The organism is Vibrio sp. 1CM24A (assembly GCF_023161725.1).
GTDB lineage: Bacteria > Pseudomonadota > Gammaproteobacteria > Enterobacterales > Vibrionaceae > Vibrio > Vibrio coralliirubri.
Genome location: NZ_JALNTS010000001.1, coordinates 519,045 through 634,387 on the forward strand (window position 1 = coordinate 519,045; position 115,343 = coordinate 634,387).

A 115,343-nucleotide genomic window follows, 5' to 3' on the forward strand; every position below is an offset into this window, starting at 1 on the left:
CCGTCAGCGCCTGTGTAAGTAACGCTATCAATCGCGACTTCGCCTTCAATATCCGAAGAGTTCGCCAACAGTTGCTCCGCACTGATGGTGATCACTTCATCTTCGTTGACTGAGTAGCTGGTTGAGCCTGCGATTGGCGGATCGTTTACCTCAAGTACGGTGATTCCCGCGGTGGTCGCTTCTGTTGCCCCTTCTTCATCGGTAACAACAACAGCTAAACTCACATCACCATTGAAGTTCTCGTTTGGAGAGAAGGTGTAAGTGCCGTCACCGTTGTCTTCGAACACACCATCACTGCCCGTGTAAGTCACGCTATCAATCGCAACCTCACCTTCAATATCTGAAGAGTTGGCTAATAGCTGTTCGTTACTGATCGTGATTGAGTTATCTTCATGCACAGTGTAAGACGTACTACCCGCTACAGGTGGATCGTTCTCAGGCGTCACGCTCACATCAATGTTGGCTTGAACCGTATCCGTGCCATCTGACACATCAAAGCTGAAGTTCACATCACCATTGAAGTTCTCGTTTGGCGCAAAGCTGTAGCTTCCGTCACCATTGTCGGTCAGCACACCATCAGCACCCGTGTATGTCACACCTTCGACTGTTAGATCATCACCTTCAACATCCGTTGCACCCGTTAACAGGTCAGCGTCAGAGAAGTTAAGAACCCCATCTTCACCAATAGTGAATGCTTGATCTTGTGGCTCTGGCGCATCATTGACAGGTGTTACCGTCAAGTCTAGGCCAGCAGCGACCATGTCCTCTCCATCGGTGACATCGTAACTAAATTCGATATTACCGTTGAAGTTTTCACTCGGTGTAATGGTGAAACTGCCATCGTCGTTCATTTGAACGGTCGCATTTTCATCATTGGTGGTTAGATTGATTGCCGATAGGTCATCGCCATCAATGTCGACAGCGTGCTCTAGCAACTGTTCTTGAGTTAGCGTGATGCTGTTATCTTCGGCTGTAACGGCACTAATATCACCGTCAACTTCTGGAGCATCGTTCGCAGGTGAAATGTGAATCGTCACGTCTTGCGTAGCTGTTGCGGTGGTGCCCGTATCAACATCAGTCGATGTTGCATTCACAGTTAGAACCACATCACCATTGAAGTCACCTGAAGGGATAAACTCTAGCCCTTCTAGCTCACCTGGTTGCAATGACCATGTGCCATCACCGTTATCGATACCTGCAGAAAGCGAGCTGCCTTCTGGCACGTCTTCAATCAAGATAGCAAGGTTTTCTGAGCCATCGGTATCGGTTAGAGCGGCATCAATATCGAGTGGTACAGGTGTATCTTCGGTACCAATGATTTGGTATTCCGCGTCAGACACTGTGATTTCGATGTTGTCGATACCAAACGACTCGTCATTGACGCTTTGATTCAGAGTTGAACCGAAGCCAAGTTCAAGTTGGCCGTCTTCTACTGGTACCGTTAGGTTGATTTGATGTGCTTGGTCATTCCAACCACTGAAGCCCTCACCTTGCGATACGCCGTGAACCACTTCGCCGACTTCATTTCCTTCTGAATCGTAGAGCGTTGTTGTGCCATCTTGAGTACGGAACGCAGAGTTATCTAACGAGGTAAGCTCTTCGCCACCGACAAAGATTTGGAACGACTCACCATCCCAAGAGTCAATTTCGTAGAAGTTGAACGAGATATTAACTTCGCTCACATCACTTGGAATGTCGTAAGTTTTGCTGACGGCTTCATCACCGCCCGTTCCACCAATACGACCTAGCATGTCACCCGACTCGAAGCCTTGTGAGCTTTCAGTACCTGTATTCCAACCGTTTGAGCCAGACTCGAAGTTATCGGAAGCAATCACCAAATCAGACGCAATCGACAGCTCTGGCATATCAACCACAGATTGAACATCAATCGTCGCTTCTGCTGGTACTGTCGCGGTACCGTCATTCACGTCGAACGTCACATTCACATTACCGTCGAAGTTTTCATTCGGTGCGAATGTGTAAGTGCCGTCGCCGTTATCTACCAAAGTACCGCTATCTGAAGCCACATTTTCAACCGATAGGTTATCGCCATCAATGTCGCCCGCATTTTGCAGCAGTTGTTCTTCTGTGAAGGTAAAGCTGGTGTCTTCTTGAGTCACAAATTGTGGCTCACCGACTGTTGGCAAGTCATTAACTGGGTTAACCGTTAGGTCAGCCGTTGCTTGAAGCGTCGCATCACCATCGGTAATGTCGAAGTTCAAATCAATGTCGCCATTGAAGTTAGCATCTGGCGTGATAGTGAAACTACCATCATCGTTTGCAGTAACTGTCGCATCACCACCAACGGTCAGGTTAGCCGCTGTTAAGTCATCGCCATCCACGTCACTCGCTTGAGCAAGTAATTGCTCTTGGCTCAAGGTAATTGAGCCATCTTCGTCCACGCTGTACGCCAAGTCGCCCGATACCGGAGCATCGTTAACAGGCAGAACATCAATGCTTGCGTTGGTCGCTACGGTTGCGCCTTCTTCATCAGTAACGACAACATCAAGGCTTACGTCGCCATCGAAGTTCGCGTTAGGTGCGAAGCTGAATGTTCCGTCACCATTGTCGGTAAAGATACCGTCTGAACCTGTGTAGTTAACGCTATCAATCGCCACTTCACCTTCGATATCAGAAGCGTTCGCCAACAGTTGCTCTGAACTGATGGTGATAACTTCGTCCTCGTTGACTGAGTAGCTCGTTGAGCCTGCGATTGGTGGATCGTTCACCTCAAGTACAGTAATACCGGCGGTGGTCGCTTCAGTTGCGCCCTCTTCATCAGTAACGACGACATCAAGGCTAACTTCGCCGTTGAAGTTTTCGTTTGGTGAGAAGGTGTAAGTACCGTCACCGTTATCTTCAAAGACACCATCAGCGCCAGTGTAAGTCACACTATCGACTGCCACATCACCTTCAATGTCCGAAGAGTTAGCAAGTAGTTGCTCGTCGCTGATGGTAATTGAGTTGTCTTCATGAACGGTGTAAGACGTGCTACCTGCAACCGGTGGATCGTTCTCTGGTGTCACGCTGACATCAATGTTGGCTTGAACTGTATCCGTGCCATCTGACACATCAAAGTTGAAGTTCACATCACCATTGAAGTTTTCGTTTGGCGCAAAGCTGTAGCTTCCGTCGCCATTATCAGTAAGAACACCGTCCGCACCTGTGTAAGTAACGCCTTCAACCGATAGGTCATCCCCATCAATGTCAGTCGCACCTGTCAGCAAGTCTTCATCAGTGAAGTTCAAGATGCCGTCTTCGCCAATGCTGAACGTTTGATCTTGTGGTTGTGGAAGGTCATTAACTGGATTAACGGTTAGGTCAGCCGTCGCAACCAGCGTATCTGTACCGTCGCTAATGTCGAACGTTAGGTCAATGTCACCATTGAAGTTCGCATCTGGCGTAATGGTAAAGCTGCCATCATCGTTAGTAACAACCGTCGCGTTTCCATCAACAATCAAGTTAGAAGCAGTAAGGTCATCACCGTCCACATCACTTGCTTGAGAAAGAAGCTGTTCTTGGCTCAAGGTAATCGAACCGTCTTCCTCAACACTGTATGCCAGGTCGCCTGATACTGGTAAGTCGTTAATTGGTAATACATCAACCGTAATAAACGTATCAACTTGAGCGCCGTCTTCATCTTGAATGGTCACATCCAACTGCACTTGGCCGTTGAAGTTTTCATTCGGTGCGAAGCTACATGTACCGTCACCATTGATTGAGAAGATGCCGTCTGGACCGTCGTAGTTGATCTCAACAAGCTCAACATCACCTTCAATATCAGATGCGTTCAGCAGAACTTGAGACTCACTGAAAGTCAGTACTGAATCTTCATCGATCGTGTATGACGTTGGGCCAGCAACTGGCGGATCGTTCACTTCTAGAACCGTAATGCCCGCCGTAGTCGATACGGCTGCATCGTCTTCATCAACAACAACCACATCAAGGCTAACTTCGCCATTGAAGTTCTCGTTTGGAGAGAAGGTATATGTGCCGTCACCGTTGATTTCTAGAACACCGTCACTACCACTGTAAGTCACGCTATCAATCGCCACTTCACCTTCGATATCCGAAGAGTTCGCTAGCAATTGTTCGTTACTGATCGTAATAGAGTTGTCTTCATGAACCGTGTAAGACGTGCTACCCGCAACCGGTGGATCATTCTCTGGCGTCACGCTCACATCAATGTTAGCGGTTACCGTATCGGTACCATCTGATACATTGAACGAGAAGTTCACATCGCCATTGAAGTTTTCATTTGGTGCGAAGCTGTATGTGCCATCGCCATTGTCGGTTAGGACACCGTCTGCGCCAGTGTAAGTTACACCTTCAACACTTAGGTCGTCCCCTTCAATGTCCGTCGCACCTGTTAATAGGTCTTGGTCATTGAAAGTTAACACGCCATCTTCGCCGACTGTGAATGTCTGGTCTTGTGCTTCTGGACCGTCGTTCACAGGTGAAACCGTTAGCTCTAGGTTGGTAGAGACAACATCATCACCATCAGACACATCAAACGTAAAGCTTACATCACCATTGAAGTCAGCATCTGGCGTTAATGTGTACGTACCATCACCGTTATCGGTAATCGTAACGCTCTCATCATCGGTTGCTAAATTCAGAGCCGTCAGCTGATCGCCATCTAAATCGCGTGCATTAGCCAATAGGTCTTCTTGCGTAATGATGATTGAACCATCTTCTTCAACCGTTGCAGAAACCGGAAGTGCTTCAGGTACGTGCTCAATGTGCGCGCCTGTCGCGTTAATGTAGATGGTTTGAGAGACCGTTTCAGAATCATCATTCGATAGCTCTGTTGCGGTTGCCGTTACATGAACTTCAAGCTGTTCGTTGAAGTCTTCAGGTAGCTGGATTTGTAGTGCATTTTCGATAGCCGTTGTTGGTAAGTTCACCGTACCATCAGGGCCAACCGTCACTTCACCGCTGTAGATTTGGCTGTTCACTTCACCGACATCGATTGTGAAGTTGAAATCTGTGTAGTCAGCATCACCGCCGCCATACAAATCTTCAAAGCCGTAAACCAGCTCGCCGTCTTCATTAACCGTCGTGCGAGTATGTTCGATACCATCTTGGTTTAGCTGAGAGCTTGAACCACCATGGAAGATCGCGTCACCATTCTGGCCTTGAATCACTGTCTCGGTTCCATCTGCCGCAACAAAGACAAGTTGAGGATCAACCGTATCCATGTTCGCAGGTGAACCATCCTCAGCACGGAACTCGTACTGACCGTCTTGCATCGCATCAAAGTCGTTGTGCTGATGTCCGTTTGGAATTAAGAACAGGTTAAAGCTTTCGCCTTCCGCAACTTGGAAGCTGAACTGTTCTTGCCCAGGAACAAGGTCACCACCACCATCGACTTGTGAGGCATTCTCGTAGACGATTTCAACGCCCGTGATGTTGCCGTCTTCGTCAACTTTGTAGTAACCCGCTGTGTTTTCGTAACCAGCCGTCTCACCCTCAAATGTGACTGTGATTTCAGTATCGTTGTAACTGGTGATACCGTTGTCTTGGTTATTGATTACCCCTTCGTTATCGTAGGTAATCACTGAGCCTTCAGGCACACCATCAACCGTTACCGTCAATGTTTCTGATAGATCTTGGTCTACTAGCGCAGCAGCAATATTAAGCTCAACAATGCCGCCTGGCTCAACCAGAATTGCTTCATCATCAACGTTGACACCATCGCCATCCGTGATCACTAGGTCAGGTGCATCAGCTACGGCTTCAATGTGAACATTGATGTCTTGTTCAACCTCATCCGTGCCGTCTGTCACCGTAAAGCTGAACTGCAGGTCACCACTGAAGTGCTCTTCAGGAACGAAGCTGAACGTGCCATCACCGTTGTCGGTGACTGTGCCTTCATCGCCAGAGTAATTGATGCTAGTAACGCTTAGGTCGTCGCCATCAATATCAATCGCACCACTCAACAGATCTTCTTGAGTGAACAGGATGCTGCCATCCTCTTCAATGTGGTACAGGCCTGGAGCAACAATTGGAATGTCATTCACCGGATTAACGGTCAATGTCATGTCATTCGACGTGCTCAGCTCACCGTCGCTCACCTCATAAGTGAATGCAATATCACCGTTGAAGTTTTCAGAAGGTGTCACGGTGTACGTGCCATCACCATTGTCGATAATGCTTGCGTTCGGATCATTGGTTTCAAGCGAAGTAGCAAACAGCTCATCACCATCTTGGTCGCTCGCGTTCTCCAACAGCATTTCTTGTGTAACGAGGATTGAACCATCTTCGTCGACATCTGCCACCATTGGCGTCGCTTCTGGTGCATCGTTGACGAACTCAACTTTTAGGTCGATGTTTGCGGCAACCACATCAGTGCCATCGCTCACATCAAACGCTAAGTCAACATTACCGAAGAAGCCTTGCTCTGGTGTCAATGTGTATGTTCCGTCGCCATTGTCTGTGACTTCTACCGTGTCGCTTGCACTCGTCACATTCACAACTGACAGTTCATCACCTTCAACGTCTGTCGCTTGTGCCAGTAACTCAGCTTCGGTAATAGTAATCGCTTGACCATCTTCCGTAGTGAAAGACATGTCAGGCACGTCTGGCGCATCATTGATTGGATTTACGGTTAGGTTGAGGTCAGCGGCAACAGTTTCGATCGCGTCAGTGACATCGTAAGTAAATTCAATCTCACCAAAGAAATCTGCACTTGGTGTAATCGTGAAGCTACCGTCTGGGTTTTCTACAACAACCGCATTTGGATCGTTGGTCGCAAAGTTAACCGCTTCAAGGTTGTCGCCATCTACATCGGTTGCATTCGCTAACAGATCCTCTTGAGTAATAGTGATTGAACCATCTTCATCAACAGCGGCTTCAATTGGACCACTCACCTCAGGGCCTTCATTAACAATTTCAACGTCAACTCTTGCTGTACTTGGTGCGCTTGCTTGCCCGTCACTGATGTCGAAAGTCAGATTCACTTCACCGTAGAAGTCTTCTGCAGGTTCGAAGGTAAAGGTATTATCACCGTTATCCGTTAAGGTACCTTGCGTTTGGTCTGCAAGTAATAGGTTTTCGACATGAAGAATGTCGCCATCAACATCGGTCGCGCCAGACAATAGGTCTTTCGCTTCGATGATCATGGAGCCGTTTTCAAGCATTTGGGTGTGCAATGGCTCACCCGGAACCGGCACATCATTGACCGGTACAACCGTTAGGTCTAGATGCGTTGCAACTTCATCAGTACCATCAAACACCTTGTAGTCGATGTCGATTTCACCATTGAAGTTTTCATTCGGCATGAAGGTAAACGTACCATCACCGTTATCAACTAGCTCACCGTTGTCACCACCGTAAGTGATGTCAGAAATAGACAGCGTATCGCCTTCCACATCTGTGGTGTTCGCTAGCAAGTCATCCGCACTGAACGTGATGCCTTCATCTTCGTCTGTCGATAGAACAATCGGGCCAGAAACGATTGGCGCATCGTTCACGGATTCGAAGTTGATGTTGATGATGTTGCTGTCTGTCAGCTCACCATCCGTAACTTGGTAACCGAGTTCGATTTCACCATGGAAGTTTTCATCCGGTGTTACCGTCCAAGTACCATCACCATTATCGGTGAGTGTTGCATGCTCTGAGTTTTCACCCACTAGCTCGAGATTCTGAATATCGAGGTCGTCGCCATCAATATCAGATGCTTGCGCCAGTAGTTGTTCTTCGGTAATCACAACCGAAGCAAACTGTGCAGAACCATCGGTATCGACAGTAATATTCGGAAGTTCAGCCGTTAGCTCGATTTCGTTGTCACCCGCATGGATATTCAACTCAACCGTTTCGGTGATCTCTGAACCATCAACACCAATCGATGTAAACACGGCTTCATCATGACAAGTTTGTGACACTGTCATGTTTTGAACGACGTAAGTACCATTACCTTGCACGGTACCAAGTTCAAAGTAAGACACCGGCTCATTTACCGTAAGCGTATAGTCCGTCTCGTAATTGCTACGGTCTTCTTTGTGGTAAGTCATCGAATCGATTAACTCACCATCATCGTTGAAGGCGCGAATTTCCACTTCAGTAAAGTGACGAGACTCTTCCATGAACCAGCCACCCAAACCATCAAGGTGGAAGCTGATTTCATTGATGTCTTGACCTTCAACCGAAACGGTCAGTTTCTCATCACCACTTAGGCCTTGGCGGTCTGTATCACCAATACCGTGACCAATGTGGGTGTTACCATTCCAGGCACCAAGAGGATCATCGTTACTTTGAACGGTTACTGTTAAGTCTCCATCCGAGAACTCTCGAGTGTAAGGGTCGACTTCTGTACCCCAATCGTCCACGCTCGCGTTATCGTCAAACGTACCGATTTGCGTGGTGTGTGTACCGTTAGCCAATGCGTCATCATTTGGAATAAAGCGTACTTCTGTGTCGGCAGGAACTTCTTGTCCTACTTCCAGCACCACCCATTCGTCATTCACATTCGCTTCAATGATGCCGTTTTCTGGCGCTTGGTCTAAACGTAGTGCTGGCTCTTCACGAAGTGTCACACCAACTGTTTGGTCTTCTTGCGCTTGGATGAAGATTTCATCACCCGCTTCCGGCGCATCGTTGACAGGGTTAACTGTCAAGTCGAGTGTCGTTAGAACTTCATTCTCACCATCACTGATGTTGTATGTGAAGTCCAACTCGCCATTGAAGTTTTCTGTGTGCGTAATGGTGAATGAACCATCGTCATTAGCAACAATTGTCGCATCTGGATCGTTGGTTTGTAGGTTAGATGCCGTTAGATCATCACCTTCAACGTCCGTTGCGTTCGCTAGCAACTGCTCTTGAGTAATGGTAATTGCGTTATCTTCATCGACTTCAGCCTGAATACCCGAAGTTTCAGGTCCATCATTCACAGCAATAACATCGATGCCAGCGGTTGTGGTTGCGGTTGCACCGTCTTCATCAACGACAACAACGTCTAGTGAAATATCACCATCGAAGTTTTCATTTGGCGTAAAGGTGTAAGTACCATTGCCATTATCAACAAAAGAGCCGTCATCACCGGAGTAAGTTACTCCAGACAATGATACATCGCCTTCTACATCGGAAGAGTTTGCCAATAGTTGCTCATCACTGATCGTGATTTGGCCATCTTCTTGAACTGTGTAAGATGTCGAGCCCGCAACCGGTGGATCATTCTCAGGCGTTACACTGACATCAATAACAGCTGATGTTGAATCAGTACCGTCAGAGACATCGAACGAGAATTGAACATCACCATTGAAGTTCTCGTTTGGAGCAAAGCTGTATGTGCCGTCGCCATTATCGCTAAGAACACCATCTGCACCTGTGTAGAGCACGTTTTCAATCGACAGTTCATCACCATCAATATCCGACGCGCCTGCAAGCAGGTCAGCATCGGTGAAGAGTAACGTACCGTCTTCTTCAATCGTGAACTGTTGATCTTGCGCTTGTGGCAAGTCATTAACCGGATTCACGGTAATGTCTAGGCCAACTTGAACTGAACCACCATCGTTATCGATGATATCGAAGTTCAGGTCTAGGTCACCGTTGTAGTCGGCGTTAGGTGTAATGGTGTAGCTGCCATCATCATTGTGTTGGATGGTCGCGTTTTCATCAGTAGATAGGTTGATAGCTTCTAAGTTGTCACTATCGATATCACCTGCTCGTGCTAGCAATTGCTCTTGGCTTAGCGTGATGGAGCTATCTTCATTGATGGTGTAAGCCAAATCGCCCGATACTGGCGCATCATTGATTGGCAATACATCAACGTTAATGTGTGTTTCAACCGTTGCGCCATCTTCATCTTGAATGGTCACACCCAGTTGAACCTGACCATTGAAGTTTTCGTTGGGTGCAAAGCTGCATGTACCATCACCATTTACAGTGAAGATACCGTCAGAGCCATCGTAGTTAATGCCAACAAGTTCTACATCGCCTTCGATATCCGAAGCATTCACAAGAATCTGAGATTCACTGAACGTCAGAACCGAATCTTCGTCAATGGTGTATGACGTTGGACCCGCAACCGGTGGATCGTTCACTTCAAGAACGGTAATACCTGCTGTGGTTTCATCAATTGCACCCTCTTCATCTGCAACAATCACATCAAGGCTAATATCACCGCTGAAGTTTTCGTTAGGAAGGAAGGTATAGCTGCCATCGCCGTTATCTTGGAACACACCATCAGTGCCACTGTAAGTTACAGTATCAACCGACACCGCACCTTCAATATCCGAAGAGTTAGCTAGCAACTGTTCATCAGAAATTGTGATGGCATTGTCTTCGTTAACCATGTACGAAGTAGAACCCGCAACTGGCGGATCGTTCTCAGGAGTCACACTCACATCAATGTTAGCGCTGACTGTTTCTGTGCCATCAGACACATCGAAACTGAAGTTCACATCGCCATTGAAGTTTTCATTTGGCGCAAAGGTATAAGTACCATCACCGTGGTCGGTCAGTACGCCGTCACCACCTGTATAGCTAATACCTTCAACGGTTAAGTCATCGCCATCAATATCGGTAGCACCGGTAAGTAGTTCGGCATCTGTAAATTGAAGCGTACCGTCTTCTGCAATACTGAATTGTTGGTCTTGAGGAACCGGCAAGTCATTAACTGGGTTAACCGTAAGATCGGCGGTTGCTTGAACCGTGTCAGTACCATCAGTGATGTTGAATTGAATATCAATGTCACCATTGAAGTTCTCATCTGGAACGATGGTAAAGCTACCATCATCATTGGCGGTTACTGTTGCGTTACCATCTACCGTTAAGTCGCTTGCGGTTAGATCTTCGCCTTCAACATCGGACGCTTGAGACAACAGCTGATCTTGGCTCAGTGTGATTGAACCGTCTTCGTTAACGTTGTAAGCCAAATCACCGGATACTGGCACATCATTGATTGGCAGTACGTCAACATTGATGACGGTTTCAACCTCTGCACCGTCTTCATCACGAATGGTCACATCAAGCTGAACTTGGCCATTAAAGTTCTCATTCGGAGCGAAGCTACAAGTGCCATCACCATTTACTGAGAAGATACCATCAGGGCCATCGTAACTAATACCAACTAGCTCAACATCCCCTTCTACATCTGAGGCATTAAGCAACACTTGAGACTCACTGAAGGTCAGTACTGAGTCTTCATCAATGGTGTAAGACGTTGGACCTGCAACCGGCGGATCGTTCACTTCAAGAACATTGATGCCCGCAGTCGTCGCGTCGGTAGCACCATCTTCATCAGCAACAACCACATCCAGTGCAATTTCACCGCTGAAGTTCTCATTTGGCGAGAAGGTGTAAGTGCCGTTACCATTAATTTCGAGGACACCGTCGCTACCAGAGTAAGTCACGCTGTCTATGGATACATCACCTTCAATATCTGAAGATGTTGCCAATAGTTGTGCATCAGAAATGGTAATCGAATTGTCTTCATTCACCGTGTAAGACGTTGAACCCGCAACTGGCGGATCGTTCTCAGGAGTCACGCTAACATCAATGTTTGCAGATACCGTATCGGTACCGTCTGACACATCGAAGCTAAAGCTCACATCGCCATTAAAGTTTTCGTTTGGCGCAAAGCTATATGAGCCCTCACCCAAGTCAGTCAGTACGCCATCAGTACCTTCATAAGTGATACCTTCAACCGTTAGGTTGTCACCTTCAACGTCTGTCGCACCTGTAAGCAGATCCGCGTCTGTGAACAGTAAAGTACCGTCTTCTGCAATACTGAATTGTTGATCTTGAGGGACTGGTAAATCATTAACTGGGTTAACGGTTAGGTCTGCTGAGGCTTGAACCGTATTGGTGCCATCAGAGATATCAAAGCTGATATCGATGTCGCCATTGAAGTTCTCATCTGGCGTAATAGTGAAACTGCCGTCGTCGTTAGCTACAACCGTTGCATCACCGCCGACCGTTAAGTCGCTGGCCGTCAAGTCATCGCCTTCCACGTCAGAGGCTTGAGAAAGCAATTGCTCTTGGCTTAGACGAATCGAACCGTCTTCGTCGATTGAGTACGCTAGGTCACCAGACACAGGCGCATCATCAACCGCCGTAACGCTTACGTCGATGTTCGCTGACACCGTATCGGTACCGTCTGACACATCGAAACCGAAGTTTACGTCGCCATTGAAGTTCTCGTTTGGCGCGAAAGTGTACGTACCATTACCGTTATCAGTAAGGATACCGTCGCCACCATCGTAGGTCACACCTTCAACCGTTAGGTTGTCACCTTCAATATCTGTAGCACCTGTTAACAGGTCTGCATCGGTGAAGATAAGCGTGCCATCTTCTTCAACACTGAACTGTTGATCTTGAGGGACTGGTAAATCGTTAACTGGGTTAACGGTTAAGTCAGCTGCGGCTTGAACGGTATTGGTGCCATCAGAGATATCAAAGCTGATATCGATGTCACCGTTGAAGTTCTCATCAGGCGTGATGGTGAAACTGCCGTCATCGTTCGCAACGACTGTTGCATCACCGCCAACCGTTAGGCCGCTGGCGGTCAGGTCATCGCCTTCCACATCTGATGCTTGTGATAGCAATTGCTCTTGGCTTAGACGAATCGAACCGTCTTCGTCAATTGAGTACGCTAGGTCACCCGATACAGGTGCATCATCAACGGCAGTTACGCTGACGTCGATGTTTGCTGACACCGTATCGGTACCGTCAGACACATCGAAACCGAAGTTTACGTCGCCATTGAAGTTCTCATTTGGTGCGAAGGTGTAAGTACCATTACCGTTATCAGTAAGGATACCGTCGCCACCGTCGTAGGTCACACCTTCAACCGTTAGGTTGTCGCCTTCGATGTCCGTAGCGCCTGTTAATAGGTCTGCATCGGTGAAAATGAGCGTGCCATCTTCTTCAACGCTGAACTGTTGATCTTGAGGTACTGGCAGGTCATTAACTGGGTTAACGGTTAGGTCAGCTGAAGCTTGAACCGTGTTGGTACCATCTGAGATATCGAAACTGATATCGATGTCGCCATTGAAGTTCTCATCTGGCGTGATGGTGAAACTGCCATCATTGTTTGCAACGACTGTTGCATCACCGCCGACCGTAAGGTCGCTGGCTGTCAGGTCATCGCCTTCCACGTCAGAGGCTTGTGATAGCAGCTGCTCTTGACTTAGACGGATAGAACCATCTTCATCGATTGAGTACGCTAGGTCACCCGATACAGGTGCATCATCAACCGCCGTCACGCTCACATCGATGTTTGCTGACACCGTATCGGTGCCGTCAGACACGTCGAAGCCGAAGTTTACGTCGCCATTGAAGTTCTCGTTTGGAGCGAAGGTGTACGTACCATTACCGTTGTCAGTAAGAATACCGTCGCCACCATCGTAGGTCACACCTTCAACCGTTAGGTTGTCGCCTTCAATATCTGTTGCGCCTGTTAATAGGTCAGCATCTGTGAAGATTAACGTGCCGTCTTCTTCAACACTGAACTGTTGATCTTGAGGGACTGGTAAATCGTTAACTGGATTAACCGTCAGGTCTGCAGAAGCTTGAACCGTGTTGGTACCATCTGAGATATCGAAACTGATATCGATGTCACCGTTGAAGTTCTCATCTGGCGTGATGGTAAAGCTGCCATCATCGTTGGCTACAACCGTCGCATCACCGTCAACCGTTAAGTCGCTAGCAGTAAGGTCATCGCCTTCAACATCTGATGCTTGAGAAAGCAGCTGCTCTTGGCTTAGACGAATCGAGCCGTCTTCGTCGATTGAGTATGCTAGGTCGCCAGACACTGGTGCATCATCAACCGCTGTTACGCTCACATCGATGTTTGCTGATAACGTATCGGTGCCGTCTGAGACATCAAAACCGAAGTTTACGTCACCATTGAAGTTCTCGTTTGGTGCGAAGGTGTAAGTACCGTTACCGTTATCAGTAAGGATACCGTCACCGCCATCGTAGGTCACACCTTCAACCGTTAGGTTGTCACCTTCAATGTCTGTAGCACCGGTTAACAGGTCAGCATCTGTGAAGATTAACGTGCCGTCTTCTTCCACGCTGAACTGTTGATCTTGAGGTACTGGCAGGTCGTTTACTGGATTAACCGTTAAATCAGCCGATGCTTGAACCGTATTGGTACCATCAGAGATATCGAAGCTGATATCGATGTCGCCATTGAAGTTCTCATCTGGCGTGATGGTGAAACTGCCGTCATCATTAGCTACAACCGTTGCATCACCGTCAACCGTTAGGTCGCTCGCTGTTAGGTCATCGCCTTCAACATCTGATGCTTGTGATAGAAGTTGCTCTTGGCTTAGGCGAATCGAACCGTCTTCGTCGATTGAGTACGCTAAGTCACCAGACACAGGCGCATCATCAACGGCAGTAACGCTTACGTCGATGTTCGCAGATACCGTATCGGTACCGTCAGAGACATCAAAGCCGAAGTTTACGTCGCCATTGAAGTTTTCATTCGGAGCAAAGGTGTAAGTACCATTACCGTTGTCGGTCAAGATACCGTCGCCACCATCGTAGGTCACACCTTCAACCGTTAGGTTGTCACCTTCAATATCTGTAGCACCGGTTAACAGGTCTGCATCGGTGAAGATAAGCGTGCCATCTTCTTCAACACTGAACTGTTGATCTTGAGGGACTGGTAAATCATTTACTGGGTTAACCGTAAGGTCTGCTGAAGCTTGAACGGTATTGGTGCCATCTGAGATATCAAAGCTGATATCGATGTCACCGTTGAAGTTCTCATCTGGCGTGATGGTAAAGCTGCCGTCATCGTTGGCTACAACCGTCGCATCACCGTCAACCGTTAGGCTACTGGCAGTCAAGTCATCGCCTTCCACATCAGACGCTTGCGATAGCAGTTGCTCTTGGCTTAGGCGAATCGAACCGTCTTCATCGATTGAGTACGCTAAATCGCCTGACACAGGTGCATCATCAACGGCAGTTACACTCACATCGATGTTCGCTGATACCGTATCGGTGCCATCTGAGACATCAAAGCCGAAGTTTACATCGCCATTGAAGTTCTCATTTGGAGCGAAAGTGTACGTACCATTACCGTTATCAGTAAGGATGCCGTCGCCACCATCGTAGGTCACACCTTCAACAGTAAGGTTGTCGCCTTCAATATCTGTAGCGCCTGTTAATAGGTCTGCATCGGTGAATATGAGCGTGCCATCTTCCTCCATTTCAAACGTTTTATCTTCAGGAACAGGCGCGTCATTAATCGGACGTACCGTTAAATCAATTGCGCTACTAATCGTTTCTTGGCCGTCACTGATGTCGAAAGTAAGGTCAAGTTCACCATTAAAGTCAGCTGAAGGAACAACGGTGAAAGTACCATCACCATTGTCTTGAACTGTTGCATCAGCACCAACTTGGACGTTAGAAGCAACAAGCTCGTCCCCATCTACATCACTTGCGTATTCGAGTAATTGTTCTTGAGTGAATGTTATGGAGCCATCTTCATCCATGATGTAAGCCAGATCTTGTGCAGCTTCTGGTGCATCATTTTCACTTTCGACTTTGATTTTAAACGTTTCGCTTACCGTTTCAGAATCAAAGTCATCTTCTACTTCGCTAATGGCCTCTTCGTCAGAAGCTTGAACATCAACTGCAAATGTCTCTTCTACTGTTTGTGAATCGAGCTCATCACCAACTTGTTGGTCACCCGACTCTGAAGATGTCTCACTCGGCGCTGCTGATGTACGCGCTGCTTGGCCTTGTTCTTCATTACCTTCTGCGTCTGCGCCACCTGTCGCAGCCTCTGCGTTATCACCACCTACAGCTTGTGCGCCCGCTCCAGCTCCGCCACCACTGCCAGCTGCGTTATCCGAACCAGCTTCAGAAGCGGCCCCACCAACTACATTGGATTGTGCTGCGTCTGAATCACTACCACTTTCTGGCGTCTCTTCTTGCACAGCCGCACCAGAAGCCGAGGCATCTTCAGCATTACCTGCACCACTCGGATTTTCGTCTAAAGCCTGGTTAACTTCGTCTGCCGCATCCGCATTTTCAGCACCCGTCGCTATTGTCGACGCAATCGTATTTTGTTGATTTTGTTGATTCTGCTGTTGGGAGGGCGTACCCGCGTCGTTCGTGTCCGTTTGTTCTACCGCGTCATTTAGATCTTCATTTTGGTTGTTTTGGTTATTTTCGCCTGCCATTACAGCCTCCGTTGCTACTAGCTAACTGATCGTATTTAGAAGCATTAAAGGACATCATTTTGAAAAACCAATTTTTTATACAACATTTTTCATAATTTCTTTTTAAAGAGAAAGAATCAAAAAAAATTTGAAAACTGCCTTTAAAGATCCTTAGTTATTGTGATTAAAGCAATTAAGGCAGTGGAGCGATGATAGACATGACGAATTTGTTGCGCTCGGTCGACAACAACCACAAAGGGCTGCAATTGCTATTAGGCGACTTTTACAATGACTTTTCTGACGCAGCCCTAAATATAGAAGAGCTTCATAAGAGTAATCGTTTTGATGAACTCAATAGTTACTCAAAAAAGTTGAAGACCATCTTAACGTTGCTTTGCGACCAAGACCTTCCGCCCAAAATGGCCAAATTGGAACACTTGAGTAGACACGAGTTCCCTGCGCCGGAAGATCTAATAGAGGATGTAAAAACTGAATTGCACAACGTCAATCGACAAATCAACCACTTGTTGGATATTAAGGAAGTAATAGATGGCAAGTAACCGAGGTCAGTCATGAGCAATAACCAAATAGAACATCACCTCAGAAAAGCACTTGTTTCCAATAACGAGGCTTCTAAGGTCACAGCTGATGACACTATTGTGCTTGCTAGTGCCATGACCAGCGTTCACAAAACGTTGCTCATTATATTCTTGCTCGCTTTGGTCGCTATTGCGGTGGCGTCACAAGCACGTATCGACATTGTTGTTTCTGTACGTGGCGAACTGCTATTGGAATCGGATGTTGAGAAGGTTCAACATTTAGAAGGCGGGATATTAGAAGAATTGTTAGTCAGAAAAGGGGAAGTCGTTTATGAGGGCCAACCTATCGCTCGAATACGCTCACTCGACCGTAACACTCAACTTGATACCGTCAATACTGAAATTATTCAGATAGAGCTCGATAAGATTCGTTATGAAAGCTTACGCGACATGGAAGAACCTAACTTCGATGCCTTTATTGAGGAATACCCTGAGCAGGTTCAGGTCAACATGAATACCTGGAGGCAAGAGTTCTCTAAAAACCGTTCAAATGAAGAGCTCATCACTCACGATATTAAGCACAAAAACTCGTTAATCAGCTCAATGTTAAAGCGCCGAAAAAGTTCAGAGAATCAACTCTCTCTGATACGTAAGCAGCTCAACATCAAAAACACCCTCTATAAAGAAGAGATGGCGTCTTATGTCGACGTTCTTAACATGAAAGTACAAGAGTCCAATATGGTGCGTGAGATTGAGAACCTTGACGAATCGGTGATGAATGAGCGTTTCCAACTCGACAAACTTGAAAAACAACACCGTGACTTGGTTGAGAATCGAAACTCTGAGTATCAAGCGCAAATCATTCAAGCAAATAAAGACCTCAAGCTAAAGCGAATCTTACAACCACAGCATTCCGACAAGGTTGATCGCTTAATCGTCTACTCTCCGGTGGATGGTGTGGTCGACAAACTGCATTTCAATTTCCGTTCTGCTGTGATTCCGCCAGGAGAAAGTATCGCCGATATTGCACCGATCAATAACTCCCTTCACGGTGAAGCGAAAATCCCACGTAAAGACATGGGATTTGTCGAAATTGGTCAGGCCGTGAAAGTAAAAATGGATACCTATAACTTTGCAAAATACGGGTTTGTTGAGGGAACCATCGCCTCAATCAGCCGTTCATCATACGAAGAAGAAGACGCTGAATTCTATTTAGCAGAGATTGAAATTGACCGAAACTTTCTTGAGCGAGGAGGCACTCAATACAAGTTATCACCTTACATGGAGTTTACCGCCGATGTGAAAACAGGCTCGCGTCGCGTGATCGAATACGCTGCGAAACCTGTGATGTCAGCCATCGAGGATGCTTTCGATGAGAGATAATCAATGAGCGGTAAACCTTCGTACAATATTTCCGTACCCGCTCTACGTCTAAGTATACTATTTAGCGTGGTATTGGCTGCGCTCGCTTTCTATTTATACTTTTCTTGGTCAAAAGTAGACTCAGTAGCACAAGTGCAAAGCGCCCCACTGCTCATACAAGCTCAGAAGCTTAATCAGACCATAGAACAAGATATTCAAACTCTGCAGCAGTGCTTAAGTACCAACACTTGCGGTACTAACGAATTCAACCTGGTTAACTTGAAGCGTGAAATTGATGAGTTTCGCTCTTTAGCCTCTTTGAACAAAACCGAGTTCAGCTTGGTTGGGGCAACTGAATACACACAACTAGAATTGGCGATTAATCGTTTCTCTGATAGCTCGAAAACACGTAACGACGTATTGGGCTTGTACCTTTCATTGACCAATAACTACCTGAAGATGGATGACAACTATCGCACCATGTTTAACAACCATGCGAATGACTTAATGTCTGAGAAAAACGAGTTCTTTATCTGGTTGTTTATGGTGGTCGTTATATTGGCTGTGATTACGATTCTATCCAACTCAGTTGCTATGTTGAAACTGAAGAAATCCAGCTCGAACGAACGCGAAATCGACTATGAATTCGATGCCCTGTATCAAGAGCTGAAGCAGCTAGATTTACAACGTCTTGAAGAGCTTCTTAATGAAGTGAGCATCAACCCCAAGCAGCGTCAGATTTACTCTCATCTCAAACTTATCTTCAGTAAATTAGAAGACCAAAAGCGCAATAACGATCTCTACAAACAGTTGTATGCGTTAATCGGTTATGAGATTCGCGGAATTACAAACACCATCAACGGTGGCGTCCAATATCTGGTTCAAGAAACCGATGAAAACGGCGTGTTGATGGCGAAGGATATTACCTCTGCGTGTAGCACACTATCTGAGTTAGCAGAAAATTATAATCGCTTGATTTCACAGGGTACGGAAAGTAAATCGAAAGAATTTTCACTACTCAACGTCTTGTCGGAATTGATGATTCATATCAGCGCAAAAATTCAGCGAAATGAAGGCGAACTTGACTGTTTTATCTCTGACAACTTACCGAATCGTGTTGCAGGCCAATCCACCAGCTTATTCTGGATACTGTTCCTTCAACTTTCTAACGCTATTCAACTCAAATCAAATAAGAAACTGTTTGTGACGATTGAATCAGGTGCGGCTTCAGACATGGAAAATACCCGTGTCACCATCAACCTCAACTTCTTATCAACGTTGGATGTCTCTGTTGCCAAGCTCAACAAACTCCATTGGAGCGCCCACAAAGACCATACAGCCAGCACAGATGACTTATCGAAAAGCGTTCTGAAGGATTACGGCTATTACGAGAGTCACTGGTTCCAGTCAGGGGCTCAGGAACGTTTCCAGATTGAACTGGATCTTAAGGCTAAGAACTTCCACACAGAGAAAACTCGCTTTGATGGCAAGCGTTTACTCTTGTGTGCTAATACTCAAGTTCGCATCGATGTGATGAAAAAAATGCTCAGTAACTTGGGGCTTGATATCACCGAGATTCGCACTGCAAATGAGCTTTTCTCAGCGGCGAAAACGTTCGGTGATTACGATGCGATTATGCTCACCGATACCTTTGAACCCAACAAACTGCCGTCGTTGAGTAAGACGGTGAAATCTCAACTTAAGAACCACCCAAACACCAAGTTACTGTTGTCAGTGACCAACACTCAGCAAGCTCAAGAGTGCCATAGCTTCGTCGACAAAATCATCAACGCTCCTGCTATCCCTTACGAGTTCATTCCAAACCTACTCACCATTATGGAAGCGGAAGCATCGGAAGAACAGATGGAGAACAGCTCGTTCCTTATCGTAGAGGATGACCGAGTTCAGCAGATCTTACTGAAACGAATTCTTACCAAGCAAGAATATGAACCAGACATGGTTGGCGATGGCGCCGATGCCGTGAAGCACTTCATGAATAAACGTTCTGACATCATCTTTATGGATTGCATCATGCCGGGTATGGGCGGCATTGAAGCCACAAAACGTATTCGACAATTTGAACAAGAAAACGAGAAGAACCCTTGCACCATCATAGGTGCAACCGCATTGACCAGCAGTAACGAACACCAGGCTTGTATTGAGGCCGGAATGGATTACGTGATCAGCAAACCTTATAAAAGCGACCAAATCATCAAGGTGATCAACAAGTATGTGGCGGTACAAAAACTTAACTAGCAGCATCATGGCTGCGCTTATATTAAGCACGACACCTTCAGCATCGGCGACTACCCTGCTTGAAGCGGTAGAGCTCGGCCTGCAAAACAGCCTGTCTCTTCGCGCTAGTGATAAGGGCGTGGAAGAAAACGAGTACAACATTGGTATTAGTCGCTCTAAATTTCTGCCTTCACTCAATGGTGCTGCCGATACCACATGGAACGAGAATGAAACCTTGCTATCGAGCGTACCCGATGAAACCTCTAGCTATAACTCAAATAGCTACAGTCTTTCTTTATCCCAATCCATATTCAATCTTGGTGACATTTTCAAATATGGGACAGCAAAGCTCGACTTCAATATCGAAGAGATTAAACACGAGAACAAAATCCAAAGCACCATTTCGGAAATCGGTTCTCAATACTTTGAGTATTTAAAAAACAACGCCCAAATTAAAGCGACTAAGGTTGAGCTCAAATCGTCTGAAACGCGTGAACATCAAATGCGACGTAATGTAGAGCTAGGTAACACCGCAGCCAGTGAACTGTACGAAGTCATTGCTCAGAAAGAAGGCGTGTCGAACCGATTAAGAACCTTGCAAAAAGATCGACGTGTCATTCTCAACGGGCTCTCTATTCAAATTCAATACCCTATCACTCCGTCGCAAGACATATACGAAAGCGTGCCGCTAAAAGAGATAAACGAAACCGAGCAACGCACGATCATGGATCAGGCGTTAAAGCTGAATAACGACTTGTTGGTGGCAAAGAAAAACGTAGAGAGAAGCCGCAGAAGCTTAAAAGAGAGCGGTTCAAACTTCTTACCGACCGTTTCGCTTTCAGCCAGCTATCGACACGATGACGCCAATAACTACGACAAAAGCGACATTACAGCTACAGGTGAAAGTAACTCAACCAGTGTTGGCTTAAACCTCGCCGTGCCTATCTTGTCCGGTGGCTCTGATTACTACGGCTATCAGAAGTCATCAACAGCCATCGAGCGTACTGAACTGCTTTACCAAGATTCGCTTTATACCACACGTAACAGCGTGAATACCTCAGTGCTCAACATTAACGATTTCTCGCAATCTATAAGCAGTTACGAAAACATCATTCGCGCCAACTACGCGTCTTATAAAGGGATCCAAAGAGCCTACCAATTAGGCACGCGTACCATCACCGACTTGCTGGCGGCGGAAAGTAAACTGTTCAGCGCTTTGAGAGACTACGAAAGCGCGCGATACGACTACATCATCGAGACCATCAAGCTTGAGCAAATTAAGGGAATACTCTCAATTCAATCTATCGAAAGCGTGATGCAATTAATGAGCGATATTGAAGGTCGCGACAATCAAGATTTGGTGCCAAAACATCTTCTCTCAACGGAGTCATTGAGAAAAGGAGGTCGCAATGCAAACTGAGCAATTTTCGCAAAAGATAAATATGGCAGATAAGTGTTATCTGACTTTCTCAACGATAATATCGACCCTGTTTGGCTTGGTACTGCCCTTCTCTATTCTGATCATTTTTGACCGTGTGTTACCCAACCAAGCACAAGATACTCTGTTCTTATTGTTCGCGATTATTTTGATTTCCATCTTCCTCGACTACCACTTAAAAAGTCAGGAAGAGAAGATATCTTCCGTCATCATGAGGCAGTTTGAAACCAACCTAACCAACAAGGTATTCCAATCCATTTGTTTGGCGGAGATCTCTAAATTCCGCCGTTTGGAGCCAGGCGAATACCTAGAACGAATCTCAACGATTCCCGAACTTAAGACCTTCTTTGGTGGTGAATCGGTTCGAGCGCTTATCAACCTTGCTGTTAGCGTGATTACTATACTTATCATCGGTCTCATCAACATATGGGCTGGCATTACCCTTCTAATTGCCTCGGCTGTCTTAGCGATTTTCGCTTGGAGCCTTTCCAAACAGAAAATTGGTAGCTTGCAGAATAAGTCAGACATCGAAGGGTTAACTACCTCCAAAATCATTGAGATCATCTCTAGCCCGCTTGATATCAAGGCACGAAACATGGAATACCGCGTTGAAAGCCTGATGACACAAATGGTCGAAGAGCGTGAAGTGGAGAACATCAAATATGAGCAGATTGAATCAAACTTCAGCCTAATATTGGCGCTAATTCAACAGCTATCCATTGCTTGCGTTGTAGTGGTCTTGGCGACTGCAGTAATCAATATGGAATCGAGTCAAGGCATCATGGCCGCCATCATCATGCTAACCAACCGTTATTTTGCGCCTTACCAGCAAGTAATGCGCACCGCGAGCCGCTGGGAATTAAACAAACTCCATATCCAACGTATCGCTGATCTCCTTGAATTAGCAGCCTCTGTGGAGCACCAACATGAAACAACAGAAGTAGAACGTATTTCGGTTAAGTATTCTGAAAAGCAGCGTATCGAGTTCGAACTCGGACAAGCCTATTTGCTGACAGGGAAAAGTGGTTCAGGTAAGACCCACCTCGCTAACTGTATTACGCGTCAGAACAGTGATAGCAAACTCGATATCATGATTAACGACACGCCTTTGGATGACGTCAATTACAACGTTTGGCGTAACAGTGTATTGATGGTCGACAAGACCAGTTCGTTCGTAGAAGGGACGATTATCGATAACCTCACCTGTTTCCGCCCAAGCTTGAATAACACGGCGTTTGCACTGTGTGAAACCATGAACATCAAAGCTCAAATTGATGGGCTTCCTGCCGGTTTTTATACAGAACTCAAAGGCCATATGCGTAACCCATTCTCTCGCCAAGTTGGCTACGCCCTATTATTAGTTCGCGCCCTGCTCGCCAGTAAGCGTGTATTGATATTCGATGACATCGATTGTGTGTTTGATGAGGAATTTGCGAGAGTCGTTCTCACCAGTACGGCTTATCGCGCCAATGACAAAATCTTGATCATCGCCAGCAATAAAATGGATAAACTTAACCACCGCCTCAAACGTGTAAAACTTACCGGAGGTGACCAATGAGTATCCTAGTTGACTTCAACAATGTTCCGCAGCGAGTTTTGGACTTTGAAGCAAGTGGTTATGATGAACGTTACGGTCAGTCGCCGCTGATTCGCGGATTAGCTTACACCTTGATAGCATTGGAATGGGAAGGTACGCCCGCAATCCTCAGCGATGCTTTTATTCCAAAACCCAAAGATGGCGACAGCTTTACAGCAACCATAGAGCGCCTTGGGTATCGCTGTGATGTGACTAAGCTAAAGACACTCGAGAATATCGATAAGCACCCTCACCCATGCTTTATTGAAATAGAAAATCTAAGTGCGATCTTCTTAGGCACCAAAGATGGAAAGTTGCTGCTGTTTGATTATACGAACAACAACACCATTGAATACCCAATGTGTAAAAAGCCCTGTTTGCTGATTGCGATTAGCGAATATTCTCGTCTGTTCCGCGAACCACCTCCGGAATCGCAAGACAGAAGTAATTGGATTAAATACGCTTTCTATCGTTATAACAATGAACTTAAAAGCCTGATCATTCTCAGCTTCGTCATCAGTATTCTCGGTGCACTGCAGCCATTCTTTATTATGAGTGTATATAACTTCGCACTGACTTCGAGTTCTGAGGCGACACTGTATTGGTTGACTCTGTTTGCCATCATTGTCGGCTTCTCTGAATACTTCTTTAAGAAAATGCGGGTCAACATCATTGCCACTTCCGGTAAAGATCTCGCCGTGCACATCTCGCAAGCCGTTATATCTAAGCTACTGTGGCTACCTTATGCGATGACATCTACAGCTGGGGTATCTTCCCAGTTAGCTCGTTTGAAAGATATCGATACGTTCCGACGCTTAGTGACTGCAGAATCAACCCTCAGCTATTTTGATATGCCGTTTGTGATTGTATTTATCATCGCCATAGCTCTGATGTCTGGTACAGCGGCATTGGTGGTAATGGGTGGTTTAATACTGATGCTAGTGTTCTGTATTTACTCGCGCTATATCTACTCGCAAGCCACATCCAAAAGTTCGCGCGCCAATGCTATGGTCTCGTATCAATGGAACGAAATCCTTCGTGGTATCAAGACCATTCAAGGCCTACCTTTACTTCGTGTCGTTCAATCTCGATTCAGTGCATCGCACATGCAAAGCACCAGCGATGCAGAGAACGTTGCCGTAACGAACAGTAAGATTCAGGCCGCTGGCGGCAGTTTGATTCAAGTGATTGGTACAGCAAGTATCGTGACCGCGGTAATCGGCGTGATGGAAGGTACTTCTGATGCAGGTGCCATGCTCGCAACCGTAATTTTGGTTTGGAAAGCGTTAGGCCCAATCATGGGTATCTATAACTCAATTTCCAAGTTCCAATCGATCAAGGCTTCATCAGCACAGATAAACAATTTAATGTCGATGAATGACGACAAATTGACCTTAGAAAAAAGCCCACCTATTCGCCAGTTCCAAGGCAGCATCGTGGGCAGCGGTGTCAGTCACCGATACGCGGGAGCAGCAACCGGCTTAACTAACTTGGGGTTCAAAATCCCACCCAGTGCCAAAGTGGTCATTTGTGGCCCTACGGGCTGCGGCAAAACCACCTTAATCTCAATCATTGCTGGGTTAGAAGACCGCTATCAAGGCGCTGTGTCTGTCGATGGTTACAACATTAAACAGTTCAATAGCTACCGTTATCGCACGTCGATTAACTACATTCCTTTCAATTTACATATTTTTGAAGGCTCACTTGAGACCAACTTCATTCTACACAACGGGCTGATTCCAACAGACAAGATGCAAGAGATGATCAGCTTCTTTGAATTAGATGAATGGCTTCCTGAAGGCTTGGCTACTCAGTTAAGCGTGGATAAATGCAAAAGTCTCCCGAATGGAATTCAACAAAAATTGCGTTTGGCACTTGGCCTAGGTAACTGTGAGCAATCTCTGATTATCATTGATGAACCGTTCAACGGTGCAGAGCAAGAAAACGCTCAATACTTTAATCGCCTGTTCTCCGATAAATTGTTGAATAAAACCGTGATTTTTTCGACTAATGACCCTGGTTTGATCGCAACATCAAACATGAGTTTAGTGTTAGAGCCGGATGGGAATTTGAAATATTTTGGCTTAACAGACAAATACTTAAACAGCTTGAGCTAAAACCTCAACGCTTAGTCACAATTCGCTATTTAGGGAAATGGATGTAATTGACAAAATCATAAGTGAGAGAGATGATTCGCCCCAATACCACAGGTAACAAGGAAGAAAATGTACACATTCGTTGCAGACAAGCTTGATGTAGCTTACTTATCCGCAATTCCTGAGAATCATATATTTCAGGGCTGTGACGTGCCTGAAGAAGAAATCGAACTTCGAGAGATCATTGAGATTTGGTACGAGTGTTCATTCCTGCCTGCTTTTAACCTACAGAAAATTGAAATCGCAAATAAACCAGAGCTCACAATCATACAAACACACGTTTTTAACAACGATACGAGCACACTCGCCTTCCTACTCAAAAACAGAGTGTATCGCGCTGCACTAAACAGAATGCTCGGTATTTGGACATTAGAACCCTCTGCAAAAACGGTTTTAGAGCAACTTCTTTTCGAATTAAGCCTCGATAACAATCGTCCTCATTAATACGCTTTTTAAGTTATTCATCAATAAGCATAAAATTAAACAAACTGCCAAACGCTATAAATTACTAATAAAAGAACGCATTTCAAAATAAGCTCTGGAATCACAAGAACTTATACCCCTCCCACACTTACGTAAAATTTACCGTTTCAAAGTTTCCATATCGGAACTTTTATTCTACTGTTTTTATATAACGACAGTTGGATGGATCCTTATATGGCAATTACGGTCTGGAATAACCTTTCAGTCAAACATAAACTCTTTGGCTTAGTTCTACTTCCCATTTCATTATTACTCTTCCTAGCAGGTAGACAGGCTTTTATATTAACGACTCAGTTAACCGATTTTGAACGAACCAATCAGTTATCTGTGTATCTTCAAGATATTTCTGTCTTGTATAGAAGTACCTTGGCGTCTAGCCCTGAAGAGTTTGCGACTCAAAGCAATCAAGTAAAGGCAGAACTAAAAAACCTGTCTCCCATCATTTTTTTAGACGCATCTGATGAAATGAATCAACTTGTTGCCGATTTCAGCGAAGCGACCTTATCGACGATGCAAGCGACTGACACTTACGATAAATTGGATGCCCTCGAATGGCAGAGCGATTTATACAAGCAACTGTTACTTGAAGTAGAGAAGGTCCCTTTTGAAAACACTAAACGTGAAATTCAACAGCACCTCACTGCCCTTCAACAACTTGAGTGGTTGATGTTTTGGTCGAATGAAGAGTTCAAGCTTGGTAGTTCACTGATTGAGATATTCCAAAGCAGCCAAGAGTACGACCCAGAACTCGCAGAACAAATCGAAACCTTGAGTGAAAGACAACAATTGTTCTTAGAGCGCTTTGTTTCATTGAACGCCAACGAACATCAAGTGTCTTTGATGGTTGAAGTGTTTCGAAATGATGTGTTTGCTCAAAGCCAAGAGATAAGAAGCGCGCTACTCGACCTAAATGCAATCAGCCAACTGACGCCACAAGAAGTGTCTGTTGGCTTAGAAGCGATGAGCGCTCGACTCAACTTATTACAAAGCCTTGGCGGCGTAATCAAGCAAGAGTTTCAACAAGAAGTTGAGCAAGCCATCTATGACGCGCAAATACAGCGAACCCTGTTTATTTCAATCGTCGCTTTGTTGGCAGCGATTGTTATGGGTTTAACCCTTAGCTTGGCCAGACAAGTCACTAACAACCTAAATTTGGTGTTAGCCTTCTTAAAAAGCGAAAATGATGACACGCGCCCTTCTTTAGATAAATTAATCCAAGGTAAAGATGAACTCAGTCTGTTTGCTCAACAAGTTGAACGATTGACCATCGAACGAGAACTCGCGAAAGAGAGATTGACGGTAGCAAAAGAAGACGCCGAGCGAGCTAAAGAAGACGCTGAAGAAGCAAAAGATCACGCGATACAAGCCAGTAAGGCCAAAAGTAGCTTCTTGGCTAACATGTCACACGAGATTCGTACTCCATTGAATGGCGTTATCGGTATTTCTGAGATCTTGTCTGATACACCGCTGACACCAACACAACGCGATTATGTCGATACCATTGAGACTTCTTCTCAACTGCTATTAAGCCTTATTAACGACATTTTGGACTTCTCTAAGATCGAATCTGGCATGCTCTTGATCAGCCCTCATTCAGCATCAATTCGAGAATCGATTTACGACATAGCCTCTATTGTGGCACCAAAAGCCAAAGAACAAAAAATATCGATTAACGTAGATATCAGCCCAGACACACCGGCACGCGTGATGATAGACGATCACCGTTTAAGACAAATCTTGATGAACTTTATGTCGAATGCGGTGAAGTTTACTGCAGAAGGTGGCGTCACCTTATCAATCCAAACGCTCAACAAAGCAGATAACAATGCCACAATTCGATTTGCTGTACGAGACACGGGTATTGGTATCGATTCAAAGCAACAAAAACAGATATTTGAACCCTTCGCTCAAGAAGACGATTCAACCACACGTCAATTTGGTGGTACTGGTCTTGGTCTAGCCATCAGTACACAGTTGGTTGAACTGATGGGTGGTCAAATTCAACTCGACTCAGTTAAAGGTGAAGGGAGTTGTTTCTACTTCGACTTGGAATTGCCTGTTGACTTGATACTGCCAAAACCAAGTGCAGCAATGGCTGATATTTATGTGCTGGGTAACGAAAACATGCTCTCCGAGCGAATCGAGTCCGACCTTAACCTTTATGGTTTGAAGGTTACCGATAAAACGAACGATATAACGGCAATTACAGAGCAGCTCTCCACTCAAAAACACACTAAACCTATCACTGTCGTTTTCGCCGAAGATGACGCATTCCTAGCTAATACCCACGCAGATAACTTAGCTAAGCTGCACCAAAACGGCATCACAATCTGTTTGATACGTTCCTTCTTAAGTGAGCCAGCGGATCTTGGTGACAGCGTTACAGCACAAGTCGCACAGCCCCTACTCGGCTTGCGTTTAATTAAAGCTATTGAGCTTTGTGATACACGAGGTTTGGCGGAACTATCTGAGGCAAGCCAGCCACAAGTTGAGATCCAACACAAAATCCTTATCGTTGAAGACAACAAGATCAACCAAAAGATTGCGGGTCTTCATGTAGGAAAGAGTGGTTTTGAATTCGAGTTTGCGAATAACGGTCAAGAAGCTATCGACATGTTCACCGCTAATCCTCATTACGCGGCGATACTCATGGATTGCATGATGCCGGTTATGGATGGCTTTGATGCGACAAGCAACATCCGAAGAATTGAAAAAGAAACAGAAGCGACGCGACGCATCCCTATCATTGCATTGACCGCCAGTGTCATCGATGACGATATTCAGAAATGTTTCGACGTTGGTATGGATGACTATGTACCAAAGCCATTCAAGTTCGAGATGCTTAAGGAGAAAGTGCTCACCGCGGTCGAAGCTATGCCACTACCAGCTTCCTATAAAGCTCAACCTAAGACACAACCTGCAACTGTCACTCCGATTATCAACGGGGCTGCGACAAAACGTACTTTGCCTGAAGAAGCGGAACAAAACGCAATTCCGAGCAAATCAGAAAAGATATTGCTTGTTGAAGATAATCGCGTGAACCAGAAAGTCGCTTCAGTGATGCTTAAAAAAGCCGGTTACGCCTTTGAAATTGCAGACAACGGACAAATTGCCGTTGATATGTATCAGAACGACAGTAGCTTCGACATTATTTTGATGGATTGCATGATGCCTGTTATGGACGGTTTCACCGCAACTAAGGAGATTCGAGAACACGAGAAAAACCAAGGCTTAAGCAAAACTCCTATTATCGCGTTAACCGCCAGTGTTATCGATGATGATATTCAAAAGTGCTTTGATTCCGGAATGGATGGGTACGTAGCGAAGCCCGTAAGAAAAGAAAAACTGTTCCACCAAATAGAAAGTGCGACTTGTTAGGAGAAACCAATGGATTGGATCAAAACAATTAAAACACTCTCGTGCAGAGCGCTGCTACCCGCAGTGATAGGGTTGTTAGGAAGCTTACTCCTTCTCAGCCCCGCTCATGCCGCAGAAGATTACGCCATATTCTCTTTAGACTCTGGGTTTGAAGAGATATCGATAAACAAAGCAAGAAAGCTATACCGAGGAAAAACCAAGCGCCTCAATGGCAAACGTGTAGAACTATCAGACTGGCCTGAGAACAGCGCCGAGAGAGAACAATTTTATCAGCTTTTACTTGGAAAAAATGCCGCTCAAATGAATGCACATTGGGCTGGGTTATCTTTTTCAGGAAAAGCGCGTTATCCAAGAGAAATCAAAACGGCATCAACCGACAGCTTAGTGGACTGGCTTGATGACAAACCAAACCGTATTGGTTACTCCCCACTCTCTTCGGTTCCTCAAAATGCCAACGTTCTCTACGTTATAAGTTCGGAGAAATAATATGAAAAGAATAATTACGTCAGTGTTATGTGCCTCAATGGCCTCTCCGGCTTTTGCGAATATCGAACTTACCGATAATTTATCCTTGAGTGGCTTTGGCTCAACGTCTTGGGCAACATCGGATAACGATAATCCATTAATCATCAACCGCGGTTTTACTGATGAGAGCTGTTACGACTGTGATACCACATTTGGTGTTCAACTCGATTACTTCTACAACTCATTCAAAGCTTCCGTGCAAGTTGTCAAGCCACCCCAATATGATTGGAGTGAACCGCAGCTAGAGTGGGCTTACTTAGGCTATGAATTTAATGACTTTGATGTCAGCGTTGGTCGATTACGACTGCCACTATTCCTTGCCTCTGAGTACTACTATGTGGGCCAAGCCTATATGACAGCAAGGCCACCGACAGAGGTGTATAACAGCGTTCTCGGAATCACAGCTTTCAACGGCATAAAAGTGAGCTGGACTTATGATGTCAGTGATGAAGCAACGCTATTGCTCTCACCTTTCTTCGGTGTAAAAGACAAAAACAAAGTCGACTTTAATTCGAGTACAGAGCTGGAATTTGAAACCAACCGAATGTTCGGTGCCAATCTTCAATTGAGCGGTGAAAACTATCGTTGGAACTTGTCATTCCTCGACTCCAATTTTGATCAAACCGTTTCTGGCACGATTACAATCCCTGGAACTTCGATAACAGCTCCATTCAGTAGCAAACAAGACAACCAACACATTCAACTTTGGTCGTTAGGTGCTGAGTATGAATTAGGTCAAGCGGTGCTTGCAAGTGAAGGACAGATCAGTGACTTCTCGTCCTCGATGTACGCGAGTTTGGGCTATAGACTAGATTTATTCACTCCATACGTCGTTTACGGAGCAGAGTTTGATTCTCACGAACACCTAACAGGAAACAGCTACCTAATTGGTGTGGATTACGATGTGTTACCAAACGTCTCTATCAATGGTGAAGTGCAATACTTCGAAGCTCGCAAGTCAAACGGTGCGTTTGTCGAAGATTTTAACGCGCTCACTGGCTTTGATGACAAAGATGCCGTCCTTTACACCATAATGCTGAGTTTCGTTTTCTAATCATGCGTAAAAATCATCGTCAATAGAAATAAAAGCCCAAGCTAATCAAACAGTCTGGGCTTTTTTATGTCTTTGAATTGTCATGCTTAAACAGCCATAACATTGATCTTAACTATCCTTTAATACAGAAACATTTAGGTGATTTAGTCACTAATGTCAGAGCCGTCAGCATTGTGTAAGAAGGCTGTAAAGTCACGAACTTCACTACCTTAATTTGGTCAACCTAAAAGCGAATAAACAGATACCTTAAACGGAGAACGCATGCGAATAGCTACTTTATCTTTAAGTTTGGTTTCAGCGGTCGGTTTCGCGGCTGAGCCAAATCCTTTTCCAATTACGCCAGACGAAACTGGCGAAGAGTTTATGGTAAGTGCAACGAATCCATACGTAAGCAGCACTGGGTATTCGATACTCAAAAAAGGCGGTAATGCAGTCGATGCAATGGTGGCGATGCAGATGACAATGTCTGTGGTTGAACCGGATATGACTGGGATTGGCGGCGGCACTTTTGCGCTGTTTTACCAAAAAGACAAAGATCAATTCCTCGCACTTGATGGACGAGATGAAGCCCCTTCAACTGCTACTCCAGACATGTTCATGGAAAATGGAGAAGCGCTAAGTCGAAACGAGATTTTAGGGGCTCGTTCTGTAGCGGTTCCCGGCACACTTCGTTTGCTCTATAGCACTCATCAACAATACGGAAAACTGCCATGGTCTGAGCTTGTTCAACCCGCAATTGAACTGGCAAGCAAGGGCTACGCGATGAACAGCTACACCTACGACATCGTGGTTCGTGAACAAGAACGATTGATTGAAGATCCAGAAATCGAAGCCCTGTATTGGAATGGCGACCAAATCAAACCAACCGGCACATTGATGAAAAACCCTAAGCTTGCTGACACTCTTAGCAACATTGCCCAACAAGGCGATAAGTACCTTTATGGTGGCGAGTTTGGTAAGCACATCGTTGAAACGGTTAACAGTCGAATCGACGCCGACCACGCTAAGCTCTCTCTTGAAGATTTTGAACAGTACCAAGTGAAACAACGTGAGGTTATCGAAAGCGACTACCGAGGCAACAAGATTGTCTCGTTTGGTTATCCAGCCTCTGGTGGTGTGATGGTTGCTCAAAGCCTTGAAATGTTAGAGGCCTATGACTTAGCAGACATGTCCAAAACCGATGTTGAACCTTGGCGCTTGATGACCGAAGCCATGAGAATCGCTAAGGCCGATCGCATCGCTTATGCCGGTGACCCAGATTACATCGAAGCGCCAGTTGCTGCCCTACTCGACAAAGCCTACATCGATGAGCGACGTAAGCTCATTCCAGAGAGTGGCATTGCGAAAACAAACCCGAAAGCAGGCAAGCTATCCAATACTGATTACGCTCAGTATCAAGGTTTTGAGAGCCAAGATACCGGGCACATATCCATTATCGACAAAGACGGTAATGCCATTGCTATGACTAGCACCGTCGGCACAGGTATGGGGTCAGGCGTAATGGTCGATGGTGTAATTCTTAACGCACAAATGGCGAACTTCTCCACCAAACCCACCATAAACGGTAAACCGACTCAAAATGCCATCGAAGCAGGTAAGCGACCTCGTTCCGCCATCACACCGTTAATGGTTATGGATAAAAAAGATGACCTGCGTTTAGTTGTCGGCTCTCCAGGCAGTTCGCAAATTCCGGGTTACGTGTTGAAAGCCGTAGTAGGTGTTCTCGATTGGGATCTGTCCGCGCAAGAAGCCATTGACCTTCCAAACATCCAATACGGCACCAAGATTGATCGCACCAAACCTTATGACCCAACGGGTTTACTCGTCGAAAAGAAAACTTACGCTGAAATGCTAGTACCAGAATTCATGCAGCTCGGTTATCCGGTGCATGTCATTCCAGTCGTCAGTGGCTTGAATGCCATTGAAGTCAAAGATGGCAAGATCTATGGCGCGACCGACAGACGCCGTGCATCAAGCTCTATGGGTGAATAATAAAACGAAATGGGCAAGTAACAGGCTTGCCCTTATTTTGTCTTTAGTTGCTTGAACCTTGTCTAAGCAGTTCATGGACACGAAAAAGCCAGTCGAACGTGTCGACTGGCTTTTCATTATCGGCTTCGCTATTTACTCATTTGGATATTATGAGCTTGGCGCTACTCGTTTCTCTTTCAACTGATCAATAACATAATCAGGAGCCACTTTACCTAGCTCACCCAAGCAATCATCGGTCTTTTCATTGCCGTAGCGTACGTAGATATCGCAGACCGCGTATAACTGCTCTGGAGAACCAGAGATCAAATATGCTTTCTCGAACGATTTAGTGGACTTGTCGATATCCAACTCTTCTTGTAATACCCCATTTAGGTACCAGTAGTAGCTGTTATCTTTCGCTAGCTTCGCAGCCACTTCAATCTCTTTGGCTGCCGCAGTTTTGTCTTCAAGGCGAACCAGAGTCAACGATTTCGAATAATGCAGAGCGGCGTTGTTTGGCACGCTCTCCAAACCACGATCTAATACTTCGACTGCTTGCTTATCTTTGTTCTGAGCTCGAAAATTATCTGCGTAGCTCAACCAAACTTGCGCTTCTTTTGGATGCGTATTGATCAGCTCTAGATAAACCGTTTCCGCCTTATCCCAATCGTTGTGCCAACGAAGCACATCAGCAAACAGTAATTGGTACTTTTCAGATTCTTGCGTTTCCAAGAAGCTAATCAACTCTGTGACTGGTGGTTCAATTTGTGCTTTCTGTTCATCATCTAATGCATTGAAGTCGCGGACTAGGTTTGACGTTGCCGTATGGCGAACCATGGTATCGCTATCTTTTAGCAGAGGTGAAACTAATGCCCAACGATGTTCAAGTTGGTAAGGTTCAGAACCGATAACCGCCGCTTCACGCACTTCAGGGTTTTGATCTTTTAAGCCTCTTGCCACCGCCACCAGCGCATTTTGGCTTGGGTATGAAGTAAGCTCTTGCAGTGCTCCAGTTCGATTTTCAACAGATTGATTCTGATCTTGTGCCATGTAAGACAACTGTTGAATGCGGGTTTGAGTGTCCGTCATTTCAAGCACTTGATTGATATTTTGTGCTGGCGCGTCAACCGTTTGTTGAACGCTATTCGCAGCCATCGCAGACGTTGAAATCAATGCGGACGTTGAAACCAATAAAGCAACAGCCGTCGCTAAACTCTTCTTCATCATAGTATTACCTTAAACTGGAGAACTTAGCCTGTCCTTAGACTCGTATCTGATTAAATTTATCTTGGACCTGTTGATCCAAAGAACAAGTTAAAACTTGGTCTCGAACGTGGCTTGTTGCACCTGTTTTGCTCGATGCGCCATCAATACTGAGTCGCTGAATTTACCATGAGCAACAGGATGCCCCATCGCGCGAGCGATATACGCCATCGACTTATCGACATGAGAAAAGAACTTATGCCAACCTGCACATAAGTAGTTCAAGCCCGGTTCGCCTGCACGAGTTTTGATAAAGCGGTTCTTAGGGCACTCACCATGACAAGCGAACTTGTAATCACACTGCTGACATTGACTGGTCAGTGTACGGGATTTAGCAAAACCAAACTTTTGCTGTGGTGCGCTGTACGCTAAATCATCAAGTTTCTCGTGATGAATATTGCCAATTTTGTACTCAGGGTAAACATAGTGGTCGCATGAGAAAACATCGCCATTTGGCTCCATTGCCAAACCCTTGCCGCATATCTCGTTCAAGGTACACAGTGGGTTCGGACGCCCAATCCATGTTTCTACGCTCGCTTCAAAATACTGAACAAACACCTTGCCGATGTCGTTCTTGGCCCACTCATCAAACACAGAAATAAGGAAATTACCCCAAGCCAAGTCCGACACACACCACGATTCCATGATCGAATCTTTATGTCCGGGGATCAGGCGTTTGTCGCCTTGTTTGAGCTGCTCGCTCACTTGGGATGTTTGCGGTGCAACCGTTCTGAACGTTTTCTGTTCAACGATAGGAATAAACTGCATTTGCGGTGACTTCACCACATCACGTAGGAAGCGATAGACCTCAAGTGCATTTTGACTGGTTAGGTTATTCACACAGGTAAGCGTTGCGAACTTTACTTGGTGTTTATGCAGCAGCTCCACGGCCGCCATCACTTGTTTGAATGTGCCACGGCCAGCTCTGTTGACACGATAGGCATTGTGCAGCATTTCAGGACCATCAATACTCAAACCGATCAGGAAGTTATTCTTCGCAAGAAACTCAGCCCAATCATCATTCAGCAAAGTACCATTGGTTTGTAAATCGTTTGAAATTAATACGCCTTTAGGTTGGTACTTTTTCTGTAACTCAACCACGCGTTCAAAATACGCCAAACCCAGCATGGTCGGTTCACCGCCCTGCCATGAGAAGATGATTTCTGGTGTGTTTTGACCTTCGATGTATTGTCGGATGTAGGTTTCTAACGTCTCATCATCCATTCTTGGAGAACTGCCTTTCTTGTACTCCAACAAATCTTGCTTACTTAGGTAGTAACAATATTTACAGTCAATGTTGCACGCTGCGCCAATCGGCTTAGCCATGACATGCAAGCGCTTAGACGCTTTACCGTTATATTGTGGACCTTGAGTAATATGCATGATTTACCTACCTATTTTAGTATTCTGGAGCCATCATAGTTCCTATTCGATCAGGTGACATGTTATACCCTTTATAACCAATAGGAATGACCTTAAACGTTAGAATTAGACCCTATTTCGAACATCTGAGGCACGTGATGAAATTTCTTAATTACAAACAGTTAGCAACAATTAGCAGCGTCACCATGACTATTCTTCTGAGTGGCTGTGCAAGCGTGCCTACACACCCTATCGCCCAACAAATTGATCAAGAGATGGTGTTGGTTGAAGGCGGCACATTCACCATGGGTTCGAACGATCCAGAAGCGACCAAAGCAGAGCGTCCTGCACGTAATGTAACTGTAGATAGTTTCTATATTGCGAAGTTTGAGGTGACTCAAGAATTGTTCGAATCGGTGATGGGTTCATCTCTCAGTTATTTCCAAAACCCACAAGTCCCGGTCAATAACCTTAGCTGGCAACAAGCGAACTACTTCGTCGAGCAATTGAACGAACTTACAGGCGAAGAATACCGTCTGCCGACTGAAGCTGAATGGGAATTTGCAGCCAAAGGCGGCAACAAAAGCAAAGGCTATACTTACAGTGGTTCCAATAACTTAGATGATGTTGCGTGGTACTCAGCAAATTCTAAAAATAGCGCACATCCAGTCGGGCTAAAGAAACCAAATGAACTAGGCTTATATGACATGACTGGGAACGTGGGTGAGTTTGTTATCGATGCCTTCGACGACACCTTCTACCGATTCGGCCCAACAGACAACCCAAACAACGCAAAACACAGCGACGTTGGTTTATCACACAAATCGGTTCGCGGTGGCAGCTTTGCTTATGACGAAAATGAATCTGAAAGTTACCGTCGTGACTTCGCAAGCCAATCGATCACCATGTCAGATATGGGTTTGCGTTTAGTTAAGGATACGAACTAAAGCTGTTAACTAGCCAACGAAGCGAACTCGCTAAAGATGCCAACGGTTATGGTTCGATAATCATCACCAACAATACTAAAAATACGATTCGCACTGTACACACGTTAGAAATCTGGCCAAACGTTAGAAACCTGACCAAACATTAGAACTCAGCGGCAACAGTGAATAAGGAAACTCTATGCATTACACCAAGCTTTCAGGACTAACCCTCGCGTTACTCTGTGCTCTCCCTGCTTCGGCTGCGGAAAAGCCAAATCTAGTCCTTCAAATCACGGTAGATGGCCTGCGCGCAGATCTAATCGAACGATATAAGCACAACTTCGGTGAAGGCGGTTTCCGGTACTTAATGGATGATGGTACCTACTACACCAACGCAAACTACCAACATGGCAACACGGAAACGATCGTGGGCCATGTGTCGCTTGCAACAGGTGCTCCACCGAGCGTACACGGCATGGTAGGTAATGTTTGGTATGACCGTAGCGAAGAACGTTTGGTGTATAACGTAGAAGACGGTAACTACCAAATGCTGACCTCTGGTGCAGGTGTCGATAAAGCAACAGAGATCGACCCAACCCAGAAGACAGCACAAGGCGATGGTCGCTCTCCGGAGCCAATACTCTCCACCACGTTTGGTGATGAGCTGACTATTTCCAATAGTGGCAAATCAAAAGTGTTCGGTGTGTCTGTGAAAGACCGCGGTGCGATCTCATTGGCGGGACACAGTGGTAAAGCCTTCTGGTTCTCCAAAGCACAATCTGAGTTTGTCACCAGTAACTATTACTACGACGAGTATCCAGATTGGGTATCGCGCTGGAACGAGAAAGCGATTGCTGCTCAGTATTCCAAACAGAAATGGGAGCTCTCATTACCGCGTGATAAGTACACGTTGCAAGAACACGATACCGAGCACAAAGTGAAACTCGGTGATTTCCAACGTACCTTCCCTCACCCATACGGCCCGGCAAGTTACAAGTACTACAGCACCACCCTAACCGTCAGCCCTGCTGGTGACGAGATCACGGAAAACTTCGCTAGCACATTGCTGATGCAAGAGAAGCTTGGCCAAAGTGACGTGACCGATTATCTGTCTGTAAGTTTTTCATCAAACGACTACGTGGTGCACCTTTACGGCCCTGAAAGCCTAGAAACAGAAGACAACCTTATCCGACTTGATAAGACTCTCGCTAAGCTTTTCAAGACCGTTGATAACCAAGTCGGGCTAGAAAACACATTGATTGTGCTGTCTGCCGACCACGGTGTACCTGAATCTTCACCTGCGGCAAATGCGCTTGGTTTCAATCAAGCTCAATACTTCAATAAAGACACATTACTCTCGAGTGGTGTTGAGAAACGATTGAAGGATGAATTTGGTTTAACCAAAGACGCGATTCGCTTGTACGCACAACCTTACATCTATCTGAATCATGATCTGATCGCTGAGAAGAAGCTTGATCTGGCTAAGGTCCAAGAAGCTATTGCGGATGAAATAGCAAAAGTGAAAGGTGTTGCGTTTGCTGTATCAAGTAGTGACATTGCGGCTAACCGAGTACCGGATACGCATGTGATGCAGCTAATTAAAAATAACTACCACCCTGCTCGTTCTGGCGACGTGTACGTAGTATTTGCACCGCGCAGCTACATTAACGACATGGAAGGCCTCCAGATTGCCTCTACACATGGTTCTCCATGGAAATACGACACACATGTGCCGGTGATCTTCGCAGGTTACGACGTTGAAGCTAAGAAGGTATCACGAGCAGTGACGCCATATGATATTGCGCCAACGCTTTCGAACAAACTGGGTATCACCCAACCAAGTGGGTCAATCGGAGAAGTGCTGCAAGAAATCACGGAGTAGACTCAATCTCTAAGGTTCCGTGAGCTAGATTTCGAATCCGGAACCCACTCAATAAAAGAGCCGTTTATCTAATTCTGACTCACTAGGTCGAAACAGATAAACGGCTCTTTTTGATTAATAAAGGCTAGGTGGATCGAACCTAATTCTTGCCCGAGTAACGAAACGCTTCTCTGGTTAACTGATTTAATTGGTCGTCATTCATCTTGTTGTGCACAACGGTGATACGACCTAAGTAAACCAACGGGACTTCTGCCTCTCGCTCTTCCAAGTGAAACTTAATCGCTTCGGCCGTTGCCACACCAAGGTCATCACTCATTCGCATAGGCGTCGCGTCTAATTCATCGGAACGAATCTTTTCTATCTCTTTCGCAGTACCGCCCCAACCCGTTACATAGATTTCAGACAACATGTCAGCCTTGTTTAAAGCATCCACCGCTCCCATGGTCATCGCAGTATTAGCATTGTGAACCATGGTCACTTCGGGGAAGTTACCGAGTACCAAACGAATCCCATCGGCGCCACCAATCTTCTGGTATTGCCCGAAGTGCTCATATACCGTTAACCAATCGCCTTTTTCTTCTACGCAATCAATGAAACCTTGTGAACGTTGAGTATCTGTTATTCCCGGGATTCCTCGATTAGCTGAAAACTCGACTTCATTTCCGAGTTCTTTCACCACATGGTCACAAAGCACCTCAGCACCCATCGAACTGGAGAAATCAAACCAGCTGTCTGGTTGATGTTTCCATTGCTCATTCGGTGTGTGAAACGCCCAAATAAAGGTTTTGAAATCTTTGGAAGCGGACAGTTTTTGAATGTTGCCGGCTTGGATACCCAGTTCAGAAGGACCAAAAATGACGAAGTCATAAGGCGTCTCAGAATTCAGGACTTGCTCGATGTATTGGGTCTGTAATGAGTGCTCAATTTGCCTTGAAGTAAACTCACTGATCTCAAAAGGCAGCTCCAAAGCGATAAGTCTCTCCTTCAATGCGGTGTAATTTCTTGTCCAAAAGTCAGAAATATCTGCACTTGGATAAATCAGCGCAATTCTTACCGGTTTTTCTATCGACATCGGAGCTAATGAAATTGGCTCGCCACTTACAGTCTCTTGAAATTTTTCAAGTTTCTTTACATCAGCCTCCGACCTTACACCGTCTGCATTGACGTACAAAGGGAGGCAAAAACACGCTGTCAGTAGGGTTGGTAAAATATTTTTATAAAGTTGACCCGGCATAACTGTTACCAAATGTTTGAATGTTTATTAACAATATTATAAATATAGGGCGATTATAAGTTAAAGCGTTTTATAAGCCATATGAATAAGAGATTAAATTTTGCGAGTTTGTTGCTTGCTACTACTTGCTACTCTCAGAGTTTTGCGGGTAATCATGAAGACGATTTCTTCCAATATGCTGAAGAAAAAGTGATGCGTGCGGTTTCCAATCAGAGAACTTGGGATGGCCCAATGCAAGGCCCTGCGGTGCGTCATGAAAAGAACGTTATTTTTGTCGCGTCTGATTTACGTAATGGTGGCGTTTACGGTGTGGGTAAAGGCATCTCTGAGGCCATTTCAAACATCAATTGGCATCTAAGGTTCATTGATGGCTTAGGCTCAGAAGTACGCCAAGGCGCAGCTATCCGAAAAGCGATTGGCTTTGAACCCGATGCCATTGTTCTTGGAGGCATTGATGCTGTTCGACACAAAACCATTTTGAAACAAGCGGAAGACCTCGGAATCGTTGTTATTGGCTGGCACGCGACTGAACTGGTCGGTGGCAACCCAGAAATCGGCTTATACACCAACATCACCACAGACCCTCTCGATGTGGCGGAAGTGGCCGCGCTACTAGCAATTGTTAACTCAAACGGGCGAGCAAAAACCGTGGTGTTTACCGACCCGAACTATGAAATTGCGATGATCAAAGCCAATGCGATGGTCAACACCATCAAGCGTTGCGGTACCTGTGATGTACTTGAGTTGAACTACTTACCGCTCGATAAAATTGCTGAGCAGATGCCTGCGACGTTGAAGAACCTTGATGATCAATATGGCGAAAAAATCACTCATATCTTAGCCATCAACGACCTCTACATTGATTATGCGATCCCTTCTTTGGAATCTAATCTCGAAGAGTATCGGCTAATACCACAAAACATTTCAGCGGGTGACGGTAGCAAAGCCGCGTACAAAAGAATCAATAGCGGTCAATTCCAACTGGCGACAGTACCTGAACCCTTATATCTACAAGGTTGGCAAATTGTCGACGAGCTCAATCGAGCATTCAACCAGATGCCTCCGAGTGGCTACTCTGCCCCTGTGCATCTCGTCACGCCCGATAATGTTGAAGAACTCATCAGCCAGTCAGACAAAGGCATCTACGACCCTAAAAATGGCTACCGTGAAGCGTATCTGAAAATTTGGAAGCCACAATGAAACTACCTCAGATAAACATCACCCAACGGCTCATTATTTCGAATCTGGTTTCGCTATTGATTGTGAGCCTTGCGGTCATCATGGTGATCCGCTCGCTCTATTACGTCGAGTCGACGCTCAAAACGGAAACCTCGACACACGTATCAGATCTGATCGTTAACTCTGAAATCAGTCGTCGCGTGTTTACGCTCACCTCTCGAGTTAAGCTGCTGGAACAAACTTTTTTGTTCAGCGAAACCACGCTGTCTGAAGAAGCGTTCAATGTTGATTTCCAACTGCAACGACTGAGAGATCTTTCGACCAACGAAGGTTTCTCGCAAAAGATCGATGCCTTTATCGATAATTTCCACCGTTTCTTAGGCAGTTCGCTAGCACTGAATCGAATTCTAAAACAGACCAATCAAATCGACGCTGCGTTAGCCGAGCAACTTGATCAACTCGAATTTGCAATCGCCGACAGCAAGCTAAGGCACTTAGACCAACCTAATTTCATTCGTTATAACAATGAATTAGATCTCATCAACATGCTACGAGAGTCGTTTCTCACTTCGGGGAAAATGGTCGGTGACATTCACAGCCGCATCACGCCAGAAACGGAGAAAGTCCTGCTTATCGAAGTCGAGAAAGAGCTCGATATATTTTTGCTCCATTTAGAAAACGTCGATATCGAAACGTCAGCGGTGATTGCTGAGAAGAAAAGAATTCATCGTACAGTGAAACGATACAACGCGGCTTTGAAACGCATACGAGCGAATCTGGAACAGCGTTGGTTGGTGATGGCATCACTGCTAGTTGCTCAAAGTGACTTGTTGGAGATGGTAGAAAAAACCGAATCACGCGTACAAAGCCAAGCCTTAGAACTGACAGACCAGCTTGAACAAGAGATTGGTCTATCAAGGCTCAATGCGATTGTTATCAGCATTTCAGCCGTCGTGCTGTCGATGTTGCTGGTTAGCCACGTTGTTAGACACCACATTCGAAAGCCACTCAATGCACTTAGACATGGCTTCGACCGTTTAGAATCCGGTAGCCTCAAAAACCCAATCAACTTGGGCAGAAGTGACGAATGGTCTCACTTAGAAAAAGCCTATAACGACATGGCTTTAAGGCTGTCCGAGGCCTACCTCGACCTCACAGAAGAGAAGAAGAACTTCGACTTCCTCGCACACCATGATCCACTGACGAATTTGGCTAACCGACTGTTGGCCACCAAACAATTGGATGAAGAGATTAGAAAATCCAGTGAGAGCAACGCCTCTTTCTTATTGTTTTATCTTGATATTGATGAATTTAAGACCATTAACGACTCCTTAGGGCATGCGCCCGGAGACAACTTATTAGTCAATGTCTCTGACATTCTGAATAACTTAGTCGGCGATAAAGGCTTTGTTGCTCGAATGGGTGGCGACGAGTTCTTGGTTGTGTATTCCAACATTGGCTTAGAAGAAGGTGAACCGATCGCGGATCGCTTGAATCAAGCATTAAGAAAGCCGTATTACATCGATGATAATTCTATCTTCGTCTCCGCGAGTATTGGTGTGTGTGAGTACCCTACTCATGGTTTGGATCGTGAAACCTTAATTCGCAACGCAGATACCGCCATGTATCACGCCAAACGGAACGGTAGAGATCAATACAGAGTCTACGCGGATAAAATGACTCATGAAGTGAACGACTTAATCGAAACCAACATTGGGCTTCATCAAGCGATTGCTAACGACGAACTTGAAGTGTTCTTCCAACCTAAAGTCGACTTAGATTCACAAGGGATCATTGGCGCCGAAGCACTTATTCGCTGGCGACACCCTAAATTGGGCTTACTGCCACCGATTGATTTCCTTGAAGTGGCGGAGAAAAGTGACCTCATTATCGACATCGATAAATGGGTGTTTAAGAAAGTGGCGAACTTGATCACTGAATGGCAACGTGCGGGAATAGGCCTGCAAGGCGTGATTTTCTCAATCAATTTCTCAGCGAGAATGTTCTATATGACAGACCTCGCCGAGCAACTACAAGTGATACTGGATGAAACGGATTGCCAACCTCACCAATTGCTGCTTGAGATTACCGAAAGAGACATGATGCGTGATTTTGAAACCTGTTCGAGAACCATTGAGGTGCTTCATTCTAAAGGCTATAAGATTGCTATCGATGATTTTGGCACGGGTTACTCTTCACTGTCGGTATTGAAGAATCTTTCGGCTGATTGCGTAAAATTGGATCGAAGCTTTATTGAAGATATTAACTCATCAAAGGTTGATTACGAGATTACTTGTGCGGTGCTTAAACTCGCACAAATACTCGACTTTTCAGTGATTGCAGAGGGCCTTGAAACCCAGAGTCATGTAAAGACACTGCGTCAGATCGGTTGTAAATACGCTCAAGGCTATTTCTTTGCGCGTCCTCTGCCGATTGATGACTGGTTGTCTTACTTCTTGCTTAATTCAGAGCAAACGCAAAAAGAGGCATAACGAATCTTAGCGGAGTGAATAACCCTATCGGTCGATCACTCCGTTTACCCAACCGAAGTGGTTTACCGGTTTTTCACCAAACAAGGACTGTTTTCTGGCAACACCAAACAAATGCTGGATGGCATGACTTCAAAACGTATTTGGTTGGAACGATAAGGTTCACCATCAAGGTTAATGGGCAGTGACTGAGGAAAATCGATCTCTAACCAACGAGCTTGAATATGGACAATGTACTTGCCGTCGTCGGCTGGATTCTTGAGCTCTTCGATGACTTTTGGCAAATCAGAAGCCACGAAAGTTTTGACTAAAGTTAGATCCATCAAACCGTCATCAATCAATGCATTAGGCGCTAACTCTTGTCCTCCACCCGCTAAGCGACCATTACAAAAAGCACCAACAAGGATCTCGCCGGTAAAGCTGCCTTTGTCTATGGTCAACGTGCCACTGTAGGGCTTAAAGCCGAGTGCTTTCACCACCCCTGTTAACGTATACGCACCGCCACCGAGAAAATCTTTAAGCTCGACTGGCGTTTCAGCTGTGACTTCAGCACCAAAACCCGCCGCAGCGACATTCATAAAGTAGCGGTCATTCGCACGCACGCTATCCACTGCAAACGCCTTGCCTTCCAGCGCTAGTTCGAAAGCACCCGAAATATCATTAGGTATTCCCGTTGCGGTAGCAAAATCATTCGCCGTGCCCATGGGGATAATCGCCAGTTGTGGTCTTTCACTCGCACGGAACTGGTTGAGCGCGTTAACGGCTTCATTCAACGTTCCATCGCCACCCGCCACAATCAGACGCTTAACACCATCGCATATTGCCTCGCTTACCAAACGGAACATATCCGACGATTCCCAAGTCACTCTAACTTGCAGGTCAATATCATTGTCCCTCGCCGCAAAGATGGCTTTCCTTAATTCCGGGATATTGGCTTTCTTTCCGTTTAAAATCGCGCGAATGCTTTCCATGGCTATGTCCTTGTATAGGCTAACTTGATAACTCTTTTGCTGCCGCTTTGATCTTAGCTCGTAACCACTTATGGCTTGGTTCATTGGTACGGCTTGGATGCCAAATCATACACATATCGAGGTCTTCCAACTCGAAGGGCAATGGCAGTGTTTTTACGGCGTACTTTTCAGCGAAACAACGCACCGATGAAATAGGCATTACACCGATGTACTCAGAGCCTTCGATAACAGGCAGCATCTCTACAACGCCCGCTGCGCGATACACGATTCTACGTTTCTCAAGGTCACTGTAGTGTTCAGAGCTCAATAAGCTTTTGCGCGCATGCCACCTTGATACAACCACATGTTCGAGTGCTAAGAACTGTTCCATATCGATCGTATCGCCAACCGTAGGATGATCACTACTACACACCACGACCAACTCTTCTGTAGAAATCACCTCGTGCTTAAGCATGGTTCTTCCTTTAGGCGTCATATCAACAATCACGTCATGTCTTTGCAGCCTTAAATCAGACTCATAGTCTTCGGTAAACAGAGGATGAACCTCTAACGCGATACCTGGCGCAACTTGGCTGATTAACTGCATGACTTTTGGCATCATTTCGTAGCTCGCCGCCGAGACGCAGGCAATGGAAAACACACGGCCAGATGTTTTAGGATCGAAGTCTCTTGATGCAGATAAAGTAGAAGTAAAATTTTTAAGTGCAGCGGCCATTGCAGGATAGATATCAATCGCGAATGTGGTTGGCTCTACGCCTGATGTGGTGCGGTGAAACAGTGGCTCATCATAGATATCTCTCAACCTTGCAAGTGCTTTACTCACTGCTGGTTGGCTTATATCCATGCGATTAGCAGCCCTAGATAAGTTCTGCTCTTCATAGATAGCAACAAATATAGGAATTAGATTTAGTTCGGTACTTTTCATACAGTTCCATATTAAAGAAGCAGGTTCCCTATAATAGAGAACCTGCCGATTATGTTCGATGCGAATAACTAAAGTTTGCTACTTAGTTCTATCTTTTAAGTCTGGCAAGGCTTTAGGGATTTTCAAGCGGGCGAAAATCGAACGCGAATGACTTGAGTTTGATTGGTCACTAGGCAGGTTCCGTAACCCTTTCCATAAACGCATGAATACGTTTTTATCTTCACATCCTTGTTGAAGGGCTTCGCTATCTTCTAGCCAACGCTTTTGTCCGTTCGCTTTACCCAGTTGCTCTTTACTTAGCTGCGCTTTATTCAGTTCTAACTGAGAGGTTTCATTTCGCAATTGACGGTAGATAAAGGTTCTTAATGCAGCCCAATTACCTTGCTTGAGTAAACGACGTAATACTAGCCAACTCGGTGTTGGGCGATTTGCGTAGTAACGCTTAACGGAAACAATCAACGCAATGCAGACCAACAACGCCAAACCAACAGTAATAAACACCGACATGTAGGCCTTGATGAAAGATTGGACTGTGTGTTTGGCTTCAAACACTTCGCCTTTAATCACCACTTTTTCGAGCCGTTGATTCTTACTGTCCCACCACTGAAATGAAAACTCCGGCAGAGTAAACTCACCACCTTGTTGAATCACATATACCGTCTCTTCAACTCGGCTTGAGCGATAATCACCTCGTTCTTGAGTATCATCCAAACGGTTGGGCTGTGGGTAAGCTTGGAACTGCTGAGTGGACTCATTGGTTAGCACGTCTGGCAGCAACACAGAAAGGCTGTCTTTTGCCTTAATCGTGATAGTTCGAGTAATAGCATCGCCAACTTTTAGCTCTTCACTCGAGCGTTGCCATTGTTGCTCTACATCTACCTCTGTCGCAGAAAACCAAGGCGTTTCATTATCGAGTAAACCTGAAGGCAACGAAGCTTCAAACTTAATCGGCTGCGTGTAAAGCGTACCGCCCACGTTTGAACCATCAGGAGCAGAAACTTGGATACGAACCGGTACGGTTGGAATAACAAACTCGCCAGAAGTCATCGGATAAAGTGTCACTTCCCAACGCTGACGTGACCATGTAGTACCACCGACTCTTTCTGTGTAGTTCGTGGCAAGTTGATTACGCTGTTTAGCGATCACATTAGGGATTTCGATACTGCCAATTCGAGTGCCGCCTGTTAACCAGCGCGGTGTCGCCACCTCAATGTTCAAAATGACCTGCTCATTTACGCTGACTTTGGTCGGCGTTATCTTGTCGCCTGACTTGGGTTTCTCGCCCACCCAAGCGATAAGCTCAACGTCACCACTTTTTTGCAGATCGAAGATATCGGCAGCAGCAACAGCAACAGCAGGAAAAAACCAACTCAACATTAGAGCCATCGACAACAACCATGTGCGGGCTGTAAATCGCGCGCCCTTTGATTGAATCGCTTCAAGAGCTAAATCGTATCGACTCATTGTGTTTGCTCCTGTTTTGATGCCTGTTCCTGTTTTGGCGCCTGTTCAATAGACGGTGCAGGGTCTCTTAACTGAATTTGGAACTTGGACTTCAAGAAGAACTTAGGATCCGCTTCGACGCGTTTTAACCACTTGTCGGCAAGCTCTTGGCTGCCCAAGATTTCATTGGCATTCAGCGTTTCCTTGAGCATCAATTCCGCTACCGTTTCTTCTTCAGCACCATCACCCGTTCGCGGCTGATCGTCTTCGAGTTCTAAAGATTCTTCAGGGCCATCTGTGGTTCCAGACTGGCTTTCACTGGTTCGGTTTACCTCTTCGACAATTCCGCTAAGCACAGCAAGATTGTTCTCCACATCCGTTCTTAGTTCTGGTGACAGATCCTCTTTCTCACTTAATGATTTCAAGAGGTCTCGTGCGGCAAGGTATTCACGCTGCCTGGCTAACGCGCTCGCCGCGTTGTACAAACCAAGGTCAGTTTTGGTTTGCAGGAATGCACTGTGAGCGAGCTTAAAATCACGAGCATAGTAATAAGCCGCGCCCTTTCGCATTGGGTCAGTAAAATGTTTGGCAGCTTGAAGATACTCTTTCTGGTTCAACAGGCGTTGACCTTGCTGATCGGGCGTTAACCATAAGTCCCACCACCATTGAGCTGTTTTGTCCCAAGCCGTAACCGACTCCACCACAACGGGTTTCTCAGCGGTTAAGTTGACGGTTTTCGCCAAAATGCTTGGTGAATACAGGCTGCCCGAAATCACTAGACCAACGACACACCACTGCACCAGCCAGCCTTTTCTGAACCACAACAACATGATAATCGCCATTGGGATAAGCAAGCCATAGCCCATGTCTTTCCAAGGCATTGAAGATTCGCCGTTGAGCTGCATGTTTCTTTCAACCGCTCTGTTCAGTTGTTGGATATCCGAATCATCAACGGTCACCTCAACCACTCGTCCGTCCGTCTTGCTCGCTAAGCTACGCAATGAATCGAGATCGACTGGATTATCACTCACCACATTGCTATTTCCTGCGGCTAGAATGAGCAACTGATACGGATTGTCGTTAAAGAAACTCTCGTACGCCCTAATGGTGCTTGGATTCACACCATCTGATACCAACAACACTGACGAACCTAACTCACCAGACAATTGCTGATTGATGAGCGGCAACGCTTCTTCTGCTGATTTACCTGACACAGGCATAATGTCAGGTGTAATAGCTGCTAGAAACGGTTCAAATACCTTGCTGTCCTGCGTGACGGGCATCGCGACGTGTGCACTACCGGCATAAACCACTAAACCCGTGTTTCCGCCTTTGCGAGCTGCCAATAAGTCTCTAATTTTCTGCTTAGATCGTTCCAAGCGACTTGGAGGTAAATCTTTAGCAAGCATAGATTCACTGTTATCAAGAACAACCAACATCGACGCTTTGTCTTCACCAAAAGGCGATGCTTCACGCTGCCATGTTGGGCCAGAACAGATAATGATGGCGATAGTTACAATCACCACCAATAGCTTCAATGGCAGCTGCTTACGCCAGCCTGTTTCGCCAATCGTCAATGCATCACGTAAATGTGCCGGTAGAATGTCTTTCCATGTTGGTTTGGTCTCTTCTCTCCAACGAACCCATAACAGGAATAACATTGGAATAAAGGCCAACAACCACAATGGTCGGATAAAATGAAACTGGGTAAAGAACTGTTGTATCGTGAGAGAATCAGGCATCACTCTCTCCTTTCAAATTCTTAGCCGAAGAAGCAAGCAGCGATCTTCGGCGTATCGTTGCTAAACTGAATGCGGTCAAATACATCACTACAACAATCGCCATCAAGTAGTGGTGTAGCCCCTGTTTAGGACGATAAGTGGTGCTCTCATACAGCTGAGGTTCTAGCTCACCAATCTGAGCATAGGCTTTGGTCAGTTCGTCGCGGTTAAGCGCTTCAAAGGCTTCGCCTCCAGACTCTTGAGCCACACGCTTGATGGTTTCCATATCCAGAGCAACCTCTCCGACGGTTTGCGGATCGCCCATCGCAATAACGTGAATTCGAACGCCTTTAGCCTTCGCGACTTTTGCAGCATCTATAGGCTCAACAAAACTTCCTGTATCATTACCGTCTGTTAGTACGATCACGACTTTCTCTTTTTCGTTGGTGTCGACGTTTGAATCTTGAACGGCAGCACTTTGCTTTTCACTCTGTTCAAACACCTTGATCGCCAAGCCAATTGCATCACCTAGGTGCGTACTTTGTCCTGCCATCGCGACATCGGTTTGATTAAGCAGTTCAAGCCACACATCTTGGTCCGCGGTAAATGGCGTTTGTACAAACGCTGCATCACCAAACAAGATCAAACCGAGTCGGTCACCTTTTCTGGTTTTCGCAAAATCAGCCAGCACCTCTTTGGTCGCATCTAAACGAGAGATTTTATCACCTTGTTTAGAAGTGAAATCTTGCTCCGCCATTGAGCCGGATAAATCGACCACCACCATCACATCACGACCCAATTGTTCACGAATTTGTGGCTCACCAAGAATGGTTGGTTTCGCTAACGCACACACGACCAATACCCAAGTAATAATGAGCGTGGTTCGTTGCCACCAGCTTGGTGTTAACTGGCTTGCACCTTCTGACGGAGCTTCCCCAATCGCTTCAACCAACTCTCGAAAAAATGGTACCTTAATCGCCATTTGCTTAGTTCGATAAGCTGGCACGGCAAAGTAGACCAACAACGGCAGAGGCAGCGCGATAAACCACAGCGGGTGCGCAAATTCAAAGCTGGCAGATAAAACATCAAACATTGTCTTGCCCCTCAGCCATTACCTGTACATTCGGTTTTGTTTGTACATCGGGTTTATGAAGCTTTAGCCACATCATCGCGGTTTGAATCACCTCTAAACGCTGTTCAAAGCTCAAACGCACATTAGGGTCAATTAGGCTCTGCATCCATAATTCCGAAACTTCATCGGCAAAGAACGCATTGCTGTTTTCACTGGTGTTAGCGCTAACTGGCAGGTAAGCGTTTAAACGGTTCACATAAGCTTGGCCAAACAACTTGGCATTGCTGCTGTCTAAGTAGCGAAGCACCACTTTCAGTACCTTGAAAGTTCGTTCGGTTGAGTTCTTGTCTCTTGCATCCAATACCATGAGCTCTTGAAGCGCTTCTTTACGATAACGATTATTCCACCATCTCTGCGCCAAACGATAAGCCAGATAGATAGCGACCAATAACAGAATAACGCCGAAGATCTTCCAACCAATGGTTTGCGGCATCCAGCTCACGCTCTCGGGAATGGCGACATCATGTAGGTCGCGAAGGATATAAGTACTTGGAGGCGTATGTTCAACGGCCATCTAACGCCCTCCCACCAGCTTTTGAAGCTGTGATATGTGATTGCCTGAAGTGTCTAATTCGATATAAGGAAGGTTTTTCATCGCCATCAATTTAGCAAGAGACTGTTTCTGGATCGCCGCTTTTTGGGCAAGGCTTTCGCTTGCGAGGTTAACCTTAGATTGGCTATCCAGATTCAGTTGAAAGCGACCATCACCCACCACCCAGTTTGCGCTTGCCAGATCTTGAGGCAATGATTGTTCTAATGGATCGGTGACCATAATGGCTAAGATATCGTTGTGTTGTTGCAGTTGCTTGAGTCGGTCAAGATGTTGCTCTTGGCAATCTCGCCAATCACTAATAAAGATTAAGGTCGATTGCTTTAATCTCATTCGTTTTATCAGTTCAATCCACTGGCTAAACCCAACACCTTGGCTGTCGCTCACACTGACACCTAAGCTTTGATTGGCTTTGGTGAGGTGTTTTAGTTGAGCCAATAAGTCCGATTGAGAACGCTGCGCTTTGGTATGAAAGAGCTTTTGGTGTGAAGCTAAAACGAAGCCGACACGGTCACCATCTTTCAGCACTCGCCACCCACACAGTGCCGCCACTTCGGCAGCCACAACGGATTTCATGGTGTTTTGAGAAGCAAAAAACATCGAACTACGCTGATCGACACAGATCATCACATTACGGTCTTTCTCTTCGGTATAACTACGAACATGAGGTTTACCTGTTCGCATCGTGACTTTCCAATCGAGGTTACGAATGTCATCACCAAGTTGGTAGTGACGTAACTCCTCAAAATTCAAGCCTCGACCTCGGAACAATGAGTTGTGTCTACCCGACAGCACACTGCCCGCCTTTAGATGAGGCAGTAGAGAAAACGACTCAGCTTGAGCCTGAATTCGCACTAACCTTGAGTAATCACAATACAGTCGTGGATCAAGGCCTTGCGATTTGGGAGCTTGTGTTGGCTTCGCCATGACGTCCCCTAGTTATCCGATCTCAACATTATCAAGCAGTTCTTCAACCACTCTTTGATGATCAACGCCATCGGCCAATGCATCGTAAGACAGTGAGAATCGGTGACCTAACACGGTTGGCAACATGGCACGTACATCGTCTAACGTGACGTGGTCACGCCCTTGAAGCCACGCATAAGCGCGAGCACATTTATCCAACGCGATGGAAGCTCGCGGGCTTGAACCAATCTCAATCCATTTAGACAAGTTTGATTCTGGGTAACGCTCTGGCTTACGAGTCGCCATCACCAAGGCCACAATGTAGTTCTCAACTAAATCGGAAACGGCAATATCTGGAAGTTGGCGGCGAGCTTCAAGTACCAACTCAGGTTCAATATGCTCTGGAGTGACTAATTCCGAACTGGTCTCGCTGCCTAACTCTTCGCTACGCACCAGTCGAATGATGTCGCGTTCAGCTTCATCTTCTGGATAGTCGACCGTCACTTTCATAATGAAACGGTCCATTTGTGCTTCAGGTAGTGGATACGTACCTTCTTGCTCAACTGGGTTTTGCGTAGCGAGCACCATGAATAAATCTGGCAGGATATGAGTTTGACCACCCACCGTAATCGTCCCTTCCGCCATCGCTTCAAGCAGAGCCGCTTGTACCTTTGCGGGCGCACGGTTCACTTCATCGGCTAATACAATGCTGTTGAAAATAGGACCCGGTTGGAAATGCAACTGAGGCTTTCCATCAAGCTCTTGATACACTTCTGTACCCGTCACATCAGATGGCAGCAGGTCTGGCGTAAACTGAATTCGACCAAAACTGGTGTTCAGTAGATTCGCCAGCGATTTTACTGAGCGAGTTTTCGCTGTACCGGGAAGTCCCTCTAAAAGCACATGGCCATTAGTCAATAACCCTATCACCAGAGCCCGAACGACGTGGCTCTGACCGATAACACTTTTCTCTGTTTGTTCAATCAGTTGGTTTATTGCTTGTTGCGCATGGTTCATAGGTCTTCCCTTAATTCAATCTGGCTGCGTACATCCTACTCACAAGCCCCATAACTATTAGTTATAAGCTCGATAGCCAAGCTCACCTCATCGCTTTATTTAAACCTAGCTTTCAATTGGTTAATGGCCTCCGGCGGTGCCACTTTGCTCAATGATGAAATACATTGCTCAAACGCCTTTGGTACGCCCGGTATATGACTGTTTCGCGCCAACACTTCACACTGGGCATACAGGTGCTGTGGGTTGCGGCTAAATTGGTAAGCCTTATGCAGTGATTGACTTGCCGCAAGCACATCCGATTTCTCCAAAGCCAATCCGTACACATACCAATATTGAGGATCGGTTTGTGCAGTTTCAGCGGCTTGTTTAAGGTAGTCCGTTGCTTGTTCGTAATCTTTCACACGAAGCAGAGACAATCCTGTGCTGTATGGCAAAACACTCGATTTAGGCTGAGCTTCAATACCTTGCTTCAAGGTCGACAACGCTTTTGCTTCGTTACCTTGCGCTCGATACAAATCCGCCAAGTTGGCGTAGCTGTTTTCGAAGTAAGGCTCAATCTCGATAGCACCTTGATAGAACTCAACCGCTTTATCGTGCTGGCCTAAATCTCGGTAAACGTTGCCTAGGTTAGTACGCCCAAACCCTCTGTCGGCATTAAATTGCTGTATTTCAATGTACTCTTCCAATGCAGGCTTGATTTGGTCTTTCTGCAAAGGATTCATTTCTCCCCAGTAACGCACTAATGCGCCTGCGGTTTCTGAACGAATCGACAATACAGGATCTTTCAGTAGCGGCTCTAGAATCTGCCAACGGTCGGTAAATGGGAAACCAGACGAGCCTTGCACCACACCCAAACGGATCATTTCATCATCGTGTTTCACCGCTCTTGCCAGCGAGATCAGCGTATTCTTACCCGTATTACCGCCCAAACGTTCTAAGCTCGATGCTCGAATGATATTGCTTAAGCTGGAATCCTGAGCCGAATACGCCAACGCATCCTCTGCCCCTCGGTGTCCTATTGAGTCAGCATAAAAGGCAACGGCAAAATGCTGCTGGTTACGATACTTAGAATCTGGGAACCACTCACCGATTTGCTTATCTGCCCACTGGTCAGTTTGATCTTCATGACAGCTAGTACACACGTTCGGCGTTTTAATGTGTTGGCTAATATCAGGACGGGGGATATGCCAACTGTGGTCACGCCTTGGATCCACCTCCATGTAAGTCGTCTCTGGCATGTGACAAGTGGTACATTGTGATGCTTCGGTATTGGCTTCGTGGAATGTGTGCTTTTCAGGCGTGTATTCCGATGCAATGTGACATTGGCTACACACGGCTTCTTCCGCAATTTTTAGTTCAGCAGTGTGGGGATCGTGGCAGTTAGTACATGTGACGCCTTTTTCAGCCATCACGGATTGAAGGAAAGATCCGTAAACGTAATCTTCATCGTAGATTTGACCATCGTTGTGGTAAAGCTCAGGAGTAATTAAGCTCAGGCGATACTTATCAAAGAATGACCCGTTCACGTGGTCGCCTGTTTCATTCAACTGAGTACGTCGGCTGTGGCATTGAGCACAGGTTTGAACTTGATTGGTATGGATGATGTCTTTTGGTTGCAGGGTTGAATTACCCTCTTGATAGATCCACTCTTTCACCGACTTCGACAAGTCGCGATCAAAACCATAATGCGCCGAAACTTGAACATCCTTTCCACCGTTAGCTTTTGCTAGCTGGGCCTGTTCAACGTGCTCACTCGCAGGGCCATGACACGCTTCACAACCGACATTAATCTCAGACCAAGTAGTGTTGTAGGTATTACTCGCGCTGTCGTAGTTTTTCTCTAGATTCGTAGAGTGGCAATCAGCACACATGAAGTTCCAGTTTTGACCGCTGTTGGTCCAGTAGAATTCATCGGTATTGGTGGTATCAGGATAGAGGTGAAACCAGCGTTGACCGCCTTCGCCTTCAGTGCGAGAGTCCCAAGCGAATGGAATCAACTGTACACGGCCATCTTCAAATTCAACCATGTATTGTTGTAGTGGTTCAAAGGCAAAGGTATAGCTGATTTTGTAATCTTTAAACTGGCCGTCTGGCCCTTCGATATTGACCCAGAACTCTTCGCCCTTGCGAAAAAATCGGTTGGGTTTACCGTCATGAGAGACTGTTTGATCGTTGAAATCGCCTAATACAGATTCGTCTGTAGCGTGCTTCATCGCCATATCATGATGAGAGCCCTCCCACGCTTCGACTTCTTCACTATGACAATCAATACACGCTTCCGAACCGACATACGTGGCTTTAGAGCCGATAGGTAAAGCGTCAGAGCTAACGTGTGAAGCTACAGAACTGGTCTTTGAAATATCAGAGTTGATATTAGGATCTTGCTCGTTGGCATAAGCGTTCAAACTGAACAGCGACAACATCAGTGGAGACAAGATTGCGGATAATACTGCGACTCGCTGGCGTTTCAATCCGTTTACCAGTAAGCACAACCATGCAGACATAACATTCCTTGTTTTTATACATCCTTATGCTTAATAAGGTAGACGTAAAAACAACGAATTTACAATTATTTAGTGGCAGTGAGCTCGATAGTTGTGACTCATATTCACGACCGGGATTTACTCATCGGTATGCGCATAAAAAAAGAGCTCCTAAGAGCTCTTTACGTCTGTTCAGTTTCACTCAAACAATTACTTATTTGTTATGAGATTCCTGAAGTTTTTCCATTACCTGATCCAAGCTAAAGCTCGCGGCTTTTTGGCGTGGCGGGTATTCAGCAAAGGTTTCTAGGAACTTGCCGACATACGCTTGTGCTGGAACGAACATATAAGCATGGTCTAACAACCAGTCGTAGTATGTGTTCGATGTAATGTCTGCGTTTTCGTATGGGTCCATACGCAGGTTAAACAGCTTAGGAAGACGTAACGTCACGAACGGTTCAGCCCAGATTTGCATCGTGCCCGTTGCACGCTGCTCCATGAACACCGCTTTCCACTGGTTGTAACGAAGCGCCGCTAAATCACCATCATCGGTAAAGTAGAAGATCTCCGAGCGACGGCCTTTCTCTTCTTCACCCGTTAGGTAAGGCAGGAAGTTGTAACCATCTAAGTGAACCTTAAACGTTTTATCACCGGCAGTATGACCTTTGAGTAGTTTTTCTTTGATTTGGTCATCACCAGCAGCGGCAACGAAGGTTGGCATCCAGTCCATATGGTGCATAATTTCGTTGGATACGGTTCCTGGTTCAATCTTACCAGGCCAACGAACCATGGCTGGTACACGGTATGCGCCTTCCCAGTTGGTGTTTTTCTCACCACGGAACGGGGTTGTACCCGCATCAGGCCACGAGTTCATGTGAGGACCGTTATCCGTTGAATAGAAAACGATGGTGTTGTCTTTGATTCCCAACTCGTCCACTTGCTTCAATAGTTGCCCAACGTGTCGATCGTGTTCAACCATACCATCAGCGTAGTTACCAACACCGGTCACACCTTTACTGTCAGCTTTCACGTGCGTTCTAAAGTGCATACGTGTTGCGTTCCACCACACGAAGAATGGTTTGTCCGCTTTCACTGCGCGATCCATAAAATCAAGTGCCGCGTCTAGTGTTTCTTCATCGACCGTTTCCATACGCTTACGCGTTAGTGGGCCGGTATCTTCAATCTTGCCATCAGCAAATGATTTGATAACGCCACGAGGGCCAAATTTCTTACGAAACTCTGGGTCAGTTGGGTAATCTTCATTTTCTGGTTCTTCTTCAGCATTCAGGTGGTAAAGGTTGCCAAAAAATTCGTCAAACCCGTGTGCTGTTGGAAGGAATTCATCTTTATCGCCAAGGTGGTTTTTACCAAATTGACCTGTCATGTAACCCATAGGTTTCAGCATTTCTGCGATTGTCGCGTCTTCTGCTTGTAAGCCAATGTCTGCGCCCGGCAAGCCTACTTTACTCAAACCCGTTCGTAATACACTTTGTCCCGTAATGAAAGTAGAGCGACCAGCAGTACAAGATTGCTCTGCGTAGTAATCGGTAAACATCATCCCTTCTTTGGCGATGCTATCAATATTCGGGGTTTTGTAACCCATGAGACCGAAGGTGTATGCACTCACATTGGATTGACCAATATCGTCCCCCCAAATGACCAATATATTTGGCTTTTCTGCCGCAAAAGTGGCGCTGGACGCGGCCATCATTGCTGTACCCAAAATCGCTAATCGACGTTTAGCGCCATATTTCGCTGTCATAGAAACCTCTTCGTAAGTTATTTGCATCCTGCCCTACAACGTATAGTCCATTTTTTGCACATGCGCGAGATTCCCTAAGCTATTAATCTTTTTGTCATTTTTATTGAGATACGGATACAGAAATCATCGATAGGGTTTACGCCAACAAACATGATAAGGATCACACATACAAACTAAGGCTTTATTCTAGGTACCCACTGGAGCTGATATTAATCAATAGGTTACCTAAGCATCATAACGATTGGTTATAAGCACTATAAAAGGACGGAACGGAATTTTGGGAATAACATTTGCTCATCGATGTGTTGTTCTAACGCATTAATCTTAAAAGTGAATCGGAGTCCTTATGGGTACTAAAATTAATAAACTAGCATTAGGTGTTGGCTTATTAGCAGCTTCTTCAGCGGCAACAGCAGCAGAAAAACCAAACATTCTTGCTATCTGGGGTGATGACATTGGTGTATTCAACATCAGTGCATACAACAACGGTATGATGGGTTACGAAACACCTAACATCGACCGTATTGCTAACGAAGGCGCACTATTTACTGACCACTACGGTCAACAATCGTGTACTGCTGGTCGTGCTGCATTCCTAACCGGTCAAGAACCTTTCCGTACAGGTCTACTGACTATCGGTATGCCGGGCTCTGACCACGGTATCCCTGATTGGGCTCCAACAATCGCTGACCTTCTTAAAGAACAAGGCTACATGACAGCTCAGTTCGGTAAGAACCATATGGGTGACCAAGACAAACACCTTCCAACGAACCACGGTTTTGACCAGTTCTTCGGTAACCTTTACCACCTGAACGCGGAAGAAGAGCCAGAGACATACTACTACCCTAAAGATCCTGAGTTCCGTAAGAACTTTGGCCCTCGTGGTGTAATCAAGTCGACTTCTGACGGTAAGATTGAAGATACTGGTCCTATGACGCGTAAGCGTATGGAGCACGCAGATGAAGAGTTCCTAGAAGAATCTCTAGCGTTCATGGAAAAAGCAGTGAAAGCTGATAAACCATTCTTCATCTGGCACAACACGACTCGTATGCACGTGTGGACTCGACTACAAGAGAAATACCAAGGTAAATCTGGTATCAGTATCTACGCAGACGGCATGCTAGAGCACGATGACCAAGTGGGTATCCTTCTAGACAAGCTTGATGAGCTTAAGATCGCAGACAACACAATCGTTATCTACTCGACCGATAACGGTGCAGAAACGGTATCTTGGCCTGATGGTGGTGCTACTTACTTCCACGGTGAAAAAGGTACAACTTACGAAGGCGGTATGCGTGTTCCTCAGCTAGTTCGCTGGCCTGGTACTATCAAACCGGGAACTAAGATCAACGATATCATGGGGCACCAAGACTGGATCCCTACTCTACTAGCAGCCGCTGGTGATGATAAAGTGGTTGAGAAACTTGCGTCTGATAAAGGTGCAACTTACAACGGTAAAAACTGGCGTGTTCACCTAGATGGTTACAACTTCCTACCTTACTTCCAAGGCAAAGAAGAGGAAGGCCCTCGTGACAGCATGCTTTACTTCTCTGCTAACGCTGAGCTAAACGCAGTTCGTTGGAATGACTTCAAGATTTCGTTCGCAGTAATGGACGGTAACATCGTTGATGCGGTTCGCTTCCAACCAAACTGGCCTCAAGTTGTTCACCTACGTGCTGACCCATTCGAAAAAGCACCACACGAATCGGGCATGTACCTACGCTGGATGGCAGACAACATGTGGTTATTCGTACCAGTAGGCGGCAAAGTACAAGAGTTCATGAACACGCTACCTGACTACCCTATGCAGCAAAGCCAAGTGTTGAACCCTGGTAACTTCAACCAAAATGCTTACATGCTTCAAGGTAAACTTAAGCAACTAGAAGCGGCAGCAGCGCAAGCTAAATAAGCCCCTTTAGACCATGTAATTCAAGTAGTTTAGAAAGTACATGATGTAATACCAAAGCCGTGGTCACTCTATGCAGTTACCACGGCTTTTCTACGTCTGGCACTTGTTTTCTGTATCTGCATCAGTATCTGACTCTTAAAAATCCGAGTTTTATACAACAAGGTCTTTTCGAATTGACCGTTAGGTCACTAACTTGCCCTACGTAACGCGTTGTTTCTAACGATCCCTGTCCCTTGTCATCCAACGATTCAATGACTTCATCTTGCTCCTCTCCTCTTGTTACACCATCTTCTTGCAACATCACCACTATGAAACTAAGTTTATAAATATACACCTCTCATCCACAGGGTGAATAAGGTTTAAATCAGAAGGATTCTGACTTGCCAAAATTATCTAAACTAGATGGAACTAATACTATGAAAACGCCATATTTAGCAGTAATAAGCATCACTGTCATTTGCGTTTCAATAGGCCTACTGGTTTATGACGCCGCTTCTTTAAAGATGCACGCCTCATTTGAACACCAAGAAAATCACTCTCATGCAAACGACTATGATGATTCATACTCTTCAGAACACGACTCAAATACAGACTCACAAGATGCCCGACAAGCGGCATTTCCAGATCAACAAATATTCCCAATTCCAGATTCGACCGAGATTAACAATGAACTTGCCAAGATAGGTTGGGCGCTATTCAAAGACCCTAACTTATCGTCGAACCGAAGTGTCAGCTGTGAAAGTTGTCATAGCCTGCAAACCAATGGCGCTGAAGTGATTCCTGTTTCCATTGGCGTAAATGGAGCGGGAATGCGAAATTCACTCACCGTTTTTAACGCTGCCTTTAACTACCGATTTTTTTGGGATGGTCGGGTGAATAACCTTGGCGATCAAATCGATGGTCCAGTACACAACGTCGACGAAATGGATTCAAACTGGAAACACATTACGGATTATGTGTCTCAATCGGAAACTTACATCGACTTATTCCAAGAACAATCAACGCCCATTGACGAAGCTTCAATTAAGGCTGTTCTTATTGAATTTATGCAGGGTTTGACCACACCAAATGCCCCTTTCGACCTGTATTTAAAAGGTGACAACGCAGCACTTTCTGAAACCGCCAAACGAGGTTGGGAAACCTTTCAAGAAGAAGGCTGTATTCGTTGCCACCAAGGTACCAACATTGGTGGAGGCATGGTGATGCGATTTGGTTACTTCGGGTTATCGAAAACAGGAGCCGAGCGAAGTGAAGACCAAGGTCGCTTTATGTTTACCGCTCAACCACAAGATAAGCATCTATTTCGTGTTGCTAGCTTAAGAAACGTGGCGATCACTGCACCCTATTTTCATGACGGCCAAACAGCCACACTCGAAGAAGCGATCAAAATCATGGGTGAAAGCCAACTCGGTAAAACGTTTGAAAAACAGACCATTAACGATATCAAAGTCTTCCTAGAAACCCTAACAGGTAACCGCCCTCAAATGTTATTGGAGTTTGAAAATGAATAAAGTCAGACTCGTCTTTTTGGTGTTTATCTCCCTGTTTGTAGTTTTGATCAGTTTTATCGTATTGACGTATTCAGAGCATGATAAAGTCTCGAAATATGGAGGAGCCGTTCTTGTGTTGGGGCATGAGGTTCTGGAGATGCGCGACCACATAACTAACGCAGCGCTCACCGAGATTTCCACCCCTTACCAAATGTCTGCAGACTTAGTCACCCTAGAAAAAGAACTGCAAGCGCTCAAAGATAGCTATCAAGGTGAAAACACTCACTCGACCTTCTTTCAACACCTCCCAACACTGGAGTTGCTTGATCAATTCCATGATGCGTCAATGTCGAATGTCGATACACTAGACAAGCTCGTTGGGCTCAGTGTCGCTCGTCAGTTCATTCTGCAATCCATGACTGAGCAACTCACTGATAGTCAGACTACAAATAACAATTCTGGCGCAAAATCTGACATCATCATTCAGAGTGAACTCCTTGCTAGCGTGTTGTTTTCAGGCGTTAATATGCAACATTCAGGCGTAGATTCAGACTTAGCTAATCTTTCACAGACATTTGTCGAACTTAACCAGCAACATAGCCTTCTTTTATCTCAAGTTCTTGATTTACATAGCACTGAGTATATTGAGCACATAGAACATCAATTTACTGAGCTTCAAGAGCAACTCAAAAGCGTTACCGTTAAGCTGATCCTCACACTTGCGCTACTGACCTTCGTCTTCTCGTTCACCTTATTTATCCTCAGAATCTTCGAACTCAAGAGAAACAACCTCTCCTATCAAGAAGCCGCAGACAAAGCAGAAAAAGCCAGCGAAGCAAAATCTCTCTTTCTCGCGACCATGAGCCACGAGTTACGAACCCCAATGAATGGTGTGTTAGGTATCGCTCAAATCATAAAGGAAGACTCGCAAAGTTTAGATACTCGCAAACAGGCCCAAATCATCATTGATTCAGGACAACACCTTGTCACCATATTAAATGACATTCTTGACTTTTCTAAGGTGGAACAAGGCAAGATGGAGTTGGAATACAGCCCGTTCTCTGTCACCGACGTAGTAACACACCTTGATAAAACACTGACGCCTCTTGCAGAAGACAAAGGCCTCGCTTTTATCATTAAAGATAACATTCCTACCAACATTCAGTTGATTGGTGACTCTGCACGTACACGTCAGATCTTATTTAATTTAGCAGGCAACGCAGTCAAGTTTACTGAGTCAGGAAAGGTTGAAGTAGAATTCTTGATCGCACCGACTACCCCACCAAGCGTGAATATATTAGTGACTGACACAGGTATTGGCATTGCAGAAGACAAAATCGACCATATATTTACCGCCTTTGAACAAGCCGAGCTCTCAACAACCCGTAAGTTTGGTGGCACAGGGTTAGGGCTTTCCATTGTTCAGCAGTTAGTCGAACTGATGGGCGGAACAATTAAGGTTTCCAGCCAGCTTGGTTTGGGCACTCAATTTAAGATCTCTTTGCCGTTGGAGATGCATGAGCTTGAAGAACAAGTCATCGATCAAACGCCAACCAAAACCAATGAGACTCTCGATGACTTCTCAGTATTGTTAGTCGAAGACAACAAGATCAACGCAATGGTGATTAGGAAGTTCTGTGAGTCAATAAACTTAACGGTTGAGAATGCCTACGACGGTTTACAGGCCTTAGATAAGTTGGCGTCAAACCAATATGACCTGATCATAATGGACAACCATATGCCCAACATGAGCGGTATTGAAGCGATTCAAAAAATCCGTGGCGAACTCAAGCTGACTACGGTTGTTTTTGCATGTACCGCCGATGTATTCAAAGAGGCCCACGATGAATTCATCGAATCAGGCGCAGACTTTGTACTCACCAAACCGTTACAGAAAAACAGCTTACAAAACGCCATCAACGAGTTTCACCAACAGTTTGAGGTCAACCGCCATCACTCCGTTAACGCACACAATCTTCCAAACAAGGAAAAAAGTAACATCACGATGTTAACGCGTCACCCTAAGAACAAATTGCCCCTCACAGAGGAAGAACTGTCGCGTAGCCAATTTTTAACTAACGATGAGCTTAAAACAGACGAGAAACTCAAATGCTTAACTTCTCTCGTTGATGAGCTAGAAAACGAAATCGATGAGTTAATAGAGCTATTTTCGGACGCCAAACAGGATGACCTATCCAGAACATTGAAGGCGGTTAAAGAGATTGCAGCAAGGTATGAAATGAACGAAGTGCTTGAACTCGCGAGCTCAGCCGAACAGATAGCCGATCAACACATCATGCCCGAAGCAGAATTGCTTCAACAACTGATCAATCGATTGATGGTCAATAGTCATCAAGCCACTCGATTGATACACAAACTCCACCAGCAACGCAAAATGGGATAAAGGAAGGTATCACATGCTATGGAATTTGAACTTACCTAGCACCGGCCCACACTTGTTCTTGGCTCTTGGTGCAACCATCATTTTTGTGGTCGACTATCATGTACCTTTGGGCATTGCTATGGCCGTTCCCTACGTTACGATAGTATTGCTAGCGGCAACAACGAAAGATCCAACCTCCACAGTCATGTGGGCGATCACCTGCACCTTGCTTGCGCTCATTGGCTACTACCTATCTAGTACGGGCAGTGAAACCTGGTTCGTCGCCTTCAATCGCGTAATTACCATCTATGCTATTTGGATTTCGGCAATCGTTCCTATTTATGTCTCTTTAAAACCGTCTCAAGCGCCAACGGACGACGATAAAGATGCTTTAACAGAAAATAAGTCAAGCCCACGCTCTCACCTGACTAGAAACCACACAATAAACACGTTCAAAAACTAGGCTTAGGTTAAGTTTCGGTGAATTTTACCAAATCGAGACAAGGTAACTTGAAATACTTCTTTATGCATGCGAGTGTAGAACTACTCACCTAAATAACTGTATGACTATGAAAACATTACAATCCATTGCGCTGCTTTCGACAATTATCGCAGCACCACAAGTGTTAGCTGACGTAACAATTGAAGTTCCTTCTAGCGCAGATGCTTTAGTCGAAGTCTTAGCTGTAAATGAAGCTAAACCTGATCTTGGCGGTGGTTTCTTCTCTTCGAGCAAAACGATCACTGTTCCAGATGGCGTAAACCAAATCGTTTTCAAATATCAACTTGCTTTCAGCCAAGGCAACGACCGTGAGTTTGTCGACAGCGATACCATTATTGCTACTTTTGACGCGACAGACACCGCATTGACGTTCGACATGCCTAAGTTCCGCAACACCAACGAAGCGAAAAAAGGCTTTCAAAACTTAGATTGGAAACTGGTTGATGAAAACCAAAATGCAATCAGTGTTAAGCAAGATAAGCTAATCAAAGATGGCATGCAGATTGGTCGTAAATACCCGCAAGAAGCGAAGGAATACAACCAAAAAGGCGGCATCGCAGCACTTACAGTAGGTGCTAGCGCGGGCGCAGCGGCTGCTGTCGCGCAGCCAGTAACGCTTCCTGCAAAGATTGACGGAAATGCCGCGAATACAGCTGAAGAAATGTTATATTTCTGGTACGAAAAAGCGGATGCTGAAACAAAGCAGAAATTCAAAGACTACGTGAACAAGTAACTCAGCTGTCTTACTTTAAAAATGAAAGAAGCTGGCACACTGCCAGCTTCTTTTTGTCTTCATCTAGGTAATTTAGGCTCGTATAGACTAAGCAGACTCAGTCGATACCACTTTGCCATCTACTCTGGTTGGCCATCCCAACGCTTTATATTCTTCAGCCAGTAAGTATGCACAACGGCTAGAAATTCTTGTTTTAATCCAGTCACCAAGTCCCAGTACTTTATATTCCAATACAGCCATTTTCATAACAATTCTATTCCGCTCTAATTCAATTTATAAATCTAGAGTGAACATTATAGGTATTCTCTTTTGATGTATGTTCCTAAAAGAACACTGTGCATAATTTTTCGTTTAATGTTTGTTAATCACTGAAAATTTAATCATCCAAAGGTTAGTTCTGCTGTTAGAGGTTCACACCTTAATCTCAGCGACAGGATCGCGCATCATCAAATTCATTGGTGAAATACGCTCATACAGACCCTCAACATCGGTGATAAACACCTTCCCTCTTTGAATCTTCACTAAGCCCTGTTGCTCTATACCTTTGAGCACTTCATTCAATCTGGGCCTCGAGATCCCTGTAATAGTACTCAATTGAGTTTGTGAGATATTAATACTCACGGTCGCACCTGCAATATTGTTCTGGCGCGCCGCAAGTTCCAACAAAACATAAATGGTTTTCTGCTCTTTTTCATGAATCGAGGATAAGTAAGCCTGCATCCAAATAGATTGTGCTCTGGTCCCACTATGCAGCAGCCATTTGAATACCATGCACTGCTCTTCTGCTAGCGCTAACACCTTCTCGGCGGGGAAAAGCACCATAGTGATAGGCTCGACCTCCTCTGCCACAGCAAAGAGGTTGTAGTCGGCATGAAGAGTCAAAGCGCCTATCCAATCCCCCCTTCCAATCACACCTCCGGATATGCTTTTCATATTTTCGGTAGAAAAGCAGATTCCCGCAGAGCCGCTGAGAATATAGAAAACACCAGGCAGGTTTTGAAATTTCTGGGTGATTTCTAGGCTATGAACACTCGTTTTGAAAACAGCAATCTCGATTAAGCTATCGATCAATTCTTGCGGCAATTCACATGGCCATTGTATTTGTTCACTGATTGTTGGGTCTAACAACGGCGTATTCCTCCTCCGACAATCGCTATGTTTTCGTTATACAGCCTTAGTGCTGCATTTTACACTCCTTCTAAAGGTAGTTCATTACCGCTAGGACGAGATATTTTTAGCAAAATAAAATCATATCTCTTAGTAAGTTAGGTTATTTCTTAGCCTAAGGGTTACGTAAAACCAATATAAAAACGACCGACATATGTCGGTCGTTATAAGGCGCTATACTTCAGAGTTTTAGCTGCTGAAATCTAAACGACAGGCTACTCAGAATCAGCTTTAACTTTAATTTTAGTTAAGTAACCTAGAACAAGCTCTCGATATTGCTGCTTCAATGGCGCTTCAATAAAACTCGCGTCTATCGCATTCAAACTAAACTGCGCTAACTCCTGGTGAGTCATCTCATGAGCTTGGCTCACCGCATTAAAGTTATCCGACATGTAACCACCGAAATAAGCAGGGTCATCCGAGTTAATCGTTACAGCCACACCCTTTCTCAACAGTTCGACAATGTTGTGGTCTTCCATCACATCGAATACACGCAATTTAATATTCGACAGTGGGCACACCGTCAGTGGCATTTTAGTTTCAATCAGTTCTTCGATTAAAGCTTCGTCTGTCATGCACTGCACACCATGATCCACTCGACTCACGCTGAGCATTTCAATCGCATCGACGATGTTTTGAGCCGGCCCTTCTTCTCCTGCATGAGCCACCGTTAAGAAGCCCGCTTGTTTCGCTTGTTGGAATACACGCTTGAACTTCTCGGGTGGGTGTCCTAATTCAGAAGAGTCCAGCCCAACCCCGACGATCTTATCTTTATGCTTCAACACATCAGCGAACGTTTGAATGGCGCTCTCTTCAGACAGATGTCGTAAGAAACAAGCGATGATTTGAGAAGAGATACCTAACTGTTTTTGACCACTTTCGAGCGCACGATGAATCCCGTTAATCACAGTTTCAAATGCAATACCACGCTCCGTATGTGTTTGAGGATCAAAGAAAATCTCAGTATGAATAACATTGTCGGCTTTACAACGCTCTAAATACGCCCAAGTTAAATCATAGAAATCTTGTTCCGTGCGCAATGCATCCGCACCTTGATAATAGATATCCAAAAATGATTGCAAATCATCAAATTCGTATGCGCGTCTTAGTTGTTCTGGGGATGAATAAGGCAGATCAATGCCATTACGTTGAGCAAGCTGGAAAAGTAACTCAGGCTCAAGCGAGCCTTCAATGTGCAAATGCAACTCTACTTTTGGAAGCCCTTGAATAAATGCGTTCATATTTCACCTACTATGGATTTTAGGTGTGCACTTACTCTGAATAATAGACAGGAGGTTTTGTTGAACGCCATTACAAAGAGTAAGAACACAATTGTGATCTAAACCCTTCGTAATCAGCACTTTGCGGGAGCTGGTAGAGACCCCCAAACCATATCATTGGGGTTATACGAAGCAAACGGTTGCTACTATACAGAGTTCAGCGTGAATTTCACTAATCGTCTATCCATAAAACTAATAAATTACTCAGTAGCATTTAAGCATACTCGCCACACCTTATTCAGAACACCATTCTAACATTAGGTTGACACACTTTAGTTATTGCCGCTATTTTGTCTAAAACCACAAAAGACGGTCAATATGAAAGATAACCCATTCGCGAGCTTTGAGGATCTCCTCTCTCACCAAACCAACACTTTGACCGCATGCCAACCCAAAGATTTCGATAGCGCTTTTTTGTTACTGGCAAGAGAAGCGCTCGCTTGGTTTAAGCTCGACAGACTTACCCTATTTCCAAACTCAATGATTCTTCTGGATACAGGAAAAAGTATTTCCGTATCCCAAACAGATACTCCACCGCTTGAAATGGAACGCTTTCTAAAAGGCAATTATCTTGATTACCTTAAGCTTTTACGTTCAAAAGAGTGTTGGCAGTTGTTCCCTGAAGAAACACTAAAGAACCATAAACTCGACCCGTTACGTGTACTTTATGAAGAAGGTGCTCATTGGCATGGGATTGTAAGCCTTTCGTTGTTTGGTCAGCAGTGGGGAGCTATCGGCTTCTCACGGTTCAATCGTTACGATAAGCCAATTGAAGAGGCTGACATGAAGCGAATCAAATTGCTGAGTGATATCTGGCTCTGTTTTTGGCAGCATTCCAAAATGACGCGTAGTGTCACCAGCGATGAAACCAATAATATTAACGAGAGTGAAAAGCTATTATTGCTGACCAAAAGGCAGTGTGCGGTTCTGACTCAATTGGCACAAGGTTATACCGCAAAGCAATGTGCTGAGATCCTCTTTTTAAGCCCTAGAACCATTGAGTCACACAAATACCGCATGTTGGATATTTTGGAACTCGACAACCATACCGAACTGATTCAGTTTGCACTGCGAAATGGCTTTGGCATCGATAATCCATAGCGATATTATTAAAAGATCTGATAGTGACGAATGCTTATAAACACAAAACCCTCAAGCAAATAAAGTTTGAGGGTTTTATTAAAATGACTTTGTTAATTAATATCTTATTCAACTGTTTCAGTTATATCGAGTCACTTCGCCTTCATAGGTAATCTGGTCGTATTCTCGACATCAACAACATATCAATGTACTTACCGCCTTTGAACGTACTGAGTCTTTTTGTGCCTTCTAACTGAAAACCTACACGTTCATACAAAGCAATCGCGGCGTGGTTATCAGCATGAACCTCTAACTCAAGACGCACGAGGTTAAGCCAGTTATCCGCCTGATTGATCGCTTCTTGCATTAACGCCTTACCGACCCCTTTACCATGCATATCCGGGTGAATAGCAATACCAAGACCAGCGCTGTGCCTGTCTCTTACCTTGGTGGTCATGAATAAAGTAATGTGACCCACTACTTTGCCGGATACTTCCGCAACCAAAGTGAAATGGTCTGAATGACCAAACAGTCGCTCCACTTATTCAGAACTAAGATAAGGCTTTTGTGAGGTGTTTTCTGAAACTGAAGGGCGGCGATAAATATCGAAAATATCTTGGCTATCCGTTGCTTCTAAATGTCTAATTTGAATTTCCAAAGCGCTTCCTTATCCTATTATTTCTATCCATAAGCTAATTTTCATATTACGGATAGCAACGGGCACCTACAACCTTTAAAGGTGTAAGTGCCCGAAATAATTAAACAAATGGTATGACTGAACTTAAACTTTTGCTTTGATGAGTATTTTTAACATAGTGCGAATATCAGAATTTATAGTCCACACCCACACTCGCTAATACTTGCTCGGAGTTATAGAAATCGATATTAGAATCTATGCTTCTTAAACCCAGTAAAGTAATGAATGCCCAATCTTTATAGCCCATCAAACCACCAAACTCGTACGCTAAAAAAGCACCATATTCGCTCTCCTCACGGGCTTTTCCATAGATTGGGTTCGCTTCATCGTACTGACGATCATGTGCATCCAACGTGACAACAAAACCGTGACGACCAATTTTCTTGGCGTAATTTAATTCAATACCGTAACTATCAAAGCTAAACGCTCCGCCTTCCGCATCAGAGTGGAAATACACCATGGATGGAACGAACACACCCGCTTGGTTAGCTAAGATGAAAGGGTATCCTGCTTTGGCATACACATAGATTCGTTCCCTATTAAGCAGTGCTATCTCTTCAGCAGATAGCCCCAATGAAGTCCCAGACAGCTCATCATCAACGTCGGACTCACCAATCGCGAAATCCGTTCGAAAGCCAGTGCCGCCTATGTTGGTCATTTGCAATCGCCCAACATTACCTTTTAAATCGGTTTCGTTTCGATTAACGCCAACCGCGTAAGGGTCAGACCAAGCCTTACCCGAGACAAGCGTAGGAAGAACAGAAAAATCCAATATGGTGCCACCAGAAAGTTGATATCGATAACCGATCTCAAACGCAATGGTACCTGTTGCAATATCCTCTCGTGTTGTACCCGCATACACTTGGTGAGTCAGCGATTCGCCAAAAGTATATTGAACAGTACCCAAAAAGCCGAGTAGCCCTTGGTTTTCACTCTCCCCTTCCTGGGTGTTGGTGGCTTGATTCGAATCTTGTTCAGTACTCAAATTACTACTGTCAGAGTAGAAACCGGCCAATACACTGAAGTTACCGCTGAAACCTTCACTTGGAGCGAGGCCACTGTATGCAGGCATTGAAGCCAGTGCAGAAAAGACTATTGGTAAAACAAACCTCATATTCACATCCATTATTTGAATAATCATCAAATAACTATAAGCATCAAAATGGAATTATAACAAGCATTTAACAATATAAATTTATTCGCTTGGCGCTGTCGATATCGTTAACCATTCACTCAAAGACACAACAAATTGATCTATCACGATTGGGCTTTCGTAATACCTCTCGAAAATAACGGACAAAACTCAAAGGAAGACAATATGTTTAACAAATTAATCAAAACCACATCAGTGCTAGTTGCGACGCTTCTTTTTACGGCTTTTGCTCACGCTAACCACCACGAGATGAAGAAAGACATCGTTGATGTTGCGGCGGAAAACGGCTCTTTCAATACTTTAGTGGCGGCAGTAAAAGCAGCGGACTTAGTTGATACATTGAAAGGTGACGGTCCCTTCACTGTGTTTGCGCCAACGGATGAAGCGTTCGCTGCGCTACCAGAAGGAACGGTTGATATGCTGTTGAAGCCAGAAAACAAAGACAAGCTGATCGCAGTACTGACCTATCATGTGGTGCCAGGGAAAATAATGGCGTCTGAAGTGATGAAACTTGATAGTGCCGTAACAGTGCAAGGCGAAGCGGTAATGGTAGGAATTGATCACGGCAACGTGATGATCAACAAAGCGCAGGTCGTGATGGCAGATGTTGAAGCAAGCAATGGTGTTATCCATGTGATTGATGCTGTATTACTGCCTAAATAATAAAGATGAACACAAATCAAAGGTTCTTAGAGGGTGTGACAGGTTCACACCCTTTTGACGTTTAAATACCAAGTTAAGATCGGTATCAAACTAGCCAAGCCTGCCTTGATATAAGCAAGAACCCGAATTACACAAACAAGCGGCCGAATATTAGAAATGCCGCCATCGACACCACCTTCGTGAAGACCACCACCCAGATGCAATCACCAATACTAGAGTGCGTTGCTTTCCCGAGAAGGAACACAAACAGAATCAACCCCAACACCCAGCCCACTGTCGGAATCAACGACACCAAAGCAACGATTACAGCAATAGTAAGAAGGGATTTAAAGTCTGCGACCACGAAAGACATTTTGGAAGCGATATACATGCAGCATGCGGTGATTAATGCGTCCATCACAAACGCTAAAGCTTCAATTCCCACGTTACTTCCTTCACTCAAATTAGTTGCAGTGAATATTATCGCTAAAGTGATGATTTTTCTTTAAGAAGAGAACCAAAAGCAGGTGAAAACTGTAACAAAAATGAGATTACCGTTCGTCTGAAGACGCAGGTTTATTTGCTAGAGTCTTCTAAGCCTTTGACCAGTGCTCCCGACCGAGTCTGATTTGCTTTCTGATAGGCATCAAAGCCATCTTCGCGTTTACCTCCGAACAAACAAAGAAACGAGTTGATGACGAATGAAAAAAATGAGATGACGACAACAAAGAGAGGAAATAGCCCCGAGACCCCAGCATCTAAGGCTAGAACGCCAACAGCGAAGGACAACATCGACACTAATGTATATAGTTTAGATCTACTCACATGACTCATGAACAACACTCCTTGTATTCACTCAATGTTTAGATTAGACAAATTATCTTGCACACAATTTGAACTCATCGACAATATCAATAGATCAGGAAAAGTTATCCTTAAAAAGGTTCATTAATATTTCAAACTTGATGTCTGTATCCCTAAGAACACGAGTCCGCCTACTCAGCTGCCTTGTCCATCTTCAACTATCTTTTCCATCACGTAATTGGTCAGCTTTACGCCACGCATTTCGACTTCCTGTTCATTTACTACCTTAAAGCCAAGGTGCTCATAAAAAGGCCTTGCGGTAATACTTACTTCAGAGAAATATCTCGATATGCCACGAACTCGACCCACAGTGAAGACATGTTCCATCAAGGCTTTTCCTACCCCTTTCCCTTGGTATTCGTGGTGACAGAAAAAGTGATCAATCAAACCGTTGGGTTGCAGGTCAGTATAGCCAACAACGCAACCATCGAGCTCAGCTACAAAGGGTTGTAACCCATTCATACGCTTTTTCCATAATGCAAAGTCAAAGCTACTGGGTGCCCAAGCTTCGACTTGCTGTTGAGAATAATCTCGAACATTGACGTTACGTACCGTATGAAAGAAGATCTCCCACAGTGCTTTATCATCACTCGCTTGATAGTTTCGAATTCTAACCACGACATACTCCTTTTTGTCTTAAATCCTTTCAGAGGTGCAAATAAACAGCTAACTCAGCAGGCTTTATAACCTAACAGCCTCAGCTCTAGAGCAAGATATCAACGATAAAACACAGCGAGCCAGATCGTCACCATATCTTTATCTGTGCCAACAACCTTGTGCTTTTCTCTCGCAGCAATGTTGATGTAATCCCCTTTAGACAAGGTAACAACACGTCCATCTTCAAACTCGATGACGCCTTGACCTTCTATCACCATCACCCATTCATTCTCATCTTGATCATACCAACCCTCTTCTGGTGAACTGTGTCCATGCGACAATATTCTTTCAATTCGAACACTATCGTTGGCAATCAGGTCATTGAATATCTCATTGGGTATTGATGAAGGAACATCATTGTAAATGTTTGGCATCAAGCTCTCCTAGCTAGCATTGAATTGATTTGAATTGATTAACAACTTGGGCCTTAGCTTCAGTTGTAAACCTAAGCAGCGGCACTCTTTCTGAAGTAAAAACGGTAATAGCCCACCAAGTTACTGCAGATAAACAGCGCCTCCATAACAACCGCTGTTGGCGAGCCAACTAAGTAATTGTGAATCAACCAAAAGCTGGTTCCGATGATCATCAATTCTCTTAATCGACGGTCATCTTTATTGAAGGCAGCAAAGGTTTGAAATACGGAGGCAAAGCAACTCAATATGCTGGTCAGCCCCGAATAAGTCACAGCGGTTGCGACCACCGACATCGAGCAGAACAAATATTTAAACTTAGACGAGGTAGAAAATACGCTCGTCAAATAGCGAATCGTGGCAATCGTCATTAAGCTCGCCGCTGTCCATTGTTCAAGTAGGATAAAGTGACTCGAAATAAGAACGCCAGCAAAGAACAGACAAGTGACGATTTTCTTCCTTTCCTTGAATTGGAATGACAGAAGATCAAAACAAATGGCTATCGCGACTAATACTTGGGAAAGATAAAAGGCAGACACGGTGATTCCTTCAATAATACATTACGCCCTCGCCGCCTCTTTTAACTGTGAACAGTCGAATAAAACGTACTAGGCGGTTCCAACAAAACAGAGCAAACAGCGCTCTAAAGCATCTATAAAAACCTAAAGCTTCAACACGCCAGCAATCACAGTGGTCGCAGAGCCGATTAACTTTACTCGCCCGTTTGCTAAGAGCTCTGTCGACATATACCCACCACGACGAGACGCCTGATAAGCACTGAAGCAGCTTTTGTTTAGCTTTTCAGCCCAGTGCTGCGTCAATGCACAATGTGCCGAGCCGGTAACAGGATCTTCATTAACCCCAACCCATGGAGCAAAATAACGAGAAACAAAATCGAGTTTAGAATTTGATGAAAGTGCCGTCACAACAACGCCTCGCCCTTTAATACTCTTTAAAGCATCAAAGTTAGGTGAGAGAGCCAATAACACTTGCTCGCTGGAAACTTCGATTAACTGCTTGGAATCAAACTCTCGGAATGAAACGATTTGGTGCGGTTCTAAACCAAAGTGCTCAAGTAATGTGAGATTAGCTTCTAAGTTCAATGACAACTGAGTGCTAGGGAAATCAAGTTCGATAGACGATTCACAAACTGTGGCAGATAACTCACCCGACAAGGTGTTAAACACAACACTGTCACCTGTTTTAACCAACCCTTGCTCTTTCATTACATGAACGGTTGCCAATGTGCCATGCCCACACAGTTTTACTTCTACTTCTGGAGTGAACCATTTAAGCGTCATGGTGTTAAGCGCAAGAAAAGCGGTTTCAGATACCGCCATCTCTTCAGCGATTGAGAACATGAGTGACTCATCAAGTAGATCTTGAGAAATGCAGACCCCAGCTGGGTTTCCTTTAAAAGCTTGAGTTGTGAACGAGTCCACTTGATATATATCTAAATTCACAATAGTTCCTAGCTCTAATATTGGATAAATATTGTTGCCTACAATAAGCACAAACACCCCGTGCTACAAGTATTCAACAGCAACGTTATTAATACTTATTTAAGAAGTAAAGAATGATAAACAAAGAGTTATGAAAATAATAGGCGGATTAAGCAGAAGGTTTATTATCGGGCAGATAAGAGATAAAACGTATCTGCCTGGTAGGAAACAAACACACATTCGCGGCACATAGGCATTGTATAGTGCCACAAACGTAAGGTTACTCAGCAATGGTGAATCTACTGACGTACCAGAGCAGATTTCACAATGGTCAAGCCAAGCAGACCCAGCATGACTCCTGTCACTTTATCAATATAGTAAGCAACACGTGTAAACTCTTGACGCACTTTAGGTGCAGATAACAGGAAGATGATCGCCGCATCCCATACAAATACAACCACCGTCATCCAAATACCTAACCCCAACTTAAACATGAAGCCAATGTCATTGTTCAACACAACCGTGAATAAGCTCAAATAGAACAAAAGGTTTTTAGGGTTAAGGATTCCTGATAGAAAACCCGTGATGAATTCTTTAAGAAAAGTGGTTTGATTGGAGGCACCTTCTTCGTCAACATCGAAATTGCTGTAATTGCATTTTTTCGCTCTTATCGCTTGTACAGCAAGATAAACAAGAAACACACCACCAATGATCTTGAGTGCAATCATAACGGAAACGGATGCCGCTAGAATCGACCCTACTCCAACCAAGCACAAAACAATGTAAACCGCATTCGCACTGGCAATACCGAATGCAACGCCTAGTGCTTTTCTTCCCTTATTTCGAACAGCACTCTTCACTACAATCACAAAGTCTGGTCCGGGGCTCAACAACGCCAAAAAATGAGCAATCGCCACGGTAACAAAAACCCCAACTAAACCTGCATCCATAAACCAATGTCCTTATTGTGAAATTTAATGCATTATTATCGCATAATTAACTTGTAGTTGGTTTTTTGGTTCATAATTAATGTTTCGATACTAAGAGAATCAGACGGACAACACGTTTTCATAAGTCTCGTTAGGTAAAGACGATCTAATAACCGACTTTCCAACATTTAGTTTAGATAGTTAATCCATTATTTTGCCTAGCGATCTCATAACCAAGACTCATTTTCCTTCTATTTTGGTAATTAAAAGTTGGTGTTCGCATGCATTGCATTAGGTTGTACTAAAATAAGAGCCGTAAATTTGAATCATGTCGCAGATTTTGGGCTACGATTTAGTTATCACGTACGAAAGGGAATCCGTCAGTGAAAGCGTTTTGCGTATCAATACTTGCGTCAACATCCTTTTTGGCTAGCCCTGTATTTGGCCAGCAGCATGATATTTATCTCTACAATTGGGATGAATTTTTATCTGACAGCGTCGTTACCCAGTTGAGTGATACCTACGGCATCTCACTAAAGCAACAATTCTTCTCTGATGAGTCAATAAGGGATGAGGTTCTATTAAGCGAGCGTCGAGGCGCTTTTGAACTGGTCATCGTCGAAAGCGTAAAACTTAAGGCATTAGCCAAACAAAACCTGTTCCATAACCTAAGTGACTTACAACAATCCATTGAAAGCAATTTTGATCCCAGGTGGGCGGATGGATGCGGTGAATATGGTATTCCTTACGCTTGGGGAACATCCGGTATCCTATATCGCAGTGATAAAATCTCCGCCCCAGAATCTTGGATGGCCATTCTTGAGCCCGACTCCAAAGTCAGTGGCCGTATAAGTATGTACTACGACCCCACCGACTTGGTAAGTACTGCGTTATTGGTCAATCAATTTGACCCATTTACCAACAATGAACAAGAACTTCGTGTTGCTTACAAAACGCTACAACTGCAGAAGCCACACCTTGAAAGCAATGAGTATGTCATCGACCACATCCACCAGCTTGAGCGTCTAGCCAATATCGACCTCGCCTACGGATATTCAGGTGACAGCTATGTGCTTAATGATGCTGAACCTGAGGCATCTTGGGCCTACACAGTTCCTCAAGAAGGAACGACCTTATGGCTAGAGTGTATGGCCGCAATTAACAACGGAGAGCTATCTCCACAGGCAACCACAATCCTCTCCTTCTTATCGCAACCCGAAATCGCCGCTCAAAACGCAATGGATTCATGGTTTGCAACGCCAAGTTCAAAAGCAAAAGCACTCACTTCTCAGGAGTATCAAAACGACCCCGAGCTTTTCCCAAGCAAAGAGGTATTGGATCGCAGCTATCTTTATCAGCCGTTAGAACCCAATAGCATTCAAATTCGCAATCGTATTGTCGACAGTTTGAGATAACTCATGCCAGTATTGAAGAAGCTCTATTTTGTACTTTTACCAACGCTGATATTTGTGTTCCTGATAGCAGGAATCGTGACGTACAACTACGCATCAGATCATGCTAAGCACATGTATTTGGACAAGGTGCAATCTGATGTGAACACCGCTTTAGTCGCGGCGGAATACGAGCAGCTCGGCTTGTCCTTGCTAGTTAAAGATATCGGTTCTTCGTTGCAGTTCCTCCGCTACATTCAAAACCCTGGCGACTACACGACTCTATCGCTATTGGAAAAACGAGTACTCCGTGTATTAAGCCAGAATCACGTCAATCAATTTGGGCAACGCAATGTTTATATCGTGGACCCTAAGTTCAAATTAACGCTTTCGACTCTCAGAGCCGATCCTTTCGAGGGGCTAAAAATCCCTGACAAGATTTACGAAAGAGTCTTCGACATATACACCTCGTTAATCAGCAAGAAGGAACTCTCCTACGAAGGCTTCTCTTATATCTCGATTAGTGGCGAGCTCAGATATTCGTATGTTGCGGCAATTGACCCTTACCTCCTTCCTCAAGATAAACGTGCAAGTAACAGTTTAAATCGCTACATCTTGATTGCTGACGGACCTCTGATACAACTCTCTAGCTTATTAATCAAATACAATGACGATGACAATATTCAGTTCTTAATCGAGCCATCCTCAGACGCTGCCAACATCGAAAATACCCAATTCGTTATCAAATCAATTGAGCAAACCCAAGATAATATCAATGTGCAGATGACCAGCCGACATCTCATCGCGCAAGTAAATATTCGAGAACAAAAGTTCAACCATGAGAAAGCCATCATCGCTAAACAAACCTTGTTGGGTGGCTTTGGTACTCTCTTTACGATCATGTTAATCGTACATTTAGTGGTGCGTTACCAACTTGTGCGCCCGCTTAAAGACTTACTGCAAGAGATATCGATCGGCGGGCTCAAGCTTAGGTATTTCAAGCGTTCATCGGGGCAAAGTGAAATTGATGGTTTAAAGAACGCTTACATTGACTCATTAACAGAATTGAAGTTCGAAGCCGAATTCGACCAACTCACCAAGCTAGCCAATCGACGCTCATTCATCCGACACCTTGATGTACGCCTCAAGAGTTCAATGAACCCACACTGCTATGTGGTTTGTTGGGACATCATCGACTTCCGTAAAATCAACGATCTCTACGGTGCAAAAGTTGGTGATAATGTACTAATAAGCTTAACTAGAGTGCTTAGAGAAACTCTACAAAACCAACAGTCATCTTCCGGTTTCAGTTGCAATGACTACTCCATAGCAAGGCTTGGGGGGAATCAGTTTATTGCCATTTTAGAAATGGATAAAAGCCAAGTGATAAACGAAGAAATAGAGAACATCAATAATACGCTGACTAGCACTACGTTCCTTGATTACTATGGGTTTAGGTTATCACTCGCAACAGGTGTTTTACCGCTCGACACACCAAAGTTTGTAGAAATTTGGCACCGATGTATTGATGAGATGCTGCTCCGTGCAAAATCTCACAATAATGGAGAAAGCCGTATTGTTTATGGCGAGGAGTTATTACACACGTTAGAGAGACACGACATTATAGAAAAAAGGCTTTTAGAGTGCTGTGAAAGTGATAACTTTGAACTTCGCTTTATGCCTATTTTCAACGCTAAAACACTTCAGGTAGATGGCGCTGAGTGTTTGATTCGTTGCCCTGCTTTATTTGACATAAACGCGGGTCCAGACGAATTCATACCTGCTGCAGAGAAGAGCAACCTCATATCCAAACTCGATATGTGGGTTATTAGCACCGCTATCAAGAGCTATAAAGAGCTCTCAGAAATCCACAAGTACAAAGGTACCTTATCCATTAACATTTCAGCAATGGAGCTATACAACCGCAATTTTGCCGACAATATTCGTAAGGTTATCGAACGGTACCAAGTACCTCCTAGCAACATTATTATCGAGATAACTGAGACCAGTTACGTGAAAAGTACCAAGCTTACGGTACAGACTATCGAGAGAATCAGAAGCCTAGGCTTAAAGGTTTCACTTGATGACTTTGGTACTGGATACACAGCCTTCAACCAGCTACTCCACTACCCTGTGGATGAGCTAAAAATTGATAAGAGCTTTATCGATAACATGGTAGACGACAAAGCCGACCGTAAGATGGTCGAATCTATGGTTAACTTGGGCCACTCTTGTGACACGCTAGTCGTCGCAGAAGGTGTCGAGTCCATAGAACAGTATCATTACCTTAAAAAAGCGAACTGTGACTTAATACAAGGCTACTTCTTTAGCCAACCACTCACTTATCTGGAGTTCATCGAGTTTGTGCGAGACCATAATCCGCAAGCAATTTTAAACCCGCAATCTGTTACCAGTTCGAGATCCAACGAGCGAATCGTTGCACTAACTCAAAAACAATAGCCTCAAACCTAAACCTCAAGGCCTATCTTCCTATCCAAGCGCTACAAACCACTATAGCTATATCTATATCTATAACTAGAACTATCTTCATCAGTGCAGGAGCTCTGCGTTGGCTACACATTGAATGATGAGGCAAATAAAGGATGGCAAAAGCCATGATAGTGAATCAGGAGAATGGTGAGCGTAAAGTAAACAAAACCTAATGATCTAACTTATCGCTGATGCGGGGATTAACTCTGCATTGTCGTTAATAGCTCCATCATATCTTTAGAGCTGATATTCTTCTTATGCCTTACTACAGCGTCAATCATCAATTCTAAATTGCCCGCAGATATATAATCCTTAAGCACGTCATTGAATTTTTCCTGTATCTCATCACTTGTGTACAAGTGCTCAGGAATGAAGAATATAAACTGGCTGCCACTACTACGAAACGAGATAGTACTTTCCGGAACCTTTGCCGTCAGGGACTTAGCAGCTGAACTCACCACCAAGTCACCGTATTCCAGGCCGTACTTTTGGTTAATCTCATTGAGGTTTCTGATGCGTACAAAGTAAAGGTCGAAATTACCGTTTGTTGGATAGCTGTTTTTAACAAACTGCATGAGCGAGACTCGATTGCGAAAGCCTGTAATAAAGTCGGTAGAATGAAGTTTTCGTTTGATGGAAAAATCGAGATAGAAAATGATGCCTGTCATCAACATAATCAAGACAAGAAAGGCGCTGCTAATTTGGTGAACAACAACAAACTTGCCTACCATGGACGTGTTTTCTTCAATAACTGGGCTTTGTAATCGAAACTTTTCGTTAATGAATTCGACCAAGGTGGTGTAGCAAATATCGACTTTCTTCTGCAGCGATTCTTTGGGTAATTGCCCTGTACTGACCAACTTGATTGACGATTCTAGCGACTTAAACTTTTCAAACTCTGAGGTAAAGTAAGGCTTAAAGTTTGCTGAGCGAATAAAATTGGACGATTCAGTGCTGTTGATCAGAATATCAAAACGACTCCAAGTAATGTCATAAGCCAACCAAAGTTCATCATAATCAATCGTCTTTGCATGGCTAACCATCAAGAAGTTTGCATACTCTTTGACGAGTTGAAAAACAAACCATGTGGCCTCATTTTGGCGGTTAGAAAAGCTCTTGTTGATGTCATTAATTCGAGTCACACTGTAGATATTGACGGATAGAACAACCACGGCCAAAGACAAAACAACGACTTTGATTGCAGCCATAGACAACAGCTTCTTCATAATTAACCTCTACAGGTGAATGTCACGAATCTGCCAAATCATCTTGGCATGGAAATCAGGGGTATTGGTCTCAGGATTCGCAGAGAGTGGGTAAATCAACCAAAACGGGCCTTTCTCTCTCACAGACATAAACTCACCGTTCTTTTTAATCGCAATGATGGGTTCATAGGTATCAAAATCTTCTTTAGGCACCGCAATTTTATAGTCATTCAATGCTACGAAAGTAACTTGTGATGATATCGGTAGATCCATATTTTCAAGCACCGTTTGTAACGTCACACCACTATAAACAGTCAGACCCTCAACCCAAGGCAAGGTGGTAGTAATTTCTTTTTGAGGAAGTGACAGGAGTTGCTCTCTACTAAAACCATGTTTTTGCCCAGAGTGGTCGAAAACCGTTAACTCAGAGGCTGCAAAAATCGAAAACGAGCAAAGCCAAAGCATCAACAAGAATACAGTTCTCATTCTAAACTCCATTTAAAAAGGTCACTAAATTGAGTCTAGTATAAATTGACCATTTAACTTGTACCGATACCACTCAGATTGATTGGTATCGCTTTACCCCTAATGCTCCTACACCTCGCTGTTTTTCAATAGCTTCGCAGTTTCTCTCTCACTTCTCTGTCTCTTCCATCACCGCTTTCGTTCAGCGCTCCCAACCCGCTTGACGTATTCCTTCTCGACTGGCTAGTAAGAAAAACTCGTATTTTACTCTGCGTAAGTAAACCAATAAGCCCTATGAATACGTATCAAACAACAAAATTAACAATAAATATGAGTAAGTAAGTAGCGAGAATGCTGGTTGCTGCATAACCTTTAATCGAACGTAAGCAGCTTTAAGAGACCTAATAACGAGTTCCAGTCGTTTCTACTTCACCAGTTGATCTCGTGCGTTGATCTTAAAAAGCTTACTCATTTCATAATCAAGGGAATCGAGAATGAGTTTGAATATAAAAAAATTTAACCCCATGGCGACACTTTCTACCCTAGTAATGACGCTGGTCGTGTTTCCTGTTTCTGCTGAAGTTAACCAAGAACAATTCGAGTTAGGTAAACAAAAAGCCAAAGTGTGCATGACCTGTCATGGCGCTGATGGCATCTCAACACAAGACCCCTACCCGAACCTTCGCGGTCAAAAAGTGGGTTATCTCATCTCTTCATTGAAAGATTACCAGACTAGAGAAAGAACCAGTGGTTTAGCGATCCTGATGCAACAACAAGCCGACACGCTCTCAGACCAAGACATTCGTGACATTTCCTATTTCTATTCAGTGCTCGGCAACGAAGCAAGCTCGTTCAGAGATTCAAATTAAGTCAGCGATTCAAAATATCTAGGCAAGGAGCCTTGTTATGGAACAAGTGACAACGCAATACAGCATTAAGGTCGTGAAGTACTTCATCATCGCATCCTTAGTGTGGGCGATTGTAGGTATGATCATCGGCGTGATTCTCGCCGCGCAATTATATTGGCCAGTCTTAAACTTTGATTCTCAATATTTCCATTTTGGTCGACTGCGTCCGTTACATACATCAGGAGTGATTTACGGCTTCGTCGTGAATATCTTGATGGGGACGTCTTTGTACATTGCTCAGCGAACAGGCCATTGTGACTTGTTCAATAAAAGCCTTTCATGGATGGTATTTTGGGGCTGGCAATTCATCTTGTTACTTGCGGTCATTTCCTTACCCGCAGGCCACACCAGCTCAAAAGAGTATGCGGAGCTTGAATGGCCAATCGACTTAATGATTGTGTTGGTTTGGGTGCTGTATGCGGTGTTGTTCTTCGGCACCCTTGCTAAACGAAAGGTCAGCCATATCTTCGTGGCTAACTGGTTCTTTGCTGCTTTCATCATCGTCGTTGCAATGATTTTTATCGTGAACAACCTGGCAATGCCCGTGTTGGCGATGAAGTCCTACTCTGTGTTTGCAGGCGCTCAAGATGCGATTGTTCAATGGTGGTGGGGACATAATGCCGTCGGTTTCTTGCTGACCGCAGGTGTGATTGGTATGAATTACTATTTCATACCCAAAGCGGCGGATCGACCTATCTATTCGTACCGTTTGTCTGTGATCCATTTCTGGGGCTTGGTCGGCTTTTACACGTGGGCCGGAACGCACCATTTGGTTTATTCTTCCGTTCCTATCTGGATTCAGAACATCGGCATCGTGATGTCATTGATCCTTTGGCTCCCTTCTTGGGCCGGTGCGTTTAATAGCGCAATGACCCTCCTACAAAACAAAGAAAAGCTGAAGTCCGACTACATTCTTTTATTCTTTTTCTCAGCGATTCTTTACTACTGCTTGGCAACATTCGAAGGTCCGCTACTCGCTATTCGCTGGTTCAACATGGTGGCACACAACACCGAATGGATCATAGGACACGTACATTCCGCGGCTCTCGGATGGGTTGGGATGTCAGGGATAGCGGTTTTTTACTACTTCATTCCACGCTTATGGGGCCAAACCGATCTATGGTCACGACGACTGATTAAATGGCACTTTTGGCTCGCTCATGCTGGCGTCGCCATTTATGCGATTGCACTTTGGATCGCAGGCATCGGCGAGGGTTATATGTGGCTCGCTCAAAATGAAAATGGCGAACTGATTTACAGTTTTGTAGAAGCTATGGATTTTAAAGCACCTTGGCTATTCATGCGTTTCTTTGGTGGTGCACTGTTTGTACTGGGATTGTTCTTAATGGCATTCAACTTGTACAAAACGGTTCGCATGCCAGTAGTACACGACGCTAAACATACCGTTAATGAGGGGGCTTAAATGATGAGTAAAGACTTTACACATTCAATCGTCATTTTAATTTTGACCACTGTTGTCGTGGCCTCCTTCTCTTTGTTGGTCTGGGTAGTGCCAAGCATTATCCGTGGTGATGATATTGCCAAAGGCAGCTTAGCGATGCCACTCACACCAATTGAGTTAGCAGGCCGAGACATCTACATCAGTGAAGGCTGCCATGTTTGTCACACACAAATGGTTCGCCCTCTAGAGCCAGAAGTGAAACGTAATGGTCGTCCCAACCAAGAAGCAGACGATATCTATGAGTTTCCTAACTTGTGGGGCTCTAAACGTACTGGCCCTGACCTCACTAATTTAGGCAGAAAGTATTCTGACCAGTGGCATGTTATTCACTTAATTGATCCTCGAAAAGTCGTACCGACATCGATCATGCCCTCTTATCCGTGGCTGTTTGAACAGACCCTAACTGGCGACGATATTAGCGCCAAAATGGAAGTGTTACGTACCTTAGGAGTGCCTTATACCGATCAAGAAATTGGTGACGCCCGTTTGCAAGTAAGAGGCAAAACCAAAGGTGAAGCGCTGATTCGCTATTTACAAAGCCTAGGTAAAGATACGTCACAGGAGGTATCACAATGAGCACATTCTGGAATCTATGGGCGGTACTATTAACCTTAATATTCTTTGTTCTGATGGTGTCTGTTGTCATTAAATACTGGCGTAGCAATCACAAGGCCGATCACGACCACACCATTGGCACCTTTGATGGTATTGAAGAGAAAGATGCGCCTCCACCTAAGCTGTTATTTGTCAGTTATGCAGTCGCATTTCTTTTGTCTGCAGGCTATTTGGTGCTCTATCCCGGGCTTGGCGAATGGGAAGGGTTAGTCGATTGGGAACAAAGCGATGATAAGCTCAGTTCACCATCCACCACTCTCAATGAGCAATTTGCACAAACCAGTGAAACCACGTTAGAAGGACTAGCTGCCGTCCCAGAGATCGTGAACAGCGGTAGAATTCTGTTCCAAACTCACTGTGCTGCTTGTCACCGAGATAATGCGCAAGGTCAGAAGCACTTTCCTAACCTGATAGACCAAGAGTGGCTTTATGGTGGCAGTGATGAAGCTGTGATTCATTCGATCGCCAAAGGCCGGAACGGTGCTATGCCGGGTTGGAGTGAAATCATGCGCCCAGATGAGGTGGCAAAAGTCTCCTACTATCTAGCGTCCCTCAACCAACGTCATACCGATGTGCCGGAGATTAAAGTCGAGCTCGGTAAAACCTTGTTCGTCCAATACTGTTCGTCTTGTCATGCCGATGGTGCTGTCGCTAATCCAGCGATTGGTGTACCTGATCTTTCCGATGATATCTGGCTTCATGGCGGCAGTATTGAAGAGATTCAGCACACCATCAATTACGGTTTGAACAATCTAATGCCTGCGTTTGATGAGCAGCTCACCGAGAACGAGATACTCGCGCTTGGGGCTTATATCCGACACGCTGGTGAAGTGGAGCAACAAAGGATCGCGAGTTTGAAAGCATCATCTGTTGAGCGCGGAGAATATCTCGCTTACGCCGGTGACTGTGTGGCTTGTCATAGTGCAGAAGGTGGCGAACCCTTTGCTGGCGGCCTGCCCTTTGTCACCCCTTTCGGTACCGTGTATTCAACTAACATAACGCCACATACCACCGAAGGGATTGGGACTTATGACTTTGATGATTTCCGAGCTGCGTTAGTTGCAGGTAAAGGTAAGAATGGTTACCTGTACCCAGCAATGCCTTACACCTCTTATCAATACCTCACCGACCAAGACATGGTCGATTTATGGGAATACATGCAGTCAATCACCGCCGTGCCGAGACGCAATGATGACAACAGCATGATGTTTCCATCCAATATTCGCTTAGGTTTGCTTGGCTGGAACATCGTATTCATGGATACCGACCCTATTGATTACGAAGTACCAGAGGAGCTCAAAGGAGAAATTGAGAATGTCGATAAGTGGCAACAAGGCAAATATTGGGTCGCAGGACTTGGTCACTGTTCGGAGTGCCATACACCTCGAAACATTGCCCAAGCACTGATACCAGAACGTATTTTCCAAGGTAACTTGATCGACGGTTGGAACGCGCCTGATATCACCGCAAATGAGCTCTATATCGATGGTTGGGATGAAGCAACACTCACCGACTTTTTACACACAGGACATTCAGACAAAGGCACCGCTTTTGCAGGTATGGCAGATGTAGTAAAAAACAGCCTAAGCTTGATGACGCGTGAAGATATTGAGTCGATGTCCTATTACCTACTCAGTGGGGATATCAACAACACCATTGCCAGTGATGCCGTTCAGTTACAGCCTAAAGGGTTTGATGAAGCTGCGTATGCTAGTGAAATCTACACCACGTATCGTCAAACCTGTGGGGCGTGTCATGGTGACGATGGTAAAGGTCGCGACCCAATCGCCCCTACTCTGTTGAATAACGGTATTATCATGCACAGCGACCCATTCAACACCATTGCGGTAACCGTTCGTGGCTTGCAACCCACCTATCTCGACAAAGACCGAAACTTCATGCCGATGGCAAGTTTTGAGGATGTACTGTCGGATCAACGCTTAGCTGAGTTAATCACGTTTGTGCGTTTAAACCTTGGCGCCAGAAATGAACCAGTCACGGCTGAGCATGTTCGAGAGGTAAGAGAAACACTTGAAGCAGCAGGTTATGCGGGTGGATTACACACCACACCTGAAATGTACGAAAATCGAGATAAGAACATTAACATACGATAGGCGCTGTAGCTGTGCGTAGCCGATTGGCTCAATAAGCAGCGAACAGCACGTAACTTTTATCTTTGCCTAACAAGCCAGAAGGAGACCACTGTGTCTCCTTTTCTTTTGCCCAAACGCGAATTTTCGATGCTTTGCCGTACAACACAATTGTAACTAACTGATTACACAATTAAGCAGAGCTGCACATAATGCGATCAATCTCGCAGAACAAAGATGACACCAAGTGCATAATATGCAAAATTTTCTAAAGATGTACTAAGGACAGTTATGGATACAACTACACTCATCTACGATACGTTGGAAGGCCTGTCGAGCGCAAAGCCACAGCAACACGCTCAAATCCGCCAAAATCTATATAACCAATTAGATTTATCATTTGAGAAGCAGTTGGCTTTGTATTCATCAGTTCTTGGTCCAGCAAGTGCTGGTAGATTGACCGATTTGGATAGTGCAGTGATGTCTGCACGCAAGATTGTTGGCTTAGAAAACAACTAAGCAATCTTCAACCTATCTCAACTTTAACGCTGCCATCGTGCAGCGTTTTTTTATGGACGTTATTTACGATAAGTAAGGTTGGTTACGATAAATGCTGTTAATTGCGATGAATACGGTTAGTTGCGATAAACGCGGTTAAGAAGATAAGTGCAGTTGGGTCTGTTTTTCAAGTTACACGCATTCTCATTTGGTTAATCTTATGTTCCATTTTTAACAGGTGTGTAACCACAATAATGGCGCTAATGTTAGTAGCACGTTAACCACACATCGGATGGAAGAATCATGAGAGTACTTATTGAATATACACAGACAGGCAAATACCGTGATCATGCGTGGGAAGCATTAACGATTCGTTCAAAAGGCGAAATTCAAGCTGTGACTCCCTCTTATGCGGCTCAGCTTATCGAACAGAACCGCGCCAGCTTATCGACCACTGAAAATCAAGATATCGTCATCCAACCTTAATGGCTTCAAGGGCTACCCCTCCTAGTTCCTTAAATCGAATAGTTCGATGACATAAAAAAAACGCTGCACGGATGCAGCGTTTTCTTGTTTTTGACGTATCTTGTCTCTAACGTAAAGAGCTTCTAACTTAGATAGCTTCTAACGTAGATAACCTACATAGAGAATTTGATTATTTTGGCAAGTTTTCTAATGCATCAACCATCGTCATTAGCTTATCGACGATTCGCTCACCATCCACTCTCAAACCATTGTGCTCATACTCGTTGGTAATCCACGCTTTCGAGTTTGGAATATTAGCCAGTGTTTCGCGGCTGTAATCCAGATCTACGTACATGTCATCTGCGTAAACCGCACACGCCATCGGAACCGTATTCTTGCTCAGCTGCTCTGCGTTGTACAAAGTACCCCAATCCGATTTCTCAGCCAACATGTTTGCCGCTTCACGTAATGGCTTCAGCGTTTCTAATTGGTCGAACATCCATGGGTACACCATTTCTCCGGTAAACCAGAACTCGCTACCCGATTGGTAGTTAAAGTGTGGGTACTGCTCGCGTACTCGATGTGCAGACCAGTTAGACGCTGCACCTTGGCAGTAAATCGATTCATGCAAAATCGCGTAGATTGGGTTCGTTAGGTAGCCCTGCTCTTGCTGCATTTGATTTAAGAAGCTATAGCTTAACTGCTTGCTTCCGTTCACTTCAACAAACGCACTCTCCAATGTGAAATACATCGGCAGATTCGCTTCTCCGCCACCAAGGTTAATACCAATCAGCTGGAACTGTTCAACTGTAAACACCTGACCGTTTGGCAGTCTCACATCATTGTTAAGCAGGTAATCAGAGATCTCGCGACACATAGCTTGTGCTTGTGGGAACTGAGCAAAGAAAGCTCTGTTTTTGTCTTCTACACGCTTGTAAGTCGCACGATAAACATCGTCAGCTTCTCGTTCAATAGAAGGAATGCCGCCCGTCACATAACAACGCTGCAAGCTCTGTGGGAACAGTGACAAATAGCTCAGTGTACAGAAGCCACCAAAGCTTTGGCCAATCGTCGACCATTGCTTAACACCGAATTGCTCACGAATCGCTTCAGCGTCTCGAACAATGTTATCTGCTCTAAAATGCGTTAAGTACTCGACTTGTTGTTCTGGAGACAAATGCGCCAAGGTTTCATGGCTGATAACCGTGCTGTTGCCAGTACCACGTTGGTCTAGAAGCAGAACACGGTAGTTTTGTAATGCACGCTTTAGCCAACCCGATTGACCACTCACCCGTGGAGAAGGAAAACCTGGGCCGCCTTGAAAGTAGATCAACCACGGCAGTTCTTGCTCATCTTTAGCAAGATCAACCAGCTCGCGTGCGAAGACTTGGATCTGTTGTCCATCTTTTGCTTGATAGTCGAGTGGCAACTCAAATGAGTGCTGACGATACAGGGTGGTTCCATCAATAAAGTTAGCTTGCACGCTTCATTCCTTTTTATCTGATTCTAAAGTCATCGGTACGAATAAAAACGGCGCCCTTTGGCACCTTCCTTAGCAAGATACGCATACTAGCTTGTAAATGAAACCGTTTGTTTAACATGATTGTGAAGGTGCTTCATCTAATTGCTTAATTTACCTTCAACGCGTAACAACTTGTGTCAAAACAGAGAGTTTAAGGTGTGATCTATTGAGAGGAAGAACAAAAGTAGAACACAAATAAAAAGAGCTTAACGAGGTGAGGATACGTTAAGCTCTTTGGTTTTATCTGTTATAGCGGGTGTTATCAATAATGCTATCGATTCAATAAGCACTAAGCACTAAGCACTAAGCACTAAGCACTAAATTATGAAGTCGTTAGCTCCCCTGCACCTTGAATCGAACGTTGGCTGCTTTCGACAAGAATGGCTGTTGCGGTTTCTTTCAACGCGCCCCACTCTGCCTCATCAACTTCAATGCCATCGTTCCACGCTTTCTCTTGAGTTTTAAAAAGCGCTTCCGATTCAATGTGTGTTTGGTAGCCATCTGACAAACGTTCGATATCGAAATCCTGGACGGAAAGCTCGATGGTCATATTGTGGATATGATCGTCCGATGCCAGAGGCAAATCTGATAAAAACAATTCTGGTGCAACGCAACCACGGTTAAGCACATACAAAGTGCTCTTAGGGTTGGAGCCATTATCCCAACGTGCAGTACACGCGATGCCCTTCGCCGCCAGTTTCACAAGCTCGCTGTACGCTAGCCAGCGGTTATGACAGTTGTTTAACTCAATTTTCAGCGTCTTCTTGCCGACCATTTTTTCAATCGCGTAATCCATCACCACAGGTAGGTGGCACGCTAAACTTGCCTTGTGAAGGTCAACTTCAACCGTGTTATCGCTAAGCACTTGAATGTCCACTGGGCAATCGTCTTCTAACCCAATGAAGTTGCTCGCATTGTTAAAATGACGAACACCATCCAACCCCACCATTTGTAAATCTGCCACCATGTTCGCTATCACATCGGCTTCACCACATGTACGGCGCATACCCAGAAAGGCTTTATTGACGGCCGCTACCAGTTCATTGTGAGAAACGATCATAACGATTTACCTCCATGTTGAGCATTAATATGTGTAGTAGCTTTTTGTGAATCAGCGAGCTCCGCTTCACTTGGTAATACTGGGAACACCCATTCGTCCTGATGAATTTCATCAAGCAATGGCGCACCTTGGAAAAACGTCACTCGTACCCAACGGTCTGAGCGAGGATCAAACTTAGTCGCACCAAACATTGCTAACTTGCAACGCAGCAAGTGCATTGGTGGCGAGTCTTGGTGCAGCACATTCATTTGAATGTCGCCCATCGCCTTGTTCCCTAGCGTCCACACACGGCGCGCAATGGCACGATGTTGCGGTTGTTTAACAAGGAACTCAGCCAATGAAAGCTCTGGCGCGAATTGCAATAAAGCATGGTACAAGCGGTAAGCTTGACGACCGATATCTAACGGCAGTTCACGCTCTTCACCTAGTTCCTCGCCTCGAACACCGAGTCTTGGCTCTTCTTTGTCTTGAGAGCGATACCAGAACCAGTAGTTGTTTTCTGCTTTGGTAAAGTCGGTCGTGATCGCCCAACGGTACTTTTCTTCTAACACAACCAATAGGTCTTGGATCTTTTTGCCACTAGGGAGTGAGAGTGTTTCGCTGCAATTCATTTGCTCTTGATGGGCGTCCACTAATTCTGGGTACAATTCCATCAAGCATGAGATAAGAATTTCTTGGGCTTCCATACTCATGTGCTTAGATTGTTCAACTAACTGCGCCCATGTCTCGCAATGGTTTACAGAAGCTTCTAGTGACTGTTCTGCGTGTTTTAACTCATCAACAGCGGTTTTGTTCAACTCTTGCTGGTTTTCATTGATGGTAACGACTTGCTCTAAATGACAAATCGCTTTTTTAACGTATGTACGTAGTGGCTCGATCAACGCTGTATCGGTCTGACTAGCCAACACGTCCGCCAATGCATGTTCACGGGTTGTCATCCATTGATCAACAATACTTGGGTGATTAATTAGGTATGGCGCCATGCCTAAACCAGTCGCATTACCTACACCAAGGTAACGCTGTAATCCTCTGTGTAAAGTGATTGCTTGTTCACCGCCCTGTTGCTCGGCTAGGTAATGAACCCAATCTAGGCTGAACTCACGCAGCATATAAACCGCACACATTTGCGCACTAAACGACTGATTAAAATCTTCATTTTTCTCTAAGATTTTAAAGTCAGCAATACCAAATTTTCCATTACCGTATACCGCTGTCGTTCGCAGGATGTAACCCACTTCAGCCAGCTCTTTTGGCGTTGGTTGAACACCTTTAGCCAAGTGACTAACGATATGTTCAAACACACGTACACTTTTATTTGCACGCGCCAACACAAGCACGTTATTTGGATTACGGCCTGCTTCTTGAAGCGGTACATTCGCACGAAGTCTTTCAAGTAGGGCGACATCAACATCACCAAGAACAAGCGCAAACGTTACGTCCCACTTTTCAGCAATTACACGGTCATTTCGTTCGTCATCTGCAATCTCATCGCAGAAAACAACCAAATGATAAACATGGTTTGGCGTCGCAAGCTTATAGATAACATGACCAAAACCTTGAGCGTCTAATTGCCATTCATGTTTCGTCACTTTCCATTCTTGCTGCGCCATTTTACGAATCAGAGTTCTAACGAAGCTGATACGTGTTTGGTGCATTGCACCTAGCCTTTCCGGTGCCATGACGACAGTCGCGTCACGTAGTGCTGATTCAGTGTAGGTAGAACGATGTGCATCCATTTGCTCACCACCTTATAGTTATAGGATTTTGCTAGCCATTCAGAACCGATCGTTGCCATCATTTGAAGCATTCGTTGTTACAGTGTGTTGGTTAGCTTTCACGTTATTTGGGGCAAGCGATCTCACCCCTTATTATTTGTCCTGACTAGATCGATTGACCTAAATACGTGCCGCCCGATGTATCTTCACCAGTACGGTTTTTCTGTTCCTTTCGGAATCTTGCATCAGCCTTCTTTCAAAGGCTGATTTTTGTTTAAAAAACCTGCTATCTAAAAACCTTGCTCTTTTGCCATCTTGATTGCGATTTGAGGCGCATTCCAAAGTGATGGCAGCAAGATTAAGGACACCGGTACCGCGGTAATAACAATGAAGGATTGCAGCGCTGAAATACCGCCAGAACCTAGGGAAATCAGAATTAACGCTGTTACCCCCATCATCACACCCCAGAAGGTACGAATAATTGCATTCGGCTCTGTCTCACCACTGATCACCACACTGATGGTGTAAGTCATTGAGTCACCGGTCGTTACGATGAAGATCGTGGTTAAGATCAAGAACAGAATTGAGATAAGCATTGGCATTGGTAGCTGCTGAGTTACCGCCAGTAGCGCACCTGGTAAGTTAAAACCTTCAAACGCTTTACTTACACTGCCTGGATCTGCGATTTCGAACGCAAGACCAGAGCCGCCAACAATCGTGAACCAGAAGCAAGTAACAAACGGTGCAATCAAGCTAATGGTTGATACCAATTGGCGAATACTACGACCGCGTGAAATACGTGCGATGAAGATTGCCATCATTGGGCCGTAACCTAAGAACCAACCCCAGAAGAATACTGTCCACCAGCTCAACCAACCTTCGTCACCACGGTATGTTGCCATCGGGATGAAGTTATCAATCATGCTGCCTACACCTTGGATGTAGCCATTGAAGATGAAGTTCGTTGGGCCAAAGATAAGGATGTAAACCATCAATGCCATCGCCAAAATTACGTTGTAACGGCTTAGCATTTGCATTCCGCGGTTAAGACCACTTAATGCCGACAGTGTGTAAAGAACGATAGCGAACAAGATGATGATCAGCTGTGTTGTGAAGCCATCTGGAATACCAAACAGTTCGTTCAGCGCGTAGCTCACTTGCAAGCCCAAGAAGCCGATAGGACCGATGGTGCCCGCCGCTACAGCGACAATACAACATGCATCAATCAGTGCGCCTGTATGGCCTTTCAGTGCTCTTTCACCTAATACAGGGTAAAGCAGAATACGAGGTTTAAGCGGTAAGCCTTTGTCATAGTGAAGGTGCATAACTACGATAGACGTTAAGCTGCCCACAATTGCCCACGCTAGGAAGCCCCAGTGCATGAATGACTGCGATAACGCGTTCACTGCACCTTGCTGTGCGTTCTCTTGAGCACCATATAACGGTGGTGGATTAACGTAGTGTGCGATAGGCTCTGCTGCCGCCCAAAATACACCGCCACCCGCAAGTAGCGTACAGAAGATGATAGCCATCCAACGGAAGCCATCCATTTCAGGTTTAGCAATACCACCTAGGATAACCTTGCCTGTTCGCCCTGCCGCCAGGCCAAGACCAATAAGAAAAGTCAGAAGAAGAAGCATTTGCCAATAAGGACCGAATACTTTTACCGACCAAGCAAAGCCTGTGTTTACTAGGCTTGATAGTAGCTCGCCATCAAATAAAGCAAGCGTTACGAACAGAGCGATAAAACCGCCGCTGTACCATAGTGCTGGGTTGGTAAGTCCTAATTTGTCTGAAGTCGATTCAGACTGGTTTGTATTACTTTTTACATTGTTTGTTGTGTGTGCTTGACCCGCATTTACGTTTGAAGATTTCACGCTATTGGTTAAATCAGACATACTCTGACTCCAGAGGTTTCTTTGCAGCTGTCATTTGAATGATGACTACAAGGGTGTATTTAACACCCGCCCTATTGTTTTTTGTGTTGGGCAGGCTAATCCATGTTTGGGTTACCGCGTTGCGAAATAGACCGTTGTTCCTTTTAAATAATGAATTTGATTAAAGCAGCACTGGCTAAATGAACGTTTGTTAGCTGGCTGCCTATTAGATGATGACTAGCGAGAAACGTTTAACCCTTACTTTGCGGCTCTAGGCCATCTTTCAAGAAGTTAAACCAGTTTTCTCCCAAGACTTGCCCAGCTTCAGACTCACTGAAACCATGACGCATCAATCCGTTATAAATATTTTCCATACCCGAACTACCACAGAACCAAGGCAGTGCATCTGGCCAACCTGAGTTGTTTGCAGAGCCTTCGCCGTAGTCCATAGCCTTCGACCAACGACCATTTCGCATCCACTCTAGAACTGCTTGAGGCTGGTTTAAGCATAGGTCACTGCCAATTCCTAGGTGTTCAACACCAACCATGTCGGCTGTCGTCGCAACCATTTGGCAGAAATCCTCCAACGTACATTGACTGCCGTTTGGTAGGTGGAATGGGTATAAGCTGAATCCGATTAAGCCACCGCGTGCGGTTAGGGCTTTAATCACATCGTTTGATTTGTTTCGTAGTGCATCATGAGCAAACGTTGGGTTCGCGTGGCTGATGCAAATAGGACGCGAAGACAGGTCAATAGCTTCAAGCGTTGAACGCTCTGCACTGTGAGACATATCGATGATCATGCCCACTCGGTTCATCTCTTCGATAGCTTGTTTACCAAAGCGAGTAATACCGGTGTCGTTCTTCTCGTAACAACCCGTCGCTAATAAGCTCTGGTTGTTGTAAGTAAGCTGCATGATCAAAAGACCTTGCTTGCGCATCACTTCGATAAGACCAATCTCATCGTCGATTGGAGAACAGTTTTGAGCACCAAGGAAAATGCCGACTTTGCCGGTCGCTTTTGCAGTTTCAACATCAGCCATTGAATGAATCGGCATGATAATGTCTGCATTCTGCTCGAATCTTAAGTTCCACTCAGCAAAGCGAGATAAGGTTTCACGAGCTGTCTCGTGGTAAACCGCGGTAGCGTGAACTGCTGTAATGCCGCTCGCCTTTAGTGTTTGGAAATATTCTCTGTTCCAATTGCAGTATTGCAATCCATCTATAACAATCCGTTGCTGGTACATAACCACTCCTATTGAAAGCTCAGTGTTCTAGCTCGGTTTTGAAAACACGCTCAAATAACATGTTTTCAAAAATGGGTTAAATCACGTCTCTAATTTCATTTGCTGTGTTGGGTTTGGGTGTTGGCCTGACTCTGTGAATCAGGCCAATTCTTATTCATAGAAAGTTAATTAATAAGGACGCTGGTAAGCCGTCTTCACTACTGTGTAGAACTCTTTCGCGTATTGACCTTGCTCACGAGGACCGAAGCTAGACTCTTTACGACCACCAAACGGTACGTGGTAATCAGTGCCCGCTGTTGGTAGGTTCACCATCACACAACCTGTTTGCGCTTGTTGCTTGAACATTGCGCTAGTACGTAGGCTTTGAGTAATGATGCCGCCCGTTAGGCCAAAGCGAGTATCGTTGGTCGTCGCAATAGCTTCCTCTAAATCTGCCACACGAATCACGCTTGCCATTGGTGCAAACACTTCTTCTTGGTTCACTTCCCAATCGTTCTTCGTGTTCAAGAACAGCGTTGGAGACATGTAGAAGCCTTCGTGTTTCATGCTTAGGCGTTCGCCACCAAATGCTAGCTCACCGCCGCTTTGACGTGCTTTCTCAACCCAACCTAGGTTCGCTTCAAGTTGGTTGCCGTCAACAACAGGGCCCATGAACACGCCGTCTTCTAGTGCGTGACCCACTTTCAGCTCGCTCATACGTTTGATTAGTGCTTCAACGTATTGGTCGTGAATGCCATCCATAACCACTAGACGAGAAGATGCTGTACATTTTTGGCCTGCGCCAGAGAATGAACCTGCAATCGTTGCATCAACGGCTGTTTGGATATCCGCATCATCTGCAACCACTAGTGCGTTCTTACTGCCCATCTCTAGTTGGCAACGAACGAAGTTTGGCGCTGTAGCAGCGGCAACCTTACGACCCGTATCAACGGAACCAGTAAAGCTCACACCATTCACTTCTTTAGAGTTGATCAGTGCATCACCGACTGTTGAACCGCTACCTAGAACAAGGTTGAACGTGCCTGCTGGGATACCTTGACGGTGGATAATTTCAGTAAGCGCAACCGCACTTGCTGGTGTTAGGTTTGCTGGTTTCCAGATAACGCTGTTACCGAAAGCCAGTGCTGGAGCGATTTTCCAAGCTGCTGTTGCCGTCGGGAAGTTCCAAGGAGAGATGATGCCAATAACACCAACAGCTTCACGAGTCACTTCAACAGAAACACCTGGGCGAACTGATTCTGCGTTGTCGCCAATTTGACGAAGCACTTCAGCCGCGAAGTATTGGAAAAACTGACCTGCACGGTAAATTTCGCCTCGACCTTCAGCAAAAGGCTTACCTTCTTCACGAGAAAGTAACGTACCTAGTTCATCACAACGTGCAATCAGCTCATCACCAATTGCTTGAAGTACTGCTTGTTTACGCTCAATCGGCGTTTTTTCCCACTCTGGTTGAGCGTGCTTTGCTGCTGAAATCGCTTGTTGAACTTGTTCAGCACTTGCTTGTGCAAAGTTACCGATGTTTTCAGAAATATCTGATGGGTTAATGTTCGCTACGGTGCTTACACCCGCTTGCCATTCGCCGCCAATGTAAAGTGCGTTTTCTGCTTGAACATTCTGTAATTGAGTCATCATTCTGTCCTTGTAACGGTTAGGTTGCGGTTGAGTCTGGCAACCATCTGATTAATGAATAAAACGTTAATTTATATAAGTAATTACGTTTAAATCTTGTATCTAAAACTGAACCAAGTCGCTTGTATCAATAAACCGCTTTAATTCAAAACAGCTTTAATCCGCAAATTGCCTCAGTTCACAGTATCTTTATTCAGGTTGAGAGGCTGATGCGTAAACCACGAACTCAACCAACATCTCTTCTCTTGCTAACCCTGCAACGACGACCGCAGCACGGTTTGGATAAGGTGCATTGAAGTATTCTCCATATACGCTGTTTACCGTTTTTAGGTATTCACGATCTGTCACGTAGATCAGAACTTGCAGCACTGAATCCATAGATTCGCCTGCACACTCCAACGTATGAACAAGGTTGTTAAAAGTCTGACGCGTTTGCGCTTCAATACCGCCCTCTACTACTGCGCCAGTTTCATCAATTGGAATCTGCGCTGTGTATAGAGTGCCGTTATTAACGATTGCCCACTCTAGTGGTGCTTTTGAAGCGAAAAGCTCGGTTTTTACTGGGTGTTTTTTAGTTTGTGCGTTCACGATTCCATCCAACTTTGTAACAACTATGTTTCAAGATGGTTAAATACTGCACCTTGACGACTGATAAATCTAACGGTAAATTTTGTGCATTTGATAAATAAAATCTATCACCTTGCAAAAAGTAAGGTATAGCAAGGGCTAGAGAAGGATTCGCGCCATGAGTATTAAGCTACAACAGTTAAAACATTTTGTTTTGGTGGTCGAAGAAGGTGGATTTCGAGCGGCATCTCACCGTGCAAATCGATCGCAAGCGGCACTTTCGACTTCGATAAAAGAGTTGGAAAAAATACTCGGCCAGCCACTGTTTGAAACAGGCAACAAATCGACGCTGACGCCTTTTGGAGAAATATGTTTACCAAAGATCATTCAATTTCTGAATGTTTACAAAGCATTAGACAATGACTTACGCGCAGCGGCAGCAGGACAACAAGGAAGAGTTCGAATAGCGAGCGTGCCTTCGGTGGCCGCAAAACTCATCCCTAGTGTTTTAGGGGCTTTTTGTGAGCAGTACCCGAATGTAGAAGTGAGTTTGATTGATGATAATGCGGCAGGGGTAGAAGCAAGATTACTCTCTGGCGAGGTGGATGTTGCTCTCGGCAATAGCTCCCATTTAGAAGAAGAGAGCATCGACTTCACGCCTTTGCTTTCTGATCCTATCGGTGTGGTGTGCCTCAAAGACAACCCTATTGCCTCTCAACGGGAAGGAATCGAATGGCAAACCTTGTTAAAGCAGCCCTTCATTCGTAACGGGACTTGCACCCTATTGGACCCAACACCTGCGCGAATGCTCAGCGAACAAGCCCTGTACTCAGTGGAGAACATTACCTCACTGTTTTCGGTGTTAGAGCTCGGGATAGGCGTGACCACGCTACCTAAGCTGGCTTTCCCAACCAATGAAACCCGCTTGGTGTGGATTCCGTTAATTGACCCGCCCTTGCAACGACAAATCGGCATTTTCAGATTGTCTGATCGTACAATCTCGCCACAAGCACAGGCTTTTCATGACTTATGTATTCAATACCTCAGTTATGAAGAGTAATAACTGAGCCTAGATTAAGTAAATTAGGCAGCGTTTTGCTGCCATTTACTTCCTCAAAACTCGATGTCTTTTCTCCGAACCATGCTTCTCGTGCACCCAGTCCCCCATTTCACTCCTATATCATCAACATTTAGGCGCTGAATTTTCACTCTCGCGCACGCAAATAGTGACAAGCTGACAACAATATAAAAAATATTCGCTTATTGATAAGGAGCGACGTACGTTTAATTTACCAGAAAAATGAGATCTTCCATCATTGCCTCAAACAAGCTTAACCCTTGCCAAAATCATACGTCGCAATTCAGCTTGTAAATGAACCTAAGTGTTTGAATAGTCTTAATTGATAAGATAATAAGTTGATTATTTGGCTCGCTGAACCCTTCTAAAAAGACCCTCTTTTTCACAAGGATAAAGCATCTTAAATATTCATGAATAAAGTGATAGAACTATTACTTTCATAAATGAAAAACATTCATTTCAAAAATGGAATTATTGATATCAATATTTGTCGTTTTGATCACATAATTTTAGGCGTAATTTATATTTTGTCGAAACGATAGCGAATTAGCTTAATTCGTTTCATTTCGTCAGGAGATATAAAACCAGCAAGGGTTTTTCTTTAAAGCAAATCAAGTGTTATTAACAAGTGAAATGTAGTAACAAGTTAAATTTAAACTGTGTTTTATATTAACTTACACTGTTTAGCATAAGGTTTTATTATGAGGCTTAATGGGATTAGTAGCGACATCCTTGTTGCCGCTAAAAGAGTTGTTCTCTGCCAAATAGTATTAGCCATCGGTGTAGTTTTATATGAAGTGTTTTTTGGTAATAAAGTAGATATGGAATCATCAGCTTTGGGCATCGTAATTGCAATGTTGCCACCGCTGTTTGGATTTATATATGCAAGCCTAAAGGTGCGTAAGAACCCTAATTATAGTTTACGTGACTTAATGCAAATGAGTCGTGTCGTAAAAATAACATATACGTTTTTGATGTTTATCTTGGCGTTCCAATTCTTCAAATTGGATAACCCAGTAATATTATATGCGTACATCTTTACTATGGTTGGATACTTCTTAACACCGTTTATTACCGCCTCTAATAGATCGGAGTACGCGTAGTATGGAGCAAGTAACTACCGCTCACGAATACATAGAGCATCACTTAACCTTCTTAACTACAGGTGATGGTTTCTGGGCGTTTAACATTGACTCGATGTTGGTATCTTGGATTACAGGTTTACTTTTCATCGGTGCATTTCGCTATGTAGCCACTCGTGGCACTAGCGGCGTTCCAGGTCGTTTTCAATGTTTTATCGAGCTTGTCTTTGACTTTGTGAATAATCTCGTCAAAGAGATTTTTCAAGCGGAAGATAAATTAATAGGACCACTGGCATTAACCACTTTTGTTTGGGTGTTGTTAATGAATGCAGTCGACCTATTACCCATTGATTTAATCCCGGGGTTAACACGAGCTGTGGGTCTAGAGCACTTTAGAGACCTACCAACAGCAGACGTAAATATACCAATGTCGATGGCACTCGGTGTGTTTATTCTACTGTTAACCTATACATTTAAAAATAAAGGTTTGAAAGGCTTTATCAAAGAGCTAACTACTCAGCCATTTGATAACCCTCTTTTATATCCTGTTAACTTAGTTCTTGAATTAATAACATTAATTTCAAAGCCAATATCACTAGGCTTACGATTATTCGGAAATATGTATGCAGGCGAGATGATATTCATCCTTATTGCACTAATGCCTTGGTGGATGCAGTGGGCACTGAGTGTACCTTGGGCCTTATTCCACATATTAATCGTATTCTTACAAGCATTTATATTTATGGTACTGACCGTTGTTTATTTAGGAATGGCAACAGAAGAACACCACTAATTAATAACTAAAAAATTAACTAACAAATTATTTTCGGAGATACAAATGGATATCGTAAGCGCAGTTTTATATGTAGCAGGTGCATTACTGATCGGTTTAGGTGCAGCAGGTGCAGCATCTGGTATTGGTAACTTAGCAGGTAAATACCTTGAAGGTGTTGCGCGTCAACCAGACCTTACTCCAATGCTTCGTACTCAATTCTTCATCATGATGGGTCTTGTGGATGCAGTACCGATGATCGGTGTTGGTATCGGTCTATACATCATCTTCGCCGTGGCTTAATCAAACCGCTTTGAAAGATCGATTTATACATAATCAAGATTTAGTGAGGAAGGTATGAACTTAAATGCAAGCATGTTTGGACAAGCAATCTCATTCGTGATTTTTGTTTGGCTCTGCATGAAATATGTATGGCCCCCTCTCACCGCGATGTTAGACGAGCGCCAAAAAGAAATCGCTGATGGTTTACGCCACTCAGAGAACGCTGCGAAAGAGCTAGAACTAGCGAAATCAAATGGCGCGCAACTCATCGAAGATGCAAGAAAAGATGTGACTGAACTGGTTGAACAAGGCCGAAAACGCCGCAATGAAATCATCAGCTTAGCGCAACAAGAAGCCGAGCAAGAAAAGGCACGCATCTTAGAACAAGGTAGAGCTGAGCTAGAAGGCGAACGCCAAAAGATACGCCGTGAACTTCAGGCAGATATGGCAGACGCAGTAATTCAAAGTGCACAGAAACTGATTAGCAAAAACCTAGATTCCGCAACGAACCGAGCGCTAGTTGACCAAATGATTAGCGAACTCTAAGGAGAGGCAATATGTCAGATTACACCAATATTGCTCATCCCTACGCCAAAGCATCGTTTGAATTTGCTTTAGGTGAAAACCAGTTACAAGAGTGGCACTCAATGCTGTCCATTCTTGTGGCTGTCGCGAAAGAAGAAACGATCGCTAGTCAGATTTCTTCAGCAGAAGGTGCTTCTACACACCAAACAGAAGAGCTGGCAAACCTCATCATTCATATTTGCCAAGGACTCGTTGATGACCACGTCATTAATCTTATTCGAGTCTTGGCCGAAAACGGCCGTCTATCTGTTGTAAGAGACCTGTTTGAATTGTACTGCGAGCTAAAGGACGAACATGAACGTGTAGTGCCTGTCACTGTCACCAGTTCAGAAATGCTGACACAGGATCAAGTTACGTCACTAACAGCTGCACTTGAGAAGAAATTAGAGCGTCAGGTTGAAATGAAGCAGGTTATTGATGACACGTTAGTAGGTGGAATGGTCATCAAAGCGGGTGAAACCGTTATCGATGGTTCTTTAAACACATCAATTGACCGATTGGCTCATCAACTTCACGCGAGATAGGTAACAATTATGCAATTAAATTCAAATGAAATCAGCGATCTAATCAAAGAACGCATCTCGAAATTTAATGTGAGCACCGAGGCTCGCAACGAAGGCACTATCGTATCGGTTCGTGATGGCATCATCACAATCAATGGCCTTGCTGATGTTATGCAAGGTGAGATGATTGAGCTACCAGGTGGCAAATACGCACTCGCACTTAACCTCGATACCCACTCAGTAGGTGCGGTGGTTATGGGCCCCTACACTGACCTCTCTGAAGGTATGAAAGTGAAAGGTACAGGTCGTATCTTAGAAGTACCTGTAGGTAACGGACTTCTTGGCCGTGTCGTGAACACATTAGGCGAGCCAATCGATGGCAAAGGCCCAGTGAGTTGTGACCGACTCGACCCTGTAGAAGTGATTGCACCCGGTGTAATCGAACGTAAGTCTGTTGATCAACCTATTCAAACTGGCTACAAAGCGGTTGATACCATGGTGCCAATCGGTCGTGGTCAACGTGAACTTATCATCGGTGACCGTCAGACAGGTAAGACAGCGTTAGCTATCGATGCGATCATCAATCAGAAAGATTCTGGCATCAAATGTGTGTATGTAGCGATTGGCCAAAAAGCCTCCACTATCGCTAACGTGGTTCGTAAACTCGAAGACCACGATGCGCTTAAAAACACCATCGTAGTCGTGGCATCAGCATCAGAGTCTGCAGCGCTTCAATACCTAGCCCCTTATGCGGGTTGCACCATGGGTGAATACTTCCGTGACCGCGGTGAAGATGCGCTGATCATCTATGATGACCTATCAAAACAAGCCGTTGCTTACCGTCAAATCTCATTGCTATTGAAACGCCCACCGGGTCGTGAAGCCTTCCCTGGCGACGTATTCTACCTTCACTCACGCCTACTAGAACGTGCAGCACGAGTGAATGCAGAGTATGTAGAGAAGTTCACTAACGGTGAAGTGAAAGGTCAAACTGGTTCATTAACGGCGCTTCCTATCATTGAAACTCAAGCGGGTGACGTGTCAGCGTTTGTACCAACCAACGTAATCTCCATCACCGATGGTCAGGTTTTCCTTCAAACCCAACTGTTTAACTCAGGCCTACGTCCTGCAGTCGACCCAGGTATCTCGGTATCTCGTGTGGGTGGTGCGGCGCAATGCAAGATCATCAAGAAACTGTCTGGTGGTATCCGTACTTCATTGGCTCAATACCGCGAGCTGGCGGCCTTTGCTCAATTCTCTTCTGACTTAGATGAGATGACGCGCAAACAGCTAGACCACGGTGAGCGTGTTACCGAATTAATGAAGCAAAAACAATACTCTCCTATGTCAGTCGCTGAGCAAGCAACGGTTATCTATGCGGCAGAAAAAGGCTACTTGGTCGGTGTTGAACTAAGCAACATTGCCCGTTTTGAAGAAGAACTGATTGCTTACGCCAAAGGTCAAAACCCTGCGCTATTCGAAAAAATCAACGCGACAGGCGATTACAACGACGAAATCGACGGCGCTCTTAAAGAGATCCTAGAAGGTTTTGTTGGGATGAAAGCTTGGTAAGTGCTCCGGTTTGTTAGCTGGAAATCAAAACAAATAGGAGCAGATTATGGCAAGTACTAAAGAAATTCGCACCAAGATAGCCAGTGTTAGTAACACTCAGAAAATCACTAGCGCAATGGAAATGGTTGCAGCAAGTAAGATGCGCAAGGTTCAAGACAACATGACGCTAACTCGCCCCTACGCCGAGAACATGCGAAAAGTTATCTCTCATGTTGCATCGGGTTCGCTGGAATACCAGCACCCTTACCTGCAACAGCGTGAACCTAAGCGTGTTGCTTACATCATTATCTCGTCCGATCGCGGCTTGTGTGGTGGCTTGAACTCAAACTTGTTCAAGAAAGTGTTAGAAGAAATGGAGCAATGGCGCACCAAGGGAGTCGAGGTAGAAACAACCTTAGTGGGTTCTAAGGCTATCTCGTTCTTCCAGCGCGGCGGCAACGTTATCGCACAAACGTCAGGTCTTGGCGATACACCTAAGTTAGAAGACATCTTAGGTACGGTGAATGCGATGCTGGGGCATTACGACGAAGGCAAAATTGATAGCTTGTATCTCGTTTACAACCAGTTCGTCAACACCATGGTTCAAGCGCCAACGACCTTGCAATTACTCCCCCACCCTTCAGAGACAAAGGAAGGTGGTGAGCCTAAAAAAGCACGTCGTTGGGACTACATCTATGAGCAAGCACCCAAAGACATACTCTCAGAACTGTTACATCGATACATCGAATCGCAAGTGTATCAAGGCATTGTTGAGAGCATTGCCTGTGAGCAAGCAGCCCGAATGGTCGCTATGAAAGCGGCGACTGATAACGCAGGCCAACTCATTGATGACTTGCAGTTGGTTTACAACAAGGCGCGTCAGGCTGCCATTACCCAAGAGCTGAGTGAAATAGTCTCAGGTGCTCAAGCTGTCTAAGGGCAGAAAAGAGTGGGTTAAGAACAGAATTTGAGGATTTAAGAATGAGTGTTGGAAAAATAGTTAAAGTAATCGGCGCGGTGGTTGACGTTGAGTTCAGCGGCGGCAACAGCCCACGCGTTTATGATGCATTGAAAGTGACTAGCGACGAAGCAAGCTCGTTAGTATTGGAAGTACAACAACAATTGGGTAGCAATATCGTTCGTTGTATTGCAATGGGTACTTCAGATGGCTTACGTCGTGGCCTAACGGTTGAAAACACAGGCTCACCAATCACGGTGCCTGTCGGCGAAGAAACATTGGGCCGTATCATGAACGTACTTGGTCAGCCTATTGATGAATGTGGTGAAATCGGCCAGAAAGAAAACTACGAAATTCACCGTGAAGCCCCTTCTTATGAAGAACAAGCAAACAGTACTGAGCTTCTCGAGACGGGTGTTAAGGTTATCGACCTTATCTGTCCATTCGCTAAGGGTGGTAAAATTGGTCTGTTCGGTGGTGCCGGCGTAGGTAAAACCGTCAACATGATGGAGCTTATCAACAACATCGCCAAAGCCCACTCAGGTCTTTCTGTGTTTACTGGTGTAGGCGAGCGTACTCGAGAAGGTAACGACTTCTACTACGAGATGAAAGAAGCGGGTGTACTAGACAAAGTAGCCATGGTTTACGGCCAAATGAACGAGCCACCGGGAAACCGTCTACGTGTAGCACTTACAGGCCTGACTATGGCTGAGCGCTTCCGTGATGAAGGTCGTGACGTACTGTTGTTCATTGATAACATTTACCGTTACACGCTTGCCGGGACTGAAGTATCAGCTCTGCTAGGTCGTATGCCTTCTGCAGTAGGTTACCAACCAACACTGGCTGAAGAGATGGGTGTGCTTCAAGAGCGTATCACTTCAACTAGACAAGGTTCTATCACGTCTATCCAAGCGGTATACGTACCTGCGGATGACTTGACCGATCCATCACCAGCAACAACCTTTGCTCACTTAGATGCGACCGTTGTACTGTCTCGTAATATCGCGGCATTGGGCCTCTACCCTGCGATTGATCCATTGGATTCAACCTCTCGCCAGTTGGACCCGCTTGTGGTTGGTCAAGAGCATTACGACATTGCACAAAAAGTACAAACAACGCTGCAACGCTACAAAGAGCTAAAAGACATCATCGCGATTCTTGGTATGGATGAGCTGTCTACTGAAGACAAACAGACCGTATCTCGCGCTCGTAAGATTGAACGTTTCTTAACTCAGCCTTACCACGTAGCCGAAGTGTTTACCGGTCAGAAAGGTGTCTTTGTACCGCTAAGCGAAACACTAAGAGGCTTTAAAGGTCTGTTAAGCGGTGAATATGACGATATCCCAGAACAAGCATTCTTGTACTGTGGCTCTATCGACGAAGTGCTTAACAAAGCAAAATCACTCTAAGAGGTAGGTGCACCATGGCTATCGGAATTACAGATAATACATTTCAACTTAATATTGTAAGTGCGGAAGGTACGCTGTTTTCAGGTCCAGCGTATGCCCTAGCCGTTTCTGGCGCTGATGGTGAACTGGGGATTCGCCCCGGTCACTCCCCGCTTCTCAGTAAGATCAAACCGGGCGTAACCGTGTTTGTGACAGACCCTAAATCAGAAGGCCAAGTGTTGTATGTTTCTGGTGGGATGCTGGAAGTTCAGCCGGATGTGGTAACGCTGTTAGCCGACACGGCCTTGCATGGTAAAGACATTGACCGCGCTCGCGCAGAAGAAGCAAAATATGCGGCTCTAGAGAACATCAACAAGGGCAACATAGACATTAACTTTGCACAAGCTCAGCTAGAACTAGCGAAAGCCGTTGCTCAGTTACGAGCATCAGAACTAACTTCTTCTCACACAAGACACTGAGAATAGAACTTAGATGCTTATTGCTTAGTGCTTGATGTGTAAATAGTCTATCCACTTAAACATGATTTAAGTGGGTAGACTACATCAGAAACCCTCCTCCTCTCTTTCAACCTCCCCTTCCTTTCAACTGCCCTAATACATCCTTTATCACCTGCGCTTACAACATTACTTCTCTGCAAAGCGCGCTTGGTGTGGATCCAATTCATGACCTAACGGCTGCGTCAGTGAATGGTACAGTTCAGGCTTACGACCACGAATCCAGCGCCTGCCAGTACACATATCCAACTCTTCGGCTTTTAGCTCTGCAATCACCATATCGTTATCAACGCTATCAGTCTCGGTGATGATTTCACCATAAGGGCTCAAAATCATCGCATTACCGGTTCTCACTTCATCCATATCAACGCCGACACCATTACTGAACACCACAAACAAACCGTTATCGTGCGCTCTTGCAGGCAACCAACGCATTAGCCACTCGCGACCATTTTTACCCTGCATTTCAGCACGAATCGCTTCTGGGTTTTCATCTCGGTTAAACCATAAATCTGGGTCAATTCGCTTCATCGCATTGGGGCTACGTGACTGACAACCGCCCGTTTGGTGTGGTGCAATCAATATATCAGCCCCTTTCAAAGCAGTGATTCGGACGTTCTCGACCAAGTTGTTATCCCAACAAATCAAGATACCGACTTTGCAACCATGAGGCGTATCGAACACCGTGTATTGGTCGCCGCTGCTCATATGAGGGCTCACAAAGGTGTGCAGTTTGCGGTGCTTTTGTACCTCACCATTAGGCATGGCGAATACGTAGGTGTTGTATAATTCGCAATCCACACCCTTCTCTATCAAACCAGCCCCAACACTGATTCCAAACTGTGTTGCCAATGCAATCAGCTTTTGAGTCGATTCTCCGCTCGGCACAGGTTCCGCTAGTGCTTCTATCTCGTCTCGCGACAAAGCAGACACATGCCAGTAGCCAGTGATGCACATCTCCGGGAAGCTGATGATCTCCACACCACTATCCGCAGCCTTTTGAACATATTGCTCTATCACAGATAGGTTATACGCCTTGTCACCCGCATGGTGGTTGAATTGAACCGACGCTACTTTGATGTCTCTCTTCATTATTCGCCCTCAAACTTCTCTTTATCGAATTGGTATGAGCTCAGTATAAAAAATCGATTCAATTCCATATAATGAAAGATATTCTTAATTCAATGAGCATTTGGAATGGAATTTGATTTACTGAAAGCATTTTGTCAGTTGGCTAAATCGGGCAATTATCGCCTTGCATCAGAGCAGCTCTACATTACTCAGTCAGCTCTTACTAAAAAGATTCAACGACTTGAATCCAATATTGGAGCATCTCTGTTTTCTCGTGGAAGAAATGGCGCAGAGCTGACGCACGCAGGAAAAACATTACTGACAGAAGCCCAACGTCTGGTTCATTCAATGCAAGCGTTTGAGCAGCTTTCAGGCTCTGTGGTGAAAGGAACTCAGGGACATTTGAACATAGGCTTTGGCGTGTCCACTTATCATGAAGCGCCTAAGCTGATTGCGGCTTATAAACAGCAATACCCAGACGTTCATGTCACTTTAAATGACACACCTTCTAAGCAGCAGACGGATGAGCTATTGAGCCATGAACTCGATATCAGCTTCAATCGAATACCCGACTCCACGGATTTAGATAGCCTAACCCTATTCAATGATTCCCTTGTAATAGCGATACACAAAGGTCTTCTCAAACAAGCGCCAGGTAACGATCAGGTTCTCTTTGAGTTATCGAAATGGCCTTATTTAAAGCTCGCCCAACATCGCGGCCCCGGATTAGACAGACAGATTCAACAATATTGTCTTTCCAATAAAATCGACCTATCAAAAACACAAGAAGCCGACGACATTCTGACTCTGCTTGCCTTGGTTTCTGCCAATATCGGTTTCACCATCGTACCCAGCAGTGCGCAGTTCATTAGTAACACCGATGTGGAATTCATTGCGTTAGAAGGTGAACACGCCACTTGGCCTGTCGGGTTGATCTGGAATGGGAAGAGTGAAAACCCACTCAGGGATAGGTTTGTAGAGTTTGTGGCTCATCAAGCTAAGCAAACATAAAGCCAAAGAGACAAGTAGAGCAAAAGTTAGGGCAGCAGTTGGTTGAGTTAAAACAGCAGTTAGTTGAATTAGAACAAATAAGGCTCTTGATGACTATGCGAATCGCACACCAACCAAGAGCCTAAGATTGTTTCTCACATCAAGTGAAGTTACTCGTTACTTGATCGGCAACGCAATAACACTGCCTTCAGAGCCCTCACCAATACCAACCGTAAACGGGAACGCGACATAGTGGAAACGTGTTGTTGTTTCGCCATCGTGAATCGCGATGTTCATGTCATAAGTGCCGCCAATTTCCATGATTTTATCATCTTCGGGGTGGCCAGTGTTCAACTTACGTTTGAAGATAACCGTGTATTTACCGTCTTCCCATGAAGAGAATACTTGGTTGTTATCACCTGCAGAGCCAGCACCCTCTCGGTTTAATCGTCCTTGAAGATATTGACCTTCTTCAATTTTACTTGCGTCGTAAGGCATCACGTTAACGCCTTCGACCATTGCAATCTTCTTGTTGAGGTCGTTGAAGTCTTCTTTATTCAACGCATAAAAACCGGTTACAGACTTATCGTACATATACTTAGGTAGGCCTGTTTTCTTGTCGAAGTTCCAAGTAAACACAGTAGTGCCTTTATCGTTCAAACGATACTCAAAAACATAACCATCATCAGCACTGTTGGTGGGTGCAGAACGCGTCGAACGCCATTGCATCAAATCAACAAACTGCCCTTCCGCTTTCAGCTTATCGATTTCTTCTTGTGGCTTCACTTTATCCCAGTTTACACCGTAACGCTCAGTGCGAGACTCAGGAAGGTACTTACGAATGTCTTTCTGATCTAAGCCAAACGCGCCAACCACATCCAATGCTTGAACATCTCTCGCTGTTGCTTGGCCAATGTCTCGCGCACCACGGTGGCAAGACATCCAACAACCTTGTTCGCGGAACTGCAATACAGAGCCATCGTCAATCATCAACGAGAAGCGGTCTTCATAGATGGGAGTGTAAGGGTTTTTGCCTCGGTCACCGCCAATGATTGTCCATTTGCCTTCTTGGAAAAGAAGCGTGTCATGTAAGCGTGCTGGGAAAGGCGATTCCGTTTTCCACGTTCCTTTCACATAAAGATGTTCATCATCGTGTGCAAACTGGAACTCGGCAGGAATCGAGCCTTTCTTATCTGGGAAGTTACCTAGCCTGTCATCTTGCACCAACATTTCACCAAGGCCTTCTTCCTCCCCTTGGTGGCAGCTCGAACAGGTTTTGGTTTCAAAGCCTTTTTTGAGCGTGCCTTTATGCGCTGGTGAATTGATCCAATCGAAGGTCACTTTACCCGGGAAAAACATGGTTTTCTCAACCACAGGAATGTCGCTCCAATCGACGTCTAATTCCGTGTCATAGATACTCATATTGTAAGCATTGGCACTCAAAGACAGACCACTCAACGCAGCAAGTAAAACGCTATTTCTTATAGAGAACTTTGTCATATTATTTCTTCCCCATCATTCGGCTAAGGGTTTCATCTTTAAGGATAAAGTGGTGATAAAGCGCTGCACCAACGTGCATAGCGACCAGCAGGTAACAGATGATTTCTAAGAAAGAGTGGAGACCAGAAGCAAAATCGATCAAACCTGAATTACGCTCCGCAAGTCCAGGAATGGTGAATAAACCGAACACAACGGTATCTTTGGCTTTTGCCATCGCGATAAGCAGGCCAGATAACGGCATCAGAATCAAAATGCCATATAAGGCTAAGTGAGCCATGTGCGCCATAAATTTTTCGAACTTAGTACCAAGCGCATTCGGCTTTCCCGCCCAGTTCATCCAAACAATACGAGCCAAATACAGCACAATAACCAACATGCCCAAAGATTGGTGAACACCAAAAGCAAATGAATCAGGGTCTGGCGCAAGCAGCATGATCAACAGCGCACCGATAAAGGCAACGGCGGAGACGATGTGTATAAACTTACTGACAGGACTGAAATGCTCGGTAGGGACAAATACCTTCATAATTAATTCCTAAGTGTATCGTTAATAAAGAGAAAATTTTATTGATATGATTTTTATTATCTTCAGCAGCTAATACCACTAAAGTACTAATATTATATTTTCTACTCACACTCAGGACTTTTGATGACGGTCAATTTCCTTTCCGGACAGACGTTAATCTCCAACAAACCATTGAAATAGCTTGATATATCGATGAGAAACTGCAGATTAGAGTTATGTAAAAAAACAAGATAAATTTATTTATCATATTTTAAAGTTACCGATAATTAAATTACAGACAATGAAGAGGTTAGATATTAGCACCGTACCGAATATCGTCTCATGATGTGTTTTTGGGTATGGATTCAGCTAAGCACAGACGAATAAATCATCATTAGAGAGTGACTATTGAAGCCTAAGATATGTTCCTAAAACCATTGCCAAATACACACGATTTCACCTTTAAACGACTCTGACACGCAGGATACAGATACAAAAAAGGCTCACTAAATAGTGAGCCTTTTAATATCTGCTTAACTTAAACCTAGGTCTAACCTTGCTTGCGTTTTGAAAGAATAGTTTTAGATCAGCAGTTTAGAGCTGTACTTTAGAACTATAACTTAGAAGAACTCAATCGAATTACGGCCGCTTTTGTCATCACGTGTTGGCTTCGGCGTGTCCGCTTTCTTTTTCGGTTTCTTCTCTTTTTTCTCTTTCTTTGGTTCAGCCTTTGCACTTAGCATTTCTGCTTTGCTTTTCTTAGATTCTTTCTTCTTAGAATCCTTTTTAGACTGACCTTTCTTCGCCTTGTTCTCTTTTTTAGGCGCTTCTTTCTTTTTCGGCTTTTCTAATTCTTCTTGTACTGGCTGATCACACACCACTACATAGTATTCTTGGTTGAATTCAAAGAAGTCGCCATCGTACATTTTACGACGCTTACGCGTTTCCAGCTCACCATTTACCGCTACGTAGCCTTCAGAGATGATGTGCTTAGCTTCACCGCCACCACTCACTAGGTTAGCAATCTTAAACACTTTGTAGAGCTCGATTGGCTGTGATGAAACATCAATACCAATTGCTTCAATTTCAATCTCTTCGCCTTCTTCGCCCAGCTCTTGACCTTCGTAATCAGCGTCTTCGTAATGTTCTTGGTCCATGGTGACCTCTACCTAAATATGTACTTCTGAAATATTGGGCGCAGTGTAATCTTAAAACAACTAAATGACCATGTTGAATTATGGTTCAAGCATCGAGTTCACTGGATTAAAGCTATCTTTAACGCCTTAAAACAAAAGAAGAGAACTAACATCATTAGCTCTCTTCTTATTTAAACCATAGCTCAGTTATCGCTTGTTAGGTCGCTAAACCATAGATAGTTAAACCATGGCTAGTTGAACCATAGATAGCTCACTCAGGTGTTTTAAAAGAACCACTTCACGCCGACTTCTGCTTTTAGCTCGTAGTCACCTTCTAGCGTAACGCCTGTTGGTAGAGTGACATCTGCAGATGCATATTGCAGTTTCGTCATTAGCCACTGAGTTCGGTCTTCCTTAATAGGAGCGTTCATCATGATGTTGAAAGACGTCGATTCAAGTTCAACTGTGTCGCCAGAAACATTCATGTATTCAGGCCATGCTTGAACGAACGCGCCAGAATCTCCCATTGGGATAGTAGCAAACAGGTTTAACATGTAGCCGTCTGCCGTTTCACCAAACACTTCACCTATGGTGTAGTTTACGTTTGGAAACAGCATTGCACCGCCGGTATAAACAGGGTTAATCAAGCCAATTACACCGACAGACACCAACGTATTGTCATCCAAGCTCAGTGCTGAGTTCTTGGTGTGGATGAAGTCCGCCATGAAGCCGACACGTGGCATCAATGAGTTATCAATTGCTGATACTTGGAAATATTGAGCTCGGCTACCAAGGTAGTCAACGCCCATTGAATCTTTGCCTGGCTTAGCATCTGAGTCGCCAAAGTTACCTTCGATAAAGCCACCGAACTGAGTCGTTTCAGACCATGCTCCAGTTAGCATTGAAGACAAACGGATATCAGCGTCAGAAGTAACAAAAAAAGCAGCTTGTGTATAAACACGAGTTAGATCCGATGGATCAATCACTTGGCTTTCTTCTTCATTCGCCAATGCAGTACCAGACATTGCAGCTAACATTGAAGCGGTCAGTAATAGTTTTTTCATGTGTAAACCTTATTCTCATTGGAGCCATAGCCGCTTCCGTACTCACATGGCTCATGTTTAATAACTTGGTCAGAGAAATACTCCCTGCCTCCCTCCATTATCAGACGATAAAAACAATCTTTAAAATTCATAACGAGGGGTAAAAACCATCAATAAAGCAACAACACACCTTTGCCGTCACTTTATTGAGGCTACGGGTTACTGTTGTTTCGTTTTCAGCTTTTCACGGAGTGTTTGGAAAATGGCGTAGAAGCCCGGAGTCATCATCGAACCGACCACCAGCACCATCAACATGCCACCCAGTAGTGCCAATCCAGTGGTGTTCTGAGAAATAGCCCCTGCACCATTGGCAAACACTAAAGGCAAGATGCCAAGAATGAATGACCATGACGTCATGTTTACGGCTCTAAAACGCATCTTGCCGCCTTGGATCGCTGCCTCTTCGATGCTTAAACCTTCACTTTCACGTTTCAGCTTTGAGAACTCCACCATCAAAATCGCGTTCTTGGCAGCCAGGGAAATCAATAGAATCAAGCCAATTTGACCGTAGATAGACAAGGCTTGCCCACCCGCTAATAGCGCCGCGAAGGTACCCACAGCAGCGGTTGGAGCCACAATGATGATCGCAGCAGGCAGAGCCCACGATTCGTACTGAGCTACAAGGAACAAGTAGATGAATACCAGTGCTAAAACCAGAGCGATTTGAGCCGTGTTCCCCGCCAACTTCTCTTGATAAGCCATGTTGGTCCACTCATAGGTGTAACCCTGAGTGAGAACTTCCTCGGCGATACGCTCCATTGCATCAATCGCTTCACCAGATGAGTAACCTGGAGCTGGATTTAGCTGTAAACGAGCCGCAGGTAACATGTTGTAGCTTGTAACTAGGTCAGGTTCTAATGTCGGTTCGATCGTTGCGACAGCAGACAGCGGAACTTGCTCGCCAAGCGCCGACGGGACATGTATGCGTAACACATCAGATAGATCATTTCGTTGTTCCCCTTTAGCTTGAACAAAAACTCGGTAGCTTCTTCCGTTTAGGGCAAAGTCATTAACGTATGCAGACGCTAGATGTGTCGCCATCGCATCGTTAATTGCACTGAGTGGTACGCCTAACTGACGCGCTTTCTCGCGATCAATTTCTACGTTGTAATGTGGAACATTGGCACGATAAGTCGTCATCGCATTGGTGATTTCTGGCGCTTGATTAGCCGCTGCCATCATCGCGTAAGTCACTTGCGCGAGTTCTTGAGCAGTGCGTCCAGACGTGTCTTGCACCATAAACTCAAGTGCATCACCGATACCAATACCTGGAATAGGCGGTAGACCCATAGCGATGCTCATCGACTTATCAATGCCATACAATTGCATGTTGATGCGCTGGGCAACCGCAGCTTGTGTATGGTCGCCATCCATTGCAAGACGCTCATCCCAGTCTTTCAAATTGACGAACATGGTCGCTGAGTTAGCGGCAACACCACCGGTCAGAGCATTGAAGCCAATCGCACCTGCGAAATCTTCAATTGCTGGGTCTTGGTTTAATACTGCTTCAGCTTGACGAATCAAGCCATGAGTACGCTCTTTCGATGCGTTATCAGGCAAGAACATCGCGAGCGCCAACACGCCTTTGTCTTCAGCTGGAACAAATGCCGTCGGTAGCTTGTCATTCATTACCACCATGGCAGCAATAGCCACTGCGAACGACACCAGAAGCACAGCTGATTTGCGAACCAATAAAGAGACTGCTTTACCGTAAGCTGTCGTCACTTTGTCGAACATTGCATTGAATGCCACAAACCACTTAGCAGGCTTAAGGTTACGCTTCATAACCATTGCACATAATGCAGGTGACAAAGTGAGTGCATTAATAGCGGATAGCACCAAAGCGATACAGATGGTGATAGAGAACTGAGCAAACATCAGCCCCGTAATACCTGGCAGCAATGCCACAGGAATAAACACCGCAAGCATGACCAATGTTGATGCGACAATCGGGCCGGTGACTTCTTTCATCGCTCGATTGGTGGCTTCTTTCGCATCAATGGTTTGGTTTTCATTGAGAATGCGTTCTACGTTCTCAACCACCAAAATGGCATTGTCCACCACGATACCAATCGCCAGAATCAAGCCAAATAAGGTAACGGTATTGATACTAAAGCCACCCATTTGCATGAAAGCAAAAGTACCAATCAAAGACACAGGAATCGCAACCACAGGTGCAAGTGTTGTTCTGACATTACCCAAGAACAGGTAAGTCACCGCAATAACAAGCCCGACAGCAACAATTAAGGTTTCGACGATACTGCGAATAGACGCTTCAACCGATAAGGTAGTGTCGTATGGAATCGCGTAAGTCATACCGGCAGGCATGATGCTTTCGATGTCTTCCAATACCGATTTAACCGCAGCGCCTGTTTCCAAAGCATTGGCATCTGGGTTAGCCTGCATTGCGACTAGAGCAGCATCTCCGCCATTGTAGGTTGCATAGGCATCATAGAATTGACTGCCAATCTCAACGTTTGATACATCTTTCAGATAGATTTGATTGCCGTCTGCTAACGTTTTTACAATAATTTGTTCAAACTCTTCTGCACTCGACAGTCGACCTTGTGTGATCAAGTTAAACTGCAATGCGGCATTTTCACGGCTTGGACCTTGGCCAATTCGCCCTGCTGGCACTACTGCATTTTGTTCACGAATGGCGTTCTTCACATCAAACGTTGTCACACCCAGTGACGCCATGCGGTCCATATCGAGCCACACACGCATGCCATAGGTCGCACCAATCAAATCACTGCTCGCCAAGCCAGAGATACGAGCGATACGCTCCATGAAGTTTGCTTCAACCCAGCTGTTAAGCTCTAGCTCTGACATCGATTGGTCTTCAGAGTAGAAAGCAATCGCGAGCAAATCATCCGGCGCGGCTTTACGAATACGCACACCACGAGCACGAACTTCAAACGGCAGCATGTTTTCAGCAACGGCAACGCGGTTAGATACGTTAACCATCGCCATATCGGCGTCAACGCTGTTATCAAAGGTAATGTTTAAGAAGTAACGGCCATCGTTGGTTGAACGTGACTGCATGTAAACCATGCCATCAACACCGTTCACTTCCTCTTCGATTGGATTACCAATCACCTCTTTTACGGTTTCAGCACTGGCGCCCGGCATGAACGCGACGACACGAACTTGCGGAGGCGTCACGCTTGGGTACTCTGAAATCGGCATGGTTTTAATCGCAATCAAACCAATCAAGGTCAGGAAGATCGAGATAACAAACGCAAATTTCGGTCGGTCGATAAAAAATTTACTGATCATAATCTATTACTCCGCAACTGAAACAGGAGCACCAGGACGAATACGTTGCAGTCCGCCAACAATCACTGGCTCACCGGCGTCCAAGCCATTTGCGACGAAAACATCTTGTCCAATTCGATCACCTACAACGACATCACGACGTACCGCGTTGCCTTCTTCGATGGTAAGTACATATTGAGCGAGCTGATCTTGATGGATCGCTTTATGAGGAATTTGCACGCCTCTTAATGGTTCTGCACTGGTTAGCCCAACACGAACAAATTGATTTGGCAGCAGACCCGCTTCGCTGTTATCAAAAGAGGCAGAAATCGTCACCGTACCGCTGGCTGCATTCACTTTGTTATCAACAAAAGCGATGTTACCTTGGTAATCCGTCAATTGGCCATCACGCTCAAGCAATACAGATGTCGCTTGCTTGCCTTGAAGCTGATACTGACTCAGTTCGCTTTCTTTAATCGAGAAAGTGGCATCGATCGGATCCATCTTAATAAGGTCAATCAATGGGCCAAAGTTAGGGCCTACCATGTCACCGATAGAGAAGTTACTTTTCCCTAACTGACCTGAATACGGTGCTTTAACTTGGGTTTGGTCTAAGTTATCTTGCTGAACTCTTACGTTTGCTCGCGCAGACACCACTCGAGATCTCGCCATCTCTAGCTCCGCAATACTCAAATCGAGCTGCGACTGTGAAATACCGCCCGACTTCAACATCTGAGTGGTTCTTTCATGGTTTAGCTGAGTCAAGCTCAGTGCCGATTGCGCTTCAGATAAGGTTGCTTTTGCCGCATCAAATGCCGCTTGGTATGACGTTGGGTCGATTTCAAAAAGCACAGCGCCCGCTTCGACATAAGCACCGTCATCAAAGAGTTTATTTAACAAGAAACCACTGGTTCTTGGTGTCAGTTGAGCAGATTCAACCGCCTCCATTCTTCCTATATGATATTGGATTGGCGAATGTGCCATTTCCTCGGCAAGCACCACAGTTACAGGTGTACTAGGTACTGGAGCAGCAGTTTGCTCCGTAGGTTGTGAATTACCACCACAGCCTGCAAGTAAGATACTTGCGGTTAATAACGTTATTGTTTTTTTCATCGTGTGTTCTCTACAAATACGTCGATACATTGAGTGACCGCATCCTGGATTCAATCTGAGGGTTCATCTCAGGTGCCATCACATTTGATCTATTTTCTATTCGGCGTTGACGCCATGATTTCGAGCGAGCGCTTTAACCCGCTTTTTCGACTAGCGTTTCAAACCAACGTTAATCGCACTGATGTCTTCAGGTAAAAGCTCACCACCTAAGAACTTGAGCTGCAGTGACACCAAAATGAAATCAATTTGCGCTTCAGTCAGGTCTTGCTTCGCCGCATAAAGCTGACGAGTTCCGTTCAGCACATCGACAATCGTTCTGCTGCCAATTTCAAAACCTTGTTGAGTCGCAACAAGTGAACGTTCGGCAGAATGAACAGAGTTGGCATAGGCTTGCTGAGCACTAATAAGGGCATTGAGGTCTTTTTCTGCACCGCGGATTTGACGCGTTACGCTTCTCCAAGATTGCTCTTGAAGCTGAAGGGCTTGTTGGTATTGAACCTTGGCTTGTTGTACTTCGTTGCTGGTTGCCCCGCCTCGGTAAACAGGCAAGGTCATTGCTACACCTGCAAACACGGTTGAGTTATCATCAATGTTATTAAACTGCTGCTTTGACTGACCCATCTCGGTTCTACGAATCTCGCTCGCAAACGTATAACGGTACTCAGCAACCAAGCCTAACGACGGTTGATGCCCAGCTTGCGCTAATTCAATCTGCTGCTTGCTTAGCTCAACCAGCTGTTTCTGAATTTGCATCTCAGGGTTAAATTGCTGCGCTTTTTCCTGCCATGTCAGCGCATTTTCTGGCGTTGGGATATTGGCGTCGTAACGGTCAGTATTCAGTGGATAAACCGACGTAAACTCATTGCCAGACAGCTCGTAAAGCGCGTCCAATGATTTCTCAACTTCGTTTTCAGCCACAATCACCGATGCAGAAACCAAATCGAACTGAGCGCGCGCATCAATCACGTCATTTTCCGGAATCATCCCCAATGAAAATTGACGTTCGGTTTGCTTAAGCTGCTCTTCGATCGCTTCTTGTGTCGCTTTGGTTTGCTTTAACGACTCTTGCGCTTTAAGGGCATTGAAATAACCCACCACGACTTGTAAAGCGAGGCTCTCTAACGCGACTTGGTGTGAGACTTGGCTGAGCTCAACCTGCTGATTACTTAGCTCATTTACCGCGTTCAGTTTCGCGTTATAAAGATTTTGCCCAACAGAAATAGACGCTTGCGCCGCGTTGGTGTCTATCTCGTTGAGTGTAGTGTAGCTGTTTCGAAGCACACCATACGCAAGGTTTGCATCAACCTGAGGTAAATACGCGGC

82 protein-coding genes, 2 pseudogenes and 1 riboswitch (2 of these 85 cut by a window edge) are annotated in these 115,343 nt (G+C 44.9%); of the genes and pseudogenes, 41 read left to right on the top strand and 43 right to left on the bottom strand.

Translation table 11 applies throughout. The features are described 5' to 3' along the window. Positions 1–16,145: the 5' portion of a tandem-95 repeat protein gene (locus tag MSG38_RS02210; RefSeq protein ID WP_248400888.1), read on the bottom strand. The gene continues 7,093 nt to the left of window position 1, outside the view; only the first 16,145 of its 23,238 coding nucleotides appear in the window; its start codon is at positions 16,143–16,145; its stop codon lies off the left edge, out of view. Between the two features lie 188 nt (positions 16,146–16,333). Between MSG38_RS02210 and MSG38_RS02215 the strand changes: the two genes are divergently transcribed. The 11 genes from MSG38_RS02215 to ggt all read left to right on the top strand — a co-directional run bounded on the left by MSG38_RS02215 (position 16,334) and on the right by ggt (position 32,862). Further along, complete coding sequence (locus tag MSG38_RS02215; protein WP_048613289.1) at positions 16,334–16,684, top strand: hypothetical protein; 351 nt, start codon at positions 16,334–16,336, stop codon at positions 16,682–16,684. Positions 16,685–16,696: 12 nt separating this feature from the next. Beyond that, positions 16,697–18,046 (top strand): HlyD family type I secretion periplasmic adaptor subunit, encoded by a 1,350-nt coding sequence (locus MSG38_RS02220; protein ID WP_248400889.1) that lies wholly within the window; start codon positions 16,697–16,699, stop codon positions 18,044–18,046. Between the two features lie 3 nt (positions 18,047–18,049). After that, on the top strand, positions 18,050–20,281 hold the full coding sequence (locus MSG38_RS02225) for a response regulator (RefSeq protein WP_248400890.1): 2,232 nt from the start codon (positions 18,050–18,052) through the stop codon (positions 20,279–20,281). After that, positions 20,256–21,680, top strand: coding sequence for a TolC family protein (locus MSG38_RS02230; protein WP_248400891.1), 1,425 nt, complete (start codon positions 20,256–20,258; stop codon positions 21,678–21,680). The genes MSG38_RS02225 and MSG38_RS02230 overlap by 26 nt, the downstream gene beginning before the upstream one ends. Continuing rightward, entirely contained in the window at positions 21,670–23,256 is a 1,587-nt protein-coding gene (locus MSG38_RS02235) for an ABC transporter transmembrane domain-containing protein (protein ID WP_248400892.1), read from the top strand. Before MSG38_RS02230 ends, MSG38_RS02235 begins: the two co-directional genes overlap by 11 nt. After that, positions 23,253–25,391 carry an ATP-binding cassette domain-containing protein gene (locus MSG38_RS02240; RefSeq protein WP_248400893.1) on the top strand — a complete coding sequence of 713 codons (2,139 nt, stop codon included), beginning with the start codon at positions 23,253–23,255 and terminating at the stop codon, positions 25,389–25,391. Before MSG38_RS02235 ends, MSG38_RS02240 begins: the two co-directional genes overlap by 4 nt. 108 nt (positions 25,392–25,499) lie before the next feature. Further along, positions 25,500–25,874, top strand: a complete 375-nt coding sequence (locus MSG38_RS02245) for a hypothetical protein (protein ID WP_050621561.1) — start codon at positions 25,500–25,502, stop codon at positions 25,872–25,874. Positions 25,875–26,087: 213 nt separating this feature from the next. Continuing rightward, on the top strand, positions 26,088–29,291 hold the full coding sequence (locus MSG38_RS02250) for a response regulator (protein ID WP_059018677.1): 3,204 nt from the start codon (positions 26,088–26,090) through the stop codon (positions 29,289–29,291). A gap of 9 nt (positions 29,292–29,300) precedes the next feature. Continuing rightward, positions 29,301–29,777 carry a hypothetical protein gene (locus tag MSG38_RS02255; RefSeq protein ID WP_017094534.1) on the top strand — a complete coding sequence of 159 codons (477 nt, stop codon included), beginning with the start codon at positions 29,301–29,303 and terminating at the stop codon, positions 29,775–29,777. A gap of 1 nt (position 29,778) precedes the next feature. Then, positions 29,779–30,870 carry a hypothetical protein gene (locus MSG38_RS02260; RefSeq protein WP_052879655.1) on the top strand — a complete coding sequence of 364 codons (1,092 nt, stop codon included), beginning with the start codon at positions 29,779–29,781 and terminating at the stop codon, positions 30,868–30,870. A gap of 261 nt (positions 30,871–31,131) precedes the next feature. Next, positions 31,132–32,862 (top strand): gamma-glutamyltransferase, encoded by a 1,731-nt coding sequence (gene ggt, locus MSG38_RS02265; protein ID WP_086967900.1) that lies wholly within the window; start codon positions 31,132–31,134, stop codon positions 32,860–32,862. A gap of 147 nt (positions 32,863–33,009) precedes the next feature. On the opposite strand, the gene MSG38_RS02270 is transcribed toward ggt, so the two are convergent. Continuing rightward, positions 33,010–34,068: a HEAT repeat domain-containing protein gene (locus MSG38_RS02270; RefSeq protein WP_248400894.1), complete on the bottom strand. Its 1,059-nt coding sequence runs from the start codon at positions 34,066–34,068 to the stop codon at positions 33,010–33,012. A gap of 87 nt (positions 34,069–34,155) precedes the next feature. After that, entirely contained in the window at positions 34,156–35,487 is a 1,332-nt protein-coding gene (locus MSG38_RS02275; RefSeq protein WP_248400895.1) for an anaerobic sulfatase maturase, read from the bottom strand. A 137-nt stretch (positions 35,488–35,624) separates the two neighbouring features. Here MSG38_RS02275 and MSG38_RS02280 point away from each other — a divergent pair, with 137 nt between their 5' ends. Together MSG38_RS02280 and MSG38_RS02285 are read left to right on the top strand one after the other, a co-directional pair. Continuing rightward, a complete protein-coding gene (locus MSG38_RS02280) occupies positions 35,625–36,413 on the top strand; it encodes an SUMF1/EgtB/PvdO family nonheme iron enzyme (protein WP_048608517.1) in 789 nt (262 codons plus the stop codon). 178 nt (positions 36,414–36,591) lie between these two features. After that, complete coding sequence (locus MSG38_RS02285; RefSeq protein ID WP_248400896.1) at positions 36,592–38,274, top strand: alkaline phosphatase family protein; 1,683 nt, start codon at positions 36,592–36,594, stop codon at positions 38,272–38,274. A gap of 139 nt (positions 38,275–38,413) precedes the next feature. Here the strand turns inward: MSG38_RS02285 and MSG38_RS02290 are convergent, their stop codons facing one another. Next, positions 38,414–39,508: a substrate-binding domain-containing protein gene (locus tag MSG38_RS02290; RefSeq protein WP_050633486.1), complete on the bottom strand. Its 1,095-nt coding sequence runs from the start codon at positions 39,506–39,508 to the stop codon at positions 38,414–38,416. A gap of 81 nt (positions 39,509–39,589) precedes the next feature. Between MSG38_RS02290 and MSG38_RS02295 the strand changes: the two genes are divergently transcribed. Both MSG38_RS02295 and MSG38_RS02300 read left to right on the top strand, forming a co-directional pair. Continuing rightward, a complete protein-coding gene (locus MSG38_RS02295) occupies positions 39,590–40,708 on the top strand; it encodes a substrate-binding domain-containing protein (protein WP_048611123.1) in 1,119 nt (372 codons plus the stop codon). Then, positions 40,705–43,179: an EAL domain-containing protein gene (locus MSG38_RS02300; protein WP_050633488.1), complete on the top strand. Its 2,475-nt coding sequence runs from the start codon at positions 40,705–40,707 to the stop codon at positions 43,177–43,179. The genes MSG38_RS02295 and MSG38_RS02300 overlap by 4 nt, the downstream gene beginning before the upstream one ends. Positions 43,180–43,241: 62 nt before the next feature. Here the strand turns inward: MSG38_RS02300 and yegS are convergent, their stop codons facing one another. The 10 genes from yegS to MSG38_RS02350 form a co-directional block, all read right to left on the bottom strand. Continuing rightward, positions 43,242–44,147 carry a lipid kinase YegS gene (gene yegS, locus MSG38_RS02305; protein WP_248400897.1) on the bottom strand — a complete coding sequence of 302 codons (906 nt, stop codon included), beginning with the start codon at positions 44,145–44,147 and terminating at the stop codon, positions 43,242–43,244. Between the two features lie 19 nt (positions 44,148–44,166). After that, positions 44,167–45,072 (bottom strand): LysR family transcriptional regulator, encoded by a 906-nt coding sequence (locus tag MSG38_RS02310; RefSeq protein ID WP_048613320.1) that lies wholly within the window; start codon positions 45,070–45,072, stop codon positions 44,167–44,169. A gap of 78 nt (positions 45,073–45,150) precedes the next feature. Beyond that, positions 45,151–46,536, bottom strand: coding sequence for a BatD family protein (locus tag MSG38_RS02315; protein WP_248400898.1), 1,386 nt, complete (start codon positions 46,534–46,536; stop codon positions 45,151–45,153). Continuing rightward, positions 46,533–48,257: a VWA domain-containing protein gene (locus MSG38_RS02320; protein WP_248400899.1), complete on the bottom strand. Its 1,725-nt coding sequence runs from the start codon at positions 48,255–48,257 to the stop codon at positions 46,533–46,535. The genes MSG38_RS02315 and MSG38_RS02320 overlap by 4 nt, the downstream gene beginning before the upstream one ends. Then, positions 48,250–49,329, bottom strand: a complete 1,080-nt coding sequence (locus tag MSG38_RS02325) for a VWA domain-containing protein (RefSeq protein ID WP_061038361.1) — start codon at positions 49,327–49,329, stop codon at positions 48,250–48,252. The genes MSG38_RS02320 and MSG38_RS02325 overlap by 8 nt, the downstream gene beginning before the upstream one ends. Next, a complete protein-coding gene (locus MSG38_RS02330; RefSeq protein ID WP_086967880.1) occupies positions 49,322–49,882 on the bottom strand; it encodes a DUF4381 domain-containing protein in 561 nt (186 codons plus the stop codon). Before MSG38_RS02330 ends, MSG38_RS02325 begins: the two co-directional genes overlap by 8 nt. Further along, positions 49,883–50,845 carry a DUF58 domain-containing protein gene (locus MSG38_RS02335; protein WP_248400900.1) on the bottom strand — a complete coding sequence of 321 codons (963 nt, stop codon included), beginning with the start codon at positions 50,843–50,845 and terminating at the stop codon, positions 49,883–49,885. It abuts the gene before it with no gap. A gap of 12 nt (positions 50,846–50,857) precedes the next feature. Beyond that, positions 50,858–51,841, bottom strand: coding sequence for a MoxR family ATPase (locus MSG38_RS02340; protein ID WP_050643891.1), 984 nt, complete (start codon positions 51,839–51,841; stop codon positions 50,858–50,860). A 95-nt stretch (positions 51,842–51,936) separates the two neighbouring features. Continuing rightward, the gene (locus MSG38_RS02345; protein ID WP_248400901.1) at positions 51,937–54,345 is read right to left on the bottom strand and encodes a tetratricopeptide repeat protein; all 2,409 of its coding nucleotides are present in this window, start codon (positions 54,343–54,345) and stop codon (positions 51,937–51,939) included. A 193-nt stretch (positions 54,346–54,538) separates the two neighbouring features. Then, the gene (locus MSG38_RS02350) at positions 54,539–56,086 is read right to left on the bottom strand and encodes an arylsulfatase (protein ID WP_017060009.1); all 1,548 of its coding nucleotides are present in this window, start codon (positions 56,084–56,086) and stop codon (positions 54,539–54,541) included. Between the two features lie 346 nt (positions 56,087–56,432). Here MSG38_RS02350 and MSG38_RS02355 point away from each other — a divergent pair, with 346 nt between their 5' ends. From MSG38_RS02355 to MSG38_RS02375, 5 genes are all read left to right on the top strand, one after another. Continuing rightward, positions 56,433–57,995 carry an arylsulfatase gene (locus tag MSG38_RS02355; protein WP_048608536.1) on the top strand — a complete coding sequence of 521 codons (1,563 nt, stop codon included), beginning with the start codon at positions 56,433–56,435 and terminating at the stop codon, positions 57,993–57,995. A 416-nt stretch (positions 57,996–58,411) separates the two neighbouring features. Beyond that, entirely contained in the window at positions 58,412–59,506 is a 1,095-nt protein-coding gene (locus MSG38_RS02360) for a cytochrome c peroxidase (RefSeq protein WP_248400902.1), read from the top strand. Continuing rightward, positions 59,499–61,889 carry an ATP-binding protein gene (locus tag MSG38_RS02365; protein ID WP_248400903.1) on the top strand — a complete coding sequence of 797 codons (2,391 nt, stop codon included), beginning with the start codon at positions 59,499–59,501 and terminating at the stop codon, positions 61,887–61,889. Before MSG38_RS02360 ends, MSG38_RS02365 begins: the two co-directional genes overlap by 8 nt. A 13-nt stretch (positions 61,890–61,902) precedes the next feature. Beyond that, positions 61,903–62,331: a hypothetical protein gene (locus MSG38_RS02370; RefSeq protein WP_248400904.1), complete on the top strand. Its 429-nt coding sequence runs from the start codon at positions 61,903–61,905 to the stop codon at positions 62,329–62,331. Positions 62,332–62,437: 106 nt separating this feature from the next. After that, positions 62,438–63,103: a DUF2057 family protein gene (locus tag MSG38_RS02375; protein WP_248400905.1), complete on the top strand. Its 666-nt coding sequence runs from the start codon at positions 62,438–62,440 to the stop codon at positions 63,101–63,103. Between the two features lie 87 nt (positions 63,104–63,190). On the opposite strand, the gene MSG38_RS02380 is transcribed toward MSG38_RS02375, so the two are convergent. The 3 genes from MSG38_RS02380 to MSG38_RS02390 all read right to left on the bottom strand — a co-directional run bounded on the left by MSG38_RS02380 (position 63,191) and on the right by MSG38_RS02390 (position 65,511). Then, entirely contained in the window at positions 63,191–63,349 is a 159-nt protein-coding gene (locus MSG38_RS02380) for a hypothetical protein (RefSeq protein WP_165901729.1), read from the bottom strand. A 165-nt stretch (positions 63,350–63,514) separates the two neighbouring features. Then, positions 63,515–64,231 carry a Crp/Fnr family transcriptional regulator gene (locus tag MSG38_RS02385; protein ID WP_248400906.1) on the bottom strand — a complete coding sequence of 239 codons (717 nt, stop codon included), beginning with the start codon at positions 64,229–64,231 and terminating at the stop codon, positions 63,515–63,517. Positions 64,232–64,485: 254 nt separating this feature from the next. Further along, a complete protein-coding gene (locus tag MSG38_RS02390) occupies positions 64,486–65,511 on the bottom strand; it encodes an adenosine deaminase (protein ID WP_248400907.1) in 1,026 nt (341 codons plus the stop codon). A 90-nt stretch (positions 65,512–65,601) separates the two neighbouring features. Then, positions 65,602–65,701: riboswitch (purine riboswitch) on the bottom strand. Positions 65,702–65,868: 167 nt separating this feature from the next. Here MSG38_RS02390 and MSG38_RS02395 point away from each other — a divergent pair. Continuing rightward, entirely contained in the window at positions 65,869–66,651 is a 783-nt protein-coding gene (locus tag MSG38_RS02395) for a LuxR C-terminal-related transcriptional regulator (RefSeq protein ID WP_248400908.1), read from the top strand. A gap of 142 nt (positions 66,652–66,793) precedes the next feature. Here MSG38_RS02395 and MSG38_RS02400 read toward each other — a convergent pair. Next, a pseudogene (locus MSG38_RS02400) lies at positions 66,794–67,288 on the bottom strand (GNAT family N-acetyltransferase). Positions 67,289–67,454: 166 nt separating this feature from the next. Beyond that, complete coding sequence (locus tag MSG38_RS02405; RefSeq protein WP_248400909.1) at positions 67,455–68,441, bottom strand: DUF2860 family protein; 987 nt, start codon at positions 68,439–68,441, stop codon at positions 67,455–67,457. Positions 68,442–68,645: 204 nt separating this feature from the next. On the opposite strand from MSG38_RS02405, the gene MSG38_RS02410 reads away from it, so the two are divergent. Further along, positions 68,646–69,143: a fasciclin domain-containing protein gene (locus MSG38_RS02410; RefSeq protein WP_248400910.1), complete on the top strand. Its 498-nt coding sequence runs from the start codon at positions 68,646–68,648 to the stop codon at positions 69,141–69,143. Between the two features lie 127 nt (positions 69,144–69,270). Here MSG38_RS02410 and MSG38_RS02415 read toward each other — a convergent pair whose 3' ends face one another. The 7 genes from MSG38_RS02415 to MSG38_RS02440 form a co-directional block, all read right to left on the bottom strand. Next, complete coding sequence (locus MSG38_RS02415; protein ID WP_004730457.1) at positions 69,271–69,567, bottom strand: hypothetical protein; 297 nt, start codon at positions 69,565–69,567, stop codon at positions 69,271–69,273. Between the two features lie 131 nt (positions 69,568–69,698). Continuing rightward, positions 69,699–69,956, bottom strand: a complete 258-nt coding sequence (locus MSG38_RS24025; RefSeq protein WP_050633506.1) for a hypothetical protein — start codon at positions 69,954–69,956, stop codon at positions 69,699–69,701. Between the two features lie 165 nt (positions 69,957–70,121). Continuing rightward, positions 70,122–70,604 carry a GNAT family N-acetyltransferase gene (locus MSG38_RS02420; RefSeq protein ID WP_050650517.1) on the bottom strand — a complete coding sequence of 161 codons (483 nt, stop codon included), beginning with the start codon at positions 70,602–70,604 and terminating at the stop codon, positions 70,122–70,124. A 98-nt stretch (positions 70,605–70,702) separates the two neighbouring features. Next, entirely contained in the window at positions 70,703–71,017 is a 315-nt protein-coding gene (locus MSG38_RS02425) for a cupin domain-containing protein (protein WP_050650518.1), read from the bottom strand. 71 nt (positions 71,018–71,088) lie between these two features. After that, positions 71,089–71,592, bottom strand: coding sequence for a YgjV family protein (locus tag MSG38_RS02430; protein ID WP_050650519.1), 504 nt, complete (start codon positions 71,590–71,592; stop codon positions 71,089–71,091). A 123-nt stretch (positions 71,593–71,715) separates the two neighbouring features. After that, positions 71,716–72,516 carry a PhzF family phenazine biosynthesis protein gene (locus MSG38_RS02435; protein ID WP_052879678.1) on the bottom strand — a complete coding sequence of 267 codons (801 nt, stop codon included), beginning with the start codon at positions 72,514–72,516 and terminating at the stop codon, positions 71,716–71,718. A gap of 278 nt (positions 72,517–72,794) precedes the next feature. Further along, on the bottom strand, positions 72,795–73,445 hold the full coding sequence (locus MSG38_RS02440; protein ID WP_048608565.1) for a LysE family transporter: 651 nt from the start codon (positions 73,443–73,445) through the stop codon (positions 72,795–72,797). Positions 73,446–73,807: 362 nt separating this feature from the next. Between MSG38_RS02440 and MSG38_RS02445 the strand changes: the two genes are divergently transcribed. Next, positions 73,808–74,839 carry a spermidine/putrescine ABC transporter substrate-binding protein gene (locus MSG38_RS02445; RefSeq protein ID WP_050621595.1) on the top strand — a complete coding sequence of 344 codons (1,032 nt, stop codon included), beginning with the start codon at positions 73,808–73,810 and terminating at the stop codon, positions 74,837–74,839. Positions 74,840–74,842: 3 nt separating this feature from the next. Beyond that, entirely contained in the window at positions 74,843–77,275 is a 2,433-nt protein-coding gene (locus tag MSG38_RS02450; RefSeq protein ID WP_248400911.1) for a bifunctional diguanylate cyclase/phosphodiesterase, read from the top strand. Positions 77,276–77,505: 230 nt separating this feature from the next. Here the strand turns inward: MSG38_RS02450 and MSG38_RS02455 are convergent, their stop codons facing one another. Both MSG38_RS02455 and MSG38_RS02460 read right to left on the bottom strand, forming a co-directional pair. Continuing rightward, positions 77,506–78,531 (bottom strand): diguanylate cyclase, encoded by a 1,026-nt coding sequence (locus MSG38_RS02455; RefSeq protein WP_248400912.1) that lies wholly within the window; start codon positions 78,529–78,531, stop codon positions 77,506–77,508. Between the two features lie 9 nt (positions 78,532–78,540). Continuing rightward, entirely contained in the window at positions 78,541–78,996 is a 456-nt protein-coding gene (locus MSG38_RS02460; RefSeq protein ID WP_017064717.1) for a hypothetical protein, read from the bottom strand. Positions 78,997–79,469: 473 nt separating this feature from the next. On the opposite strand from MSG38_RS02460, the gene MSG38_RS02465 reads away from it, so the two are divergent. The 6 genes from MSG38_RS02465 to MSG38_RS02490 all read left to right on the top strand — a co-directional run bounded on the left by MSG38_RS02465 (position 79,470) and on the right by MSG38_RS02490 (position 85,034). Then, positions 79,470–79,844: a cytochrome c gene (locus MSG38_RS02465; protein WP_081229817.1), complete on the top strand. Its 375-nt coding sequence runs from the start codon at positions 79,470–79,472 to the stop codon at positions 79,842–79,844. 37 nt (positions 79,845–79,881) lie between these two features. Continuing rightward, positions 79,882–81,306 (top strand): cytochrome-c oxidase, cbb3-type subunit I, encoded by a 1,425-nt coding sequence (gene ccoN, locus MSG38_RS02470; protein WP_248400913.1) that lies wholly within the window; start codon positions 79,882–79,884, stop codon positions 81,304–81,306. Next, positions 81,307–81,921, top strand: a complete 615-nt coding sequence (locus tag MSG38_RS02475) for a cbb3-type cytochrome c oxidase subunit II (protein ID WP_248400914.1) — start codon at positions 81,307–81,309, stop codon at positions 81,919–81,921. It abuts the gene before it with no gap. Further along, positions 81,918–84,074 carry a cytochrome c gene (locus MSG38_RS02480; RefSeq protein ID WP_248400915.1) on the top strand — a complete coding sequence of 719 codons (2,157 nt, stop codon included), beginning with the start codon at positions 81,918–81,920 and terminating at the stop codon, positions 84,072–84,074. The genes MSG38_RS02475 and MSG38_RS02480 overlap by 4 nt, the downstream gene beginning before the upstream one ends. A gap of 267 nt (positions 84,075–84,341) precedes the next feature. Then, positions 84,342–84,569, top strand: coding sequence for a PAS factor family protein (locus tag MSG38_RS02485; RefSeq protein WP_048613371.1), 228 nt, complete (start codon positions 84,342–84,344; stop codon positions 84,567–84,569). 282 nt (positions 84,570–84,851) lie between these two features. Beyond that, on the top strand, positions 84,852–85,034 hold the full coding sequence (locus MSG38_RS02490) for a hypothetical protein (protein WP_004730424.1): 183 nt from the start codon (positions 84,852–84,854) through the stop codon (positions 85,032–85,034). A 169-nt stretch (positions 85,035–85,203) separates the two neighbouring features. Here MSG38_RS02490 and MSG38_RS02495 read toward each other — a convergent pair whose 3' ends face one another. The 7 genes and pseudogenes from MSG38_RS02495 to MSG38_RS02525 form a co-directional block, all read right to left on the bottom strand. Then, positions 85,204–86,496, bottom strand: coding sequence for an alpha/beta fold hydrolase (locus MSG38_RS02495; protein WP_248400916.1), 1,293 nt, complete (start codon positions 86,494–86,496; stop codon positions 85,204–85,206). A gap of 361 nt (positions 86,497–86,857) precedes the next feature. Continuing rightward, entirely contained in the window at positions 86,858–87,595 is a 738-nt protein-coding gene (locus tag MSG38_RS02500; protein ID WP_248400917.1) for a DUF3726 domain-containing protein, read from the bottom strand. Then, positions 87,592–89,393: pseudogene (locus MSG38_RS02505) on the bottom strand (hypothetical protein). The gene MSG38_RS02500 and the pseudogene MSG38_RS02505 overlap by 4 nt, the downstream one beginning before the upstream one ends. Positions 89,394–89,600: 207 nt before the next feature. Continuing rightward, complete coding sequence (locus MSG38_RS02510; RefSeq protein WP_248366926.1) at positions 89,601–91,208, bottom strand: BCCT family transporter; 1,608 nt, start codon at positions 91,206–91,208, stop codon at positions 89,601–89,603. A 230-nt stretch (positions 91,209–91,438) separates the two neighbouring features. Further along, the gene (locus MSG38_RS02515; RefSeq protein WP_048608578.1) at positions 91,439–92,434 is read right to left on the bottom strand and encodes a membrane dipeptidase; all 996 of its coding nucleotides are present in this window, start codon (positions 92,432–92,434) and stop codon (positions 91,439–91,441) included. Positions 92,435–92,602: 168 nt separating this feature from the next. After that, positions 92,603–94,063 carry an aldehyde dehydrogenase family protein gene (locus tag MSG38_RS02520; protein ID WP_050650528.1) on the bottom strand — a complete coding sequence of 487 codons (1,461 nt, stop codon included), beginning with the start codon at positions 94,061–94,063 and terminating at the stop codon, positions 92,603–92,605. Between the two features lie 189 nt (positions 94,064–94,252). After that, complete coding sequence (locus MSG38_RS02525; RefSeq protein ID WP_004730412.1) at positions 94,253–94,651, bottom strand: RidA family protein; 399 nt, start codon at positions 94,649–94,651, stop codon at positions 94,253–94,255. A gap of 157 nt (positions 94,652–94,808) precedes the next feature. On the opposite strand from MSG38_RS02525, the gene MSG38_RS02530 reads away from it, so the two are divergent. From MSG38_RS02530 to MSG38_RS02575, 10 genes are all read left to right on the top strand, one after another. Beyond that, on the top strand, positions 94,809–95,690 hold the full coding sequence (locus MSG38_RS02530; RefSeq protein ID WP_048608581.1) for a LysR family transcriptional regulator: 882 nt from the start codon (positions 94,809–94,811) through the stop codon (positions 95,688–95,690). A 719-nt stretch (positions 95,691–96,409) separates the two neighbouring features. After that, positions 96,410–96,811, top strand: a complete 402-nt coding sequence (locus MSG38_RS02535) for an ATP synthase subunit I (RefSeq protein ID WP_048608582.1) — start codon at positions 96,410–96,412, stop codon at positions 96,809–96,811. Position 96,812: 1 nt separating this feature from the next. Beyond that, the gene (gene atpB, locus MSG38_RS02540) at positions 96,813–97,583 is read left to right on the top strand and encodes a F0F1 ATP synthase subunit A (protein ID WP_248400918.1); all 771 of its coding nucleotides are present in this window, start codon (positions 96,813–96,815) and stop codon (positions 97,581–97,583) included. A gap of 45 nt (positions 97,584–97,628) precedes the next feature. Further along, the gene (gene atpE, locus MSG38_RS02545) at positions 97,629–97,865 is read left to right on the top strand and encodes a F0F1 ATP synthase subunit C (protein WP_004730405.1); all 237 of its coding nucleotides are present in this window, start codon (positions 97,629–97,631) and stop codon (positions 97,863–97,865) included. A 54-nt stretch (positions 97,866–97,919) separates the two neighbouring features. Continuing rightward, the gene (locus tag MSG38_RS02550) at positions 97,920–98,390 is read left to right on the top strand and encodes a F0F1 ATP synthase subunit B (RefSeq protein ID WP_017060839.1); all 471 of its coding nucleotides are present in this window, start codon (positions 97,920–97,922) and stop codon (positions 98,388–98,390) included. 11 nt (positions 98,391–98,401) lie between these two features. Further along, positions 98,402–98,953: a F0F1 ATP synthase subunit delta gene (locus MSG38_RS02555; RefSeq protein ID WP_248400919.1), complete on the top strand. Its 552-nt coding sequence runs from the start codon at positions 98,402–98,404 to the stop codon at positions 98,951–98,953. 9 nt (positions 98,954–98,962) lie between these two features. After that, on the top strand, positions 98,963–100,504 hold the full coding sequence (atpA, locus tag MSG38_RS02560) for a F0F1 ATP synthase subunit alpha (protein ID WP_048608585.1): 1,542 nt from the start codon (positions 98,963–98,965) through the stop codon (positions 100,502–100,504). 46 nt (positions 100,505–100,550) lie between these two features. Continuing rightward, positions 100,551–101,420, top strand: a complete 870-nt coding sequence (gene atpG, locus MSG38_RS02565) for a F0F1 ATP synthase subunit gamma (RefSeq protein ID WP_059018749.1) — start codon at positions 100,551–100,553, stop codon at positions 101,418–101,420. Between the two features lie 44 nt (positions 101,421–101,464). Continuing rightward, positions 101,465–102,850, top strand: a complete 1,386-nt coding sequence (gene atpD, locus MSG38_RS02570; protein WP_019820615.1) for a F0F1 ATP synthase subunit beta — start codon at positions 101,465–101,467, stop codon at positions 102,848–102,850. A gap of 14 nt (positions 102,851–102,864) precedes the next feature. Further along, positions 102,865–103,308, top strand: coding sequence for a F0F1 ATP synthase subunit epsilon (locus MSG38_RS02575; RefSeq protein ID WP_017060844.1), 444 nt, complete (start codon positions 102,865–102,867; stop codon positions 103,306–103,308). Positions 103,309–103,473: 165 nt separating this feature from the next. Here the strand turns inward: MSG38_RS02575 and MSG38_RS02580 are convergent, their stop codons facing one another. Next, on the bottom strand, positions 103,474–104,436 hold the full coding sequence (locus tag MSG38_RS02580) for a nitrilase family protein (protein ID WP_248400920.1): 963 nt from the start codon (positions 104,434–104,436) through the stop codon (positions 103,474–103,476). A 105-nt stretch (positions 104,437–104,541) separates the two neighbouring features. Here MSG38_RS02580 and MSG38_RS02585 point away from each other — a divergent pair, with 105 nt between their 5' ends. Beyond that, complete coding sequence (locus MSG38_RS02585; RefSeq protein ID WP_248400921.1) at positions 104,542–105,426, top strand: LysR family transcriptional regulator; 885 nt, start codon at positions 104,542–104,544, stop codon at positions 105,424–105,426. Positions 105,427–105,582: 156 nt separating this feature from the next. Here the strand turns inward: MSG38_RS02585 and MSG38_RS02590 are convergent, their stop codons facing one another. The 7 genes from MSG38_RS02590 to MSG38_RS02620 all read right to left on the bottom strand — a co-directional run. After that, the gene (locus tag MSG38_RS02590) at positions 105,583–106,905 is read right to left on the bottom strand and encodes an ethylbenzene dehydrogenase-related protein (protein WP_048608588.1); all 1,323 of its coding nucleotides are present in this window, start codon (positions 106,903–106,905) and stop codon (positions 105,583–105,585) included. A gap of 1 nt (position 106,906) precedes the next feature. Next, positions 106,907–107,431 carry a cytochrome b gene (locus MSG38_RS02595; protein WP_048608589.1) on the bottom strand — a complete coding sequence of 175 codons (525 nt, stop codon included), beginning with the start codon at positions 107,429–107,431 and terminating at the stop codon, positions 106,907–106,909. 599 nt (positions 107,432–108,030) lie between these two features. Then, a complete protein-coding gene (locus MSG38_RS02600) occupies positions 108,031–108,567 on the bottom strand; it encodes an RNA-binding S4 domain-containing protein (RefSeq protein WP_017099343.1) in 537 nt (178 codons plus the stop codon). A gap of 263 nt (positions 108,568–108,830) precedes the next feature. Further along, the gene (locus tag MSG38_RS02605; RefSeq protein ID WP_248400922.1) at positions 108,831–109,610 is read right to left on the bottom strand and encodes a hypothetical protein; all 780 of its coding nucleotides are present in this window, start codon (positions 109,608–109,610) and stop codon (positions 108,831–108,833) included. A 198-nt stretch (positions 109,611–109,808) separates the two neighbouring features. Further along, complete coding sequence (locus tag MSG38_RS02610; RefSeq protein WP_248400923.1) at positions 109,809–112,928, bottom strand: efflux RND transporter permease subunit; 3,120 nt, start codon at positions 112,926–112,928, stop codon at positions 109,809–109,811. Between the two features lie 6 nt (positions 112,929–112,934). Further along, a complete protein-coding gene (locus MSG38_RS02615) occupies positions 112,935–114,020 on the bottom strand; it encodes an efflux RND transporter periplasmic adaptor subunit (RefSeq protein WP_059018783.1) in 1,086 nt (361 codons plus the stop codon). Positions 114,021–114,170: 150 nt separating this feature from the next. Further along, on the bottom strand, positions 114,171–115,343 hold the 3' portion of the coding sequence (locus MSG38_RS02620; RefSeq protein WP_248400924.1) for a TolC family outer membrane protein. 240 nt of this gene lie beyond the right edge of the window; 1,173 of the gene's 1,413 nt are visible here — the last part of the coding sequence; its start codon lies beyond the right edge, outside the window; it ends in the stop codon at positions 114,171–114,173.

Bases quoted from the DNA above. Each gene is read 5' to 3' on its own strand.
- MSG38_RS02595 (WP_048608589.1), bottom strand. From the start codon at position 107,431: ATGAAGGTATTTGTCCCTACCGAGCATTTCAGTCCTGTCAGTAAGTTT.
- MSG38_RS02300 (WP_050633488.1), top strand. From the start codon at position 40,705: ATGAAACTACCTCAGATAAACATCACCCAACGGCTCATTATTTCGAAT.
- MSG38_RS02465 (WP_081229817.1), top strand. From the start codon at position 79,470: ATGAGTTTGAATATAAAAAAATTTAACCCCATGGCGACACTTTCTACC.
- MSG38_RS02330 (WP_086967880.1), bottom strand. From the start codon at position 49,882: ATGGCCGTTGAACATACGCCTCCAAGTACTTATATCCTTCGCGACCTA.
- MSG38_RS02530 (WP_048608581.1), top strand. From the start codon at position 94,809: ATGAGTATTAAGCTACAACAGTTAAAACATTTTGTTTTGGTGGTCGAA.
- MSG38_RS02340 (WP_050643891.1), bottom strand. From the start codon at position 51,841: ATGAACCATGCGCAACAAGCAATAAACCAACTGATTGAACAAACAGAG.
- MSG38_RS02225 (WP_248400890.1), top strand. From the start codon at position 18,050: ATGAGCGGTAAACCTTCGTACAATATTTCCGTACCCGCTCTACGTCTA.
- MSG38_RS02410 (WP_248400910.1), top strand. From the start codon at position 68,646: ATGTTTAACAAATTAATCAAAACCACATCAGTGCTAGTTGCGACGCTT.
- MSG38_RS02335 (WP_248400900.1), bottom strand. From the start codon at position 50,845: ATGGCGAAGCCAACACAAGCTCCCAAATCGCAAGGCCTTGATCCACGA.
- MSG38_RS02275 (WP_248400895.1), bottom strand. From the start codon at position 35,487: ATGCATATTACTCAAGGTCCACAATATAACGGTAAAGCGTCTAAGCGC.
- atpA (WP_048608585.1), top strand. From the start codon at position 98,963: ATGCAATTAAATTCAAATGAAATCAGCGATCTAATCAAAGAACGCATC.
- MSG38_RS02290 (WP_050633486.1), bottom strand. From the start codon at position 39,508: ATGCCGGGTCAACTTTATAAAAATATTTTACCAACCCTACTGACAGCG.
- MSG38_RS02615 (WP_059018783.1), bottom strand. From the start codon at position 114,020: ATGAAAAAAACAATAACGTTATTAACCGCAAGTATCTTACTTGCAGGC.
- MSG38_RS02240 (WP_248400893.1), top strand. From the start codon at position 23,253: ATGAGTATCCTAGTTGACTTCAACAATGTTCCGCAGCGAGTTTTGGAC.
- atpD (WP_019820615.1), top strand. From the start codon at position 101,465: ATGAGTGTTGGAAAAATAGTTAAAGTAATCGGCGCGGTGGTTGACGTT.
- MSG38_RS02235 (WP_248400892.1), top strand. From the start codon at position 21,670: ATGCAAACTGAGCAATTTTCGCAAAAGATAAATATGGCAGATAAGTGT.
- MSG38_RS02575 (WP_017060844.1), top strand. From the start codon at position 102,865: ATGGCTATCGGAATTACAGATAATACATTTCAACTTAATATTGTAAGT.
- MSG38_RS02500 (WP_248400917.1), bottom strand. From the start codon at position 87,595: ATGATCGTTTCTCACAATGAACTGGTAGCGGCCGTCAATAAAGCCTTT.
- MSG38_RS02220 (WP_248400889.1), top strand. From the start codon at position 16,697: ATGAGCAATAACCAAATAGAACATCACCTCAGAAAAGCACTTGTTTCC.
- MSG38_RS02455 (WP_248400912.1), bottom strand. From the start codon at position 78,531: ATGAAGAAGCTGTTGTCTATGGCTGCAATCAAAGTCGTTGTTTTGTCT.
- MSG38_RS02610 (WP_248400923.1), bottom strand. From the start codon at position 112,928: ATGATCAGTAAATTTTTTATCGACCGACCGAAATTTGCGTTTGTTATC.
- atpB (WP_248400918.1), top strand. From the start codon at position 96,813: ATGGAGCAAGTAACTACCGCTCACGAATACATAGAGCATCACTTAACC.
- MSG38_RS02215 (WP_048613289.1), top strand. From the start codon at position 16,334: ATGATAGACATGACGAATTTGTTGCGCTCGGTCGACAACAACCACAAA.
- atpG (WP_059018749.1), top strand. From the start codon at position 100,551: ATGGCAAGTACTAAAGAAATTCGCACCAAGATAGCCAGTGTTAGTAAC.
- MSG38_RS02325 (WP_061038361.1), bottom strand. From the start codon at position 49,329: ATGTTTGATGTTTTATCTGCCAGCTTTGAATTTGCGCACCCGCTGTGG.
- MSG38_RS02345 (WP_248400901.1), bottom strand. From the start codon at position 54,345: ATGTCTGCATGGTTGTGCTTACTGGTAAACGGATTGAAACGCCAGCGA.
- MSG38_RS02270 (WP_248400894.1), bottom strand. From the start codon at position 34,068: ATGATGAAGAAGAGTTTAGCGACGGCTGTTGCTTTATTGGTTTCAACG.
- MSG38_RS02315 (WP_248400898.1), bottom strand. From the start codon at position 46,536: ATGAGTCGATACGATTTAGCTCTTGAAGCGATTCAATCAAAGGGCGCG.
- MSG38_RS02360 (WP_248400902.1), top strand. From the start codon at position 58,412: ATGAAAACGCCATATTTAGCAGTAATAAGCATCACTGTCATTTGCGTT.
- MSG38_RS02600 (WP_017099343.1), bottom strand. From the start codon at position 108,567: ATGGACCAAGAACATTACGAAGACGCTGATTACGAAGGTCAAGAGCTG.
- MSG38_RS02510 (WP_248366926.1), bottom strand. From the start codon at position 91,208: ATGTCTGATTTAACCAATAGCGTGAAATCTTCAAACGTAAATGCGGGT.
- MSG38_RS02350 (WP_017060009.1), bottom strand. From the start codon at position 56,086: ATGACAGCGAAATATGGCGCTAAACGTCGATTAGCGATTTTGGGTACA.
- MSG38_RS02580 (WP_248400920.1), bottom strand. From the start codon at position 104,436: ATGAAGAGAGACATCAAAGTAGCGTCGGTTCAATTCAACCACCATGCG.
- MSG38_RS02375 (WP_248400905.1), top strand. From the start codon at position 62,438: ATGAAAACATTACAATCCATTGCGCTGCTTTCGACAATTATCGCAGCA.
- MSG38_RS02425 (WP_050650518.1), bottom strand. From the start codon at position 71,017: ATGCCAAACATTTACAATGATGTTCCTTCATCAATACCCAATGAGATA.
- MSG38_RS02535 (WP_048608582.1), top strand. From the start codon at position 96,410: ATGAGGCTTAATGGGATTAGTAGCGACATCCTTGTTGCCGCTAAAAGA.
- MSG38_RS02390 (WP_248400907.1), bottom strand. From the start codon at position 65,511: ATGAACGCATTTATTCAAGGGCTTCCAAAAGTAGAGTTGCATTTGCAC.
- MSG38_RS02550 (WP_017060839.1), top strand. From the start codon at position 97,920: ATGAACTTAAATGCAAGCATGTTTGGACAAGCAATCTCATTCGTGATT.
- MSG38_RS02460 (WP_017064717.1), bottom strand. From the start codon at position 78,996: ATGAGAACTGTATTCTTGTTGATGCTTTGGCTTTGCTCGTTTTCGATT.
- MSG38_RS02485 (WP_048613371.1), top strand. From the start codon at position 84,342: ATGGATACAACTACACTCATCTACGATACGTTGGAAGGCCTGTCGAGC.
- MSG38_RS02605 (WP_248400922.1), bottom strand. From the start codon at position 109,610: ATGAAAAAACTATTACTGACCGCTTCAATGTTAGCTGCAATGTCTGGT.
- MSG38_RS02520 (WP_050650528.1), bottom strand. From the start codon at position 94,063: ATGACTCAATTACAGAATGTTCAAGCAGAAAACGCACTTTACATTGGC.
- MSG38_RS02490 (WP_004730424.1), top strand. From the start codon at position 84,852: ATGAGAGTACTTATTGAATATACACAGACAGGCAAATACCGTGATCAT.
- ccoN (WP_248400913.1), top strand. From the start codon at position 79,882: ATGGAACAAGTGACAACGCAATACAGCATTAAGGTCGTGAAGTACTTC.
- yegS (WP_248400897.1), bottom strand. From the start codon at position 44,147: ATGGAAAGCATTCGCGCGATTTTAAACGGAAAGAAAGCCAATATCCCG.
- MSG38_RS02320 (WP_248400899.1), bottom strand. From the start codon at position 48,257: ATGCCTGATTCTCTCACGATACAACAGTTCTTTACCCAGTTTCATTTT.
- ggt (WP_086967900.1), top strand. From the start codon at position 31,132: ATGCGAATAGCTACTTTATCTTTAAGTTTGGTTTCAGCGGTCGGTTTC.
- MSG38_RS02230 (WP_248400891.1), top strand. From the start codon at position 20,256: ATGTGGCGGTACAAAAACTTAACTAGCAGCATCATGGCTGCGCTTATA.
- MSG38_RS02480 (WP_248400915.1), top strand. From the start codon at position 81,918: ATGAGCACATTCTGGAATCTATGGGCGGTACTATTAACCTTAATATTC.
- MSG38_RS02365 (WP_248400903.1), top strand. From the start codon at position 59,499: ATGAATAAAGTCAGACTCGTCTTTTTGGTGTTTATCTCCCTGTTTGTA.
- MSG38_RS02395 (WP_248400908.1), top strand. From the start codon at position 65,869: ATGAAAGATAACCCATTCGCGAGCTTTGAGGATCTCCTCTCTCACCAA.
- MSG38_RS02250 (WP_059018677.1), top strand. From the start codon at position 26,088: ATGGCAATTACGGTCTGGAATAACCTTTCAGTCAAACATAAACTCTTT.
- MSG38_RS02295 (WP_048611123.1), top strand. From the start codon at position 39,590: ATGAATAAGAGATTAAATTTTGCGAGTTTGTTGCTTGCTACTACTTGC.
- MSG38_RS02310 (WP_048613320.1), bottom strand. From the start codon at position 45,072: ATGAAAAGTACCGAACTAAATCTAATTCCTATATTTGTTGCTATCTAT.
- MSG38_RS02475 (WP_248400914.1), top strand. From the start codon at position 81,307: ATGATGAGTAAAGACTTTACACATTCAATCGTCATTTTAATTTTGACC.
- MSG38_RS02585 (WP_248400921.1), top strand. From the start codon at position 104,542: ATGGAATTTGATTTACTGAAAGCATTTTGTCAGTTGGCTAAATCGGGC.
- MSG38_RS02285 (WP_248400896.1), top strand. From the start codon at position 36,592: ATGCATTACACCAAGCTTTCAGGACTAACCCTCGCGTTACTCTGTGCT.
- MSG38_RS02440 (WP_048608565.1), bottom strand. From the start codon at position 73,445: ATGGATGCAGGTTTAGTTGGGGTTTTTGTTACCGTGGCGATTGCTCAT.
- MSG38_RS02405 (WP_248400909.1), bottom strand. From the start codon at position 68,441: ATGAGGTTTGTTTTACCAATAGTCTTTTCTGCACTGGCTTCAATGCCT.
- atpE (WP_004730405.1), top strand. From the start codon at position 97,629: ATGGATATCGTAAGCGCAGTTTTATATGTAGCAGGTGCATTACTGATC.
- MSG38_RS02355 (WP_048608536.1), top strand. From the start codon at position 56,433: ATGGGTACTAAAATTAATAAACTAGCATTAGGTGTTGGCTTATTAGCA.
- MSG38_RS24025 (WP_050633506.1), bottom strand. From the start codon at position 69,956: ATGAGTCATGTGAGTAGATCTAAACTATATACATTAGTGTCGATGTTG.
- MSG38_RS02260 (WP_052879655.1), top strand. From the start codon at position 29,779: ATGAAAAGAATAATTACGTCAGTGTTATGTGCCTCAATGGCCTCTCCG.
- MSG38_RS02590 (WP_048608588.1), bottom strand. From the start codon at position 106,905: ATGACAAAGTTCTCTATAAGAAATAGCGTTTTACTTGCTGCGTTGAGT.
- MSG38_RS02515 (WP_048608578.1), bottom strand. From the start codon at position 92,434: ATGTACCAGCAACGGATTGTTATAGATGGATTGCAATACTGCAATTGG.
- MSG38_RS02450 (WP_248400911.1), top strand. From the start codon at position 74,843: ATGCCAGTATTGAAGAAGCTCTATTTTGTACTTTTACCAACGCTGATA.
- MSG38_RS02555 (WP_248400919.1), top strand. From the start codon at position 98,402: ATGTCAGATTACACCAATATTGCTCATCCCTACGCCAAAGCATCGTTT.
- MSG38_RS02380 (WP_165901729.1), bottom strand. From the start codon at position 63,349: ATGAAAATGGCTGTATTGGAATATAAAGTACTGGGACTTGGTGACTGG.
- MSG38_RS02255 (WP_017094534.1), top strand. From the start codon at position 29,301: ATGGATTGGATCAAAACAATTAAAACACTCTCGTGCAGAGCGCTGCTA.
- MSG38_RS02245 (WP_050621561.1), top strand. From the start codon at position 25,500: ATGTACACATTCGTTGCAGACAAGCTTGATGTAGCTTACTTATCCGCA.
- MSG38_RS02370 (WP_248400904.1), top strand. From the start codon at position 61,903: ATGCTATGGAATTTGAACTTACCTAGCACCGGCCCACACTTGTTCTTG.
- MSG38_RS02280 (WP_048608517.1), top strand. From the start codon at position 35,625: ATGAAATTTCTTAATTACAAACAGTTAGCAACAATTAGCAGCGTCACC.